The 107,988-nt window shown below is 72.8% G+C and carries 92 protein-coding genes and 1 riboswitch (1 of these 93 cut by a window edge); of the genes, 27 read left to right on the top strand and 65 right to left on the bottom strand.

Going from position 1 to position 107,988, the window contains the following annotated elements; all coding sequences use genetic code 11:
* The 3 genes from ABZ567_RS22915 to ptsP form a co-directional block, all read left to right on the top strand.
* Positions 1-231, top strand: a 231-nt coding sequence (locus tag ABZ567_RS22915; RefSeq protein ID WP_360792794.1) for a hypothetical protein, incomplete at its 5' end; no start/stop codon positions are given.
* 281 nt (positions 232-512) lie between these two features.
* A complete protein-coding gene (locus ABZ567_RS22910) occupies positions 513-962 on the top strand; it encodes a PTS glucose transporter subunit IIA (protein WP_360792792.1) in 450 nt (149 codons plus the stop codon).
* Between the two features lie 80 nt (positions 963-1,042).
* The gene (gene ptsP, locus ABZ567_RS22905) at positions 1,043-2,713 is read left to right on the top strand and encodes a phosphoenolpyruvate--protein phosphotransferase (protein WP_360792790.1); all 1,671 of its coding nucleotides are present in this window, start codon (positions 1,043-1,045) and stop codon (positions 2,711-2,713) included.
* 71 nt (positions 2,714-2,784) lie between these two features.
* On the opposite strand, the gene ABZ567_RS22900 is transcribed toward ptsP, so the two are convergent.
* Positions 2,785-3,684, bottom strand: coding sequence for a hypothetical protein (locus ABZ567_RS22900; protein WP_360792788.1), 900 nt, complete (start codon positions 3,682-3,684; stop codon positions 2,785-2,787).
* Positions 3,685-3,706: 22 nt separating this feature from the next.
* A complete protein-coding gene (locus ABZ567_RS22895) occupies positions 3,707-4,999 on the bottom strand; it encodes an MFS transporter (RefSeq protein WP_360792786.1) in 1,293 nt (430 codons plus the stop codon).
* 46 nt (positions 5,000-5,045) lie between these two features.
* On the opposite strand from ABZ567_RS22895, the gene ABZ567_RS22890 reads away from it, so the two are divergent.
* Complete coding sequence (locus tag ABZ567_RS22890; RefSeq protein WP_360792784.1) at positions 5,046-6,365, top strand: aminotransferase class I/II-fold pyridoxal phosphate-dependent enzyme; 1,320 nt, start codon at positions 5,046-5,048, stop codon at positions 6,363-6,365.
* Between the two features lie 152 nt (positions 6,366-6,517).
* Here ABZ567_RS22890 and ABZ567_RS22885 read toward each other — a convergent pair whose 3' ends face one another.
* Positions 6,518-8,488, bottom strand: coding sequence for an acetoacetate--CoA ligase (locus ABZ567_RS22885; RefSeq protein ID WP_360792782.1), 1,971 nt, complete (start codon positions 8,486-8,488; stop codon positions 6,518-6,520).
* 215 nt (positions 8,489-8,703) lie between these two features.
* On the opposite strand from ABZ567_RS22885, the gene ABZ567_RS22880 reads away from it, so the two are divergent.
* A complete protein-coding gene (locus ABZ567_RS22880) occupies positions 8,704-11,136 on the top strand; it encodes a TIM-barrel domain-containing protein (RefSeq protein WP_360792780.1) in 2,433 nt (810 codons plus the stop codon).
* 96 nt (positions 11,137-11,232) lie between these two features.
* Here the strand turns inward: ABZ567_RS22880 and ABZ567_RS22875 are convergent, their stop codons facing one another.
* Positions 11,233-11,793 carry an NUDIX domain-containing protein gene (locus tag ABZ567_RS22875; protein WP_360792778.1) on the bottom strand — a complete coding sequence of 187 codons (561 nt, stop codon included), beginning with the start codon at positions 11,791-11,793 and terminating at the stop codon, positions 11,233-11,235.
* Here ABZ567_RS22875 and ABZ567_RS22870 point away from each other — a divergent pair.
* Positions 11,792-12,613 (top strand): M15 family metallopeptidase, encoded by an 822-nt coding sequence (locus ABZ567_RS22870; protein ID WP_360792776.1) that lies wholly within the window; start codon positions 11,792-11,794, stop codon positions 12,611-12,613. The two genes, ABZ567_RS22875 and ABZ567_RS22870, sit on opposite strands and share 2 nt — an antisense overlap.
* Positions 12,614-12,834: 221 nt before the next feature.
* On the opposite strand, the gene ABZ567_RS22865 is transcribed toward ABZ567_RS22870, so the two are convergent.
* Genes ABZ567_RS22865 through ABZ567_RS22850 form a run of 4 tightly spaced genes read right to left on the bottom strand, consistent with a single transcriptional unit; the run spans position 12,835 to position 17,368 of the window.
* Complete coding sequence (locus ABZ567_RS22865; protein WP_360792774.1) at positions 12,835-13,440, bottom strand: ATP/GTP-binding protein; 606 nt, start codon at positions 13,438-13,440, stop codon at positions 12,835-12,837.
* Complete coding sequence (locus tag ABZ567_RS22860) at positions 13,421-13,840, bottom strand: DUF742 domain-containing protein (protein WP_360792772.1); 420 nt, start codon at positions 13,838-13,840, stop codon at positions 13,421-13,423. Before ABZ567_RS22860 ends, ABZ567_RS22865 begins: the two co-directional genes overlap by 20 nt.
* 10 nt (positions 13,841-13,850) lie before the next feature.
* Entirely contained in the window at positions 13,851-14,288 is a 438-nt protein-coding gene (locus ABZ567_RS22855; RefSeq protein WP_360792770.1) for a roadblock/LC7 domain-containing protein, read from the bottom strand.
* Positions 14,285-17,368, bottom strand: a complete 3,084-nt coding sequence (locus ABZ567_RS22850) for a nitrate- and nitrite sensing domain-containing protein (protein WP_360792768.1) — start codon at positions 17,366-17,368, stop codon at positions 14,285-14,287. The genes ABZ567_RS22855 and ABZ567_RS22850 overlap by 4 nt, the downstream gene beginning before the upstream one ends.
* A 524-nt stretch (positions 17,369-17,892) precedes the next feature.
* On the opposite strand from ABZ567_RS22850, the gene ABZ567_RS22845 reads away from it, so the two are divergent.
* Positions 17,893-18,186, top strand: a complete 294-nt coding sequence (locus ABZ567_RS22845; protein WP_360792766.1) for a hypothetical protein — start codon at positions 17,893-17,895, stop codon at positions 18,184-18,186.
* A 98-nt stretch (positions 18,187-18,284) separates the two neighbouring features.
* On the opposite strand, the gene ABZ567_RS22840 is transcribed toward ABZ567_RS22845, so the two are convergent.
* The 5 genes from ABZ567_RS22840 to ABZ567_RS22820 all read right to left on the bottom strand — a co-directional run bounded on the left by ABZ567_RS22840 (position 18,285) and on the right by ABZ567_RS22820 (position 27,195).
* Positions 18,285-22,994 (bottom strand): hypothetical protein, encoded by a 4,710-nt coding sequence (locus ABZ567_RS22840; protein WP_360792764.1) that lies wholly within the window; start codon positions 22,992-22,994, stop codon positions 18,285-18,287.
* 165 nt (positions 22,995-23,159) lie between these two features.
* Entirely contained in the window at positions 23,160-24,074 is a 915-nt protein-coding gene (locus tag ABZ567_RS22835; protein WP_360792762.1) for a hypothetical protein, read from the bottom strand.
* A complete protein-coding gene (locus tag ABZ567_RS22830; RefSeq protein WP_360792760.1) occupies positions 24,071-24,829 on the bottom strand; it encodes a hypothetical protein in 759 nt (252 codons plus the stop codon). The genes ABZ567_RS22835 and ABZ567_RS22830 overlap by 4 nt, the downstream gene beginning before the upstream one ends.
* Positions 24,826-26,370 (bottom strand): hypothetical protein, encoded by a 1,545-nt coding sequence (locus ABZ567_RS22825; RefSeq protein ID WP_360792758.1) that lies wholly within the window; start codon positions 26,368-26,370, stop codon positions 24,826-24,828. The genes ABZ567_RS22830 and ABZ567_RS22825 overlap by 4 nt, the downstream gene beginning before the upstream one ends.
* Positions 26,371-26,436: 66 nt before the next feature.
* Positions 26,437-27,195, bottom strand: coding sequence for a GntR family transcriptional regulator (locus ABZ567_RS22820; protein WP_360792756.1), 759 nt, complete (start codon positions 27,193-27,195; stop codon positions 26,437-26,439).
* Positions 27,196-27,324: 129 nt separating this feature from the next.
* Between ABZ567_RS22820 and ABZ567_RS22815 the strand changes: the two genes are divergently transcribed.
* From ABZ567_RS22815 to ABZ567_RS22805, 3 genes are read left to right on the top strand one after another with little or no spacing between them, the layout of a single operon-like run.
* Positions 27,325-28,095 carry a 5-oxoprolinase subunit PxpA gene (locus ABZ567_RS22815; RefSeq protein ID WP_360792817.1) on the top strand — a complete coding sequence of 257 codons (771 nt, stop codon included), beginning with the start codon at positions 27,325-27,327 and terminating at the stop codon, positions 28,093-28,095.
* Positions 28,096-28,135: 40 nt separating this feature from the next.
* Positions 28,136-28,771 carry an allophanate hydrolase subunit 1 gene (locus ABZ567_RS22810; RefSeq protein ID WP_360792754.1) on the top strand — a complete coding sequence of 212 codons (636 nt, stop codon included), beginning with the start codon at positions 28,136-28,138 and terminating at the stop codon, positions 28,769-28,771.
* Positions 28,768-29,676: a biotin-dependent carboxyltransferase family protein gene (locus ABZ567_RS22805; protein WP_360792752.1), complete on the top strand. Its 909-nt coding sequence runs from the start codon at positions 28,768-28,770 to the stop codon at positions 29,674-29,676. Before ABZ567_RS22810 ends, ABZ567_RS22805 begins: the two co-directional genes overlap by 4 nt.
* Here ABZ567_RS22805 and ABZ567_RS22800 read toward each other — a convergent pair.
* From ABZ567_RS22800 to ABZ567_RS22780, 5 genes are all read right to left on the bottom strand, one after another.
* On the bottom strand, positions 29,660-33,289 hold the full coding sequence (locus ABZ567_RS22800) for a hydantoinase B/oxoprolinase family protein (protein WP_360792750.1): 3,630 nt from the start codon (positions 33,287-33,289) through the stop codon (positions 29,660-29,662). The genes ABZ567_RS22805 and ABZ567_RS22800 overlap by 17 nt on opposite strands.
* A gap of 78 nt (positions 33,290-33,367) precedes the next feature.
* A complete protein-coding gene (locus ABZ567_RS22795; RefSeq protein WP_360792748.1) occupies positions 33,368-34,546 on the bottom strand; it encodes a glycosyltransferase in 1,179 nt (392 codons plus the stop codon).
* Positions 34,547-34,677: 131 nt separating this feature from the next.
* Positions 34,678-35,799, bottom strand: a complete 1,122-nt coding sequence (locus tag ABZ567_RS22790) for a glycosyltransferase family 1 protein (protein WP_360792746.1) — start codon at positions 35,797-35,799, stop codon at positions 34,678-34,680.
* 512 nt (positions 35,800-36,311) lie between these two features.
* A complete protein-coding gene (locus tag ABZ567_RS22785; RefSeq protein ID WP_360792744.1) occupies positions 36,312-37,727 on the bottom strand; it encodes a HEAT repeat domain-containing protein in 1,416 nt (471 codons plus the stop codon).
* Between the two features lie 255 nt (positions 37,728-37,982).
* On the bottom strand, positions 37,983-38,375 hold the full coding sequence (locus ABZ567_RS22780; RefSeq protein WP_360792742.1) for an ankyrin repeat domain-containing protein: 393 nt from the start codon (positions 38,373-38,375) through the stop codon (positions 37,983-37,985).
* Between the two features lie 309 nt (positions 38,376-38,684).
* On the opposite strand from ABZ567_RS22780, the gene ABZ567_RS22775 reads away from it, so the two are divergent.
* Positions 38,685-38,879, top strand: coding sequence for a hypothetical protein (locus tag ABZ567_RS22775; RefSeq protein ID WP_015032212.1), 195 nt, complete (start codon positions 38,685-38,687; stop codon positions 38,877-38,879).
* 34 nt (positions 38,880-38,913) lie between these two features.
* Positions 38,914-40,539 carry a hypothetical protein gene (locus ABZ567_RS22770; RefSeq protein WP_360792739.1) on the top strand — a complete coding sequence of 542 codons (1,626 nt, stop codon included), beginning with the start codon at positions 38,914-38,916 and terminating at the stop codon, positions 40,537-40,539.
* Between the two features lie 147 nt (positions 40,540-40,686).
* On the opposite strand, the gene ABZ567_RS22765 is transcribed toward ABZ567_RS22770, so the two are convergent.
* Positions 40,687-42,186, bottom strand: coding sequence for a PLP-dependent aminotransferase family protein (locus ABZ567_RS22765; protein ID WP_360792737.1), 1,500 nt, complete (start codon positions 42,184-42,186; stop codon positions 40,687-40,689).
* 101 nt (positions 42,187-42,287) lie between these two features.
* Here ABZ567_RS22765 and ABZ567_RS22760 point away from each other — a divergent pair, with 101 nt between their 5' ends.
* The 4 genes from ABZ567_RS22760 (at position 42,288) to ABZ567_RS22745 (ending at position 45,788) form a co-directional block, all read left to right on the top strand.
* Positions 42,288-42,956, top strand: coding sequence for a hypothetical protein (locus ABZ567_RS22760; protein WP_360792735.1), 669 nt, complete (start codon positions 42,288-42,290; stop codon positions 42,954-42,956).
* Complete coding sequence (locus ABZ567_RS22755; protein ID WP_360792733.1) at positions 42,953-43,717, top strand: glycerophosphodiester phosphodiesterase; 765 nt, start codon at positions 42,953-42,955, stop codon at positions 43,715-43,717. Before ABZ567_RS22760 ends, ABZ567_RS22755 begins: the two co-directional genes overlap by 4 nt.
* Before the next feature lie 70 nt (positions 43,718-43,787).
* Entirely contained in the window at positions 43,788-45,158 is a 1,371-nt protein-coding gene (locus tag ABZ567_RS22750; RefSeq protein ID WP_360792731.1) for an MFS transporter, read from the top strand.
* A gap of 255 nt (positions 45,159-45,413) precedes the next feature.
* The gene (locus tag ABZ567_RS22745; RefSeq protein WP_015032218.1) at positions 45,414-45,788 is read left to right on the top strand and encodes an RNA polymerase-binding protein RbpA; all 375 of its coding nucleotides are present in this window, start codon (positions 45,414-45,416) and stop codon (positions 45,786-45,788) included.
* Positions 45,789-45,924: 136 nt separating this feature from the next.
* On the opposite strand, the gene fxsA is transcribed toward ABZ567_RS22745, so the two are convergent.
* From fxsA to ABZ567_RS22725, 4 genes are all read right to left on the bottom strand, one after another.
* Positions 45,925-46,518, bottom strand: coding sequence for an FxsA family membrane protein (fxsA, locus tag ABZ567_RS22740; protein ID WP_360792729.1), 594 nt, complete (start codon positions 46,516-46,518; stop codon positions 45,925-45,927).
* A gap of 97 nt (positions 46,519-46,615) precedes the next feature.
* Positions 46,616-47,392 carry a polyprenol monophosphomannose synthase gene (locus tag ABZ567_RS22735; protein ID WP_360792727.1) on the bottom strand — a complete coding sequence of 259 codons (777 nt, stop codon included), beginning with the start codon at positions 47,390-47,392 and terminating at the stop codon, positions 46,616-46,618.
* A 463-nt stretch (positions 47,393-47,855) separates the two neighbouring features.
* On the bottom strand, positions 47,856-49,499 hold the full coding sequence (locus ABZ567_RS22730) for an amidohydrolase (RefSeq protein WP_360792725.1): 1,644 nt from the start codon (positions 49,497-49,499) through the stop codon (positions 47,856-47,858).
* Between the two features lie 58 nt (positions 49,500-49,557).
* Positions 49,558-49,998: an Lrp/AsnC family transcriptional regulator gene (locus tag ABZ567_RS22725; RefSeq protein ID WP_017242178.1), complete on the bottom strand. Its 441-nt coding sequence runs from the start codon at positions 49,996-49,998 to the stop codon at positions 49,558-49,560.
* A 225-nt stretch (positions 49,999-50,223) separates the two neighbouring features.
* Between ABZ567_RS22725 and ABZ567_RS22720 the strand changes: the two genes are divergently transcribed.
* Complete coding sequence (locus ABZ567_RS22720) at positions 50,224-50,592, top strand: hypothetical protein (protein ID WP_360792723.1); 369 nt, start codon at positions 50,224-50,226, stop codon at positions 50,590-50,592.
* 481 nt (positions 50,593-51,073) lie between these two features.
* Here the strand turns inward: ABZ567_RS22720 and ABZ567_RS22715 are convergent, their stop codons facing one another.
* The 3 genes from ABZ567_RS22715 to ABZ567_RS22705 form a co-directional block, all read right to left on the bottom strand.
* Entirely contained in the window at positions 51,074-52,255 is a 1,182-nt protein-coding gene (locus tag ABZ567_RS22715; RefSeq protein ID WP_360792721.1) for an acyl-CoA dehydrogenase family protein, read from the bottom strand.
* A 183-nt stretch (positions 52,256-52,438) separates the two neighbouring features.
* The gene (locus ABZ567_RS22710) at positions 52,439-52,588 is read right to left on the bottom strand and encodes an SCO1431 family membrane protein (RefSeq protein WP_360792719.1); all 150 of its coding nucleotides are present in this window, start codon (positions 52,586-52,588) and stop codon (positions 52,439-52,441) included.
* Positions 52,589-52,663: 75 nt separating this feature from the next.
* Positions 52,664-54,082 (bottom strand): peptidase C39 family protein, encoded by a 1,419-nt coding sequence (locus ABZ567_RS22705; RefSeq protein ID WP_360792717.1) that lies wholly within the window; start codon positions 54,080-54,082, stop codon positions 52,664-52,666.
* A gap of 347 nt (positions 54,083-54,429) precedes the next feature.
* Between ABZ567_RS22705 and ABZ567_RS22700 the strand changes: the two genes are divergently transcribed.
* Together ABZ567_RS22700 and ABZ567_RS22695 are read left to right on the top strand one after the other, a co-directional pair.
* A complete protein-coding gene (locus ABZ567_RS22700) occupies positions 54,430-55,059 on the top strand; it encodes a hypothetical protein (RefSeq protein ID WP_360792715.1) in 630 nt (209 codons plus the stop codon).
* A 308-nt stretch (positions 55,060-55,367) separates the two neighbouring features.
* Positions 55,368-57,287, top strand: a complete 1,920-nt coding sequence (locus tag ABZ567_RS22695) for an AAA family ATPase (RefSeq protein WP_360792713.1) — start codon at positions 55,368-55,370, stop codon at positions 57,285-57,287.
* On the opposite strand, the gene ABZ567_RS22690 is transcribed toward ABZ567_RS22695, so the two are convergent.
* From ABZ567_RS22690 to ribD, 10 genes are all read right to left on the bottom strand, one after another.
* Entirely contained in the window at positions 57,284-58,333 is a 1,050-nt protein-coding gene (locus ABZ567_RS22690) for a hemolysin family protein (protein ID WP_360792711.1), read from the bottom strand. The two genes, ABZ567_RS22695 and ABZ567_RS22690, sit on opposite strands and share 4 nt — an antisense overlap.
* A complete protein-coding gene (locus ABZ567_RS22685) occupies positions 58,330-59,784 on the bottom strand; it encodes a CNNM domain-containing protein (protein ID WP_360792709.1) in 1,455 nt (484 codons plus the stop codon). Before ABZ567_RS22685 ends, ABZ567_RS22690 begins: the two co-directional genes overlap by 4 nt.
* A gap of 283 nt (positions 59,785-60,067) precedes the next feature.
* Entirely contained in the window at positions 60,068-60,523 is a 456-nt protein-coding gene (locus ABZ567_RS22680; RefSeq protein ID WP_360792707.1) for a PH domain-containing protein, read from the bottom strand.
* A 31-nt stretch (positions 60,524-60,554) separates the two neighbouring features.
* Positions 60,555-61,403 carry an ATP phosphoribosyltransferase gene (gene hisG, locus ABZ567_RS22675; RefSeq protein WP_360792705.1) on the bottom strand — a complete coding sequence of 283 codons (849 nt, stop codon included), beginning with the start codon at positions 61,401-61,403 and terminating at the stop codon, positions 60,555-60,557.
* A 48-nt stretch (positions 61,404-61,451) separates the two neighbouring features.
* Positions 61,452-61,733: a phosphoribosyl-ATP diphosphatase gene (locus ABZ567_RS22670; protein WP_030316370.1), complete on the bottom strand. Its 282-nt coding sequence runs from the start codon at positions 61,731-61,733 to the stop codon at positions 61,452-61,454.
* A 35-nt stretch (positions 61,734-61,768) separates the two neighbouring features.
* Positions 61,769-62,254: a 6,7-dimethyl-8-ribityllumazine synthase gene (gene ribH, locus ABZ567_RS22665; RefSeq protein ID WP_360792703.1), complete on the bottom strand. Its 486-nt coding sequence runs from the start codon at positions 62,252-62,254 to the stop codon at positions 61,769-61,771.
* Positions 62,255-62,291: 37 nt separating this feature from the next.
* Positions 62,292-63,608 (bottom strand): bifunctional 3,4-dihydroxy-2-butanone-4-phosphate synthase/GTP cyclohydrolase II, encoded by a 1,317-nt coding sequence (locus tag ABZ567_RS22660; RefSeq protein ID WP_360792701.1) that lies wholly within the window; start codon positions 63,606-63,608, stop codon positions 62,292-62,294.
* Positions 63,605-64,198, bottom strand: coding sequence for a nicotinamide mononucleotide transporter family protein (locus ABZ567_RS22655; protein WP_360792815.1), 594 nt, complete (start codon positions 64,196-64,198; stop codon positions 63,605-63,607). The genes ABZ567_RS22660 and ABZ567_RS22655 overlap by 4 nt, the downstream gene beginning before the upstream one ends.
* 44 nt (positions 64,199-64,242) lie before the next feature.
* Entirely contained in the window at positions 64,243-64,851 is a 609-nt protein-coding gene (locus ABZ567_RS22650; protein WP_360792699.1) for a riboflavin synthase, read from the bottom strand.
* A gap of 2 nt (positions 64,852-64,853) precedes the next feature.
* Positions 64,854-65,966 carry a bifunctional diaminohydroxyphosphoribosylaminopyrimidine deaminase/5-amino-6-(5-phosphoribosylamino)uracil reductase RibD gene (gene ribD / locus ABZ567_RS22645; protein WP_360792697.1) on the bottom strand — a complete coding sequence of 371 codons (1,113 nt, stop codon included), beginning with the start codon at positions 65,964-65,966 and terminating at the stop codon, positions 64,854-64,856.
* A 175-nt stretch (positions 65,967-66,141) separates the two neighbouring features.
* Positions 66,142-66,271: riboswitch (FMN riboswitch) on the bottom strand.
* A gap of 243 nt (positions 66,272-66,514) precedes the next feature.
* On the opposite strand from ribD, the gene ABZ567_RS22640 reads away from it, so the two are divergent.
* Positions 66,515-68,884: a chitinase C-terminal domain-containing protein gene (locus ABZ567_RS22640; RefSeq protein ID WP_360792695.1), complete on the top strand. Its 2,370-nt coding sequence runs from the start codon at positions 66,515-66,517 to the stop codon at positions 68,882-68,884.
* Between the two features lie 153 nt (positions 68,885-69,037).
* Here the strand turns inward: ABZ567_RS22640 and ABZ567_RS22635 are convergent, their stop codons facing one another.
* Positions 69,038-70,162, bottom strand: a complete 1,125-nt coding sequence (locus tag ABZ567_RS22635; RefSeq protein ID WP_360792693.1) for an ROK family transcriptional regulator — start codon at positions 70,160-70,162, stop codon at positions 69,038-69,040.
* A 107-nt stretch (positions 70,163-70,269) separates the two neighbouring features.
* On the opposite strand from ABZ567_RS22635, the gene ABZ567_RS22630 reads away from it, so the two are divergent.
* The 3 genes from ABZ567_RS22630 (at position 70,270) to ABZ567_RS22620 (ending at position 73,906) form a co-directional block, all read left to right on the top strand.
* Positions 70,270-71,490 (top strand): MFS transporter, encoded by a 1,221-nt coding sequence (locus ABZ567_RS22630; RefSeq protein WP_360792691.1) that lies wholly within the window; start codon positions 70,270-70,272, stop codon positions 71,488-71,490.
* 243 nt (positions 71,491-71,733) lie between these two features.
* Positions 71,734-73,134 (top strand): solute carrier family 23 protein, encoded by a 1,401-nt coding sequence (locus tag ABZ567_RS22625; RefSeq protein WP_360792689.1) that lies wholly within the window; start codon positions 71,734-71,736, stop codon positions 73,132-73,134.
* Between the two features lie 73 nt (positions 73,135-73,207).
* Positions 73,208-73,906 carry a DUF5995 family protein gene (locus tag ABZ567_RS22620; protein WP_360792687.1) on the top strand — a complete coding sequence of 233 codons (699 nt, stop codon included), beginning with the start codon at positions 73,208-73,210 and terminating at the stop codon, positions 73,904-73,906.
* 5 nt (positions 73,907-73,911) lie between these two features.
* Here ABZ567_RS22620 and ABZ567_RS22615 read toward each other — a convergent pair whose 3' ends face one another.
* Positions 73,912-75,624 carry an NAD(P)/FAD-dependent oxidoreductase gene (locus tag ABZ567_RS22615; RefSeq protein ID WP_360792685.1) on the bottom strand — a complete coding sequence of 571 codons (1,713 nt, stop codon included), beginning with the start codon at positions 75,622-75,624 and terminating at the stop codon, positions 73,912-73,914.
* Between the two features lie 58 nt (positions 75,625-75,682).
* Positions 75,683-76,489: a carbon-nitrogen hydrolase family protein gene (locus tag ABZ567_RS22610; RefSeq protein WP_360792683.1), complete on the bottom strand. Its 807-nt coding sequence runs from the start codon at positions 76,487-76,489 to the stop codon at positions 75,683-75,685.
* Positions 76,490-76,769: 280 nt separating this feature from the next.
* Between ABZ567_RS22610 and ABZ567_RS22605 the strand changes: the two genes are divergently transcribed.
* Positions 76,770-77,342, top strand: coding sequence for a Repetin (locus tag ABZ567_RS22605; protein ID WP_360792681.1), 573 nt, complete (start codon positions 76,770-76,772; stop codon positions 77,340-77,342).
* Positions 77,343-77,414: 72 nt separating this feature from the next.
* Here ABZ567_RS22605 and ABZ567_RS22600 read toward each other — a convergent pair whose 3' ends face one another.
* Both ABZ567_RS22600 and ABZ567_RS22595 read right to left on the bottom strand, forming a co-directional pair.
* The gene (locus ABZ567_RS22600; protein WP_030204433.1) at positions 77,415-77,870 is read right to left on the bottom strand and encodes an Lrp/AsnC family transcriptional regulator; all 456 of its coding nucleotides are present in this window, start codon (positions 77,868-77,870) and stop codon (positions 77,415-77,417) included.
* A gap of 10 nt (positions 77,871-77,880) precedes the next feature.
* Entirely contained in the window at positions 77,881-79,344 is a 1,464-nt protein-coding gene (locus tag ABZ567_RS22595) for an amino acid permease (protein WP_360792679.1), read from the bottom strand.
* A 288-nt stretch (positions 79,345-79,632) separates the two neighbouring features.
* On the opposite strand from ABZ567_RS22595, the gene ABZ567_RS22590 reads away from it, so the two are divergent.
* A complete protein-coding gene (locus ABZ567_RS22590; RefSeq protein ID WP_360792677.1) occupies positions 79,633-80,685 on the top strand; it encodes a GDSL-type esterase/lipase family protein in 1,053 nt (350 codons plus the stop codon).
* 70 nt (positions 80,686-80,755) lie between these two features.
* On the opposite strand, the gene ABZ567_RS22585 is transcribed toward ABZ567_RS22590, so the two are convergent.
* From ABZ567_RS22585 to fmt, 7 genes are all read right to left on the bottom strand, one after another.
* A complete protein-coding gene (locus tag ABZ567_RS22585) occupies positions 80,756-82,198 on the bottom strand; it encodes a GuaB1 family IMP dehydrogenase-related protein (RefSeq protein ID WP_360792675.1) in 1,443 nt (480 codons plus the stop codon).
* 101 nt (positions 82,199-82,299) lie between these two features.
* Entirely contained in the window at positions 82,300-82,572 is a 273-nt protein-coding gene (locus ABZ567_RS22580; protein WP_360792813.1) for a barstar family protein, read from the bottom strand.
* Between the two features lie 89 nt (positions 82,573-82,661).
* The gene (locus tag ABZ567_RS22575; RefSeq protein ID WP_360792673.1) at positions 82,662-83,072 is read right to left on the bottom strand and encodes a ribonuclease domain-containing protein; all 411 of its coding nucleotides are present in this window, start codon (positions 83,070-83,072) and stop codon (positions 82,662-82,664) included.
* A gap of 172 nt (positions 83,073-83,244) precedes the next feature.
* Complete coding sequence (locus ABZ567_RS22570; protein WP_360792671.1) at positions 83,245-84,294, bottom strand: sugar-binding domain-containing protein; 1,050 nt, start codon at positions 84,292-84,294, stop codon at positions 83,245-83,247.
* A 145-nt stretch (positions 84,295-84,439) separates the two neighbouring features.
* The gene (gene rpe / locus ABZ567_RS22565; protein ID WP_360792669.1) at positions 84,440-85,123 is read right to left on the bottom strand and encodes a ribulose-phosphate 3-epimerase; all 684 of its coding nucleotides are present in this window, start codon (positions 85,121-85,123) and stop codon (positions 84,440-84,442) included.
* Positions 85,124-85,272: 149 nt separating this feature from the next.
* A complete protein-coding gene (locus tag ABZ567_RS22560) occupies positions 85,273-86,685 on the bottom strand; it encodes a transcription antitermination factor NusB (RefSeq protein WP_360792667.1) in 1,413 nt (470 codons plus the stop codon).
* A gap of 82 nt (positions 86,686-86,767) precedes the next feature.
* Positions 86,768-87,700: a methionyl-tRNA formyltransferase gene (gene fmt / locus ABZ567_RS22555; RefSeq protein ID WP_360792665.1), complete on the bottom strand. Its 933-nt coding sequence runs from the start codon at positions 87,698-87,700 to the stop codon at positions 86,768-86,770.
* A 226-nt stretch (positions 87,701-87,926) separates the two neighbouring features.
* Between fmt and ABZ567_RS22550 the strand changes: the two genes are divergently transcribed.
* Positions 87,927-88,445 (top strand): hypothetical protein, encoded by a 519-nt coding sequence (locus tag ABZ567_RS22550; protein ID WP_360792663.1) that lies wholly within the window; start codon positions 87,927-87,929, stop codon positions 88,443-88,445.
* 316 nt (positions 88,446-88,761) lie between these two features.
* Here ABZ567_RS22550 and ABZ567_RS22545 read toward each other — a convergent pair whose 3' ends face one another.
* The 14 genes from ABZ567_RS22545 to pyrR all read right to left on the bottom strand — a co-directional run bounded on the left by ABZ567_RS22545 (position 88,762) and on the right by pyrR (position 105,344).
* The gene (locus ABZ567_RS22545; RefSeq protein WP_360792661.1) at positions 88,762-90,909 is read right to left on the bottom strand and encodes a primosomal protein N'; all 2,148 of its coding nucleotides are present in this window, start codon (positions 90,907-90,909) and stop codon (positions 88,762-88,764) included.
* 94 nt (positions 90,910-91,003) lie between these two features.
* Positions 91,004-92,212 carry a methionine adenosyltransferase gene (gene metK, locus ABZ567_RS22540; protein WP_351216155.1) on the bottom strand — a complete coding sequence of 403 codons (1,209 nt, stop codon included), beginning with the start codon at positions 92,210-92,212 and terminating at the stop codon, positions 91,004-91,006.
* 231 nt (positions 92,213-92,443) lie between these two features.
* Positions 92,444-93,658 carry a bifunctional phosphopantothenoylcysteine decarboxylase/phosphopantothenate--cysteine ligase CoaBC gene (gene coaBC, locus ABZ567_RS22535; protein ID WP_360792658.1) on the bottom strand — a complete coding sequence of 405 codons (1,215 nt, stop codon included), beginning with the start codon at positions 93,656-93,658 and terminating at the stop codon, positions 92,444-92,446.
* 109 nt (positions 93,659-93,767) lie between these two features.
* Positions 93,768-94,040: a DNA-directed RNA polymerase subunit omega gene (rpoZ, locus tag ABZ567_RS22530; RefSeq protein ID WP_005319902.1), complete on the bottom strand. Its 273-nt coding sequence runs from the start codon at positions 94,038-94,040 to the stop codon at positions 93,768-93,770.
* A gap of 30 nt (positions 94,041-94,070) precedes the next feature.
* Complete coding sequence (gene gmk / locus ABZ567_RS22525) at positions 94,071-94,643, bottom strand: guanylate kinase (RefSeq protein WP_360792656.1); 573 nt, start codon at positions 94,641-94,643, stop codon at positions 94,071-94,073.
* 73 nt (positions 94,644-94,716) lie between these two features.
* Positions 94,717-95,040 carry an integration host factor gene (locus tag ABZ567_RS22520; protein WP_037926146.1) on the bottom strand — a complete coding sequence of 108 codons (324 nt, stop codon included), beginning with the start codon at positions 95,038-95,040 and terminating at the stop codon, positions 94,717-94,719.
* A gap of 329 nt (positions 95,041-95,369) precedes the next feature.
* Entirely contained in the window at positions 95,370-96,206 is an 837-nt protein-coding gene (gene pyrF / locus ABZ567_RS22515; protein ID WP_360792654.1) for an orotidine-5'-phosphate decarboxylase, read from the bottom strand.
* A complete protein-coding gene (locus ABZ567_RS22510) occupies positions 96,203-97,312 on the bottom strand; it encodes a quinone-dependent dihydroorotate dehydrogenase (RefSeq protein WP_360792652.1) in 1,110 nt (369 codons plus the stop codon). The genes pyrF and ABZ567_RS22510 overlap by 4 nt, the downstream gene beginning before the upstream one ends.
* Positions 97,313-97,389: 77 nt before the next feature.
* The gene (gene carB, locus ABZ567_RS22505; RefSeq protein WP_360792650.1) at positions 97,390-100,698 is read right to left on the bottom strand and encodes a carbamoyl-phosphate synthase large subunit; all 3,309 of its coding nucleotides are present in this window, start codon (positions 100,696-100,698) and stop codon (positions 97,390-97,392) included.
* On the bottom strand, positions 100,691-101,848 hold the full coding sequence (gene carA / locus ABZ567_RS22500; protein ID WP_360792648.1) for a glutamine-hydrolyzing carbamoyl-phosphate synthase small subunit: 1,158 nt from the start codon (positions 101,846-101,848) through the stop codon (positions 100,691-100,693). Before carA ends, carB begins: the two co-directional genes overlap by 8 nt.
* Complete coding sequence (locus tag ABZ567_RS22495) at positions 101,845-102,423, bottom strand: hypothetical protein (RefSeq protein ID WP_360792646.1); 579 nt, start codon at positions 102,421-102,423, stop codon at positions 101,845-101,847. The genes carA and ABZ567_RS22495 overlap by 4 nt, the downstream gene beginning before the upstream one ends.
* Positions 102,420-103,706 carry a dihydroorotase gene (locus ABZ567_RS22490; RefSeq protein WP_360792644.1) on the bottom strand — a complete coding sequence of 429 codons (1,287 nt, stop codon included), beginning with the start codon at positions 103,704-103,706 and terminating at the stop codon, positions 102,420-102,422. The genes ABZ567_RS22495 and ABZ567_RS22490 overlap by 4 nt, the downstream gene beginning before the upstream one ends.
* 2 nt (positions 103,707-103,708) lie before the next feature.
* Entirely contained in the window at positions 103,709-104,689 is a 981-nt protein-coding gene (locus tag ABZ567_RS22485; protein WP_360792642.1) for an aspartate carbamoyltransferase catalytic subunit, read from the bottom strand.
* Positions 104,690-104,777: 88 nt separating this feature from the next.
* Positions 104,778-105,344, bottom strand: a complete 567-nt coding sequence (gene pyrR, locus ABZ567_RS22480) for a bifunctional pyr operon transcriptional regulator/uracil phosphoribosyltransferase PyrR (protein ID WP_360792640.1) — start codon at positions 105,342-105,344, stop codon at positions 104,778-104,780.
* Between the two features lie 246 nt (positions 105,345-105,590).
* Here pyrR and bldD point away from each other — a divergent pair, with 246 nt between their 5' ends.
* The gene (bldD, locus tag ABZ567_RS22475; RefSeq protein WP_015032294.1) at positions 105,591-106,091 is read left to right on the top strand and encodes a transcriptional regulator BldD; all 501 of its coding nucleotides are present in this window, start codon (positions 105,591-105,593) and stop codon (positions 106,089-106,091) included.
* A gap of 246 nt (positions 106,092-106,337) precedes the next feature.
* Here the strand turns inward: bldD and nusB are convergent, their stop codons facing one another.
* The 3 genes in view from nusB to ABZ567_RS22460 are tightly spaced (at most 49 nt apart) and all read right to left on the bottom strand, a layout consistent with a single transcriptional unit that may run on beyond the window.
* Complete coding sequence (nusB, locus tag ABZ567_RS22470) at positions 106,338-106,775, bottom strand: transcription antitermination factor NusB (RefSeq protein ID WP_360792638.1); 438 nt, start codon at positions 106,773-106,775, stop codon at positions 106,338-106,340.
* 2 nt (positions 106,776-106,777) lie between these two features.
* Positions 106,778-107,344 (bottom strand): elongation factor P, encoded by a 567-nt coding sequence (efp, locus tag ABZ567_RS22465; RefSeq protein ID WP_073818654.1) that lies wholly within the window; start codon positions 107,342-107,344, stop codon positions 106,778-106,780.
* A gap of 49 nt (positions 107,345-107,393) precedes the next feature.
* Positions 107,394-107,988: the 3' portion of an aminopeptidase P family protein gene (locus ABZ567_RS22460; RefSeq protein ID WP_360792636.1), read on the bottom strand. 518 nt of this gene lie beyond the right edge of the window; the window shows 595 of its 1,113 coding nt (coding positions 519-1,113); its start codon lies off the right edge, out of view; its stop codon occupies positions 107,394-107,396.

Raw genomic sequence — 107,988 nt, 5'->3', positions numbered from 1 at the left:
CTGGCGTTGATTTTTGGCACGCTGTTGAGTTCTCAAGGAACGGACGCTTCCTTTGTACTCACCCTCTCGGGCTTTCCTCCGGGCTTCCCTTCGGTGTTTCGTGTTTCCAGATTAACAGATCCGATTCTTCGTTTCTGCCACCCACTGGAGCGGGCTGCTGGGTCGGAAATTGCTTTCGCTTTTCCGTTCCCGGCGGGGTCAAACACTACCAGGCTTTCCCGGTCCCTCTGACCACGTCCCTGCGAGCATGCAGAGGTGTAGACCACTGGGGTTAAGATCTGGCCTGGCAGTTGCTGCCAACCCGCGACTCAGGCCGCGTGGGGGTCAGGCAGAAGAACGACAGTACATCCCACCGCCAGTTGAGGCAAATCGTTGCCGGTGGTCCCTAGGTCCGTCCAACTGGTACGTCTCGGGCGGAACTGGGACTTCTTATGACTTACGCTTCACAACACTACGCCGTCCAGGACAGGTAGTGACGGCGCCACACAATCTCCGCCCCTGGGAGGCTTCCCATGTCAACCGTGACGTCGCCGCTTGCTGGACGCGCCATCGGTCTCGCCGCAGTTCCCGACCCGGTCTTCTCCGGTGCGATGGTCGGTCCCGGTACCGCCATCGATCCCGTACGTGAGCCCTCGGAGGCCGTCTCCCCCATCGACGGGGTCGTCGTCTCCATGCACCCCCACGCCTTCGTCGTCGTCGACGGCGAGGGGCACGGAGTGCTGACGCACCTCGGCATCGACACCGTTCAGCTCAACGGACAGGGCTTCGAGCTGCTCGTCAACAAGGGTGACACCGTGACCCGCGGACAGGCCGTCGTGCGCTGGAACCCCGCTGACGTCGAGGCCGCCGGCAAGTCCCCCATCTGCCCCGTCGTAGCGCTCGAGGCCACCGCGGACTCGCTGTCCGACGTCGTCGAAGACGGTGACGTGAAGGCCGGCGACGAACTCTTCGGCTGGCGCTGAGCCGGTTCGTCCTCGTGACGACCTCGAGTTCGACATTCAACGCGGCGGCGGGTGCCGCCGCTCTATCGGAGACGGGTGAGATGGAGACAACGCTGCGAGGCGTCGGCGTCAGCCACGGTGTGGCGATCGGCGAGGTCCGGCACATGGGTACGGCGGTTCTCGAGCCGCCGGCCAAGCAGATTCCGGCGGACGAGGCGGAGCGCGAACAGGGGCGTGCCCGGCAGGCCGTCGAGGCTGTCGCCGCCGACCTGATTGCGCGCGGCAATCTGGCCGGTGGAGAGGCGCAGCACGTGCTGGAGGCCCAGGCGATGATCGCCCAGGACCCGGAGCTCATCGCCGATGTCGACCGCCGGATCGCCGTGGGCAGCACGGCCGAGCGCGGTATCTACGACGCGTTCTCCCACTACCGCGAGCTGCTCGCGGGTGCCGGCGAGTACATGGCCGGTCGTGTGGCCGACCTGGACGACGTGCGGAACCGGATCGTCGCGCGGCTGCTCGGCGTGCCGATGCCCGGTGTGCCGGACAGCGACGAGCCGTACGTGCTGATCGCTCGGGACCTGGCGCCCGCCGACACGGCGCTGCTCGACCCGGCGCTCGTGCTCGGGTTCGTGACGGAAGAGGGTGGGCCGACCAGTCACAGCGCGATTCTGGCGCGGGCGCTCGGTGTGCCGGCCATCGTCGCGCTGCCCGGCGCGGGTGAGCTGGCCGAGGGCACGCTCATCGCGGTCGACGGTTCGACCGGTGAGCTCTTCGTGGACCCGAGCGAGGAGAAGAAGGCGTCGCTGACGAAGGCCGCCGCCGAGCGGAAGGCCGCGTTGGCCACGTCCAGCGGTCCTGGTGCGACCTCGGACGGGCACAAGGTTCCGCTGCTCGCCAACATCGGTGGTCCGGCGGACGTGCCGGCCGCAGTGGAGGCCGGGGCGGAGGGCGTCGGTCTCTTCCGTACGGAGTTCCTCTTCCTGGACGACAGCGAGAAGGCCCCGTCCGAGGAGAAGCAGGTGGAGGCCTACCGGAAGGTGCTGGAGGCCTTCCCGGAGGGCCGTGTGGTCGTGCGGGTGCTGGACGCCGGCGCCGACAAGCCGCTGGACTTCCTGACACCGGTGGACGAGCCGAACCCGGCGCTCGGTGTGCGGGGGCTGCGGTCGCTGCTCGAGCACCCGGAGGTGCTGCGGACGCAGCTGACCGCGCTGGCGAGGGCGGCCGAGGGGCTGCCCGTGTACCTCGAGGTCATGGCTCCGATGGTGGCCGACCGCACGGACGCGAAGGCGTTCGCCGACGCGTGCCGTGAGGCGGGACTGCGGGCGAAGTTCGGTGCGATGGTCGAGATTCCGTCGGCCGCGCTGCGGGCGCGCTCGATCCTCCAGGAGGTCGAGTTCCTGTCGCTCGGCACCAACGACCTGGCGCAGTACACCTTCGCGGCCGACCGACAGGTCGGTGCGGTGTCGCGGCTCCAGGACCCGTGGCAGCCCGCGCTGCTCGATCTGGTGGCGCTGTCGGCCGAGGCGGCCAAGGCCGAGGGCAAGAGCTGTGGTGTCTGCGGCGAGGCTGCTTCGGATCCGCTGCTGGCCTGTGTGCTGACGGGTCTGGGGGTCACCTCCCTGTCCATGGGTGCGGCGTCGATTCCGTATGTGCGGGCGACGCTGGCCAAGTACACGCTGGCGCAGTGCGAGCGGGCCGCCGCCGCGGCGCGTGCGGCGGACTCGGCTGAGGAGGCCCGTGTGGCCGCGCAGGCGGTGCTGTCCGGGGAGTGATTCCCGGGTGTTGTCGACGAAGGGGCTTTCCGTCACCGAGGTGGCGGGGAGCCCCTTCGTCGTGGGTGGGGTCAGTGGTGGCCGGTCCAGTCGTCGTCGGGGTCGGGGACGAGGGGGAAGCCGGCTCGGTGGTCCACGCCCGGTTCCGGGGAGAGCGGTTCCCCGGTGCGGGCGTCGGTGCAGTAGGCGGCGAAGACCTCGGCTTCGGTCAGGGGGGTGAGGGTGCCGCCGGTGAGGCGCCAGCCGTGGAGTCGGTCGCGCTCGCCCACGTTGCTGGTGCGCAGGACGAGTCCGCCGGGGGCCCCGAGGGCGATGCCGGCGGCGAGGACCGCGGTGAACTCGGCGGCTGCGGCGTCGTCGGCGGTGGCGGCTCCCGGGGTGCCGTGGGCGTGGAGGACGGCGAGGAGTTGGTCGTCAGCCGCCGGGACGCTGCACACGAGGTGGTGGGTGCCGGGGCCCGCCGCGTCGAGGAGTCGGGCGAGGAGCCGGGCGGCCCGCTCGAAGGCGGCCTTGCCGATGTCCTTGCCACAGGTGGCGCAGTCGCCGGTGGTGGCGAGGACGGTGGTGGCGTACTCCCAGGTGGCGTGGCGGACGGCGGTGTCGATGAGCTCGGGCAGGAGGGTGCTGAGGGGCTGCCCGGTGTAGGTGACCTGAGCGCCGGTGGCGGCGAGGTGGGCGGTGAAGCGGCTGCGGCTGGTGGGGTGGTCGGGGTCGATAACGGTCTCGGCGCAGTAGGCCGCGTACTCGTCGGGGTCGAAGAGGGTGACGGTGGTGTGTCCGCCCTGGGTGGCGAGGGTCCTGAGCAGGGCCTCGACCTGCCGGAGATAGGTGGTGTGGTCGTCGAAGGCGAAGGTCCGGTACTGGCGCATGGCCATGAAGTCGTGCTCGTCGGCGAGGAGGCCGACGGTGCTGGGGACTTCGCGGCGCAGGGCGCGCCGGAGGTGTGCCTGGGTGGTGCCGGTCCGCGTCATGTCTCCCCCTGGTTCGGTCCGATCAATGGTCACTCACCGTAACCGTCGCCACTGACAGTGACGGTTCGGCCAGGCGTCGCCGGACCTGGCGGCTCTGGGCGGCGCTGGTGGCGATGAGAGCCGCGCCGAGGACGGGCCAGGCGAAGGGGCCGGCGGAGATCAGTCCGGCCACGAGGAGGGGGCCGGCGAAGCGCTGGGTGGACTGGGCGAGGCCGTGAACTCCGAGGTAGGCGCCCTGGGCTTCGCCGGGGGCCAGGGCGACCGAGAGTTCCCAGGACGCGATGGTGTGGAGCATCTCGGCGAAGGTGAGGGCGACGGCTGCGGTGATCAGGGCGGCGACGGAGAGGGCGCGGCCGCCGAGGGCGGAGACGGTGAGGGCGAGCGTACCGACGGCGAAGAGCCCCGCGAGGGGGGCCAGAAGGCGTCGGGCGGCGTCGGTGGTGGAGCCGTATCGGGAGAGCGGGACCTGGAAGATGACGACGAGCGCGCTGTTGGCGACTATCAGGAGCGGGGCGAGGCCGACGGGGGCGTCGGTGGCGTGGACGATCCAGAGCGGGAGGGCGACCTGGAGGATCGAGTCGTGGAGGAAGAGGACCGATTCGCCCGCGGTGAAGGCGAGGAAGCCGCGGTCGCGCCACGGGGTGGGGCGCCCGGTGGCGGGGGTCGGCCCGGTGGCGGTGGACGCCGCGGCGACCTGGGAGTCGGCGGGGGCCGGGGGTTCGGCACAGCGGAGGGTGAGGGCCGCCATCACGAGGTAGGAGAGGGCGTCTCCGACGAGCAGGACATGGAAGGCGGTGGTGGTGCCGACGGCGAGGGCGGCTGCCGAGCCGAGTCCGCCGAGGGTCCAGCCGATGTTGGAGGTGGTGCGGTTGATCGCCTGGTAGCGCACACGGTCGGGTCCGGCGACCCGGGCCGCGTACAGCTTGGTGAGGACGTTGGTGGCGCGGTCGGGGAGCGCGCCGGCCGCGGAGAGGAGGACCAGCAGCAGGTAGTCGTCGGTGGCGAGGAGGGCGAGGAGGGCGGTGGCGCGCAGCAGTTGGGTGCAGATGATGACGCGGACGAGGGGGAAGCGGTCGGCGAGGAGACCACCAAGGGGGGCGCCGGCGATGCCGACCGCGCCGGAGAGGGCGATGAGGAGGCCGACCTGGCCGAGCCCGAGGCCGGTGACGTAGGTAAAGTAGAGGGCCATGGCCGTGGACCAGAGCCCCGTGCCGCACTTGTCGATGAAGCCGATGACGAGCATGCGGTGGCCGTCAGGGCCTCCGGGGATGCGGTCCTTGAAGGCGGTGCGGGTGAAGCGTGTGGTGCGGCTCAATGGATCCCCCTTGCCAACTATTTTGTATTGATACATAATTGATTATGTGGCAGCACAATATGCGATCGTAGGGACGACGGCCAAGGGGATTGCCGCGTCCGTGGAGCAGGGTGTGACCGAGGGCGGGCTCGCCCCGGGCGACGCCCTGCCGCCCGTGCGGAGGCTGGCGGACGCGCTGGGAGTGAGTCCGGGGACCGTCGCGACGGCCTACAAGGAGCTGCGGCAGCGGGGGCTGATCGTCACGCGCGGGCGGGGCGGGACCGTGGTGGCCGAGGTTCCGTCAGTGGCCTCCCGGCGCCCGCCGCGCGTGCCGGAGGGCCTGGTGGACCTGGCGGGCGGCCATCCGGACCCGGCCTTCCTTCCCGTACTGCGGCCGCCGTCGGCGGTGACTCCGGTCTACGGGTCCCATCGCGCCACGCCCCGGCTCGCGGCGCTCGAGGAGGTGACCCGGGCGTGGTTCGAGCGTGACGGAGTGCCCGCGCGGCACGTGACCTTCGCGCACGGGGCCCTGGACTGCATCGCGCGGCTCCTGTCGACGGAGCTGCGGCCCGGTGACGCGGTGGCCGTGGAGGACCCCGGATTCCACCATCTGCTGGACCTGGTACCGGCGTTGGGGCTTCGGATGGTCCCGGTGGCCGTGGACGGTGAGGGGCTCGAACCGGAGTCGCTGCGGACGGCGCTTCGGGGCGGGGTCCGCGCGGTGGTGTGCAGCCCCCGGGGCCAATGTCCGACCGGGGCGTTCTTCACCCGGTCACGGCGGGACCAACTCGTGGCGGTGCTGAGGGAGTTCCCCGAGGTTCTCGTCGTCGAGGACGACCACAACGCGGAGATCGGCGGGGCCGCGGCGCACACGCTCGCGGCCGCGGGGCTCGACCGGTGGGCGCAGGTGCGGACGGTGTCGAAGCACCTCGGCATCGATCTGCGGTGGGCGGGGGTCGCGTGCGACGCGGTGACGCTGGCGCGGCACGACGGACGGATGCTGATGACCTCCGGCTGGGTCAGTCACCTACTCCAGGAGACCGTGGCCGGCCTCCTCGGCGACCCCGCGGTACGCGTGCGCGTGGCGGCGGGCGAGGTGGCGTACGGGGAGCGGCGCGCGGCGCTGATCGGGGCGCTCGGGACGTACGGGATCCGTGCGGTCGGGGCGAGCGGGCTGAACGTGTGGGTGCCGGTGCGGGACGAGTCGGCGGTCGTCAACGGCCTGCGGACGCAGGGGTGGTGGGTCGCCGCGGGGGCGCGGTTCCGGATCGGGGCCCCGCCCGCGGTACGGATCACGACGGCGACGCTCGCGCCCGGCGACGCGACGCGCCTCGCCGCGGACTTCGCGGAGGTGCTCGGGGACGCTCAGGCGACGTACGGCGGGTGAGGCGGAAGGGTGCCGGGACGCTTCGGGGCCTGGAAGCGTCCCGGCGCCGACGACCAGGCGTGGGCAAGGGCGAGGCGGGCGGTGCTGTCGTGTCCCCGAGCGTGCTGTGATGCCCCCGGCGCGTTGCCGGGGGCACCGGGGGCGTATCCCGGTCAGCCTCGTCGGGAGGCCGCCAGCGTCTCGTAGAAGTGGAGGAGGCCGAGGTCGTCGACCGAGCCCGCGTTGACGGCCTTGGCCAGGGGGGTGCCCTGGAGGAGGCGTTTGACCGGGACCTCGATGCGCTTGCCGGTCAGCGTGTGCGGGACGCCCGGGACCTCGATGATCTCGTCCGGGACGTGGCGCGGGGAGAGCTCGCTGCGGATCGTCCGCTTGATGCGGGCGATCAGCTCGTCGTCGAGGGTGGCGCCCTCGACGAGGTGGACGAAGAGCGGCATCCAGTAGCCGCCGTCCGGCTCCTCCAGGCCGATCACGAGGGATTCGCGGATCTCCGGGAGGCGTTCCACGGCCTCATAGATGTCGGCGCTCCCCATCCGTACGCCCTGGCGGTTCAGGGTGGAGTCGGAGCGGCCGTGGATGACGACCGAACCGTGGTCGGTGATCGTGATCCAGTCGCCGTGGCGCCAGGCGCCCGGGAACATCTCGAAGTAGCTGTCGCGGTAGCGGCTGCCGTCGGGGTCGTTCCAGAAGTGGATCGGCATGGACGGCATGGGGTTGGTGACGACGAGTTCGCCCACCTCGCCGATGACGGGCTTGCCGGAGGGGTCCCAGGCTTGGAGATCGGTGCCGAGGCCCGCCGCCTGCAGCTCACCGATGTGGACCGGCAGGGTCGGGACGGCGCCCGCGAAGCAGGAGCACACGTCGGTGCCGCCGCTCACGGAGGCGATCCAGAGGTTCTCGCGGACCTCGTCGTGGAGCCAGCGGAAGCCGTCGGGCGGCAGCGGGGAGCCGGTGGTGGCGACGCACTTCACCGCCGACAGGTCGAAGTCGCGGCCGGGGTGGACGTCCGCCTTGGCGCAGGCCATGACGTACGCGGCGGAGGTGCCGTACAGGGTGGCGCGGGTGCGCTCGGCGACGCGCCACTGGGCGGCGGTGTCCGGGTAGCCGGGGCTGCCGTCGTACAGCACGACGGTCGTCCCGGTGAGAAGGCCGGAGACCAGGAAGTTCCACATCATCCAGCCGGTGGACGTGTACCAGAAGAACACGTCCTCGGGCCCGAGGTCGCAGTGCAGGCCCAGCTGCTTGACGTGCTCGACGAGGATGCCGCCCTGGGACTGGACGATCGCCTTGGGAAGGCCCGTCGTACCGGAGGAGTACAGGACCCACAACGGGTGCGAGAACGGGACCTGCTCGTAGACCGGTTCGACGTCGCCGGCGACGAGGTCGGCCCAGGCGAGCGTGCCGTCGGGGGCCGGGGTGCCGAGGAGCGGGATGTGGACGACCGCGCGGAGGGTGGGCAGCTCGGCGCGGAGCTCGGCGACGGTGTCGCGGCGGTCGTGCTCCTTGCCGCCGTAGCGGTAGCCGTCGACCGTGAAGAGGACGACCGGCTCGACCTGCTGGAAGCGGTCGAGGACGCTGCGGGCGCCGAAGTCCGGGGCGCAGGAGGTCCACACGCCGCCGACGGCGGCGGTGGCGAGGAGGGCCACGACGGACTGCGGGACATTGGGCAGGTAGCCGCTCACCCGGTCCCCGGGCCGCACGCCGAGGGCACGGAGTTCGGCGGCGAGGGAGCCGACCTGGCGGCGGAGCTCGGCCCACGTGGTCCCCACGGGGTCATGTGTCTCGTCCACATGGAGCAGGGCCGTGTCATGGGGGCGCTCGTCGGCGGCCCGCAGGGCGTGCTCGGCGTAGTTGAGGGTGGCGCCGGGGAACCAGTCGGCGCCGGGCATCGACCGGTCTCCGATGACCCGCTCGTACGGGGTGGCGAAGCGGATGTCGAACCACTCGACGATCGCCTTCCAGAAGGCTTCGAGCTCGTCGACCGACCAGCGGTGGAGCGCCGGGTACCCGCCTTCGGCCGGGGCGCCGTGGTGTTCGGCCGCCCAGGTCTGGAAGCGGGTCACGGCGGCCGTGGCGATGCGTTCCTCGTCCGGCTGCCAGAGCGGCTCGGTCTGCGCTGATGTCATTGGGGCGGCTCCCTGGCTGTACGCGGGGTCGGCGTGTGTCCCGCGCACGTGCTGGGGTGTGCGCGCGACGCGGCTGACAGGACGATGCCATGTGATCGTCTTTCGCACCAGGTCTGCCCGCCCATGGTCGGACAGTTGAATATGTGCCCCCACCACGGGTGAACGGAAGTTGAACGGAGCTCGTATCGCCCCTGGTGGGTGGCAGGGTGATCACCATGGACGGTCGGGAACTGGTGCGTTCGATCAAGCTGTTCGGCGCGGTGTGGGGATGGCGGACGGTGCGGGCGGCGTGGCGGCAGCGCCGTACGGATGCGTGGGGGCTGCCGCCGCGAGGGCCGGAGCGGGCTCGGGTGCCGGGGCTCGCGACGGCGGCGGAGGCCGCGCCTGGCGGGGGGACGATCCGTTTCACGCGGTCCTCGCTGCGGATCTGTGTGTCGTCGGGCGGCACCGTGTTCTGGGGGTGGGACGGAGCCGGGCCGCTTCCCTCGTACGCCTTGGCCGGTGAGGCGCCCGACCCGGACCCCCGGGCCTCCCTGGAGCCGGACACCGACGGCGGCTGGCGGATCGTGTCGGAGCGGGTGACGGTGGCGGTCTCCCGGCACGGGGCGGTGGAGATCCGGACGCCGGGCGGGGTGATGCTGCGGCGGGACCTGCCGCCCCGCTGGTGGGAGCCGGTGGCGAGTGGGGCGCCGGGCCGTGGTCCCGGGGCCATGGCCGTCACCGAGAAGGTCGAGGGTGAGCGGGCCGGGACGGTGGCGGCCGGAACCGCGCGCTGGGTGCAGCGGAGCGAGGTGCCGGCGGACGCGCGCTTCTTCGGCCTGGGCGGGCGGTCGGCGGGGCCGCGGCTGCGGGACGGCTCGTACCGGCTCTGGAACACCGACCCGAAGGGGAGTTTCGGCCCCGGGGACGATCCGCTCTACCTCACCATGCCGGTGCAGTTCGTCGTCTCCGACGCCGGGACCCACCTCGCGTTCCACGACAACTCCTGGGACGGCCGAGTCACCCTGGCGGAGGGTGAGGAAGGGGCGGGGTCGGGGCACGACCGGCCGGGGACCAGCGAGGTCCGGATGGACGGCGGGCCGCTGCGCGGCTGGGTGGTCGTCGGCACCCCCGCGCGCGTACTCCACGGTTGGGCCGCGCTGACGGGTGCTCCCGCGCTGCCGCCGGACTGGGCCCTCGGACCTCAGCACGCGCGCTGGGGGTTCGGGAGCGCGCGGGAGGTGCGCCGGGTCGTCGCCGGGTACCGGGAGCGCGGGCTGCCGCTGGCCGCCGTGCACCTGGACATCGACCACTACGACGAGCACCGGGTGTTCACGGTCGACCGGGAGCGGTTCCCCGATCTGCCGGGGCTCGCGGCGGAGCTGCGGGAACAGGGCGTCCGGCTCGTGTCGATCGTGGACCCGGCGGTGAAGGCCGAGCCGGGCAACCCCGTGTACGACAGCGGGCGGGCCGCGGGGGCCTTCGTCCGGGACCCTCGGGGCGAGGAGGTGCGGGGGGTGGTGTGGCCGGGCGAGTGCGCCTATCCGGATTTCACCGATCCCGCGGTACGGGAGTGGTGGGGCGGCCTCTACGAGGAGCGGCTCCAGCAGGGCTTCGCCGGGGTCTGGCACGACATGAACGAGCCGGTGGCCTTCGCCCCTTTCGGCGACATGACGCTGCCGCGATCCGCGCGGCACGCCCTGGACGGCCGGGGCGGGGACCACCGCGAGGCGCACAACGTGTACGGCCTCACGATGGCGCGGGCCGGATACGAGGGGCTGTGCCGGTTGCGGCCCGACGAGCGGCCCTTCCTCTTCTCGCGGTCCGGCTGGGCGGGGATGCAGCGGTACGGGGGCACCTGGTCGGGTGACGTGTCGACGGGCTGGCCGGGGCTGCGGGCCTCGCTCGCCCTGGTCCTGGGGCTCGGGCTGTGCGGGGTGCCGTACTCGGGGCCCGACGTGGGCGGTTTCGACGGCAGCCCGACCCCGGAGCTGTTCCTGCGCTGGTACCAGCTGGGGGCGTGGCTGCCGCTGTTCCGTACGCACGCGGCGATCGGCGCGGGGCGGCGCGAACCGTGGGAGTTCGGTCCGGAGGTCCTGGAGCACGCGCGCGTGGCGCTGGCCGAAAGGGAACGCCTGCGGCCGTACTTCACGACCCTGGCCCGGCTCGCCCGGATGACGGGCGCCCCGTACGTACGCCCCCTGTGGTGGGGAGCGCCCGAGGACCGGATGCTGCGCGACTGCGAAGACGCGTTCCTGCTCGGCGACGCGCTCCTCGTGGCGCCCGTTCTGAGCGGGGGCGCCGACCGGCGGGCGGTACGGCTGCCGCGCGGACGCTGGTACGACACGGCGACGGGGCAGGCGTACGAGGGGCCCGGGCAGGTGCTGCTCGACGCGCCGCTCTCCCGGATCCCGGTCCTGGCGCGGGCGGGGGCGGTGCTCCCGGTGCGCGGCGAGGACGGCGCCCTGGCCCTGGAGGTGTGGGCGCCGGCCAGGGGGCGGACGGGCGGGGGGCTCGTCGTACGGGACACGGGGGACGGCTGGGAGCCGGCCGAGATCGAGCGGTACCAGTCCCGGCTGGTGGAGGGCCGGGTCGTGGTGGAGCGGGTGACGGACGACGGGGTGGAGGCGCCGGGGCTGCCGGTGCGGGTACGGGGTGTGGTGACGTGACGGTGCGGGGTGTGGTGACGTGACGGTGTGACCGTGTGACCGTGTGACGGTGTGGTGCGTACCCGGACCTGCGGGCGGGGCCCCGGAGCGGGGCCGTCAGCCGTATGTGCCCGCGAACCACCTGCGTACCGCCTCCGTGTGGAGGGGGAACGCCAGGTCCACCGGTGCGTGGAGCACGTGGTGGCCGTTCGTCTCGTCCGTCGGGGCGGAGGGCGGGAGGTCCCTGGCCGGGCGGGGCGGGAGGAGGCCGAAGAGGAGGAGGTGGCCGCCCGGGGAACTCATCGCGTCGGCGAGTCGGACCCCCTCTGCGGAGGCCTCGATGCCGGTCTCCTCGCGCAGTTCGCGGGTGACGGCCGTGCGCCAGTCCTCACCGTGGTCGATGAACCCGCCGGGCAGGGCGACCCCGCCCCGCGCCGGCTCGATGGTGCGGGTGATGACGACGAGGCCCGTGGCCGCTTTGTCGGTGACCGGGAGCAGGGCGACTGCCACGGGCAGCGGGTTGCGGTAGGCGGTGTGGCCGCAGGCCGGGCAGGTACGGGGCCAGCCGGCGTCGGCCGGGTGGGCGGCGCCGCAGCAGGAGCAGTGGGAGTCCTTCACGGCCCGACCGTACGCGATCACCCTTTCTCGGCGCTGCCGGAACTGATAGACGGTGTGCATGACAGGACTTGCTTCCGCTTTCCGTACCCTCGCCGTCACGGCCGCCGCCGGACTGCTCGCCGCCACGGGCGCTGTCGTCGCCCCCGCTCCCCCGGCGTCGGCCGCGCCGGAGCCGAAGGCCCCAGGGGAGTTCGTGGCCCTGAGCTCCGTGGACCGGACGATCCTTCAGGAGATGCGCTACACGACTCCGCACAACTTCGTGGGTGAGCCGGTGGACGGCTACCGGCAGCCGCTGTGCATCCTGACCCGGCCGGCCGCCGAGGCCCTGCACCGCGCGCAGGTGCGTCTTCTCGCGCGCGGATACACGCTGAAGGTGTACGACTGCTACCGGCCGCAGCGGGCCGTCGACCACTTCGTGCGGTGGGCGAAGGACCTGGGGGACGAGCGGATGAAGAAGGAGTTCTATCCGCTCGTCGACAAGTCGAGACTGTTCGCGGACGGGTACATCGCGGAGAAGTCGGGACACAGCCGTGGGTCGACGGTGGATCTGACGATCGTGCGGCTGCCGGCGGCGCCCACGCGCGCGTACGTGCCGGGCGAGAGGCTGGTGGAGTGCTACGCGCCGCAGTCGGAGCGGTTCCCCGACAACGCCGTGGACATGGGCACCGGCTACGACTGTTTCGACACGCTCTCGCACACCGACGACCCTCGGATCCAGGGCGTGCAGCGGGCCCATCGGCAGCTGCTCAAGACGGCGCTCGCCGAGCAGGGATTCGTGAACCTGCCGGAGGAGTGGTGGCACTACACGTTCAAGCCGGAGCCCTTCCCGAGCACGTTCTTCGACTTCCCGGTGGCGCGGAGGTCGGTGGCCGGTCACTGAGCCTTAGGCGTCCGGCGCACCCGTGCCAGCCTTCTGACGCATCGCCAGATGGTGCGGTGATCGGTGGTACGGAGGCGCCGACCGGTGATTGGCCCGGTGCTTCACCGGTGAAGACGGCCGATCTGGCCGTCGGGGCGGAGGTCGAAGTGGTGCCCGGCGTCGAGAAGGCCCCCGCGCGCGGGGGCCTTCCCTCAGGTCGTCGCGCCCGCGTGGGGCGACTGTCAGGTCGTCGCGCCCGCGTGGGTCCGGTCGGCGAGGACCAGGGCGTGTTGGACGACGGCCACGAGGACGTTCTTCACGGACTCCCGGTCGCGGGCGTCGCACATCATGAGTTCCACCTCGGGGTCCAGGTCGAGCGCCCCCCGCACGCTCTCGGCGGGAAAGCGCTGGGCGCCCTCGAAGCAGTTGACGGCCACGGTGAAGGGGATGCCGCGCCGCTCGAAGTAGTCGATGGCCGCGAAGCTGTCCTCCAGGCGGCGGGTGTCGGCCAGGACGACGGCGCCGAGCGCGCCCTGCGCCAGTTCGTCCCACAGGAACCAGAAACGGTCCTGGCCCGGAGTGCCGAACAAGTACAGGACGAGGTCCTCGCGGAGGGTGATCCGGCCGAAGTCCATGGCTACCGTGGTGGTCGTCTTGGTCTCCACGCCGTTCAGGTCGTCGACGGGCCGCCCCGCCTCGCTGAGGATCTCCTCCGTCCGCAGGGGCCTGATCTCGCTGACCGCGCCCACCAGGGTCGTCTTGCCGACCCCGAATCCGCCGGCGACCAGGATCTTCAGGGTCATCGGCTCGACGAAGGGCTTCTTGCGGCTAGAGCGCCCGAAGGCCATTGATCACCTCGCGGAGAATGCTCACGTCCGGCAGCTCGGCCGGCGGAACGGGGCGGGTCACGTGGACGAGTTCGTCCTCGACGAGGTCACCGACGAGAACCCGGACCACCCCGACGGGGAGGTCGAGTCCGGCGGCGAGCTCGGCGATCGACTGGGGCTGCTCGGAGCAGCGTTCGACGATCTCCACATGTTCTGGGGAGAGCGACTGGTCCCGGCCGGGATCGTCGGCGGCGGGCTCGGGAACGACCAGCGCGATCAGATCGAGCCGGTGACGGGTGGCGGCGCTGGTCCGGCCGCGGGTCATCGCGTACGGACGGACCACCGGCCCGGCCTCGTCGTCGAACCAGTGGTGCGGGGCCGGGCTCTGGTCCAGCTGGTTCCGCTCGGCTGCGTCACTCATGCCGTCCCACTCACCCCCCCGAGGACAGACCGGTCCGGGGGGCCGTCGCGAGGTGGATCCCGACCCGCTTCACCATCAGCGTCATCTCGTAGGCGACCTGACCCACGTCCGAGTCGGCGTCGGCGAGCACGGCCAGGCAGCTGCCGTCACCGGCGGCCGTCACGAAGAGGAAGGCGTCCTCCAGTTCGACGACCGTCTGACGGACCTGACCCGCGTCGAAGTGGCGTCCGACGCCCTTGGCGAGGCTGTGGAAGCCGGAGGCCACAGCGGCCAGGTGCTCGCCGTCCTCCCGGGTGAGGTCCTGGGACGCACCCGTGGCGAGGCCGTCGCTGGAGAGCACGAGGGCCTTCCGGATGGACCCGACGCGCTGGACGAGCTCGTCGAGGAGCCAGTTCAGTTCGCCGTTTCCGGAGGTGGTGCTGGGTGCTGCGGCGTTCGGTGCGGTCATCGACCGTCCCCCTCGGGTGTCGTTCCTTGTGCTGTCGGGTCGTCCGGGTCGGCGTTGTGCCGCCGTCCGCGCTGCCAGCCGCGCTGCATGGCGGCCATGCGCGCGCGTACCTCCTCGGCGTCGCGCTCGAAGGAGTCGGGATCCGCGGGCGTCGCGCCACCGCTCGTACGGGCGTCCCCGCGCCGACCCGCACCGCGGTCCGTCTGCCCACCGTTACCGCGGTCGGCCGGGCCTTCGCTCGCGCGCAGCTGCGGCGCGAGGCTCGCCTGGCGGACGCGGCGGGGCAGTCCGCCGAACGTCTCGGGGCCCCTGGGCGGTGGGGGTCCCTCCGCCGGGACGGGGACCAGGTTGGGGCCGGTGCCGGGCCGGGGGGTCGGCGGGTCGTCCTGGCCTGTGCCGCGGGCGAGGTGGCCCGGGGCGTCGGAGTGGACGGACGTCCGGCCGGGAGCGGGGTGCGCACGGCCGGTGAGCGACTGGTCCTGGGCGGGGAGGTGAGGATCCCGGGAGGGGAACGTCTGTGCGCGCTCGGGGCCTTCGTGGCCACGGCCGGGCAGCGGGTGAGCCGGGTCGGGAAGCGAGCGCGGCCCCTCGGGAAGCGAGTGAGCCCTGCCGGAGACGCTGTCGGGAGCCGCGTCGGCGGGGGTCGGGAGAGGCCGTGCGTGGCCCGGGTCGTCGGCACGCGCCGGGAAGGCCCGCGCGCGGTCCTGCTCCTCGGCGCCCGCCGGGAGGCCCCGCGCGCTGTCCGCGGCGTCGACGCGGCGGCCGTGGTCGACGACGAGCGTCGGGGTGACGCGGCGGCGCGGCAGCGGTACGGGGCCGAGGGGTCCCCCGGCGGTCGGCGTCTCGCCCTCGCCGTGGCCGTTCGTCCGGTCCGGGGCCCGCTGCTCGCCCGCGGGTGCGGGGCCGTTGCGGCGCCTGCCACGAGGCAGGAACAGGCCGCCGCGCTCGCTCTCGGTGTCGAGGAGGTCCGCCGATCGGTCGAGGAGCACGTCGAAGTCGCTGTCGACGGGTCCTTCGAGTTCGACGGGGCCGTCGAGCGGGGCGAGGCCCTCGGTCACGTCCGGGACCCTGGCGAGTGCCGGGCGCCGGCCGGGCGTCGCGCCGCCCTTGGGCGCCCCGTCCTCGGCCGGGGCGGTGCGGTCCAGTGTCTTGCGGTCCAGGCGGAAGCCCGCGCCCTGGGTCTCGGGGGCGTCGGTGAGCAGCGCTGCCGGGATGAAGACGACCGCGGTGGTGCCCCCGTACGGGGAGGTCTGGAGGGAGACGCGGACGTTCTGGCGCTGGGCCAGGCGGCTGACCACGAAGAGGCCGAGGCGATCGGTGTCCGAGAGCTCGAACTCGGGGGTCTCGGCGAGGCGCAGGTTCGCGTCGAGGAGAGCGTCGGGGTTCATGCCGAGGCCTCGGTCGTGGATCTCCAGGGTGAAGCCGTTGGCGACCCGTTCGCCGAGCACCTGGACGGCGGTGTGCGGCGGTGAGAACACCGTCGCGTTCTCCAGGAGTTCGGCGATGAGGTGGGTGAGGTCCGCGACGGCGGGGCCGCCCACGCCGAGACGGGGCAGCCTGCGGACCTCGATCCGCTCGTAGTCCTCGACCTCGGCGACGGCGGCGCGGACGACGTCCATGAGCTGGACGGGCTTGCGCCACTGCCGGGAGGGGGCTGCGCCGGAGAGGATGACGAGGCCTTCGGCGTGGCGACGCATACGGGTGGTGAGGTGGTCGAGCCGGAAGAGGTCGGCCAGCTCGTCGGTGTCCTCGGTGCGCCGTTCCATGGTGTCGAGGAGGGTGAGCTGGCGGTGGAGCAGGACCTGGTTGCGGCGGGCGAGGTTGACGAACACCTCGGACACGCCGCGCCGCAGCTCGGCCTGTTTCACCGCGGCCTCGACGGCGGCGCGCTGGAGGGTGTTGAGGGCCTGGCCGACCTGGCCGACCTCGTCCTCTCCGTAGGCCAGGTGGGGCACCTCGGTGACGACGTCGACCTGTTCGCCGGCGGCGAGTCTTCGCATGACGCTGGGGAGGCGTACGCCGGAGACCTCCTGGGCCTCCTTCTGGAGGCGGCGCAGGTCGCGGACGAGCTTGCGGCCGATCCGGACGGAGATGACGATCGAGGCGAGCAGGGCGAGGAAGCCGAGGACACCGGCGACGCCGGCCTTGAGGAGGACGCTGTACGCGGCGGGCTGGACCCGGTCCTGGTAGCGCTCGCCCGCGGCGGTGTTCTCGCGGGCCAGGTCGTCGAGGACGGGGCCCACGTGGTCCTGCCAGTAGGCGGGGGCGACGGCGCGCGGGTTGTCGGTGGGGCCCTGGTCGATGATCGCGTTCTCCGCGACGCGCAGGGGCCGGGTGCCGGGGCTGCGCCAGTACTTCTCGAAGCGTTCGCGCTCGGCGGCGGGGAGGAGTTCGAGGTTGACCTCGTAGAACTGCTCGCGGTTGGCGATGAGGTCGGAGATCTCGCGGATCTCCCGGGCGGTGACGCGGTCCGCGACCAGGGCGGAGAGGACGAGGGCGTCCTCGCGGGAGAGCAGCTCACGCGCGCGGGTGATGCCGACGAGAGCGCGGCCCTGCTTGTCCATCTCCACGTTCTCGAGGGCGTGGAGGGTGAGCAGGAAGCTGTAGCAGGGGTCGACCAGCCGGTTGTAGAAGTCGAGGGCCTGCATACGGCCGATGTCGCGCTTCTCCACGGAGCGGCGCAGTGAGGCGAGACCGTCGAGTGCTTCGAGGAGGGAGGTGAGCCGTTGGGCGGTGACGGGCCGCATCTCCTCCCGTACTCCGGGGTCGGCGGCGTTGGCGCGGATGCGGGCGATCTGGCGGTCGGTGGCCAGGCGGGTCTCGCGCAGGGAGCCGAGGGCGTCGGAGCCCCGGGGGTCAGCGAGGTAGATCAAGGACTGGCGGCGTTCGAGCTGGATGACCCGGGCGGTGTCCTCAAGGGGATAGCCGACCTTTTCGACGATGTATCCGATGTCGAGGAGCTGGTCGGCCTCGCGGCCGGTGAGGGTCGTGGCGAAGGCCCACAGACCGGTGAGGGAGACGAGCGGTACGAGGAGCAACGCCACGATCTTCCGGCGGATGGACTTCCCGCGAAAGCGCATGGCCTCCCCCAGCTCGGCCCCCGTTGAGCACGGGGGTCCTTCACGTTCGTGACGTCCGGCGTCAACACGCGGCGTCAACCTTGAGTTTCGACACTTGAGTTCCAACAAACGGCGGCGCGAGCCTACTACTGCATCAGGGGCTTCCCGAAGGCGTGTCCGCGCTATTTTCAGCCGGTCGAGTGAGTGTTGATCATGAGATGTCCTGGTATTCGGGGAGTTGGGGTCGGCCACTGTGGCGCAGGACACCTGATGACGCGCCATTTCACCGATGAACGGGGATGGCTGGAATTTTTCGTTCCGACCCGGTCTGTGTCACGTTCACCCGGGGGCGGGCGAAACCTTTTCCCTCTGGCGTGCGTCAATAGGTACGGGGAGGTTCTGTCCGTGTAAAGACGCTCAAGACGGGCAGCCGACCCTGGAGTCGTTCAGTGGTGGGGAGTGACAGGACAATGGAACACGAGGCGCGGGCGGCGCGGCAGTTGTGGGTGGATGAGGAGCGGGGCCGACGGAGGATGCCCGATCCGGTGCGTACCGCCGCCGTGCGGGCCGTGATCATCACCTCCGTGACGATCATCCAGGCCGTGGTGGCCTTCTTCTGCTCCTTGGCGGGCTCGTGGCTGGCGTTCCCGGTGACCGTCAGCGCGGTGGTCTTCACCGTCGTGGCCACCTGGAGTGTCCTCGACGTCTGGATCACCCGTCAGGTGTGGCGCCAGCGCAACGGTGTGGTGTCGGAGCCGAGCAGCACGGCCCGCAGCCCCCTCCGTGAGCACCACGAAGAGGGCCGCCCGGGGACGGCATCGCTGTCCGAGGCGGCCTGAGCCACGGACGGGACGAGAAGGCGGTACGGAGCAGGCGGTATGGAGCAGGGCAGCGGCCCGGCCCCCCTCGACAGGGGGCCGGGCCGCTGTCTTCACCGCTACGGAATGTGCGGCGGGGTCGGGGCGTCGCTCGTGTGACGGCGGAACATCCGGGTCGCCGTGATCTCGCCGTGGATGGTCTCGCCCTCTCCGGCGGCCTGCGGCAGTCCCGGACGCAGGTGCTCCTCCACGCTGATGTACTTCAGCCCGGCCCGCAGGTCGGCGTCGTTGCGCAGCCGGATCACCAGCGGGAACTCGGCGAGGGCGGTCGTGTCGAAGAGACCCGTCGTGTACAGGAGCTGGACACCCAGCGCGTCCGACACGGCCCGCTGGAGCTCCAGGAGGTACGTGGCGTTGGCACGGCCGATCGGATTGTCCAGGAACAACGTGCCCGCGTGGCGGTGCTTGTCACGACCCCGGTCGTTGGACCGGAGCGCGGCCATCGTGCAGTACAGGGCGATGGCCGCGGTGAGCAGCTGACCGCCGGAGAAGACGTCGCCCATCTGCCCCACGGGCACCCGCTCGGCGCGGAGTACCGCGTCCGGCTTGAGGATCTCGACGGACACCCCCTTGGGTTCGAGGGCCGCCTGTACCCCCCTCAGCAGTAGGGACATCCCGTCACGGCGCAGGTCGGAGTTCTTCTTGACGGCGGCGCGGGTGGCCTCGTCGACGACCTCGCCGAGCCGCTCCGCGAGGGTGGCCTGGTCGGGCTCCTCGAAACGGATCCGCAGGAACTCCTGTCCCGACCACTCGCCCAGGCCCTCGGGGAGCCGGGAGAGCCGCTGAGCGGAGCGCAGCGTCGCGAGGGAGGACTCCACCAGGCCGCGCAGCCGGTCCACGATCGAGTCGCGGTTGCGCTCCAGCTGCTCCAGCTCGTCGGTGAGGACCCGCAGCCGGGGCGCGAAGGCCTCGGCCCACTTGGCGGCGTGCTCGGGCAGGGCGGACGCCGGCAGTTCGCGGATCTGCTGGCGGGCGGGGGTGCGGACCTGCTCGTAGCGGGTGGAGTTGGCGTGCCGTACGAGGATGTCGCTCGCCTCGCGGACGGCGGCGTCCGCGGCGGACAGCTCGGCGGTGCAGCCGCGCAGCGAACGACGCGTCTCACCGGCCGTCGTACGGGCCTCCTCCAGGCTGCCGGGATACGGCTCGGCCTCGTCCCGCTCCTCGTCCGTGTGGTCGCGGAGCAGGTCCCGCAGCAGGGCTGCGGTCTCCTCGAAGCCGCCGGCCGCGTCCTCGGCGGCCCGGTGGTCGCGGAGCAGGCCGGTGTGGGCGGCGCGCGCCGCCTCCAGGGCGTCGGTACGGGAGGCGAGTTCGGCGGTGGCGGTACGGAGCAGGGCCTGGGCCCGCTCGGCGTCGGCGGGCACCAGTTCCTCGGGCAGCTCGGTGTGGGAGCCGCCGTCCTCGGGGGCGAGCCGCTCGGCCTCGCCGCGGAGACGGCCGAGCTTCTCGCTCGCCTCCGAGGCGCGGACCTCCAGCATCTGCACGAGGGCTTCGGCGCGGGCGGCCGCGGCCTGCCGGGACGGGCCGTCGGCGCCGTCGGTGGATTCGAGGAGCTGCTCGGCGCGGGTCCTGACCTTGTTGGTGAGGCGGTCGAGTTCGGCCAGGGCGGCGGACTCGTCGCTCTCCGCGCGGGCCTGCTCGGCGCGCAGGTCGGCGCCCACGCCGACCTTCTCGTACAGCTGGGACGCCGCCCGGTACGCCTCGCGCAGGGTGGGGAGCGCGGCGCGGGACGCGGGCGCGTCACCGTCGGGGAGGGGGTCGGGAGCGCCGGCGATCTCGGCGCGCTCGGCCCGCAGGGCGCGGGCGGTGCGGTGGGCGTCGTCGGCGGAGCGCTGGGTCGCGCGGCGGTCCTCGTCGGCGGCACGCGCGCGTTCCAGGCAGGTCTGCGCGCGGGCCTCGGCCTCGGCGGCGTCGTCGGCGAGTTCGCGGAGCTTGGCCTGCCAGGCGGAACGCTCGCGCAGCCGGTACGCCAGGCCCGCAAGTGCGTCGGCGACGCGACGGGCGCGCTGGGCCGCCTCCTGCCGCTCGTCCCTGACCTGGGCCGCCTCGGCGGCCGCTTCCTCGGCCTCCGCACGCGCGGTGCGGGCCTCGTCGAGGGTCGCGGCCGCTGCTTCGGCGGTCTCCCGGGCGGTCGTGGCGACGGCCGCGAGCTCCGCGAGCATCCCGGGCGGGCAGTCGGCGCGCCAGGACCCGATCCGGGCCGCGAGGGAGCGGTCGCCGGCGAGACGGGAGGCGAGGGTACGGATCTCCTCGTCGCGTGCGGCCGCGCGGGCGCGCAGGGCGTGGCGCTCCTCGTCGGCCGCGTGCTCGTCGTGCATGGCCGGGTTCGGCGGCACGAGGAAGACGCCGGTGTCGCCCGTCGGGTCCTGCGCCGGCACGGGAGCGAGCAGGGCGGCGGCCGTGCCCACGGCCACGGCGGAGCGGGGCAGCAGGGCGGCCGAGCCGAGGATCTCGCGGGCGCGTCCGTACGAGACGGGGTCGGTGATCACCACGCCGTCGACGAGCTCGGGGCGGGCCGCGAGGACGCGCGCGTGGTCGACCGGGTCCACGGACTGGGCGAGGTAGCGCCAGCCGGGAAGGGCGGGGATGCCGTGCTCGCCGAGGTACTCGACGGTGGCGAGGACGTCGGGTCCCGGCGGCAGCAGGCCGCCGTCGCCGAGGGCCCCGAGGATGCGGGAGTCGTCGGCGGCGGCGGTGCGCAGGTCGAAGAGCTGGCGCTCGGCGGAGGCGACGGCCTGGTCGAGCATGCCGCGCAGGTCGTCGGCGTACCGGTCGAACTCGGTGACGGTGAGCGGCCCCTGGGGCACGGGCTCCCCGGAGGTGCCCTCGCGATCGGCGGGGTCCCGGACCTCGCCGTCACCGGTGGGCGCGGTGGCCACGCGCTGCCCCGGGAGGGGGGAGCCGGGAGCGGGGAGGGAGGATCCGGCGGCCGGAAGGCTCAGGAGTTCCGCGAGGCGTTCCTCGGCGGCGAGGAGCTCGGCGGCACGGCGCTCCGCGTCGTAGGCGTTCCCGGCGGCCTCGGCCGCGTCCGCGGCGCGGGCGGCGGCGAGTTCGGCGCGGGACTCGGCGCCCGCGGCCTCACGCGCGCGATCCGCTGCGGTGCGGGCGACCTCGCGGGCCGTGTCCCAGGCGGCGACCGTCGTCTTCTCGGCGTCGCTCGCGGCGAGGGCCGCGCGGGCGGGGTCGGCGTCGGGCGCGGAGTCGTCGAGCCAGCCGGCCCGTACCGCCTCGGCGGTCTCCTGCTCGACCTCGGCGAGCCGCTGGCGCAGGTGGCCCGCCTCGCTGCGGGCGCGCTGGGCCTCGGTGGCGGCGGCCGTGGCGTCGCGGTGGGCGGTCTCACCGGCCTCCTGGAGGGCGGTGGAGCGCTCCTCCTCCTCCGCGGCGTGGCGCTCGCCCTCCTCGGCGGCGGCGGCGAGTGCCCGTACGAGATCGGCGGCCGCTTCGGCGCGGGCCGCGAGGGCCGGGGCGGCGTCCCGCTCGGCCTCCCGGATGGCGACGGCCACGCGCGCGGAGCGGTCGGCCGCGGCACGGTGGCGGAGGACGACCTCGGCCGCCTGCCAGGCGGAGTGCGCCGTGCGGGCGTCGGTGAGCTCCCGGCGCTGGGAGGCCGCGCCCTTCTCGGCGGCGGCCAGGGCCAGGGAGGCGTGCCGATAGGCGAGTTCGGCGGCGATGCGGGAGCTGAGGCCCCGTGCGGTCTCGGCCTCGGCGACGGCGTGGGCGGCGGAGGTGACCTGCTGGGCCAGTTCGGCGCCACGGCCGCGCTCCTGGGCGGCGCGGGCGGAGAGCCGGCGGGCCAGGGTGCGGGTGCGGCGCTCGGAGGCGGTGTGGACCTCGCGCGCGTGGGACCGGGTTTCGGCGGCGTCGACGATCCGGCCGAGGAGGTCCACCGAACCGGCCGTGAACTCGCGCTCGGCGGTCAGCTCGGCGCGGCGGCCCAGTTTGTTGCCGAAGCCGCTGACGAGGTCCGCGAGTCCGTCGGTGTCCCGGGTGTCGGTGACGGCGCGCAGCAGCAGGTCGGTGAAGTCGGAGTCCTTCTTGACCGCGAAGAGGCCGGCGGCCTCGCCCTCGTCGGCGTTCATCTCGCGCTGGTAGCGGAAGAGCTCGGGGTCGAGGCCGAGTTCGCCGAGGTGTTCGTTCCAGCGGTCGTGGATCTCCTCCCAGTAGACCTCCAGGTGCGGGTACGCCTTGCCGGCCTCCGTGATCGCGTCGCGGAAGCCCTTCATGGTGCGGCGGCGGCCGCTCGCGCCCGATGCGCCCTCGACGGGCGGGCGGACGGAGGTCGCCTCGGCGACGGGGAGGTTGTCCAGGCTGAGTCCGGGGCCGGGACGGAAGGAGTACCAGGCCTCGGCGAACTTACGCGGGTCGTGCGAGACCTGACGGCCGCGCCACTCACTGGCCTTGCCCACGACGACGAGTTCGCCGGTGAGGGTGTGCTGCCACTCCAGGGCGACATGACCGCAGTCGTCGGCGAGGAGGAACTTGCGCAGGACGCCGGAGCTGGCCCCGCCGAGCGTGTTGCGGTGGCCGGGGAGCATGACCGAGAAGATCAGCTTGAGGAGGACGGACTTGCCTCCGCCGTTCTCCAGGAAGAGCACACCCGCGGGGGCGGGGCGGCGCGGCGGCCCGACCGGTTCCTCCTCGAAGAACTCCGCCTGCGCGGGGGCGGGGTGGGGCACGGGCGCGCCGACCCCCCGCAGGTCCAGGACGGTGTCGGCGTAGCGCGCACCGGCGGGACCGATGGAGTACAGGCGGACCCGGGACAGCTCGTACATGGCGAGGGACTCTCGTGCTCTCGTGCTCTGGAAGGTCGGTTGCGCGGGGCGGTGAGGCGGGATCGGTTGTGCGGGCGGTTCGGTGGTGCGGGTCGTGAGGCCGGTTCGGTTGTGCGGGTCGGTGAGGCGGTTCGGTTTACACGGGCTCGGTTTGCGCCGGTTCGGTCACCCGTGGAAGGGCAGGCCCGCGTCGGCCGCGAGCTCCAGGTCGTCGCCCTCGGGCGGGGGCAGCAGGGTCGCGGAGCCGTCGCTGACGGGGACGACGCCCAGGTCAAGGAGCTCGGCCATGGCGGCGGACCCGGCCATGTCACGGACCTGGAGCTGGTAGCGGGCGGTGGTGCGGTAGGAGCCGCCGCCCTCGTCGCCGGTGCGCTGGAGGAAACCGGACTCGGTGAGGAAGGCGGCCGCCTTGCCGACGATGCCGGTGGTGGACCCGGCGAGCCGGCGGGCGTCCTTGGTGGCGCCGGTGGCACTGCGGCGCGCGTAGATCCGCCAGGCCGCCTCGAGGCCGGGGGCGTCGGAGGCCGGGTCGGTGTTCTCGCCCTGCTCCTCCGCCCGCTGTTCGAGCCGCAGGCACGCCTGGCGTACGAACGCGTCCACGCCGTTGACCGTGAGACGGCCGATGTACCCGTCGTCCGCGAGGTCCTCGGGGCGGGGGAAGGCCATGGCGGCGACGGCGAGATGGGCCAGACCGTGGAGGAACCGGTCGGCTGAGTCCGTGGAGGCGCGGCGCGCGTAGTCGCCCATGCGGACGGCGAAGACGGAGTCCTCGCCCGCGGTGACGGCCATGCCCGCGCGGGGGGAGACCTCCAGGACGACGAGTCCGAGGCCGGTGGCGACGGCGTCGGCCAGGCGCCCGAAGGCGGGGTCCTCGCGGTAGCGGCGGAGGAGTTCCCCGTACTCGGCGTCCCGGGCCGGGAGCAGCTTGGGCTGGAGCCCGAAGGAGACCAGCCGGGCCGCGTCGGCGGCGTCAGCGGGGGTGACGGTCGACGCGGCGGCGCCGCTCGGGGAGGCGACCGGGGGCTGCGGGGGCTCCTGCTCGCCCCACGCGTCGGCGTACTCGGCGTGGGTTTCGCTCACGGCTGGGGCTCCTCGGTCGGGCTCTCGGTCGGTGTCGGGGTCGCTGCATGGGCGGGGGGCGGGGGCGGCGTCTGTGCCTGTGCCGGGGGCCGTTCCTGTGCCGGCGTCTGTGCCGGGGCCGGTGCCTGGGTCGGTGTCGGCGCCGGGCTCGGTACGGCGGGGGCGACGGGGCGGGTCACGGGCAGCGGGACAGGGGTGACGGCCGCCGCCGCGCCTGCGGCCGTGCGGCCGACGGGGGCGGCCGGTTCATCCGTGAGCCGCACGGCGCGCACGGACGGGACGCCCCGCCGCCGGACGGATGCCGCGCGGGACGGCTCGGGCACCGCGACCACCCCGACCCGGGGCGGGCCACCGGAGGCCCGCGGGGGCTGGTCCCCGGCGCGGGCATCGGCGGGCGGGTCGACGCGGACGGGCCGCACACGGGGGCCGGGGGCGGGGTCGGAGGGCTCGGAGGGGGTCGGCTCGGGGGGAACCTGTGCTGCGGGAACAGGTGCTGCGGGAACCGGATCCGCGGGCGCGGACTCCTCGCACTCCGGCTCCGCGTGCTCCGGTTCCGCGTGCGGAAGCTCCGCCTGCGGAGGCTCCTCACGTGTCGGCTCCGCCTCCGCAGCCGGCGTGACGGCGTCGCGTACTCCCGAGTCCGCCGAGTCCGCCGAGTCCGCCGGATCCGGGCGGTCGGCGGCTGGGGGTGGCCCGGCCGCGGCCGGGCGGAGGGGCGGTACGACGACGGCCGCGGCCGGCGGGACGAGGGTCACGAGGCCTCCGAGCGGTCCGCGGCCATGCCGGTCGCGTCGAGCAGGGCCGTACCGACGATGAGGTCGGCGCCGCCGAACTGGGGGTCGTCGAGCGGGGTGCCGTCGTCGACGGCGAAGAGCAGGCGCTCCTCGCCCTGACGGTAGGCCGTGCCCACCGGCGGGCTCGCCGCGTGGACGGCCAGGAGGGCGACGAGGTACGGCAGGTCGTCGTCGAGTGCGCGGGCCTCGGCGAGCAGGCCGGAGAGGCGGCGCGGGGCGTCGTGCTCCAGGTCGAGCAGGCGCAGCGCGCTCGCGAGCTGCTCCTCGCTGAAGCGGGAGTCGTCGGGGGTGGCGACGAGGTCGGGCTCGGGCATCTCCGCGCCGAGGTGCTCGCGCTCGACGGGCGGGGTCAGCAGCAGATCGACCAGATCACCGAGGCGTACCGAGGCGGGGGTGCGCAGCCCGGTGCCGCGGGCGAAGAAGGCGTCGGTGACCCTTGCCGCCTGTTCGACGGGGAGCGGCAGGGTGGGGGCGACGAGCTGGCCGTACAGGTCGAGCCCGGTGTGCGAGGTGGGGGCGGCGAAGGCCTGCCGGTCCTGTTCGGCGCGGAAGAGGGGTCCGGCGTCCAGCAGGCGGGACTGGAGCTGGGTGTGGCGCCGGATGCAGTCCTTCACTATGTCGACGAGTTCGGCGGCGCGCCGCTTGTGCTCGGCCGTCTTGGCGTCGGACGCGGCCTCGGCCTCGTCACGGGCCTTGCGGATGTTGGTGAGGATCGCGTTCTCGTGGCGGTAGCGGTCGGCGACGTGGTCGAGCGCCTCGGCGATCATGTCCGGCACGGCGTTGAGCCAGTCCACCGCGCGCACGTTGCGCCGGGTCGCCTCCAGGGTCCTGCGGAGGCTCTCGGCGTACTGCACGGTCCGGTAGCGCGCCTGTTCGGCGGCGAGCTGGGCGTCGGCGAGCCGGCCCCGGTTGATGAGGACCTCCAGCTTCACCTCGGCGGCGATCTGGGCGCTGGTGACGTCGGTGTCGAGTGCTCCGACGAGGACGTTGACCGCTTCGTCGGTGGTCCGGAGGTAGACGCCACCGCCGTAGCCCGGGACCTCCTCGATGAGTTTGAAGTCGTAGTCCCTGCGCACATAGACGCCGTCGGTCCCGAAGGTGCCGTAGACGGCGCGGAAGCCGCGGTCGACGCTGCCGACGTTGATCAGGTTCTCCAGGACCCAGCGGGCCACGCGCTCGTGTTCGGCGGCGGGCCGGTGCGGTGCCTGGGCGGCGACGCGGGGCAGCAGGCGGGCGACGATCTGCTCGTGGTCGGCGCCGGTGTCGAAGTCCATGTTCAGCGTGATGAGGTCGATCGCGGCGAGGGCCACCTCGGCCATCGCGTAGACCGTGTACTCGCCGGCCAGGTTCGCCTTGCGCGCGTCGAGGTCGTGCAGCGGGGCGGTGCACGCGAGCGCGCGGAGGCGCCGCGCGAGCCCTTCGTCGGCGGCCGGGCCCTGCGCGGGCCGCGGCGCCGCGCTGAGCTGGGGCGGAGCGAGGTCCGTCGAGGCAGGCGAAGTCACGGTGCACAGATTAGGTCCTCGAACTGACAACGGTCGAAACGGCGCAGATGTGACCGGTCCCGGGGGTCAGCGCTCCCGGCCTGCCGGGGGCCGGTCCACCTGGCCCTGTGAAGGCCGGACAGCCGGGCCCGTGGGGGCGTCGACGGCCTGGGCGTACGCGGCCGCGACCCGGGTGCGGGAGTCGTCGAGATAGCGGGCCAGGAGAGCTTCGGCGGTGGTCCGCTCACCGGCTCGCAGGGCGTCCAGGATCTCCCGGTTCCGGGCCAGGTACGGCTCGTGCAGGGCGCGAGGGTCGTCGACGACATGGAACGCGAGGCGGAGTTCGGCGAGGACGCCCCGCATCAGCTCGTCGGTGCGCGCGCTGCCCGCGAGTGCGACGAGCTCGCGGTGGAAGTGGATGTTGGCCGTCGAGACGCCCTGCCAGTCGCCCGCGCGGGCGGCGGTCTCGCCCTGCACGACGGCGTCGTGCAAGGCGTCCAGGACGTACGGCGGCTGCCCCAGGCCCCGTACGACGGCGCACTCGACGAGCCGCCGGGTGCGGTGGATGTCGTCCACGTCGTCGACGGCCAGGACACGGACGAAGACTCCGCGATTGAGCTCGTGGACGAGCAGCCGCTCGCGGGTGAGGAGCCGGAAGGCCTCGCGCAGGGTGTTCCGGGAGACGCCGAGCGCACCGCCGATGCCGTCCTCGGAGAGCCGGGTGCCGGGCGGGAAGTAGCCCTCGGCGATCCGGGTGCGCAGGATGTCCGCGACCCGTTCCGCCGTACTGGTGCGTCCGAGCAGCGCCCGGTCGTCGGCCAGGTCCCCGGTTCCACTCGCTGCCACGCCGCTCCTTGTCGTACGTCGTCCGCGGGCGAGTCAACCGTACGGCCCGCGTCCGGACAACCCTTGTCGGATCGTTCAACGATCCTCTACCTTGACGGCACCGTACGGTTCCCCTCCCGCGAGGTGCAGATGCGCACGACCCCGGTCCCGATCGACCTCAACGCGGATCTCGGCGAGGGCTTCGGCCGCTGGACGCTCACCGACGACGAACAGCTGCTGTCGGTCGTGACCAGCGCCAACGTGGCCTGCGGCTTCCATGCCGGGGACGCGGCCACCATGCGACGGGTGTGCGAGCTCGCCGCCGCGCGCGGGGTACGGATCGGCGCCCAGGTCTCGTACCGCGACCTGGCAGGGTTCGGGCGCCGTTCGATGGACGTCCCCGCGGCGGAGCTGGCCGCCGAGGTCGCGTACCAGATCGGCGCCCTCGAGGTCTTCGCGCGGGCGGCGGGCGCGCGCGTGGCGTACGTGAAGCCGCACGGGGCGCTCTACAACCGGGTGGTCAGGGACGAGGAGCAGGCGGCGGCGGTCGTCGAAGGCGTCCTGCTCGCGGACCGCACGCTGCCGGTTCTGGGCCTGCCCGGGTCGCGGCTCCACGAAGCGGCGACCGAGGCCGGGCTGCCGGTCGTCGCCGAGGCCTTCGGGGACCGCGCCTACCGGGCTGACGGCTCCCTGGTGCCGCGCGGGCAGGCGGGCGCGGTCGTCAGCGACCCGGCCGCGGTGGTGGAACGGTCGGTCGCCATGGCCAGGTTCGGGGTGGTCACCGCGCACTGCGGTAGTTCCGTGGCGGTACGGCCCCGTTCGCTGTGTCTGCACGGGGACACCCCGGGGGCGGTGGACCTCGCCCGGCGGGTCAGGGAGCGCCTCGAGACGTCCGGTGTGCGGGTGGAGGCCTTCGCGTGAGGGCCACGTCCGTCGCTCCGCGGCCGCCTCAGGACTTCGCGTGAACGCCTTCGGCACGCGCGCGTTGCGCGTCGGCGAGCGGGCTCTTCTGGTCGAGCTCGCCGGCGGCGAGGAGGCGGAGGCGTTCCACGCGGAGCTGCTGCGTCGGCGGGCCGCCGGGACCCTGCCCGCCGTACGGGAGATCGTGCCGGCGGCGCGGACCGTGCTCCTGGACGGGGTGGCGGACCCGGACGGGCTGGCGGCCGAGCTGACCGGCTGGGAAGTGGGGCCGCTCCCCGCGCGCGTGGGCGCGGCCATCACGATAGCCGTCCGCTACGACGGGCCCGATCTCGCGGAGGTCGCCGCGCTGTGGGGGGTGTCCGTCGAGGCGGCGGTACGGATCCACTCGTCGGTGGAGTTCCGGGTGGCGTTCTGCGGGTTCGCACCGGGCTTCGGCTATCTGACGGGGCTCGACGAGCGGTACGGGGTGCCGCGCCGGGCGACTCCGCGTACCGCCGTCCCGGCCGGTTCGGTCGCCCTGGCGGGGCCGTACACAGGTGTGTACCCGCGCTCCTCCCCCGGCGGCTGGCAGCTGATCGGAACGACCGACGCGGTGCTCTGGGACACCGGCCGGGAGCCGGCCGCGCTGCTCGCCCCCGGCACCCGCGTCCGGTTCACGCCGGAGGGCGGGCGATGAGCGACCGGGCCGTCAGCGTGGTCAGGGCCGGGGCGCTGACCACCGTGCAGGACCTGGGCCGTACCGGCCACGCGCATCTCGGCGTGCCCCGCTCCGGGGCGCTCGACCCGTCCGCCCTGCGGCTGGTGAACCGGCTCGTCGGCAACCCGGAGACGGCGGCCGTCCTGGAGACCACCGTCGACGGCTGCGCCGTGCGGCCCCGCCGGGCGGTCACCGTCGCGGTGGGCGGTGCGCCCTGCCCGGTCCGGGTGGACGGACGTCCGGCCGCCTGGGGAACCGCGGTCCGCGTGGCGGCCGGCTCCGTCCTCGATGTCGGCGCGGCCGCGCGCGGAGTACGCGCGTACGTGGCCTTCGGCGGCGGGATCGCCGTCGAGCCGGTGCTCGGCAGCCGCTCGACCGACCTGCTGTCCGGGTTGGGGCCCGCACCGCTGGTGGAGGAGACGGTCCTGCCGCTCGGGCCGGAGCCGGCCGCACGGGGAGCGGTCGTACAGGGGGTGGTCGTACGGGGGCCGGCCGCACGGGGAGCGGTCGACGCTCCCCCGTGGCCGGGACCGCCGGACGAACTCGTCCTGCGGATCCGGTTCGGGCCCCGCGACGACTGGTTCACCGCCGCGGCGCTCCGCACCCTCGCCACGCGCGCGTACCGGGTGTCTCCGGCGTGCAACCGCATCGGACTTCGGCTCGAAGGCCCGCCCCTGGAGCGGGCGCTGCCGGGAGAGCCGGCGAGCGAGGGCATGGTCCTGGGCGCCGTGCAGGTGCCGCCGGACGGGCGGCCCGTGGTGTTCCTCGCGGACCATCCGACGACGGGGGGCTATCCGGTGGTCGCGGTGGTCCGCGAAGCCGACCTGGGCGCCGTGGCGCAGGCGGTGCCGGGTACGCCGGTGCGGTTCACTCCGACGCGCTGACGGGAGGCGGCGGTTCGGGTGGTGGGCCGTAGCCTCCGCCGCCCGGGGTGCGCAGGACCAGGACGTCGCCGGCGCCGACCTCCGTGGTGGCGGCGCCACCGAGGCGCTCGACGGTGCCGTCGGCGCGTTCCACGAGGTTCTCGCCGAGGGCTCCCGGCTCGCCGCCCGCCATGCCGTACGGGGGGACCCTGCGGTGTCCGGTGAGAAGGGCCACCGTCATGGGCTCCAGGAAGCGGATGCGGCGCTCCACTCCGCGGCCGCCCCGCCACCGGCCGCGCCCGCCGCCGTCCTCCCGTACCGCGAAGGCGTCGACCCTGACCGGGTGGCGCCACTCCAGGATCTCGGGGTCGGTGAGCCGGGAGTTGGTCATATGGGTCTGGACGGCGTCGGCGCCGTCGAAACCGTCCCCGGCACCCGAACCGCTGGCGACGGTCTCGTAGTACTGCACGCGCGCGTTGCCGAAGGTGACGTTGTTCATGGTGCCGGAACCCTCGGCCTGGACCCCGAGCGCCGCGTAGAGCGCACCGGTGACTGCCTGGGAGGTCTCGACGTTCCCGGCGACGGTGGCGGCCGGATGGACGGGTGCGAGCATCGAGCCGGGCGGGACGCGGATCTCCAGGGGTTCCAGGCACCCGCTGTTGAGCGGGATGTCCTCGTCGACGAGGGTGCGGAAGACGTACAGGACGGCGGCCATGACGACGGCCGTGGGAGCGTTGGCGTTCCCCGGCTGCTGGGGCGATGTGCCGGTGAAGTCGATGACGGCGGAGCGCCGTTCGCGGTCGACGCGGACCGCGACCTGGATGACGGCGCCGTCGTCGGTCTCGTAGCGGCACGAGCCGTCGTCCAGGCGCGCCACGATGCGGCGTACGGACTCCTCGGCGTTGGCGCGGACGTGCCGCATGTAGGCCTGGACGACGTCGAGTCCGAACGCGTCGACGGCGCGGCGGAGTTCCTCGATGCCCTTCTCGTTGGCCGCGATCTGGGCGCGGAGGTCGGCGAGGTTGGTGTCCGGGGCGCGGGAGGGGTGGCGGGCGCCGGTGAGCAGGGCCCGCGTCTCGGCCTCGCGCAGACGCCCGTCCCGTACGAGCAGCCAGTTGTCGAAGAGGACGCCCTCCTCGTCGACGGTCCGGCTGAAGGCGGGCATGGAGCCGGGGGTGATCCCGCCGATCTCGGCGTGGTGGCCGCGCGAGGCGACGAGGAAGCGGAGTTCGTGTCCGGTGTCGTCGAAGACGGGGGTCACGACGGTGACGTCGGGCAGGTGGGTGCCGCCGTGGTACGGGTCGTTGATCGCGTACACGTCGCCGGGGCGCAGCTCGTCCCCGCGCCTGCGCAGGACCTCTTTGATGGATTCGCCCATGGAGCCGAGGTGGACGGGGATGTGGGGCGCGTTGGCGATGAGGTTGCCCTCGGCGTCGAAGAGGGCGCAGGAGAAGTCGAGGCGTTCCTTGATGTTGACGGACTGGGCGGTGTTCTCCAGGCGGACGCCCATCTGCTCGGCGATGGCCATGAAGAGGTTGTTGAAGACTTCGAGCAGGACGGGGTCGACGTCCGTGCCGGCCGCCACGCGCGCGGGGCGAGGGGTGACGCGGCGCAGGGCGAGGTGACCGGTGTCGGTCGCGGTGGCCTGCCAGCCGCTGTCGACGACGGTGGTGGCGTCGGCCTCGGCGAGGATCGCGGGTCCGTCCACGCTGTCACCGGGCCGTAGGTCCTCCCGCCGGTGGAGGGGGACGTCGTGGCGCGTGCCGGCGCTGTACATGCGGACGGTGGCCCGGGGCGCGACGGGGCCGGACCGTCCGTCGGGGGCCGTCGGCTCGACCTGGGCGGGGTGGTGCGGCCCCGCACGGCCGACGGCCTCCACGGAGACGGCCTCGACGACGAGGGGCCGGTCGAGGACGAAGGCGTACCGCGCGCGGTGGACGGCCGTGAACGCGGTTGTCAGCTCCTCGGGGGACGCCAGGTCGACCTGGAGGCTCGCGTCGGTGCCCGCGTACCGCAGGAGTACGCGCGCGTGCGTGGTGATCGCCGCGTCGGGGAGGCCGTCGGCGCGCAGCTGCGCCCGGGTCGCGTCGGCGAGTTCGGCGCAGAGGGACGTCACGTGCTCGGGGGTGCCGGGTGCGTCGAGTCCGGCCTCGACGGACCGCTCGCGCATGGCGGTGGCGTCGGCGAGCCCGATGCCGTACGCGGAGAGGACTCCGGCCAGCGGCGGTACGAGGACGGTGTCGACGCCCAGGGCGTCGGCGACGGCGCAGGCGTGCTGGCCGCCGGCGCCGCCGAAGCTGGTGAGGGCGTACCGGGTGACGTCGTGCCCGCGTTGCACGGAGATCTTCTTGACGGCGTTGGCCATGGCGAGGACGGCGATCTGCAGGAAGCCCGCGGCGACCTCCTCGGGGGTGCGGCCGCCGCCTACGTGCTCGGCAAGGGCCGTGAAGCGTTCCCGTACGACATCGGTGTCCAGGGGCTGGTCGCCGGACTCGCCGAAGACGGCGGGGAAGTGGGCGGGCTGGACGCGGCCGAGCATGACGTTGGCGTCGGTGACGGTGAGCGGGCCGCCGCGGCGGTAGCAGGCGGGGCCGGGGACGGCGCCGGCCGAATCGGGACCCACGCGGTAGCGGCGTCCGTCGAAGTGCAGGACGGAGCCGCCGCCCGCGGCGACGGTGTGGATGCTCATCATCGGTGCCCGCATGCGCACTCCGGCGACCTCTGTACCGAGTTCACGCTCGAAGGTGCCGGCGTAGTGCGACACGTCGGTGGAGGTGCCGCCCATGTCGAAGCCGATGACCCGGTGGTGTCCCGCCTGTGCCGAGGTGCGTGCCATGCCGACGACGCCTCCGGCGGGTCCTGAGAGGACGGCGTCCTTGCCCCGGAAGTGGGCCGCCGCGCGCAGTCCGCCGTTGGACTGCATGAACATGAGGCGGATGCCGGCGAGTTCGCGGGCGACCTCGTCCACGTACCGGCGCAGGACCGGTGAGAGGTAGGCGTCGACGACGGTGGTGTCGCCGCGGGGGATCAGTTTGATCAGCGGGCTGACCTCGTGCGAGCAGCTGATCTGGGTGAAGCCGGCGGCGGAGGCGATCGTCGCGATCCGTGCCTCGTGGGCGGGGTGGCGGTAGCCGTGGAGGAGGACGACGGCGGCGGAGCGGAATCCGTCCCGGTGGGCGTCGTGGAGCGCCTCGGCCACGGCGGGCTCGTCCAGGGGCCGGACGAGGTTCCCGCGGGCGTCGACCCGCTCGGGGACCTCGATCACGCGCGCGTAGACCGCTTCGGGGAGCACGATGTGGCGGTCGAAGAGCCGGGGCCGGTTCTGGTAGGCGATGCGGAGCGCGTCGCGGAAGCCCTCGGTGACGAGGAGGACGGTCGGTTCGCCGCGCCGCTCCAGGAGGGCGTTGGTGGCGACGGTCGTGCCCATCTTGACGACGGCGATCCGGTCGGCGGGGACCGGCTCGTCGGGCCGTAGCCCGATCAGGAGCCGGATGCCGGCGACGGCGGCGTCCTGTTGCCGGCCGGGATCGTGGGAGAGCAGCTTGCGGGTGACGAGGCGGCCGTCGGGCCGTCGGCCGACGACGTCGGTGAAGGTGCCGCCCCGGTCGATCCAGAACTCCCAGCGCCCGCTCATCTCCCCATTGTGGCCGCGAGGGCGACGGCTAGGGCGCCGTCCGCGCGCGCGTCGAGGGGGCGGGACCCGTCCCGTCGGTCACCGGCGGGCCTCCTCGGGGTGGCGCGCCTCCGGTGCCGGGAGGGCGTCGTGGGCCCGGAGGAAGGCGGTGACGGAGCGCTCCCAGGTGAAGCCCTCCGCACGCGCGCGTGCGGCCCGTCGGCGGGCGGTCTCCGGTTCGGCCAGGACGGCCCGGACGGCGGAGGCGAAGGCTCCCGGCGTGTCCACGGCGGCGGCCCCCGCGGTGCCGACGACCTCCGGCAGGGCGGAGGAGGCGCTGACGACGACCGGGGTCCCGCAGGCCAGGGCTTCGAGGGCGGAGAGACCGAACGTCTCCGCGGGCCCCGGGGCGAGGCACACGTCGGCCGCCGCCTGGAGGTCCGCGAGGGCCTCCCGGTCGGCGAGGTGGCCGACGAACCGCACCGGAAGCCGCCGCTCCCGCGCCCGCCGCTCCAGGGCGCCCCGCAGCGGCCCGTCGCCCGCGACGACCAGGGCGGCGCCGATCCCCGCCTCCCGGAGCTCGGCGAGGGCGTCCAGGGCCATCCGGGGCCGCTTCTCGACGGAGAGCCGCGAGCAGAGCAGGAGCAGCACCCGCTCCCCTTCGGCGTACCGGGCCCGCAGCACCGTGCTGCGGCGGCCCGGCCGACACCGCTCGAGGTCCACGCCGAGGGGTGCCCGTGCGACGTTGCGGGCCCCGACCCGCAGGAACTCGCGCTCCGCCCACTCCGTGGTGCAGAGGACGCGCCCGAACGCCCACGCGGTGCGGCGGTTGAGCCGGTCCGCCGCACGGGCCGCGAGCGCGGGCGGCACGCCCCAGGTGCGCAGCACCCCGTCGGCGGTCTCGTGGGAGACCATCAGCGAGGGCACGCGCGCGCGGCGCGCCCACTCCCCCGTCCACCGCAGGGTCGTACGGTCCGACACCTCGATCCGGTCGGGGACGAGTTCGTCGAGGAGGCCGCGCACCCGGCGCCGGTCGGCCAGGACCCGGTAGCCGCCGGTGCCGGGCAGTACAGGACCGGGGAGGGTGATGACCCGGCCCTGCGCGGTGAGGTGGTCGCTCTCGACGTCACCGGGGACGACGAGGACCGGTTCGTGTCCGGCCGCGAGGTAGCCGCGGCCGAGCTGGTCGAGCGCGGTGCGGAGGCCGCCAGAGGTGGAGGTCACGAAGTTGGCGAGCCGCACGATACGCAACCGGCGGCGCGGGCCGTCCCGGCGCACGCCATCGCCATTCGAGCCGCCACCGCACAGGCCTGCCCCGCGCAGGCCGCCACCGTTCACGCCGCCACCGCACAGGCCGCAGCCGCACACGCCGCCACCGCTCACGCCATCCCCGCACAGGCCGCCACCGCTCACGCCGCCACCGCCGTCCGCTCGCGCAGGACCTCCAGATAGTGGCCGATCAGCTCGTCCCCCAGGGCCTCCCAGGTGCGCCCCTCGACCGCGGCCCGCCCCGCCCGGCCGTAGGCGGCGCGCAGCTCCGGTGCGGCGACGAGCGTGGCGACGGCCCGGCGCAGCGCGGCCGGGTCCCCCGGAGGTACGAGGAGCCCGTTACCCCCGTGGTCGACCAGGTCCAGAGGCCCGCCGGCCGCCGGGGCGATCACGGGGACGCCGCTCGCCATGGCCTCCTGGACGGTCTGGCAGAAGGTCTCGAACGGGCCGGTGTGGGCGAAGACGTCGAGCGAGGCGAAGATCCGGGCGAGGTCGGCGCCGGTACGGCGGCCCAGGAAGCGGGCGCGGGGCAGTGCGGCGCGCAGCGCGGGGCCGCTCGGCCCGTCGCCGACGACCACCACCCGTACGCCGGGGAGTTCTCCCACTCCGGAGAGGAGGTCCACGCGCTTCTCGGGGGCCAGGCGGCCCACGTAGCCGACGAGGAGTTCCCCGTCGGGTGCGAGTTCCGCGCGCAGGGCGTCGTCGCGCAGCCCGGAACGGAAGCGGACGGTGTCCACGCCCCGCCCCCAGAGCCGGATGCGGCCTATGCCGTGCGCCTCCAGGTCGCGGACGGCGGCGGCGGAGGGGGCGAGCGTGCGGTCGGCCGCACCGTGGACGGCGCGGAGGCGCCGCCAGGCGGCGCTCTCCCCGGTACCCACGTAGGTGCGGGCGTAGCCGGCGAGGTCGGTCTGGTAGACGGCGACGGCGGGGATGCCCAGCCGGGCGGCCGCCGTCATCCCCCTTACCCCGAGGACGAACGGTCCGGCGAGGTGCACGAGGTCGGCGCGGTGGGCGGCGATGGCCGCCGCGACGCGGCGGCTCGGCAGGGCGACCCTCACCTGCGGATAGCCGGGAAGGGGGAGGGAGGGCACCCGGACGACGGCGCAGGGCGCGTCGGCGTCCGCGGCCGGGTCGGCGACGGCGGGGGCGATGACGAGCGGGGTGTGGCCCCGCCGGACGAGATGGCGCGCGGTCTGCAGGGCGCAGTGCGCCACACCGTTGACGTCGGGAGGGAAGGATTCGGTGACGATGACGACACGCATACGGGTGTTGTCGTCGCGCTCGGCGTGTACCCGTCAACGTCGATCTGGACGGGGAGGGAACGTCCCGTGAGCGTTTCGCGCGGGCCCTCGCCGGGCGGTCCCGAAGTACTCCTGGGCGGGAGGTCCGAGACCATGACGATCCGCCGACGGATGGCCCCGCAGGCCCTCCCCCCAGGTCCCGGGTCCGATCCCAGGCCTCCCGGCCCCCGGCCCCGGTCCCTCATCCCGGGTCCCCCGAACGCGGTCCCCCGGTCCCCGGTCCCGGTCGCGGGCCTCCGGCCCCTGGTCCGCGGCCCCGCCCCGTCCTCCAAGGCGGGCCTCACTCGGCGGGTTCTCCACCGGGGGCCGCGCAGCCCCTGGGAGGGGGCGGGATCACCGAGACGGCGGACCTGGAGGTCCGGGCGCCCGCGCCGGCCGAGGGACCGCGGCGGGGTGCGCAGGCTCGGACCAGCGGGTCCGGGCGCCACGCCGCGGCGGCGGGCGACGGCGGCGGGCGACGCCGGTGGCCGTCGTCAGACCTGGAGGTCCGGGCCTATCCGGTTGCGGACCGCGGTCTGGACCTCGACCTCTTCGGCCGGGTCGGCGGCGAGGCGGCGCAGCCGTTCGGCGACGCGTACGTCTCCGGTCTCGGCGTGCTGGGCCGCGACCTCGCGGGTGGTCTCCTCGCAGTCCCAGAGGCACTCGACGGCGAACCCGGTCGGGAAGGTGGGGTCGGTGGCGGCGAGGGCGACGGCCACGCGCCCGCGGAGCTGGGAGGAGGCCGTCTCGCGGTAGACGTGGCGCAGCACGGGTGCCGCGCAGGCGATGCCGAGGCGCCCGGCGCCGTCGACGAGCCCGGCGAGGGTGGGCGAGTCGGGGCCCTGGGAGCGGATGGTGTCGCGGAGCGCGCCGAGGACGGAGGGGGAGTCCTGGGCGGTGCCGCGGCAGGCGAGCACTTCGGCGGCGGCGGCGCCGAGGGCGTCGGATCTGCGGATCCACGCGCGGGCGCGGGCGACCGCGTCCTCGCCGCACATGCGCCGGTAGGCGGCGACGGCCGCTTCGGCGATCTCGCCGGAGTCGCCGTCGGCGGCGGCCTCGACGAGGTCGAGGACGGCGGGGTCCCGTGACGCGGCGAGGTGGTGGAGGGCGGCGCCCCGGGCGCCCACGGCGCCGTGCCGGGCGGCGGCGAGGAGTTCGGGGCGGTCCTCGGGCCCCGCGACGGCGGCCAGGCAGCGGGCGGCGGGCCCGTGGAGCACGGCACCGCGCTCGTGGCCCTCCTGCGCCCAGTCGAGGACGGCTCGCACGCTCCAGCCGGGGCGGGGCCCGGCGGAGCGCATCTGGCGCTGCCAGCGGTCGAAGGAGCCCTGTTCCTGGGCGGCCCTGACCCGGGCGCCGACGGCGTCGCGCTGGTCCTCGGCCCACAGGCGCCACGGGCGGGGTTCGAAGGCGTCCCGCACGACGCGGGCCAGTTCGGCGTCGCCCTCCGCGTCGGCCGGGAAGCGGGCCAGCACGGGGACGGCGAGGGCGCGGAGCCCGGCGTCGTCGTCGCGGAGCGCCAGCTCGTCGAGGGCCCAGGCCCAGTTCGTGCCGGTCGCCGCGTAACGGCGGAGCAGGAGCAGGGCGTCCTGGCGTCCGTACGACGCGAGGTGGCCGAGGACGGCGAGCGCGAGCCCGGTCCTTGACTCCTCGGTGTCGAGGTGGTCCTCGGCGCCGGTGAGGTGCGCCTCGATCTCGTCGAGGCCGCCGTGGAGGTCCAGGTAGAGACGGGCGTAGTAGAGGGAGCGGTTCTCGACCTGCCAGTCGTGGCGGGGGTCGTCGAGAACGCAGTGGTTGAGGGCCGCGAGGGCCTCGGCGCGTGGCGCGGCGAGCGCGTGCAGGGTGCCGTCGCCGCGGCCCCGCTGCAGCAGACCGAGCAGGGTGCCGCTCGGCGCTATGACTGGATCGAACATGGGGAGACGCCTCACATCAAGCTGTCGACACGACCGGGGAAGACCGGGATGACCCGGGTCAGGCTGCACATCGCTGTACGCCTAGGCCGTGCGGCAACATGTCGGGCCGCCCGTCGTCCTGCGCTTGCCAGTGACCATCTTCCTCTGCCTCTCGTCGATGGCCCGGTCGACCGGGCCCGTCGTCATGATGACCCACCCATTTCGCCACCGCGACCACATTTACGACGCCGCTCTCACCTGGGGTTCAGCGCCCGTTCACCTGGTTTCGAAGAGGTCGAGGAGTTCGGTCCTGCCGAACATCCGCGCGGTGTCGGCGGCGGACGGAGTACCGGCTTCCGGATTTGCGCCGCCGGCGAGGAGCGCACGGATCACGGCCTCCTCGCCCTTGAAGACGGCGCCCGCGAGCGGGGTCTGGCCGCGGTCGTTGGCGCGGTCGGCGTCGGCACCGCGCGCGAGGAGGGCGGAGACGGCGGCGGCGTGGCCGTGGTAGGCGGCGAGCATGACGAGGGAGTCACCCTTGTCGTTGGTGAGGTTCGCGGGGACGCCGGCGTCGACGTAGGCGGTCAGCGCGTCGGCGTCCCCGGTGCGGGCGAGGTCGAAGACCTTGGACGCCAGCTCGATGACCTCGGGGTCCGGAGTCTCGCTCATCGGGTGAAACCGCCTCTCTCCTGCGTTGTCGGCCTGTGCACGGCAAGCGCGGCCGTACGAGTGAATCGACAGGGTACTGCCCGTTCGGTGACATGACCTCGCTCGACCGAGGCAAAGATCACGCCAGCCGCGCCCTCGGGCGCCCCTCTAGCGCACGCCGGGCATTTCGCCACCCGACAGCCCGTCCGGCGTCCTCCGGTCAAGTGAAATCACCCGTTTTTCACTCCATTGCACCTTTAGTCACATAGATACTTGCTGTGAACTTGGAAGGACTCATGGTGACTGTCCCCTCAACCAGGAGAACACCAAATGATCCTGTCCATCTCAGGCGTGGTCCTGCTCGGCATCATCTGCTTCCTGTTCTTCAAGAAGGACGGGATGAAGGCCTCCCACGCCCTCGTCAGCGCGCTGTTCGGCTTCTACCTCGCGGGCACGGCCATCGCCCCGAGCATCACGGCGGGCGGGCAGAGCCTCGCCGGTCTGCTGGGCGGGATCAAGTTCTGACGCCCTTCCGTCCCTTCCACCTCAGGAGTTCTTCGTGGCCCGGCGACCACTCCCCCGCATTCTGAGCAGCGGCAGCGCACAGATCGCTCGCAGTCGAGAGATCGCGCGCACGGCCGCCGACAGCGCCGCCGACGTGCTCCATCCCCTGATCACGGTCTCCCGTGGTCTGCGGAAACTGGCCGCGACCGCGCGCGCCAGGTGGGCCGCGACCCCCAAGGACCGGCGTGGTCCCACGCTGTTCCTGGTCGCGGCCTGCGTCCTGGTGATCGCCCTCATGCCGTACGGGCCGCTCCTCGCGCTCGTCACGCTCATGGGCGCGGCCGCGTGGAAGGGACGCGAGCGTCGCGTCGTGAGGACCGGACCCGACGACGCGGAGATCGCCCGGCTCAAGGGCCTGTACGAGGCCCTCGTGCCCTACTTCTCGGTCCCGGACGACCCCGCCCCCCTCTTCGCCCACGGAGGCGACTGGAGCGGCGCCTTCGCGGACCCCACCTTCGACGGGGACGGGCGGCTCACCCGGCTGAGGATCGCGTACCCCCCGTACTTCACCGACGGCGAGCCCGCCGCGCGCGCGCGTATCGAGCACCTGCTGCACGCCAAGTCGGGACGCGGCCGCGAGTACCGCTTCGACTGGGACGAGGAGGGCAACCGGCTCGTCATGAGCGTGCTGCCCGCCCTGCCCACCACCATCGCCGCCCAGCGCTTCGTGACCGTGCCGGGTGAGACCGTTCTCGGCTTCACCGACGCGGACGCGGTGCAGCGGACCGTCCCCGTGGCCACGGCGGACGGGACGGAGGACGCGCCGGCCGTGGTCTGGCGCACCGGACCCCGCTCCACCGAGCCGCATCTGCTCGTCGTGGGCCAGCCCGGCAGCGGCACCACCTCCCTGCTGCGGTCGATCGCGCTCCAGGCCCTCCCCCACGGCGACGTGCTGATCATCGAGGGCGGCGGCACCGGCGAGTACGCCTGCCTGACCGGCCGTGACGGCGTCCTCGCCGTCGAGTGCGGCATCTCCGGCGCCCTGGCCAGTCTGGAGTGGGCGGCGCACGAGACGGAACGGCGCCTCATCGCCGCCAACCGCGCCCGGCAGGCCGGGCACCCGGCCCCCGACGACACCCGCCGGCCGCTGTGGATCCTGCTCGACCGGCCGAGCGTCCTCGGCCACCTCGCCGCCGCCGACGGCCGTGTCGACCCGCAGGAGCTGCTCCAGGTCCCGCTGCGGCACGGGCGGGCCGCCCAGGTCACGGTGGTGGTCGCGGAGCAGTTCGACAGCGCGGAGACACTGAGCGAGGCGGTACGGTCCCACACCCGCGCCCGGATCGTGCTCGGTCCCGCCGAACCGGAGCAGATCACGGCCGTCCTCGGCGCCGAGCCCCACACCACCCCGACGCCCCAGGTCCCGCCCGGCCGCGGCTACGCGCGCCTCGGCAACGGCCCGGTCCTGCGCCTCCAGGTGCCGGCGACGCCCGACCCGTACGACGACGCGACGAGCGAGACGCACCGGAAGGCGGTCCTTGACCTCCTGCCGGAGCGCGTCCCGGCGACGGCGGCGGCGGTCGGGACGGTCATCGGCGCGGCCCCCGAGCCGGCTCCGCATCCGCGCAGCGAACCGGACCCGGGACCGGCGCCGCTGCACGCCCCGGTGCCCGCCGAGAGCTGAGCGGCACGCACGCGCACGCGTAGAGGCCGGTACGGACCGTACGGTCCGTACCGGCCTCCAGCCGTGTCAGGCCTGAGACGCGACCGGCCCGCACGACGGACCGCCCGCGGCGACCCGGCCGCACGACGGAACTGACGACGGAACCAGCTACGCCACGAACGACCGCGGCGGCTCCGTCCCCCCGCCCGCGCCCGACTCGACCAGGCGGGCCGCGGCGGCCAGGCGGGCGGCGGCCTCGTCGGCGACCGGGCCGCCGACCGTGAAGGGCAGCCGGACGAAGCCCTCGAAGGCCCCGTCGACGCCGAAACGCGGGCCCGAGGGGACGCGGACACCCACCCGCTCGCCCGCCTCGGCGAGCCGGGAGCCGGAGAGGCCACCGGTACGCACCCAGAGGGTGAGGCCGCCCTTCGGCACCGCGAACTCCCACTCCGGGAGCTCTCTGCGGACGGCCGCGACGAGCGCGTCCCTGTTCTCCCTGGCCTGCTCGCGGCGCAGTTTCACGGCCTCCTCCCAGCCGCCCGTGCCCATGAGCCAGTTCACGCCGAGCTGTTCGAGGACGGGGGTGCCGAGGTCGGCGTACGCGCGCGCGGCCACCAGGGAACGGACGACATCGGGAGCGGCCCGGACCCAGCCGATGCGCATGCCCGCCCAGAAGGCCTTGCTGGCCGAGCCGACCGTCAGGACGGTGGAGCCGGCCGGGTCGAAGGCGCAGACCGGCCGGGGCATCTCCAGGTCGTCGTCCAGGCGCAGTTCCGTCATGGTCTCGTCGACGACGAGGACGGTGCCGGCCGAGCGGGCCGCGTCCACGAGCTGTCGACGCTGGTCCTCGTCGGCCAGCGCTCCGGTGGGGTTGTGGAAGTCGGCCACCACGTAGGCGAGGCGGGGTGCCGCGTCCCGCAGCACCTGGCGCCAGCGGCCCAGGTCCCAGCTGCCCAGGCCCTCGGACATGGCGACGGGCACGAGCCGGGCCCCGGCCTCCCGCATCAGCTGGAGGATGTTGGCGTACGAGGGGGATTCGACGGCGATGCGCTCACCGCGGCCCGCGAAGAGGTGGCAGATGGCGTCCATGGCGCCCATGGCCCCGGTGGTGACCATGATCTGCTCGGGCATCGTGGGGATGCCCCGCGCGGTGTAGCGGTCGGCGAGCATCTGCCGCAGCGCGGGAAGTCCGGCCGGGTAGTCCCCGTGCGTGTGGGCGTAGGGGGGCAGTTCCTCCAGGGCGCCCTGGACGCCACGGGTGAGCCAGGGCTCGGGCGCGGGCAGCGCGGCGCAGCCGAGGTCGATCATCGAGCCGAGAGCCTCGGGGGGCAACGGCTCCAGGCCGCGCGCGGGCAGCGGGTTCCCGGCCGGTACGGCGGTCCAGCTGCCGGCTCCCCGCCGTGACTCCAGGAAGCCCTCGGACCGGAGCGCCTCGTAGGCCGCGGCCACCGTCGTACGGCTGACGGTGAGGGCGAGGGCGAGTTCCCGCTCGGCGGGCAGTCGGGCGGCAACCGGGACGCGCCCCTCCAGGACGAGCAGCCGGATGCCGTCGGCCAGCGCACGGTAGGCGGGCGGCTTGCGGGCGCCCGGTCCGGCGGGCCGCGGCTGCTGCGCCTGGAGCTGCCGCGCGAGCTGAGCCGGTCCTACCGCCGAAGTCCACTGGGCCATCGAAATCAGTCCACCTTCCTCGAATTGGCCATGGTTGGCACCCGTTCCCCCGCCACAGAGTGTCATGAGCCAGTCCACTACCACCACTCTGGGGGAAACCCTTGTCCATCGCCCCCGGCCTCCACGGCCGGTACCTGACCCGACGGCTCGTACAGCTCTACGCGGGGCTGACGCTGTACGGCGTCAGCTCGGCGCTGCTGGTCCGCAGCGGTCTCGGGCTCGAACCCTGGGGCGTCCTTCATCAGGGCCTCGCCGAGAAGACGGGCCTCACGATCGGCGTGGTGTCGATCGTCGTCGGGGCCGTGGTGCTGCTGCTGTGGATCCCGATCCGGCAGCGGCCCGGTCTCGGCACCGTCTCCAACGTGTTCGTGATCGGTCTGGCGATGGACGGCACCCTGGCGCTCGTTCCGGACGTCCACGGCCTGGCCGGGCGGATCCCGCTGCTCGCGGCCGGGATCGTCCTCAACGGGGTCGCGACGGGCCTGTACATCGCGGCGCGCTTCGGCCCGGGCCCCCGCGACGGCCTGATGACCGGTCTGCACCGGCTCACCGGGCGCTCCATCCGGCTGGTCCGGACGGCGATCGAGGCGGCGGTCGTCGCCACCGGCTTCCTGCTCGGCGGCTCCGTCGGTGTCGGCACGGTCCTTTACGCCCTGGCGATCGGGCCGCTCGCCCAGTTCTTCCTGCGCCGGTTCGCCGTTCCCGAGCCGGACTCCGGCAGCACCGAGGTCGCCTCCGCGACACCGGCACAGGCCATACTGCGGCGGTGACTCGCGTACGCCACCCCTATCTCGACCACCCCTCGCCGCTTCCGTTCGCCCATCGCGGCGGCACGGCGAACGGCCTGGAGAACACCGCGGCCACGTTCCGCCGTGCCGCCGCGGCGGGCTACCGCTACTTCGAGACCGATGTGCACACGACGGCGGACGGGGCTCTCGTCGCCTTCCACGACGCGACCCTCGACCGGGTCACGGACGCCACGGGCCGGATCCGCGACCTGCCGTGGTCGGCGGTGCGCGAGGCCCGGGTGGCGGGCGAGGAGCCGCTGCCGCTCTTCGCCGACCTGCTCGAGGAGTTCCCCGAGGCCCGGTGGAACGTGGACCTCAAGGCCGAGTCGGCCCTGGAACCGCTGGTGGACCTGGTCCGCAGGACCGGCGCCTGGGACCGGGTCTGCGTGGGCTCCTTCACCGAGACCCGGGTGGCGCGGGCGCAGCGCCTCGCCGGTCCCCGGCTCGCCACCTCGTACGGCGTGCGGGGGGTGATCGGGCTGCGGCTGCGCTCGTTCGGCGTCCCGGCGGCGGTGCGGGCCGGGGCGATAGCGGCCCAGGTCCCGGAGCGCCGGGGCGGTGTCCCGGTGGTGGACCGCCGTTTCGTACGGGAGGCGCACGCGCGCGGGCTCCAGGTCCATGTGTGGACCGTGAACGATCCGGCCCGGATGAACGCTCTCCTCGACCTGGGGGTCGATGGCATCATGACCGATCAACTGGAGACGCTGCGCTCGGTGCTGACCGAGCGGGGTGCGTGGGTCTGAGCGCGCGTCCCGGTGGCACCGGGCCCGGATCGCCGGGGCGGATCACGGGGACGAACGAGGGGGCGCGGCCTTGACCGCTGGAACCACCGAACCGGAGGAGTACGCCACCGGTCGTGCCGAGCGCCGACGGGAACAGCGCGGCTGGTACTTCTACGACTTCGCGTGCTCCGTGTACTCGACGAGCGTGCTCACCGTGTTCCTCGGCCCGTACCTGACCTCGGTCGCCCGTGCGGCGGCCGACGCGGAGGGCTTCGTGCACCCGCTCGGGATTCCGGTGCGGGCCGGCTCGCTCTTCGCGTACGCCGTGTCCGCGTCGATCGTGGTCGCGGTGCTCGTGATGCCGATGGTGGGCGCGGTGGCGGACCGTACGGGCCGGAAGAAGCCGCTGCTCGCCGCTGCGGCGTACCTGGGGGCGACGGCCACCGCGGGAATGTTCTTCCTGGCGGGTGAGCGCTATCTGCTCGGCGCGTTCCTGCTGATCGTGGCGAACGCCTCGCTCGCGGTCTCCATGATGCTCTACAACGCCTATCTGCCGCAGATCGCGGAGCCGGACGAACGGGACGCGGTCTCCTCGCGCGGCTGGGCCTTCGGCTACACGTCGGGCGCGCTGGTCCTGGTCCTGAACCTGGTCCTCTACTCGGGCCACGACTCCTTCGGTCTGACCGAGGGCGAGGCGATCCGGATCTGTCTGGCCTCCGCCGGTGTGTGGTGGGGCGCCTTCACGCTCGTACCGCTGCGGCGGCTGCGCGACCGGCGGATCCACCCCGAGCGGCTGGAAGGGGCGGATGTGGGCGCGGTCGGCGGCGGCTGGCGGCAGCTGCGGGCGACCCTCAAGGACATGCGTCGGCATCCGCTGACGCTGTCGTTCCTCCTCGCCTACCTGGTCTACAACGACGGTGTGCAGACGGTGATCTCGCAGGCCTCCCTGTACGGCTCGGAGGAGCTGGGGCTCGACCAGACCACGCTCATCACCGCCGTCCTGCTCGTCCAGGTGCTCGCGGTGGCGGGCGCGCTCGGGATGGGGCGACTCGCCCGGTCGTACGGCGCCAAGCGGACGATTCTCGGCTCGCTCGCGGTCTGGACGCTGATCCTCGCGGCGGCCTACTTCCTGCCGGCCGACGCGCCGGTGTTCTTCTTCACCCTGGCGGCCGCGATCGGCCTGGTCCTCGGCGGGAGCCAGGCGCTGTCGCGCTCGCTGTTCTCGCATCTGGTGCCGCGCGGCAAGGAGGCCGAGTACTTCTCGGCGTACGAGATGAGCGATCGGGGTCTCAGTTGGCTGGGGCCACTCGTGTTCGGTCTCGCGTATCAGCTGACCGGGAGCTACCGGGATGCCATCATCTCCCTGGTGATCTTCTTCGTGGTCGGGTTCACGCTGCTCGCCCGGGTGCCGGTGCGGCGCGCGGCGGAGGCGGCGGGCAACGCCGTGCCGGACCGAATTTAGACGTGGCCACGAAAGAGCGGTAGTGTACGCGTTTGGCCTGCCAGGCGGACCGTTACTGCGTGCTGCTTTGGTGAAGACACCGGGTCACTTCTGCCGTCAGATGTGACAAAACGGGCACTGGTGGGTACAACAAGGGGCGGCACGACGGGCGACGCATGACCCGGCACGGGAATCTTTACCGCCGACCGGACGTTGACCGGATAACGACGACAGCGACATCTGTCCTGTGGGCGACAAGCCCGGGAGGCACGATTCATGAGTGAGCGAGCTCTTCGCGGCACGCGCCTCGTGGTGACGAGCTACGAGACCGACCGCGGCATCGATCTGGCCCCGCGCCAGGCGGTGGAGTACGCATGCGAGAAGGGACATCGTTTTGAGATGCCCTTCTCGGTTGAGGCGGAGATTCCGCCGGAGTGGGAGTGCAAGGTCTGCGGAATCCAGGCACTCCTGGTTGACGGGGACGGACCTGAGGAGAAGAAGGGCAAGCCGGCGCGTACGCACTGGGACATGCTCATGGAGCGGCGCACCCGCGAGGAGCTGGAGGAGGTCCTTGCCGAAAGGCTGGCCGTCCTGCGTTCCGGCGCCATGAACATCGCCGTGCATCCGCGCGACAGCCGCAAGTCCGCGTAGCGGACCACCGGACGAACGAACGCCGCGGGGCCCGGTACACGCACTGTGTACCGGGCCCCGCGGCGTTTCCGTGCCCGTTGCCTCCGAGGGCCCCGCCCACTCGGGGATCGGGCCCGTCGGAGACTCGGTCAGGACCTCACGGAATGAGGGGCTTACGGGGCTCGTCGGCTCCGTGCGGGCCCGTGGCGGCGTCCTCGCGGATGACCTCGCCCCGGACGACCTTGCCGTCCGGGCGGCGGATGCGCGCCTGCTGAAAGGCGTCCTGGAGGCTGCCGGGAGGGGCGGCGCTGATCCGGCGCTCCGCTGCCCTGTCCGCGTACCGCCCCAGGAAGGTGCGGACCGGAGGAACAAGCAGGAGCAGGCCGGCCGCGTCCGAGACCAGGCCGGGAAGCATCAGGAGAAGCCCGCCGAGCATCAGGAAGCCGTTGCGGTCCTCCGAGCCGGCCCGGTCGGGCGTCTCGGGCATCACGCCGGTCCGGGCCGCCGCCTGGGCCTGCTGGAAGGTGGAGGTGAGGTTGCGGAAGGCCCGCCGCCCCGCCCGCTTCACGACGGTGGCGCCCAGCAGGGCACCGCCGACGAGCAGGGCGAAGACGGTCAGGCCACCCGCCGCACCGGCCACCAGTACGAGCAGCCAGATCTCCAGGATCATCCAGGCGGCTACGCCGAGCGGAAGGAACGTGCGCGCGCGTGAGCGCTTCGGGGCGAGAGGAGGCGGTGCGCCGGTCGTCATGGTCACCAGTGTGCCTGGGGCCGTGCCGGAACGTCGTAAAGGCCGGATCAGGACGTGCGGTGACGGAAGGCCGGGGCCCGGAAAGGCGGGCAGCGGGTCAGGAAGGCTTGCGGCCGAGCATCCTGCCGACCTTCTCGGCCCGTGCCGACACACCCCAGCCGGTGACCCGCCAAAGCGCCTCGACGACGATGTTCCGGCTCATCTTGGAGTCGCCGATCTCACGCTCCACGAAGGTGATCGGCACCTCGACCACATGGAAGCCGGCGGCGACCGCTCGGCGGGCCAGGTCGACCTGGAAGCAGTAGCCGGCGGAGGCCACGTCCTCCAGGCCCAGGCCCTCCAGGGTCTCCTTGCGGAAGGCCCGGTAGCCGCCGGTGACATCGCGGATCGGCACGTCCAGCATCACGCGCGAGTAGAGGCTGCCGCCGCGGGAGATGAACTCGCGGGACTTCGGCCAGTTCACGATGCGGCCGCCCGGCACCCAGCGGGAGCCGAGGACCAGGTCCGCGCCCTTGAGGGCGGTGAGCAGCCGCGGGAGCTCCTCGGGCTGGTGGGAACCGTCGGCGTCCATCTCGACGAGGACGCCGTACCCGTGCTCGATGCCCCACCGGAAGCCGGCGAGGTAGGCGGCGCCCAGCCCCTCCTTGCCCTTGCGGTGCAGGACGTGCACATGGTCGTCGTCGGACGCGATCTCGTCCGCGAACTTGCCCGTGCCGTCAGGGCTGTTGTCGTCGGCGACGAGAACGTGCGCCTCGGGTACGGCTTCCCGCACCCGCGCGACGATCGGCTTGATGTTCTCCGCCTCGTTGTAGGTCGGAATGATCACCAAGGCCTTGCCGAGCGGGCCGTAACGCCTCTGGCCACCGTCGTTCACTACTGCCCCTTCGGATACAAACGCAGGCCCCCACCATAGCGAGGTCCTCGGAGTGCTCCGGCGCGGCGGTCACCGGAGGGGGTAAGGGGAGCGGGCGCAGGGGCGTCCGGCCCGGGTGGGGTGCGGTGCGGGGCCCGACGTCCTTCGGTCCGACCTGGGATCCGCTGGCTGCGGGTCGACCGAGAGCCGTTGTCTACTGAACGTCCGGGCCCCACCCGGGTCGCACCTTCCGCCAGAGAAACCTTCCCTCGCGGCCGAGGCGCGGGCGGCGTTCGGCGACTGCGAGGAGGCCGTCCGGTCGGACGTCCTGTGGTGGACGCGGAGAACCTACCCGCCCTTGGCGGTCGGCTGTCAATACCGGCTTGACCTGCGGATACGTAGTAAAAGGCCAGGCCGGAGGGGAAGATCCGCAGGTCGGGGACAAGCGTACGGACGGGGCCCCAAGGTCGGACATATCCCTACATCACTCGTTCGGCCCCACGAACACCGTCCGGCCGTGGACAACCGTACGAAGACAGACGGGAAGCTCGACACCAGGGGACAGGTCGGGCAGACCGGGCGTCCCGGAGCGGGGGTCGGTCGACCAGCGGGCCACCCGGTCGTCAGGGGCCTGGACGACGAGCTCCTCGGTGCGCCAGAGGGCGTAGTCGGCGGGGGCGCCGGGGACGAGCGTCCCGGCGTCGTCCCTGCCCACGGCCCGCCACCCGCCCCTGGTGTGCGCGGTGAAGGCGGCCCGGACCGAGATCCGGTGCTCGGGGGTGCGGTGGAAGGCGGCGGCTCGGACGGCGCCCCAGGGGTCGAGGGGGGTGACCGGGCTGTCGGAGCCGAAGGCCAGCGGCACACCGGCACGCAGCAGCGCCGCGTACGGGTTGAGCGTGCGGGCCCGCTCGACGCCGAGCCGGTCGGCGTACATGCCCTCCTCGCCGCCCCAGAGAGCGTCGAAGGCGGGCTGGACCGAGGCGGTGAGGCCGAGCTCGGCGAAGGCGGCGATCGTCTCCGGGGTGAGCATCTCGACGTGCTCGACGCGGTGCCGCGCGGCCCTGATCCTGGCCAGGCCGAGCTTCTCGGCGGCGGCCCTGACGCCGTCGACGACTGTGGTCACGGCGGCGTCCCCGATGGCGTGGAAGCCCGCCTGGAGGCCCGCCTCGGTGCAGGCCGTGACGTGGAGTGCGACGGCCGCCGCGTCCAGGTGGGCGGCGCCCGTGTGTCCGGCGTCGGTGTGGTCGGCGTACGGCTCGTGGAGGCAGGCCGTGTGAGAGCCGAGGGAGCCGTCGGCGAAGAGGTCGCCGGCCGCGCCGAGGGCACCGAGGGCGCGGGCCCGCTCGATGTCCAGGTCGGCCCAGTAGCCGACGACCCGGGGCCCCGGCTCGTCGCGGGCCAGGTCCAGGAGGCCGGTGAAGTCCTCCTCGGAGGAGATCTGCGGGCCACCGCACTCGTGCAGCGTGCCGATGCCGAGGGACGCGGCCCGGGCACGGGCGGCCCGCTGGGCCTCGGTGCGCTGACCGGCCGAGACGGCACCGAAGGCGGCGGCGCGCACGGCGTGGTGGGCGTCGCCGGTGAGCGGTCGCTGTCCGTCGTGGAAGCCGTCCAGGTCACGGACGCCGGGCACGAGGTCGAGGAGCGCGGTGGTGACGACGGCCGAGTGGACGTCGATACGGGTGAGGTAGAGCGGGCGTCCGCCGGTGAGTTCGTCGAGTTCGGCGCGGGTGAGCGGCCGGCGTTCGGGCCAGCGGGAGGCGTCCCAGCCGTGGCCGATGAGGATGCGGTCCTCGGGGCGGGCGGCGGCGTGGGCGCGGATCAGCTCCGCCGCCCCGGCGAGCGAGGCGGCGGAGGAGAGGTCGAGCCCGGTGAGGGCGAACCCGGTGGCCGTGGTGTGCACATGGGCGTCGACGAACGCCGGGGTGACGAGCGCGCCCTCCAGGTCGACCACCTCGTCCACCCCGGAGGCGAAGGCGTCGGCAGCCCCCTCCGAACCGACCCAGGCGACGTGCCCGCGCTCCACCACCATGGCGGTGGCGAACGGATCGGCGGGGCTGTGGACCTCTCCACCGCGCAGCAGCACGGTGCGGTGGTCAGCGGGAGACGCGGCAGGCAGGGACTCACTCATGCGACCAGGCTATGACCTGGCCGGACCCGGTTTGTCCGGCAGGTCCCGCCACGGGGTGTCAGATGCGCGGCGGCCTGGCCTCGTACGGCGTGGACAGGACCACGGTCGTACGGCTGGAGACGCCGGCCTGCGAGCGGATGCGGCTGAGCAGGTGCTCCAGCTCCAGCGGGGTGGCGACGCGGACCTTCAGGATGTAGTTCTCGTCGCCGGCGACGCTGTGACAGGCCTCGATCTCCGGGATGTCGGCGAGCCGGTCGGGGGTGTCGTCGGGGGCGCTGGGGTCGAAGGGTTTGACCGAGATGAAGGCGGTCAGCGGAAGGCCCACGGCCTCCGGGTCGACGACGGCCGCGTAGCCGCGGATGACTCCGCGCTGCTCCAGACGGCGGACACGCTGATGCACCGCCGACGTGGACAGGCCCGTGGCCTTGCCCAGGTCGGTGTAGCTCATGCGCCCGTCCTTGACGAGCAATTCGACGATCTGACGATCCAGCTCCTCCATGCGGTGACCCTATTCCGCCCGGCGGCAAGGGGCACCGTCGCGGCGGCCGCTATCGGTCGGTATGGGCGGCCACGGGAGCTCCCACGAAGGGCATGTGACGAACGCCACAGGTATGCGTCCGCCCTCGGGCACGGCCACACGATTATGCGGACGGTCGTATGGGAAGTGCTTGCTGTGGTCGAGGCCGTACAGAGCCGGCCGACCCACCCGAGGGGGAGATTCTCCATGCAGGAGCCTGTTGATTCGGTCGACACGTCCGACGAACTCGACGCGTACGACACCTTTGAGATGTTCCGGGTCGTCTGCCCGGAGTGCGCGCAGCCCATCGCGCTGCTCGCGGACGAGGACGCGCTGCCCGAGCACGCGCTGTGCCCCACGCCGTGGAACCCCTTCGTCCTGACGGTCTGCCCGGGCACGGGCCTGTCGGCGACCGAGGCGCGTCCGGCCGACGACACCCTGGAGGTCCAGGAGCAGGACACGGCCCTGCTCCTGACGCTCCCCCAGGGCCTCGACTGGCGCAGGCAGCCCTTCTCCCACGTCGGCGGGCCGGGCTCGCGCCCGATCCGGGTGCCGCAGATGCGCCGCGCGGCCTAGGGTCACTGCGCGGATCGGTCGGACCGGGCCCGGTGTGCCGGGTACGGACCGGGCCCGGCACAGCGGGCAAGAAGACGACGCCGACGACGTGCACCGGGTACCGGGTACCGAGCGAACTGCCGCACGAATCCGTGCGGGGGTGACCCCCGGCCGCCGGGGCGCGTTGGTTCGGGTATGACCACGCTGTACACCATTCCCAGCGGTTTCGGTCGGCACCGGCAGGCCGCGCCGCGCCTTGAAGAATCGGTTCCTCGCCCGGCGCCCGCACGGACTCCGACCGCCCCGCCGCCGACACCGGCCCCGACACCCGTCCCCGTACCGGCGCAGACGGCGGTTCCGCCCCGTGTCCCCGCCGATCCGCCCATCTTCCGGGCCGTGCTCTCCCTCTGGGCGAGCCAGGGCCGCACCCTCCCGGGCCATCGCGACCAGGAGTGGGCCCGGCTCGCCGCCGGTCCCGTCTGGGCCGACCGCACCGTGCGCGTCAGCGGGATTCTGGTCCGACCAGGTGACGGGCGATGACCACCCGCTGGATCTGATTGGTCCCCTCGACGATCTGGAGCATCTTCGCCTCACGGAGATACCGCTCCGCGGGGAAGTCCGCCGTGTAGCCGTACCCGCCCAGCACCTGCACCGCGTCCGTCGTGACCTGCATGACGGCGTCCGTGCAGAAGAGCTTGGCCATCGCCGCGCACCGGCCGAAGGGCCGCCCCTCGTCCCTGAGCCGCGCCGCCTCCAGGTACAGCGCCCGGCCCGCCTCGATCCGGGTCGCCATGTCCGCGAGGAGGAAGCGGAGCCCCTGGAAGTCGGCGATCGGCCGGCCGAACTGGCGGCGCTCCCGCGCGTACGCCACCGCCTCGTCCAGGGCCGCCTGTCCGAGTCCGACCGCGCAGGCGGCGATGCCGAGCCGCCCCGAGTCCAGCGCGTCGAGCGCGAGAGCGAAGCCCTGCCCCTCCGCGCCCAGACGCCGCGCGTCGGGGACCCGTACACCGTCGAAGTGGAGCTGCGCGGTGGGCGAACCCGACATGCCCATCTTCCGCTCGGGCGGGGCCGCGCTCAGTCCCGGCGCGTCGCCCGGCACGAGGAAGGCGGTGATCCCTCGCGCCCCGGCCCCGCCGGTACGGGCCATGACCGTGCAGAAGTCCTCGATGCCGCCGTGGGTGATCCAGGCCTTGGTGCCGTCGATCACCCAGTCGCCGTCCTCGCCGTCGCGGACGGCCCGGGTGCGCAGCGCCGCCGCGTCCGATCCGGCGGAGGGCTCGGAGAGGCAGTACGCGCCGAGGAGACCGCCGCCCAGCATGGCGGGCAGATGGGCGGCCCGCTGTTCGTCGGTGCCGAAGCGGGCGAGCGCGTGGCAGGAGAGGGTGTGGACGCTGACCCCGAGTCCCACGGTCAGCCGGGCGGCGGCGAGCTCTTCCAGGACCTGGAGATAGACCTCGTACGGCTGGCCGCCCCCTCCGTACCGGGGGTCGTAGGGCAGCCCGAGAAGTCCGGAGCGGGACAGCAGCGCGAACAGCTCGCGGGGGAAACGTCCGGCGGCCTCCTCCTCGGCGGCGCGGGGAGCGATCTCCCGCCGGGCGATGTCACGCGTCAGGGCGAGCAGCTCGCGGGCCTCGTCGCTGGGCAGCCGGCGCTCGACACCGTCCGCGTTCCTCTCGGCTGCCATGGCCGGGCACTCCTCCCTGCCGGGCGCGGGCGTGCCGCGCGCGGGGTCGCGGGGAGTATGCCCGCTGGGGGCCGGGGATCACGTCGGCCCCCGACCCGTCACACGGACGCGCACCCAAGGTCCCATGCACGGCCGCCGAACCGTCACGCGGACGCCCGTCGAGGGCCCCGGCACGGCCGCCGGCTACATGAGGCCGGCCCGGGTGACGAGCACGGCGAGCAGCACGACGAGGGTCCAGCCGAGGACGTGCTCGAGGACCTTGGGCCCCTTGTCGTCCTCGGGACCGCCCGTCCGGGCGCGGAACAGGAGGCGGGAGTGGGTGGTGGAGGTCATGGCGACCACCTTGCGGTACGGGCACGGCCCTGGAATAGGACGTCCGTCACGTTCCCCGGGGGACCGTGCCCCGCGTCAGACGATGCCGAGGGCCGCGAGTGCCTTGCGCTGCGCGGGCGAGGGGCGCTCGGGGAAGTAGAGGTAACAAACCCCTCCTGTGCCGGAGACCACTTTGCCGCCGGCGTTGTGGCGCTTGGTGCGGAGCCAGATGTTCTCCCACTCGCGCCGCCGGTAGACGCGGCGCACGGCCTCGTTGGTGGGGGAGGCGGGGTCGTTGGCGATGATGTCGCCTTCCGGCGTGAAGCCGATGACGGTCATCAGGTGGCCCGCCGTGCCGTAGCCGGCGCCCGTCAACTCCTCCTTGCGGAAGGACTGGGACGTGATGGCCGGGATGCCGGCCAGGACCAGGCTCTCCAGCTCGGTGAGTGAGCGCAGTCGGGTGACCACGGCGTTCATGTCGGGGTAGGTGGCCGCGTAGGCCGCGTTGAAGGGCCAGTTGCCGCAGCCCTGGTACTGGTGGTCGTAGGTGAAGCGGGCCGCGTGGCAGACCTGGGGGTCGGCGAAGGCGGGGTTCACCCAGGCCAGGTCCTCCGCCGACGGCCCGCGCCCCCAGTACTCGATGATCATCTGGGAGGAGGTGGGGCTGCACCAGGCCTCGCCGCCGTTGTCGTACTCGGGGTACTGCCCGACGTGGGTGTTCTGCGAGTAGCGCGGCACGGTCAGCTCGCGGGCGGGGCCCGGCGCGGTGGCCGGGACCGTGAAGCGGTCCGGGATGTCCGAGGCCATCGCGCCCAGTCGCCAGACCGTGGGGGTGAGGGCGCTCCCCGGGGTGCGGTACAGCGTCAGGCGCAGCCGGTACGCGACCAGCCGCAGTCCGCTCGCCGCGTCGTCGATCGCGAGCGTGTCGGTCCACACGGTGCTCCGGCCGTCGGTCTGGTCGTCGACCGAGGTGCGCCGGATGTCGCCGTCGCCGGAGGCCCAGCGACCCAGGACGTACCAGGGGGTGGCGCTGGCGTCGGAGTAGGTGCCGGACAGCTCGACCTGGATCCAGGTGCCCGGCGGGGTGTGGGCGTTCCAGGAGGCGATGACCTCGGTGGCGGGAACGGTCGGGGTGTGGACGGGCGAGGTCCAGCTCGCGTACTCCCAGGCGGAGGTCCGGCCGGTGTGCGGGTCGGTGTGGTCGGTGCGTCCGGCGGGAGTGTCGAGGACCAGGCCGGGACGGCGCCCGGCGATCGCCCTGGTGCCGGCGGCGGCGCCGCACCTCCAGTCCGTGTACGAGGACCAGAAGCGGTTGTCGACGAGGCCGGGCGCGGGGGCCCGGCCCGGCGCGGCGGACGCGTCGCAGTCGGGGACGGAGGTGCGGGCGCACTCGGGGGCGACGGAGGAGGAAGCCGCCACGGCCGGGACGGCGGTGGCGGCCGTGGCGGCTGTTCCGGCCGCCGCGAGGGCCGCGGCGAGGACGGTTCTACGCGGGGTGGAGCTGGAGCTGGTCATGGGCGGTGACCCCCAGTCGGGAACGGTGGGCGTACGGACCTGTGGACGCGCGGGCGAGCCGGGGTGCGGGCGTCCGGCGCTTCGGGCACCCCGGCCTTCGGGCGGACGGGCGGCTCGTACGCCCCGGGGACATACGAGCCCTCGGGAGGAATCCCCTGGGCGTGCGCGGACGGGCCCACGAGGTACGAGCCTTGGGCGTACGGACCGGGCCGCGCGGGCCCCACTATCGCGCGCGTGACCGGGCTCCGCCAGCACTTCGGGCCGCGTCGCCGCACCAATATTGGTCTTCACCACTGGCGGCGGCACCTTCCTGACCTGCGACGGTCCCCCTCCCCTACCCTGGCCCCATGGACGACCTCGACCACGCCGCGCGCGCCCTGCTCCGGCTGCCGCCCTCCTGCGGACCGGTCCGGCTGATCGGGGTCGACGGGCACGCGGGCTCCGGCAAGTCGACCCTGGCGACCCGGCTCTCCGCCGCCCTCGGTGACGCGCCGGTGCTCCACCTCGACGACCTCGCCACGCACGAGGAGCTGTTCGCGTGGGACGGCCGGCTGCGTGAGCAGGTCATCGGTCCCCTCTCGCGGGGCGAGACGGCCTCCTACCGCCCGTACGACTGGCGGCTGAGGCGATTCGGCGAGGAGCGGGCGCTTGCCCCTGCCCCCGTCGTGCTCGTCGAGGGCGTCGGCGCGGGCCGGCAGGTGGTGCGGCCGTTCCTGGCGTGGTTGCTGTGGATGGAGCGCGGTCCCGAGGAGTCCTGGGCGCGGGGGCGGCACCGGGACGGCCCGGAGCAGGCGGCCTTCTGGGACGGCTGGACCGTGGCGGAGACTCGCCATTTCACCGAGGACCCCTCCCGGCCTCACGCGGACACCCTGGTACGGGAGTGTCCGACGGGGTACGACTGGCTTCCCGGTCCCGGTGTGACAGCGGGCGCGGACCAGATCATCACGTACCGTGACGGCTCCCTGTCCGTGAACTGAGGGGCCGAAAGTCCGCTTTCGCAAGTGCCTCGACGCCGCTTGACCCACGGGGCGTAAAGGTCTTACGTTCTGAATGTGCGGCTTTTCGGAGCCGCCGCAGACACGAAGCCCCCGGTTGTTCCCCCGTGATCGGGGGCTTCGTTCTGCCCTCACGGTCCCCTTCGGGGCCCTCCACGACCCCTGTCGCTCACCCAGGGTCACCGCTTCCGGATCATGCGCTTCTCCTTAAGCGCGCACCCCCTGCGCAGGTACGATGCCCCCAGGTGCGGTCAAATCCCGTCCATGCGAAGACGGTTGTGGGGGACCCGATGGACATCGGCACACAGGGCGCGCAGGCCCCCGCCGAACTCGCCTGGCTGCGCGGAGTCGACGCCTACACGATGGGCGCCTATCCGCAGGCGGAGGACGAGTTCCGGACGGCGGTACGGATCGACCCCGGGATGGCGGACGCCTGGCTCGGGCTGCACGCGCTCCGGGTCGACACCACGACCGCGCTGCTGCGCATGTACCGCAGCCGCGACCGCTTCGGCGAACAGCGGGCCAGGTACCGGCGCACCCTCAACTCCTGGTACTGGCTGGGCTGGTGGGTGCAGCCGGTCCTGGAGAGCCCGCGCGACCTGCTGCTCGCGCACGCCTCCCACTGGCTCGACGGGCGTCACGTACCGGAGCTCGACCGGGCCCTCGCCGGGCTCCCCCCGGTCGACACGGACCCCCAGGTGCGCTTCCTGCACGCCTGCCGTGCCTATCTCGTCAAGGACTGGGACCAGCTCGTCCGGCACACCGAGACCCTCGTCGACGACCCGCTGCTCGGCATCGAGGCCGGTCTGTTCGGCGGCATGGCACGGGTCCGTCTGGAGATGTACGGCCAGGCGGAACCGCTCCTCTCGGCCTCGCTGATGCGGTGCCGCAGCGAGCAGCCCCAGCGCAAGGAGCTGCGCTACTGGCTGGCCCGCGCCCACGAGGGCACCGGACGCAGCGCCGCCGCCCTGCCGCTCTACCGGGCCGTGCACCGGATCGACCCGACGTTCATGGACACGGCCGCGCGGCTCGCCACGATCGCCGAGTACGACGGCTTCGAGGGGTACGACGGCGTGGACGATCCGGCTGGCCTCGCGACGGTCGCCCTCGGCACCGTCGGCGGGGGCCTCGGGCAGGAAGCCGGGGACACCGCGCCCGGCACCGACCCCGATCCCGGGCCGCTGGGCGACGGACTGCTGCTCGCGCCCGAGCCCGTACCGCCGACGGCGCCGGTCACGCCGCCGGAGCCCGTACGGCAGAAGGCCTCCCTTCCCGCCCAGCCGATGCCGCCGCGCTTCCCCGAGGGCCCCACCGATCCGGCGCTGCTCGCGCAGGCGCTCGCCGAGCTGGAGGGCATGGTCGGCATGGAGCCGGTGAAGCGGCAGGTCAAGGCGTTGTCGGCGCAGTTGGAGATGGCGCGGCTGCGCGCCGGGCAGGGCCTTCCGGTCCAGCCGCCCAAGCGCCACTTCGTCTTCTCCGGACCGTCGGGGACCGGGAAGACCACGGTGGCCCGCATCCTCGGCCGGGTCTTCTACGCCCTCGGTCTGCTCGGCGGGGACCATCTGGTGGAGGCCCAGCGGGCCGACCTGGTGGGCGAGTTCCTCGGGCAGACGGCGGTCAAGGCCAACGAGCTGATCGACTCGGCGGTCGGCGGGGTGCTCTTCGTGGACGAGGCGTACGCGCTCTCCAACACCGGCTACAGCAAGGGCGACGCCTACGGGGACGAGGCCCTCCAGGTCCTCCTCAAGCGGGCCGAGGACAACCGGGACCACCTCGTGGTCATCCTGGCCGGCTACCCCGAGGGCATGGACCGTCTGCTCAGCACCAACCCGGGGCTCTCGTCCCGGTTCACCACCCGGGTCGACTTCCCCTCGTACCGACCTCTGGAACTGACCGCGATCGGCGAGGTGCTCGCGGCGGCCAACGGCGACGGCTGGGACGAGGAGGCCCGCGAGGAGCTGCGCTCGATCAGCGGGCACGTCGTCGAGCAGGGCTGGATCGACGAGCTGGGCAACGGACGTTTCCTGCGCACCCTGTACGAGAAGTCCTGCGCGTACCGGGATCTGCGGCTCTCCGGATGGCCGAGCATCCCGAGCCGGGAGGACCTCGCCACCCTCCGGCTCGCCGACCTGATGCAGGCGTACGGCGAGGTGCTGTCGGGCCGCGGTCCGGTCGACCGCGGCCCGCGGCAGGAGCCGCCGGGGTACTAGACGGACGCCGTACGCGCCGTCCGCACCCGGTGCGCGGGGTCACGGACCTCACCCACCAGCATCTCCAGGACGTCCTCCAGGGCGACGAGACCGAGCACCCGGCCCGAACCGTCCTCGACCTGGCCCAGATGGGTGGCCGCGCGGCGCATCACGGTCAGGGCGTCGTCGAGGGGCAGTTCCGCGCGGAGCGTCGCCATGGGGCGCCACAGCCGCGGCGGCACCGGCCGCTCCCGTTCCTCCAGGTCCAGAACGTCCTTCACGTGCACGAACCCCGTGAAGCCGGCACCCGCGTCGGCCCGGACCGGGAAGCGCGAGTACCCGGTGCGTACGGTCAGCTCCTCGATCTCCCGTGGGGTGACCGTCGGCGGGACGGTGACCAGGGAGGCCGGGGCGATGAGGACGTCCGTCACCGGGCGCGTGCCCAGTTCGAGGGCGTCTTCCAGGCGCTCCTGCTCGGCCGGGTCGAGCAGACCTGCCTGTCCCGCGTCCTCGACGAGCCGGCCCAGCTGGGCCCGGGTGAAGACCGCCTCCACCTCGTCCTTCGGCTCCACCCCGAACGCCCGCAGGACGAGCCGGGCGCAGGCGCCGAGCGCGGCCGTTACCGGGCGGCAGAGCCGGGCGAAGGCGACCAGGGTCGGGGAGAGCCAGAGCGCGGTCCGCTCGGGCGCGGCCATCGCCAGGTTCTTCGGAACCATCTCGCCGATGACGAGGTGGAGGAAGACGACCGCGGCGAGGGCGATGACGTACCCGAGCGGATGGATGAGCCCCTCGGGAACGCCGACCGCGTGGAAGACGGGTTCGAGGAGACGGGCGACGGTCGGCTCGGCGACGGCGCCGAGCGTCAGGGAGCAGACGGTGATGCCGAACTGGGCGGCCGCCATCATCTGCGGCAGGTTCTCCAGACCGTGCAGGACCTGCTTGGCACGGGCACCGCCGAGTGGCTCGATCTGGCTGCGGCGGACGGAGACGAGCGCGAACTCGGCTCCGACGAAGAAACCGTTCGCCAGGACGAGGAGGACGGCGAAGAGAAGCGGAAGGGTGCTCATCGGACGCCCTCCGAGACCAGCGGGGCGGACGCGGGCACGGGAACCGGTCCCGCTCCGGGGACCCGACGCGTGCCCGCACCAGGGTCCGGGGCGGGGCTCGTAACCGGGTCCGGGACCGGGGCGGGGGCCGTGCCCGTAGCCGGGTCCGCCCGGACGAGGTGGACGCGCTCGGCGCGGTAGCGGTCGACCTGGCGTACCGAGAGGCGCCAGCCGGGGAGTTCGGCGCGGTCGCCAGGGGCGGGGATGCGCCCGAGGAGATCGGCGACGAGCCCGGCGACGGTCTCGTACGGCCCGTCGGGCACGTCGAGGCCTATCCGGCGCAGGGTGTGGACCCGGCAGGAGCCGTCGGCGTCCCAGGCGGGCCGGCCGTCCTCGGCGGGGGCGGCGGCCAGTTCCGGCCGCCCGGCGCTCACGGTGTCGTGCTCGTCGCGGACCTCGCCGACGAGTTCCTCGACGATGTCCTCCAGGGTGACGACCCCGGCCGTACCGCCGTACTCGTCGACGACCACCGCGATCGGTTGCTCGCGGCGCAGCCGCTCCAGCAGGGTCTGGGCGGGCAGCGACTCGGGCACGAGGAGCGGGGGGACCGCGATCCGGCCGACGGGGGTCCGCAGCCGGGCGGGCGGGTCGACGGCGAGCGCGTCCTTGAGGTGGACCATGCCGACGATCTCGTCGATGCGGTCGCGGTAGACCGGGAAGCGCGAGAGACCGGTGGCCCGGGTGAGGTTGAGGACGTCGGCCGCGGTGGCGTCCCACTGCAGGGCGCTCACCTTCACGCGCGGGGTCATGACCTGCTCGGCGGTGAGTCCACCGAGGGACAGCGTCCGTACGAAGAGGTCCGCGGTGTCCTGTTCGAGGGCGCCGGCCAGGGCGGAGTGCCGGGCCAGGGAGACCAGCTCACCGGGGGTGCGGACGGAGTCCAGCTCCTCGGTGGGCTCGACACCCAGGAGCCGCACCAGATGGTTGGCGACCCGGTTCAGGAGGGAGATCACCGGCCGGAAGACGGCCGAGAAGCAGCGCTGCGGGGTGGCCACGAAGCGGGCCACCTGGAGCGGCCGTGAGACCGCCCAGTTCTTCGGGACGAGCTCGCCGACCACCATCTGGACGGCGGAGGCGAGCAGCATGCCGATCACCACCGCGATCCCGGAGACGGCCCCTTCGGGCAGTCCGGTCGCGGTGAGCGGGCCGTGCAGCAGTCCGGCGAGCGCGGGCTCGGCGAGCATGCCGACGACGAGGGAGGTGAGCGTGATGCCCAGTTGGGTGCCGGAGAGCTGGAAGGAGAGCTCGCGCAGGGCGGCGACGACGGTGCGGGCGCGCCGGTCGCCGGCGGCCGCGGCCCGCTCGGCCTCGGCGCGCTCGACGGTCACGAGGCCGAACTCGGCGGCCACGAAGAAGCCGTTGGCGAGGATGAGGACGAAGGCCGCGACGAGCAGCAGAAGGGAGACGATCATGCCGCCGCCTCCGGGAAGGGGGCGACGCGGGTACTACCGGACGATCCGTCCATTGCTGGAGGGAGTCACTCCTCGGGTCGAAGGGTGGTGGCCTCGCGGGCCGTGTCGGCGGCCCTGCACACGCGAGGCGGTGGTGCCGCTCGGCACCACCGCCTCCAGGGTAATCACGTGCGGGCCCCGAGGGGCAGGGGGCCGGCTCCGGATGGGGGACGGACGGGGGTTCCACCGGAGGGCATCCGTCCGGTGGACCCCGAGGTCCTTCCCGTGGTCCGGGAGGGCCGGATCAGGCCGACCGCTCCGCGCCCGTCCCGTGCGCCTCGGCCAGGGCCCGCAGGGCGCGGGCGTCCCGGATGGCCGCTTCCTTGGCGATACCGGGCTGGATGCCGAGCGCGGGCAGGCTGGTTCCGTCGCTCAGGTCCAGGAAGACCCAGGCGTCGCCGGGGCGCAGGTTCACCTTGAGGATCTCCGCCCAGGCGAGGCGCCGGGTCCGGGTGATGTTGACGACCGTGACGCCCTCGTCGTCGGCGACGACCTTGGGGCGGCTCAGGAGCACGAGCACTCCCGAAAGGAGCGCGGCGGTGAAGATGAAGCTGACGCGCTCCCCCGGTCCGAGCCGTTCCAGCATCAGCGCCACGGCGGTGATGACGACGAACATCACGAGCCCCACGGTCAGCAGGACGGCCCGGGTGCGCCCGGGACGGAAGGTGACCGGAAGGGCGGGGAGGGAGGGCTCGGACATCGGGGTTCCTCGGGGCGGACGGTCCGTGCCGTCAGAGGCGGCAGGCGTGGATGGCGGTGGTGAGGATGGCGCGGGCGCCGATCTCGTACAGGTCGTCCATGATCCGCTGCGCCTCCTTGGCGGGGACCATCGCACGGACCGCGACCCAGCCCTCGTTGTGCAGCGGGGAGATGGTCGGGGACTCCAGGCCGGGGGTGAGGGCGACGGCCTGCTCCAGGTGCTCGGCGCGGCAGTCGTAGTCCATCATCACGTACGAGCGGGCGACGAGGACGCCCTGGAGACGGCGGAGGAACTGCTGGACCTGGGGGTGGTCGTCCCCGGCGCCGTGGCGGCGGACGACGACGGCCTCGGAGGTCAGGATCGGCTCGCCGATGACCTCCAGACCCGCGTTGCGCAGGCTGGTGCCGGTCTCGACGACGTCCGCGATGACCTGGGCGACGCCCAGCTGGATCGCGGTCTCGACGGCGCCGTCCAGGTGGACGACGGAGGCGTCGATGCCCTGGTCGGCGAGGTGCTTGGCGACGATGCCCTCGTAGGAGGTGGCGATCGTCATGCCGCCGAAGTCCTCGGGGCCGCTCGCGGTGCCCGGCCGGGTGGCGTACCGGAAGGTGGAGCGACCGAAGTTCAGCGCGAGGATCTCCTCGGCACTGGCGCCGGAGTCCAGGAGCAGGTCACGGCCGGTGATGCCGATGTCCAGCTTCCCGGACGCGACGTAGATCGCGATGTCCTTGGGGCGCAGGTAGAAGAACTCGACCTCGTTGTCCGGGTCGATGACCACGAGCTCCTTGGACTCCTTGCGCTGGCGGTAGCCGGCCTCATGGAGCATTGCCGACGCAGGTCCGGAGAGGGAACCCTTGTTGGGAACGGCGATGCGCAGCATGGGGTGGGCTTCCTTTGCCTGGGAGTTTCGGAGAGGGGGACGCGTGGCTCAGAGGTGGGCGTAGACGTCGTCGAGCGAGATCCCGCGGGCGACCATCATCACCTGGACGTGGTACAGCAGCTGCGAGATCTCCTCGGCGGCCGCTTCCTTGCCCTCGTACTCGGCGGCCATCCAGACCTCGGCGGCCTCTTCGACGACCTTCTTGCCGATGGCGTGGACGCCCTTGTCCACCAGCTCCGCGGTGCGGGAGGTGGCCGGGTCGCCGGTCTCGGCCTTGAGCTTGAGCTCGGCGAAGAGCTCTTCGAAGGTTTTACGGGTTCCGTTCGCCATGATGGTCCTAAGAGTACGGGGTGAGGGTCGCGCACTCAGCGCCAGGGTTCGCTGACCGTACGCAGCGTGGTCGCGGTGGCGACGGCGGCGGTGACGGCCTCGTGGCCCTTGTCCTCGCGGGAGCCTTCGAGTCCGGCCCGGTCGAGGGCCTGCTCCTCGTCGTCGACGGTGAGGACGCCGAATCCGACGGGTACTCCGGTGTCGATCGAGACCTGGGTGAGGCCGTGGGTGACGCCCTGGCACACGTACTCGAAGTGCGGCGTTCCGCCGCGGATGACGACGCCGAGCGCCACGATGGCATCGTAGCCGCGGCCGGCGAGGACCTTCGCCACGACCGGGAGCTCGAAGCTGCCGGGGACGCGCAGCAGGGTGGGCTCCTCGATGCCCAGCTCGCTCAGGGCGCGCAGGGCTCCGTCGACGAGACCGTCCATGATCTTCTCGTGCCACTGGGCCGCGATGACCGCCACTCGCAGGTCGCCGCAGTTCTTCACGCTGAGGACGGGTGCGCCCTTGCCGCTCATGTCTCTCCTTGCCGGATGTTCGGTCGTACGTAGGTGATTACTGGTTGCCGCAGGTGGAGGCCGGGGGGCCGTCCAGCCAGGGCAGGTCGTGGCCCATCCGGTCCCGCTTGGTGGTCAGGTACCGGAGGTTGTGCTCGCCCGCCGTGACCGGCATCGGCTCGCGGCCCCGGACCATGAGGCCGTACCGGGTGAGGGCGTCGATCTTGTCGGGGTTGTTGGTCATGAGGCGCAGGCTGCGGACGCCCAGGTCGCCGAGGATCTGCGCGCCGGCCGCGTAGTCGCGGGCGTCGGCGGGCAGCCCGAGTTCCAGGTTGGCGTCAAGGGTGTCGCGGCCGCGCTCCTGGAGTTCGTACGCGCGCAGCTTGGACAGCAGGCCGATGCCGCGGCCCTCGTGACCCCGGAGGTAGACGACGACGCCGCGGCCCGCCTCCTGGATCCGGTCGAGGGAGGCCTGGAGCTGGGGGCCGCAGTCGCAGCGCAGGGAGTGGAAGATGTCGCCGGTGAGGCACTCGGAGTGGACCCGGACCAGGACGTCCTCGCCGTCACCGATCTCGCCGTGGACGAGCGCGACGTGCTCCACGCCGTCGACGGTGGAGCGGTAGCCGTACGCGGTGAAGTCGCCGTGCGCGGTGGGGAGCTGGACCTCGGCCTCGCGGCGGACGGTCGGCTCGGCGGAGCGCCGGTAGGCGATCAGGTCCTCGATGGAGATGATCGTCAGGCCGTGCTTGCGGGCGAAGGGGACCAGCTCGGGCAGGCGCAGCATGACGCCGTCCTCGCCGGCGATCTCGACGATCGCGCCGGCCGGGCGGAGCCCCGCGAGGCGGGCCAGGTCGACGGCGGCCTCGGTGTGCCCGTTGCGGGCGAGGACGCCGCCGGCCTTGGCGCGCAGCGGGAAGATGTGGCCGGGGCGGACGAAGTCGGAGGGTTCGTGGGCGCCGCCGGCCAGCATCCTCAGGGTGGTGGCGCGGTCGGCGGCGGAGATGCCGGTGGTGACGCCGTAGGCGGGGCCGGCGTCGACGGAGACGGTGAAGGCGGTCCGCATCGACTCGGTGTTGTGCTCGACCATCTGCGGGAGCTGGAGGCGCTCCAGTTCGTCGTCCTCCATGGGGGCGCAGATGAGGCCGCGGCACTCGCTCATCATGAAGGCGATGATCTCGGGCGTGGCCTTCTCGGCGGCGATGACGAGGTCGCCCTCGTTCTCGCGGTCCTCGTCGTCGACGACGACGACGGGCCGGCCGGCCGCGATGTCCCGGATGGCCTGCTCGACGGGGTCGAGGGCGAGGTGGGTGGCGTCCCAGAGGGAATCGCGGGGGGCTGCGGGCAGGGCGGTGGCGGGCGTCGGGCGGGCACTCATGCGTGGGCTCCCTTCAGAGCGGCGGGAGCGGTGCGCGTCCGGAGCCACCAGTCGCGCATGCCCCAGATCACGAGGGCGAAGTAGATGACGTACACCAGGCCGGAGAAGGCGAGGCCGCTGTTGAAGGCGAGGGGGACGCCGACGAGGTCGACGAGGAGCCAGGCGAACCAGAACTCGACCAGGCCACGGGCCTGGGCGATCATCGCGACGAGGGTGCCGACGAAGATGTACGCGTCGGCCCAGGGGCTCCAGGAGAGCGACGGGTAGAGGGTGAAGAGCCCGCCGACGGCGAGGGTGCCGACGACCGCGCCGGTGAGGAGCAGGCCCCGCTCCTTCCAGGTGGCGAAGCGGACGGCGATGGAGCCGTCCTGGGCCTGCTGCCTGCCCTTGTTCCACTGCCACCAGCCCCAGGCGGCGACCCCGATGACGAGGAGCTGCTTGCCGACGCCGCCGGAGAGGTGGGCGGAGGCGTAGGCGCCGACGAGGATGACGCCGGAGAGCAGCTGGGCGGGCCAGGTGAGGATGGAGCGGCGCCAGCCGAGTGCGAGGGCTATGAGTCCGATCGTGTTGCCGATCATGTCGGACCACATGATGCGCTGGTCGAGGACGGTGAACGCCTCGGAGTTGAGCCAGTTCACTTGACGTTCTCCTTGGCGTCGGTGCCGAGCAGCCGCTCGACGTACTTGGCGATGACGTCCACTTCGAGGTTGACCGGGTCGCCGCTCTTCTTGATGCCGAGCGTGGTCAGGTCGAGGGTGGTGGGGATGAGGCTGATGGTGAACCAGTCGTCGGTGACCTCGACGACGGTGAGGCTGACGCCGTCGACCGTGATCGAGCCCTTCTCGACGACGTACCGGGAGAGGTGGGCGGGCAGGCCGACCTTGACGAGTTCCCAGTGCTCGGACGGGGTCCGCTCCAGGATCGTGCCGGTGCCGTCCACGTGGCCCTGGACGATGTGGCCGCCGAGGCGGCCGCCGACGGCCATGGGCCGCTCCAGGTTGACGCGGGACCCGGTCTCCAGGGCGCCGAGGCTGGACCGCTTGAGGGTCTCGGCCATGACGTCGGCGGTGAACTCGCCGTCGCCGGACTCGACGACCGTGAGACAGACACCGTTGACGGCGATGGAGTCGCCGTGCTGGGCGCCTTCCGTGACCAGGGGGCCGCGCAGTCGGAAGCGGGAGGCGTCCTCCAGCTGCTCGACGGCGACGACCTCGCCCAGTTCTTCGACGATTCCGGTGAACACGGTCAGGCTCCCTTGAGGGTGGCGGTGATGCGGAGGTCGGGTCCGACGCGGGTGGTCTCGGTGACGTCGAGCCGCAACGCGTCGGTGATGGTGCCGATTCCCGCGTCGGCGAGGGCGGCGGGGCCGGCGCCGAGGAGGACCGGGGCGAGATAGCCGACGACCTGGTCGACGGCGCCCGCTGCGACGAAGGCACCCGCGAGGGTGGGGCCGCCTTCGAGGAGGACGGAGCGGACACCGCGCGCGTGGAGGGCGTCCAGGAGGGCGGGTACGGACAGGCCGCGCTCGGAGCGGGGGACGCGTACGACCTCGGTCGTGGCGGTGCCGGCGCCGGTGGGCCGGGCGGTTTCGGGGAGCGGGCTCTCGGCGTCCTCCGCGATCGCGATCAGCGTGGGAGCCACGTCGTCCAGGACCCGGGCGCCGGGCTTCACGGCGGTCGCCTCGGTGTCGACGACGACCCGCAGCGGCTGGACGGCTCCTTCGATGCCGCGGACGGCCAGATGGGGGTCGTCGGCGCGGGCGGTGCCGGAGCCGACCACGACGGCGTCGGCCTCGGCGCGGAGCCGGTGGACGTCGGCGCGGGACTCGGCGGAGGTGATCCAGCGGGAGGTGCCGTCGGCGGCGGCGATCCGGCCGTCGAGGGTGGCGGCGTACTTCCACCGGACGAAGGGGCGGCCGTGGCGTACGGAGGTGAGCCAGGCGATGTTGACCGCCTCGGCCTCGTCGGCGAGGAGTCCTTGGGAGACCTCGGTCCCGGCGGCGCGCAGGGTGGCGGCGCCGCCCGTGGCCTGGGGGTTCGGGTCGCCGACCGCGTACACGACCCGGCTGATCCCGGCCTCGACGAGGGCCTGGGCGCAGGGGCCGGTGCGGCCGGTGTGGTTGCAGGGTTCGAGGGTGACGTAGGCGGTGCCGCCGCGGGCCAGGACACCGGCCTCGCGCAGGGCGTGGACCTCGGCGTGGGGGCCTCCGGCGCGCTGGTGCCAGCCCTCGCCGACCCGGTGGCCCGAGGCGTCGGTGATGATGCAGCCGACGACGGGATTGGGGCTGGTGGCGCCGAGTCCGCGGGCGGCGAGCTCGACGGCGCGTCGCATGGCGGTGGTGTCGGCCTGCTGGGCCACCGGGTCCTCCTGCCTCTTCGGGCACGGACTCCGGGGCCTGTCGATGACGACAGAGAGCGGGAACGACGCCTGGCGCAGGGTGCGCCGAAGCCGAGGTCACACGGGTACGCCGATCGGTGACGACACGGCGACCAGCGGACGTACGGCCGGCACACCCCGAAAGGGGTCGAGCCCGCCGCGCACTGCCTCCCATCCGGACTTTCACCGTCGGTCCAGGAATCTCACCTGGTCAACCGGCCGCTGGCTGCGGACGGGTCGCGGACTATACCGCCGGTTCGGAATTACACCGACCCCGGAGTGCGCTGCTGCTGATACAGGGCCAGTGTGCCACGACCCGCGCGGGGTGATGCGGCCGGCCTCCTGTGGGCTGACTCACATGCCCTCCTCTCGGACCTCTTTGGTCCAGACCTATTGACGCACTGGTCTAGTCCTCTTAATCTCCGTGTCACCTCCGAGGAACGGTCCGGCGGGGTGCGCACTCTCCGGGCCCAACACGACCCACCCCCTTGTTCGTTGTGTTCCACCACCTCTCCCAGGAGGAACCGATCGTGTCGTCCCCCCTCACGAAGAGAGCGTCGCTGCTCGCTTCCGGCGCGGCCGTCGCCGGACTGCTGCTCAGTTCGCTGGCCGGCGGCGTCTCCTACGCGGCCGACAACGAGTCCTGTCGCCCCGACGGGCTCTACAAGACGCCGGGCGTCGACGTCCCGTACTGCTCGGTCTACGACACCGAGGGCCGCGAGAAGATGGGCGCGGACCACCAGCGACGCGTCATCGGCTACTTCACCGGTTGGCGCGACGGCAAGAACGGCCAGCCCGCGTACCTGGCCAAGGACATCCCGTGGCAGAAGATCACCCACATCAACTACGCCTTCGGTCACATCGGCGGGGACAACAAGCTCTCCGTCGGCGCGGACGGTCCCACCAACGCCGCCACCGGGATGACCTGGCCCGGTGTCGCCGGGGCCGAGATGGACCCCGCCTACGCCTACAAGGGCCACTTCAACCTGCTCAACAAGTTCAAGAAGCAGCACCCGCACGTGAAGACGCTGATCTCGGTCGGCGGCTGGGCCGAGACCGGCGGCTACTTCGCCGCCAACGGCGACCGGGTGAACTCCGGCGGCTTCTACTCGATGGCCACCAACGCCGACGGTTCGGTCAACCAGGCCGGGATCGACACCTTCGCCGCCTCTTCCGTCGACTTCATCCGGAAGTACGGGTTCAACGGGGTCGACATCGACTACGAGTACCCGACGACCATGAAGGACGCGGGCAACCCGCTCGACTGGCAGTTCGCCAACGCGCGCCGCGCGGGCCTCGTGCAGGGTTACGCGGCTCTCATGAAGTCCCTGCGCGAGAAGCTGGACAGGGCCGGCGCCGCCGACGGCAAGCACTACCTGCTGACCGTCGCCGCCCCCTCCTCCGGCTACCTGCTGCGCGGCATGGAGACCTTCCAGGTGCAGAAGTACCTGGACTACGTCAACATCATGTCCTACGACCTGCACGGCGCCTGGAACGAGTACGTCGGGCCCAACGCCTCCCTCTTCGACGACGGCAAGGACGGCGAACTCGCCGCCGCCAACGTCTACGGCTCGGCGCAGTACGGCGGCATCGGTTACCTCAACACCGACTGGGCGTACCACTACTTCCGCGGTTCGATGCCGGCCGGCCGCATCAACATCGGCCTGCCCTACTACACCCGCGGCCACAAGAACGTGCAGGGCGGCACCGACGGCCTGTGGGGCAAGGCCTCCGCGGCCACATGCCCGGCCGGAGCGGGTCTGACCAAGTGCGGTGACGGCGCCGTCGGCATCGACAACCTGTGGCACGACAAGGACACCAACGGCGTCGAGTCGCCGGCCGGCTCCAACCCGATGTGGCACGCCAAGAACCTGGAGAAGGGGATCGTCGGCGACTACGTCACCCAGTACGGCTTCCCGGCGAACACCACGCTGACCGGCACCTACACCCGCAAGTACGACTCGACCCTGGTCGCGCCGTGGCTGTGGAACGCGCAGAAGAAGGTCTTCCTCTCCACCGAGGACGAGCAGTCGGTGGCCGCGAAGGCCGACTACGTGGTCGCCAAGGGCATCGGCGGCACCATGGTCTGGGAGATGGCCGGCGACTACGCCTGGAACGCCGCCAAGGGCCAGTACGAGATGGGCTCCACGCTCACCTCGCTGATGTACGACAAGTTCAAGGCGGCCACCCCGTACGGCGCGAAGAAGTCGGACAAGGCGCTGCCGACCCGGGCCGTGAAGATCGACGCCCAGTTCACCGAGTTCAAGCTGGGCGACTCGAACTACCCGATCACCCCGAAGATCAAGATCACCAACAACACGGCGGCGACCCTGCCGGGCGGTACGGAGTTCCAGTTCGACTACGGCACCTCGGCCCCGGGCAACGCCTCCGACCAGTCGGGCTTCGGCACGAAGGTGATCAGCAGCGACCACACGGGGTCCAACGTGGGCGGCCTGAAGGGCGACTTCCACCGCGTCTCCCTGAAGCTCCCTGCCTGGCAGTCGCTCGCCCCGGGCGCCACGGTCGACCTGGCGTTCAACTACTACCTGCCGGTGTCCACCCCCTCCAACTGGACGGTGAACATCAACGGCACGACGTACGCCCTCGCCGGCGACCTGGCGCGCGGCACGACGGTGGTGGAGCCGGGCTCCACGACCCCGCCGACCACGCCGCCCACCACCCCGCCGACGACTCCCCCGACCACGCCTCCGACCACTCCGCCGACGACGCCGCCCACCACGGGCTGCACCGTCCCGGCGTACGTGGCGGGCACGGTCTACAACGCGGGCAACGAGGTCTCGCACAACGGCCGCAAGTGGAAGGCCCAGTGGTGGACCCAGAACGAGGAGCCGGGCAAGACCGGCGAGTGGGGCGTCTGGAAGGACCTCGGCGCCTGCTGACCCTCCCCTCCTGAACCCCCGGCGGCGGAATCTCACGGCCCTTGCCGTCGCCGGGCTCCCCTCCGCGCCGCGCCTCCCTGTCCGGGGCGCGGCGCGGGTGCGTTCCCCCTGCGAGCCGGCCGGGTCACCTCGCCGAGGCGGACCGTCCTGCCGCTACGGGAACAGCTGGTCCTGCGCCGCGTCGCGGGCCCGCAGGAGGGCGCCGCGGAGGACGGCCGTATCGCCGAGGCTGGTGGGCCGGACCTCCGCGCGCAGGGGCGAGAGGGCCGCGAGGGCGGACTGCACGCGCGCGGCGAGTCCGGCGCCGCCCTGGTGGCCGGTCTCGCCGGCGAGGACCACACAGCCGGGGTCCAGGACGGAGACGATCGCGGCCGCTCCCACGGCGAGGCGGTGGGCGAGGGCGTCGAGGAAGGGTTCGTGCCCCGAGGCGAGCGCGTGCGCCGGGTCGAGCCCGTGCGTGGTGGCGAGGGCCTCGACGGCGGCCGCGCAGGCCAGCTCGTGGAAGCCGCCGTCGCAGTCGGTGGCCGAGGGCAGCCCCGAGGTGCCGGGCACGGGCAGGAAGCCGACCTCGCCCGCGCCGCCCGAGGCCCCGCGGCGCAGCCGCCCGTCGAGGACGACGGCGGCGCCGACGCCCTGGCCGAGCCAGAGCAGGACGAAGTCCTCCCGGTCGCGGGCGGCGCCCTCGCGCAGTTCCGCGACGGCGGCGAGGTTGGTCTCGTTCTCGACGAGGACGTCGGCCGGCAGCCGCTCCTGGAGGACGGCGACCAGGCGCCGGTGCCAGGCGGGCAGTCCCGTGGAGTCGCGCAGTTCGCCGGTGGCCGGGTCGATCAGTCCGGGGGCTCCGACGGCGACGGTGTGCAGCCGGTCGGCGCCCGCCTCCTTCGCGGTCCGCTCCAGGAGGCTGACGGCCTTCTCGACGGCCGCTCCCGTACCGCTGTCGTCGCCGACGGGGACGGACGCCTCGGCGAGGGTGCTGCCGAGCAGGTCGGCGACGGTGACGGAGACGGAGCTGGTGCGGACGTCGAGCGCGGCGAGGTGGGCGCGGTCGGCGACGAGCCCGTACAGCTTGGCGTTGGGGCCTCGGCGCTCGGCTCCGGACTCCCCCACCACGTGGACGAGCCCCGAGCCCTGGAGCCGTTCGACGAGGTCGGCGACGGTGGGGCGGGAGAGTCCGGTGAGGGCCTTGAGCTGAGTGGCCGTCAACGGGCCCTCGTCCTGGAGCAGTCGCAGGGCGAACCGGTCGTTGATGGCTCGTGCGGTGCTCGGGGATGCGGCCATGCGGCGATCCTCTCAGACTCGTGGGGAGGGGACCTCCCCCCGCGGTCTATTTATCAGGCAGGGTTCCTGATAGTTTACGCGGCACACCACGACCACCGGGAGGGCCCATGGCGGCGGACACCGTCACCAGCACCGATCGCCTGCGGCGGGCGCGCTTCGCCGTCGCCGCCGTGTTCTGCGTCCACGGCGCCGTCACCGGCAGCTTCGCGACCCGGATCCCCTGGATCCAGGAACACGCGGACGTCAGCGCCGGACAGCTCGGGCTCGCGCTCGCCTTCCCGGCGCTCGGCGCCTCGCTCGCGATGCCGCTGGCCGGGGCCATCGGCCACCGCTTCGGCGCCCGCACGGCCTTGCGCGGCCTGCTCGTCCTGTGGACGCTCGCGCTGACGCTGCCCTCGCTCGCCCCGAACATCTGGGGCCTGTGCGGCGCGCTCTTCGTGTTCGGCGCCACCGCCGGCATGTCCGACGTGGCGATGAACGCGCTCGGCGTCGAGACCGAGAACCGGCTCGGCAAGTCCATCATGTCCAGCCTGCACGGCATGTGGAGCGCGGGCGCCCTCATCGGCTCCGCCGCAGGCACGGTCGCCGCCCACCTCGGCGCCGACGCCCGGATCCACCACCTGATCGCGGCCCTGGTCCTCACCGCGCTCGGACTGCTGTTCTGCCAGGGCGTGCTCGACGTGCACAGCACCCCGGACGAGGAAGCCCCGCCGCGCTTCTCGCTGCCGCCGAAGTCCGCCCTGGTCATCGGCGCGATCGGGTTCTGCGCGGTGTTCGCGGAGGGCGCCAGCCTCGACTGGTCGGCCGTCTACCTCCGGGACGAACTGGGCAGTTCCGCCGGGCTCGCGGCCGCCTCCACGACCGCCTTCGCCCTGACCATGACCGTCGCCCGCCTCGTCGGCGACCGAGTCGTGGACCGCTTCGGCGCGGTCCGTACGGTACGGGTCGGGGGCGCCGTCGCCACCCTCGGCGGGGTCATGGTCGTCCTCGCCCCGCACGCCGCCGTCGCCATGGCGGGATTCGGTCTGATCGGGCTCGGTGTCGCGGTCGTCGTCCCGCTCGCCTTCGCGGCGGCCGGGCGCAGCGGCCCCAACCCCAGCCAGGCCATCGCGGGCGTCGCCACCATCACGTACACCTCGGGCCTGATCGCCCCCTCGGCCATCGGCGGCATCGCCGACGCGACCTCCCTGGTCGTCTCCTTCGGCCTGGTCACGCTGCTCACCCTGGGGCTGGTGGTCGGCGCGGGCGTGCTCAGGTCGGCCGGCCGGAAGGCGGCGGCGGCCCCGGCGGCGCCCTCGACGAAGACGTCCGGCCCGGTGGGCGGCTAGCCACCCGCCGCGGGTAGGCGCACGGTCGGCCGCCCACCGGTCGGCACTCGGTTGCCACCCGCCGCTGGCCGGCGCACGTTCGGCCCGCCGCGGGTAGGCGCACCGTCGCCCCCCGTTGGTCTGCCCACGGTCGGCCGTCCGCCGCTGGTCGGCGCCTGGTCCGGCCGGTGGCGGCGCATACCATGTGGCTGATCTTCTGCGGTCGTGCCACGGCCGCCAGAACCGGAGAACGGGAGCGACCTCATGAACCTCGGTGTGCGCTGGAGCCTGCACGGCGACGGGCGAACACCCGCTCCCGGAGCCGTCGTCCGCCCGGACGAACGGCTCTCCTGGCCCCGTACCGTCGGCCTCGGCGCCCAGCACGTGGTCGCGATGTTCGGGGCGTCGTTCGTGGCCCCGGTGCTCATGGGTCTCGATCCGAACCTGGCGATCATGATGTCCGGTGTCGCGACCGCGATCTTCCTCCTCGCGACCCGCGGCACCGTCCCCTCCTACCTGGGCTGCTCGCTCTCCTTCGTCGGCGTCGCCGCCGCCATCCGGGCGTCCGGGGGCACGAGCGCCACCGTGACCGGTGCCGTCCTCGTCGTGGGCGCGGTGCTCTTCCTCTCCGGTCTCGCGGTCCGCAGATTCGGCGCGCGGATCATCCACGCGGCGATGCCCCCGGTCGTGACCGGCGCCGTCGTCATGCTGATCGGCTTCAACCTGGCCCCGGTCACCGCCGCGACGTACTGGCCGCAGGACCAGTGGACGGCGCTCCTCGTGATGCTGTTCACCGGCCTCGCCGTGGTCTGCCTGCGGGGGTTCTGGTCCCGGATCGCGATCTTCCTCGGCCTGATCTTCGGCTACGGCATCTCCTGGGTCTTCGACCTCGTCTTCGGCAAGATCCACTCGATGTCCCCGTCCGGCCAGGTCGGCGACCACTGGCGGCTCGACCTCTCCGCCGTCTCCGGAGCGGACTGGATCGGTCTGCCCTCGTTCCACGGGCCGAGCTTCGAGTGGTCCGCGATCCTGGTCGCGCTGCCCGTCGTCATCGCCCTGATCGCCGAGAACGCCGGACACGTCAAGGCCGTCGGCGAGATGACCGGCAGGCCGCTCGACGACCAGCTCGGCACCGCGATCGCCGCCGACGGCGCCGCCTCGATGCTGTCGACGGCCGTGGGCGGCCCGCCGAACACCACGTACTCCGAGAACATCGGCGTCATGGCCGCCACCCGCGTCTACTCGACCGCCGCCTACTGGGCCGCGGCCGGCTTCGCCCTGCTCTTCGGGCTCTGCCCGAAGTTCGGCGCGGTCGTGGCCGCCATCCCCGGGGGCGTCCTGGGCGGCATCACCGTCATCCTGTACGGCATGATCGGCCTGCTCGGCGCCCAGATCTGGATCAACGCCGAGGTGGACCTGCGCAACCCGCTCAACCTGGTCCCGGCCGCCGCCGGCATCATCATCGGCGTCGGCGGGGTGAAGCTGACCTTCACCGACACCTTCGAGCTGGGCGGCATCGCGCTCGGCACGATCGTCGTCATCACCGGCTACCACGTGCTGCGCGCCTTCGCCCCGGCACACCTCAAGGAGCAGGAGCCCCTGCTCGACTCGGGGACCAGCGCGTACGAGAGCACGTCCGGTGACGAACCGGCGCCGAAGAACTGAGTGATTCGCCCGTTCTGGGGAAGCGTGGCCGAGGGTGTTCCCTCCCGGGCCCGGCTCCTGGGACGCTGCCCCCATGGCGCAGACCACGCAGATCGGGCAGTTCACCGCGGTCGACCCGCTGGTCGAGCGGATGCGCACCATCCGCTCGGCCTGGCATCCGGCGGACGGTGTCGCCGTCTTCAACCGGGTCTATCTGACGGTCACGGAGGAGATCGGCCACGCCATCGAGTCCGGCGCCTTCACCGACCGCCGGGCGGCCGCGACCCTCGACGTGCGCTTCGCCGAGCGCTACCTGTCGGTCGTCGACGCCGTCGCCACCGGGGGCCCCGCCCCGGCCTGCTGGCGGCCGCTCTTCCACTACCGGCGGCATCCCGGCGTACGGCCGCTGCAGTTCGCGCTGGCCGGCATCAACGCGCACGTCGGGCACGACCTCGCGCTCGCCGTGGTCGACACGTGCCGGGCTCTCGAGTGCGCTCCCGCGGATCTGGAGGACGAGTTCGACCGGGTCGGCGACATCCTCGTACTCCTCGAGGAGCGGATCCGCGAGGAGGTGACGCCGGGCCCGGACCTGCTGGAGATCACGGACCCGCTGACGCATCTGCTGGGCTGCTGGAGCCTGGACCGGGCCCGTGACGGGGCCTGGCTGGCCGCCCGCTCGCTCTGGCAGCTGCGCGAACTGCCTGACCTGGCCGAGGAGTTCAGGGAACGCCTCGACCGGTCGGTGGGCCTGGTGGGGCGGATGCTGCTCACCCCGCTGGCCCCGCGCGGCTGAGCCTGTCAGTCCTCCGGCAGCTCGACCGGGGCGATGTCCTCGTAGACGTCACCCGGGCCCGGGTTGGTGCCGTCGGTGGCGCCGCCGAAGTGGTGCATCACGCCCCAGACGGCGTTGAGCGCCGTCTGCACCGCGCCCTCGGCCCAGCCGGCCGTCCAGGAGATGTCGTCGCCCGCGAGGAAGATGCCCCGCTTGTCCTCGGGCAGCCGGTCCTGCATGAAGTGGGTGAACAGGCGCCGCTGGTAGCGGTAGTGACCCGGCAGGTTCGCCTTGAACGCGCCCATGAAGTAGGGCTCGTTCTCCCAGGAGACGGTGACCGGGTTGCCGATGATGTGCTTGCGGATGTCGACCTTCGGGTAGATCTCGCCGAGCGACTTCAGCATGACCTCCATCCGCTCGTTCGCGGAGAGAGGCAGCCACTTCAGGCTGTCGTCGCACCAGGTGTACGAGAGGCAGATGACGGCCGGCTTGTCCGGGCCCTCGTCGAGGAGGTAGGTGCCGCGGGTCATCCGGTCGGTGAGCGTCATCGACATGACGTCCCGGCCGGTCGGATTTCCCCTGTCGTCGACGGCCTTGTCCAGCCAGAACGGCCGGTCGACCGGCACGAAGAGCTTCGACGACTCCATGTAGTGGGTCCGCTCGATCGCCGTCCAGTGGTCGATCGGGAAGAGCGAGTCGTCACAGGCGATCTTGGAGAGCAGCATCCATGACTGCGCGGTGAAGATCGCCGCCTGGTACGTACGGATGTCGCCGGAGGCGTCGGTGACGGTGATCCGGTTGCCGGCGGTCCGGTTCAGCCGGGTGACGGCGGGCTTCGGGGCGCCCTCGTGCAGGGAGCTGAGCGAGGTGCCCTGCGCCCAGTGGACGATCTTCTCGGGCTCGCGCTCCCACAGGCGCACCGGCAGCTGCTGCGAGCCGCCGACGATGCCGCGGTGGTGGTCGTCCGCCTCGGTGTAGACGACGCGGAGGATCTCCAGGATGGAGTTGGGGAAGTCGGTGTCCCAGCCGCCGGTGCCGAAGCCGACCTGGCCGAAGATCTCGCGGTGCCGGAAGGACTTGAAGGACTCCGACTCGCAGAGGAAGCCGTAGAAGGTCTGGTTGTCGAGCTTCTCGACCAGCTTCGACCAGATCTCGCGGATGCGCGGGACGTCCCGCTCGCGCATGGCCTGGTTCATGTCGGAGAAGTCGGCGCCCTCGTCCAGGCAGGCGTTCCACGCGTTCATCACGTCGCGGTAGACCTGCGGAAGGTCGTCGACCGTGGTGGCGTAGTGGGACTCGCCCTTGAGATCCACGACGGTCGACGGGGTCGACTCGGCCAGCGGGTTCGGGAAGGGCCTGGTCTCCAGGCCGACCAGGTCGATGTAGTGCTGGAGCGCGGTCGAGGAGGGCGGGAAGCGCATGGCGCCCATCTCGGCGGTGAGGCCCTCGGTGGCGGTGCCCTCGAAGCCCACGGTCCGCAGCCGGCCGCCGATCTGGTCGGCCTCGTAGACGACGGGCTTGAGGCCCATCTTCATCAGCTCGTACGCGGCGATGATGCCGGAGAGCCCGCCGCCGATGACGGCGACCTCGGTGCCGTGCTCGGTGGCCGGTATCTGGCCGAGCCCGGCCGGGTGGGCCAGGAAGTCGTCGTAGGCGTACGGGAAGTCCGGACCGAACATGGTGATCGGCGGCTGGCCGTCGCTGTGGGGGACGGCGGTCGTGGGCACCGTGGACGTCATGGGGTACGGACTCCTTGCACGAAAGGTGGGGCAGGTCGGGAAGGCGGGAGGGGCCGGCTCAGACGAGGGAGCCGTAGAGCCCGGGGCGGCGGTCGGCGAGGTAGGGGTTGCCCGCGCGCGAGGCCGCGAGGAAGGCGGGGTCGACGTCGCCGAGGACGAGGTCCTCACCGCGGCCGGCGCGGGCGCGGGCGGTGCCGTCGGGGCCCGCGAGGGTGGAGAGGCCCACGAACTCGAAGTCGCCCTCCGGGCCGGTCCGGTTGGCGTACGCGATGTAGAGCTGGTTCTCGAAGGCGCGTACGGGCACGACGGACTCGGCGACGATCTCGGCGGGGTGCATGAGCGCGGTCGGTACGAGGAGGAGGTCCGTACCGGCGAGCGCCTGCGCCCGGACGTTCTCGGGGAACTCCACGTCGTAGCAGATCATCAGGCCGACGGTGAGGCCGCCGAGCTCGGCCTGCACGACGGACTGCTCGCCGGGGGTGAACCACTGGGTCTCGAAGCCGCCGTAGAGGTGGGTCTTCCGGTAGTGCGCGAGCGTCTCGCCGTCGGCGCCGATGAGCTGGGCGGAGTTGTGCAGCACCCCGTGCCGCTCGGTGTTCCGCTCCGGGTAGCCGTAGCCGACGGCCAGGCCGTGGCGGACGGCGATGGCCGCGACGGCTCGGGCGGAGGGGCCGTCGGCCGGCTCGGCCAGGCGCGCCATGTCGGCGCCGATGGCGTACCCGGTGAGGAAGAGCTCCGGGGCGAGCAGCAGGCCCGCGCCGGCGTCGGACGCGCGGGCCGCGGCCTCGTCGAGGATCTTGAGGTTGGCGGCCACGTCACCGAGCTCGCCGGAGCTCTGGAGCAGTGCGGTGCGCAGCGCGGGCATGCGTGATCCTCGGGGGGTCGGAGTGCAAGGGGAAGACGTCCAAAACGGTACGGTTTCGCGCTCTGCCGGGACAAGGCGGGAGCGTTGCGGACCGACCGTCGAACCGTTGCGCGATCCGAGGTGCGCCCGGCGATTCGTTGCGTACGGCTCCGACCGGGGGCGTACGGCTTCCCCGCCGCGCGGCGGAGAGCGGAACCCTCCCCGGGCGCGACGCCCCGGCGCGGCCCGCGCGGAAGAGTGGTGGTCGTCCGGGAGACCTCACGACAAGGACCTCGTCGCCATGAACCGTCGTACGAAGATCGCCGCCCTCGCCGCCGCCCTGCTGATCACGGCGGGGGCCGCCGGCTCCGCCGTCGCCACGGGACACGCCGTGGACGTCATGGCCCTCGCCCCGGCGCGGACCGTGCAGCAGGAGGCGGCGGCGCTGACCGGCACCGCCAAGCTGTACCGGCCGGCCGGGGACGACATCACGTTCTCCTTCGACGCGCGTCTCGCGGGGAAGGACCGGCAGGATCCGCTGAAGGCCACCGGCACGTTCCGCTTCAGCCACTACAAGGGCGACCGGGGCGGATACGCCGAGGTGAAGGTCGACTGCCTGACCACGGGCGGCAAGGTGGCCGTCGTGTCCGGCGTCGTCGTCGAGACGGATGTGAAGGAGTTCCGCAAGGCGCGCGTCGGCGTCACGGTGCACGACGACGCCGCCGGCGACCGGCTCGGCTACACCTGGATGACCGCCGACCCGCGGAAGGACAGGATCCCGCCGTGCCTCAGCGGCGCGCCGTTCGAGAAGGTCCGCGCGGGAACGGGCGACTTCGACGTCACGCCCTGGGAGTTCGTCCACCCGACCGAATAGACCGCCCCACGGGGGTGGGCGGGCGAAGGGCGGTGCGGGAACCACGGCCCGCACCGCCCCTGCCGCCCGGCCCTAAGCGGGAGAGCCCGAGGAGAAGCGCCGCAGCAGCGGCGAGAGCACGAGGACGGACTTGGTGCGCTCCACGAACGGCTCGCCCGCGATCCGCTCCAGGACCCGTTCGAAGTGCCGCATGTCCGAGGCGAAGACCTGGACGACGGCGTCCGCGTCGCCGGTGACGGTCGACGCGGACACCACTTCGGGGTACCGCTCCAGACCTCGCCGGATGTCGTTCGGCGAGGTGTTGTGGCGGCAGTAGATCTCGACGAACCCCTCGGTCTCCCAGCCCAGCGCCGCCGGGTCCACCCGTACGGTGAACCCGGTGATGGCGCCCTCGGCCCGGAGCCGGTCCACGCGTCGCTTCACGGCGGGTGCGGAGAGACCGACGAGCGAGCCGATGTCGGCGTAGCTGCGGCGGGCGTCCTCCGCGAGGGCGTGGACGATGCGTTCGTCGAGGTCGTTGAGTCGCACTACGGGTGGATCACTTCTCTGTGGTGGCCAGGCGGGAGCGGCGCATGCCGTACAGGAAGTAGAACACGAGGCCCGCGGCCATCCAGCAACCGAAGACGACCCAGGTGATCGCGTCGAGGCTGAACATGTTGTAGACGCAGAACAGGAAGCCGAGGATCGGGAAGGTCCAGCCGAGCGGCACGCGGAAGGTGCGGTCCATGGTCGGGCGGGTGCGGCGCAGCACGATCACCGCGATGTTGACCAGCGCGAAGGCGAAGAGGGTGCCGATGCTGGTCGCGTCGACGAGCTTGCCCAGCGGGATGACGGAGGCGAGGGCGCCGCAGAACAGCGCCACGATGACGGTGTTCACGCGGGGGGTGCCCGTCTTGCCGCTGACCTTGCCGAAGACCTTGGGCACGAGGCCGTCGCGGGACATCGCGAAGAGCACCCGGGTCTGGCCGTAGAGGACGGTCAGCACGACGCTGGCGATGGAGATGACGGCGCCGGCGGCGAGCAGGGTGCCCCAGAACTTCTGGCCGCTGACGTCGTTCATGATCGCGGCGAGCGAGGCCTCGGACCCCTCGAAGTCCTTCCAGTTCCACGCGCCGACGGCGACGGCGGCGACGAGGACGTAGAGCACGGTCACGATGAGCAGCGACAGCATGATCGCGCGGGGCAGGTCGCGCTTGGGGTCCTTGGCCTCCTCACCGGCGGTGGAGGCGGCGTCGAAGCCGATGTAGGAGAAGAAGAGGCTGGCTCCGGCAGCGCTGACGCCGGCCATGCCGAGGGGCATGAAGTCGGCGTAGTTGCCGGACTTGAAGCCCATGAAGCCGATGGCGCAGAAGAGCACGAGTGCGGCGATCTTCACGAAGACCATGACCGTGTTGACCACGGCGGACTCGCGGGCGCCGCCGAGCAGGAAGACCATCGCGAGCAGGACGACGATCAGGCCGGGCAGGTTGATGAAACCGCCCTCGCCCGGGGCCGAGGAGACCGCGTCGGGGAGGGTGACGCCGATCGTGCCGTCGAGCAGCTCGTTGAGGTACTCGCCCCAGCCGACGGCCACGGCGGCGACGGACACGCCGTACTCCAGGACCAGGCACCAGCCGCAGATCCAGGCGACGAGTTCACCCATCGTTGCGTACGCGTACGAGTACGAGGAGCCGGCAACCGGTATGGAGCCGGCCAGCTCCGCGTACGAGAGGGCGGAGAAGAGGGCGGTGAGGCCGGCGATGACGAAGGCGACCGTGACGGCGGGGCCGGCCTTGGGAACGGCGTCGCCGAGGACGACGAAGATGCCGGTGCCGAGCGTGGCACCGATGCTGATCATGGTCAGCTGCCACATGGAGAGCGAGCGGCGGAGGTTGCCTCCCTCGCCCTGTCCACCCTCTGCGACCAGCTGTTCCACCGGCTTGCGACGGGTGAGAGCGCCGAGAGCGGAGGTCTTGCGGGTGGTCGTGTCGACGACCGGTGGGGCTGCGCCGTGGTCCAGCACTGCGGAGGCTCCTTATCGCTGCCTGTAGGCGGGGCGAGGACCGCGGCGGTGCGTGGGCATGACGAGTCAGACCCACGGGGGAAGGGGAACCGCCGAGCAGACGGTCGCCGCCACTCCTGGTACGAGGCATGAGCCTAAGCGCCAGGGTTCGCACTCGTAATGCAGGGTTGTTGCGCACTACCGAATGATCATTGCGCTCTTCGGGCCCGGACGGGGAAACATTGCGCTCCCCCGCATGAATCGACACATCGGGGTGTGAACCGGCTCCCGAGCGCGTAGGGACTCCTCATGACGGATGACCGACGCAGCGAGCTCCTGACCACCCCGCGGACGGAGGCCCGGGAGGGCCGGCTCGACCCGGCACCCTTCCTGCGCGGTACGGCCTGGCTGGACGGCGACCGGCCGGTGCGGGCGGATCCCGCCGACCTGGACCGGCTGCCGTGGGACATCGCCGAGCGGGCCGCGCTGCCCATCGGCGTGCGGCTGGAGTTCACCGCCGCACCCGGTACCCGCGCGGTGCGGCTGCGCTACCGGGCCGATGTCCCGGAGGCGGGCGACCCGCTCGCCGGGCTGCGCCACTGCTTCGCCCTGTGGAGCGGTACGCGGCTCGTCGGAGAGGTCTGCGTCGACCCGGCCGCCGAGGCGACCGTCACCCTCCCGCTGCCCCCCGGCGGCGGCGTCTTCACCCTCCACCTCCCGGAGAGCCAGGCACCGGTGCCGCTCGCCCTGTGGGCCGTGGGCGGCGCCCTCTCCCCCGCCCCGGCCCGGCCCCGCTGGCTGGTCCACGGCGACTCCATCACCGAGGGCTGGTGGTCGACCCGCCCCGCCCTCTCCTGGCCCGCGACGGCCGGACGGGTGCTGGGCCTCGACGCGGTGAACCTCGGGTACGCGGGCGGGGCGCGGGGCGAACTCGTGCTCGCCGAGCAGCTGGCGCGGCTCCCGGGCGACGTGATCACCCTCGCCTTCGGCACCAACTGCTGGTCCCGGGTGCCAGCGACGGCCGACCTGCTGTACGCCACCGTCCGGGCCTTCGTCGGCCTGGTGCGCCAGGGGCATCCGGACACCCCGCTACTCATCGTCTCGCCGGTGCTGCGCCCGGAGGCCGAGCACACCCGCAACGCCCTGGGAGCCACCCTCACGGAGCTGCGCAGGGCCATGGAGCGGGCGGGCCGGGACCTGGCCGCCGAGGGCGACGGACGGCTCCTGGTCCTCCCCGGGCGGCCGCTGCTCGGCCCGGAGCACCTCGCGGACGGACTGCACCCGAACGACGCGGGTCACGCGCGGATCGCTGCGGCGGTGGCGGAGGTGCTGCGGCCGTGGGTGCCCGCCACCCGTCCGTGACAGCGCCACGGGAACGCCGTGGGCCCCCGGGAGTGCTTCCCGGGGGCCCACGGCGTGCGACGGTGAGGAACTAGCTCCAGCTGGCGTGCAGCGGCTTGCCCTCGGCGTAGCCGGCGGCGGACTGGATGCCGACCACGGACTTCTCCTCGAACTCGGCGAGCGAGCCCGCACCGGCGTAGGTGCAGGAGGAGCGGACGCCCGCGATGATCGAGTCGATCAGGTCCTCGACGCCCGGACGGGTCGGGTCGAGGAACATGCGCGAGGTGGAGATGCCCTCCTCGAACAGCGCCTTGCGGGCACGGTCGTAGGCGGACTCGTCGGAGGTCCGGTTCTTGACCGCGCGCGCGGAGGCCATGCCGAAGGACTCCTTGTACGCGCGCCCCTTGGCGTCGTGCTGGAGGTCGCCCGGAGACTCGTACGTACCGGCGAACCAGGAGCCGATCATCACGTTGGAGGCACCGGCGGCGAGCGCCATGGCGACATCGCGCGGATGCCGGACACCACCGTCGGCCCAGACGTGCTTGCCGTACTTCTTCGCCTCCGCGGCGCACTCCAGGACGGCCGAGAACTGCGGGCGGCCGACGCCGGTCATCATGCGGGTGGTGCACATGGCACCGGGGCCGACGCCGACCTTGATGATGTCCGCGCCCGCCTCGATGAGGTCCTTGACGCCCTCGGCGGCGACGATGTTGCCCGCGACGATCGGGACCTGCGGGTCGAGCGCCCGTACGGTCCGGATGGCGGAGATCATCGACTCCTGGTGGCCGTGCGCGGTGTCGATGACCAGCGTGTCGACGCCGGCGTCGAGGAGCTGCTTGGCCTTGCCCGCCACGTCGCCGTTGATGCCGACGGCGGCGGCGATGCGCAGCCGCCCGTTCTTGTCGACGGCCGGACTGTAGAGCGTCGCGCGCAGCGCGCCCTTGCGGGTGAGGATGCCGACGAGCTTGCCGTCCGCGTCGACGGCCGGGGCGTAGCGGCGGTTGGCGGCGTCGAGGGTGTTGAACGCCTCGCGCGGGTCGATGTCGGCGTCCAGGAGCAGCAGGTCCTTGGACATGACCTCGGAGAGCTGGGTGAAGCGGTCCACACCGGAGAGGTCGGCGTCGGTGACGACACCCACCGGGCGGCGGTTCTCGTCGACGACGACCCCGGCGTCGTGGGCGCGCTTGGGCAGCAGCGACAGCGCGTCCGCGACGGTCTGGTGCGGCTCCAGGAATATGGGGGTGTCGAGGACGTGGTGACGGCTCTTGACCCAGGCGATGACGTCGGTGACGACCTCGATCGGGATGTCCTGCGGGATGACGACGAGGCCACCCCGGCGGGCGACGGTCTCGGCCATCCGGCGGCCGGCGATGGCGGTCATGTTGGCGACGACGAGCGGGATCGTCGTCCCGCTTCCGTCCGGCGAGGAGAGGTCCACCGCCTGGCGGGAACCGACGGCCGAGCGGCTCGGCACCATGAACACATCGTCGTACGTCAGGTCGTAGGGCGGCTTGACGTCATTGAGGAAACGCACGTGCTGACATCCCAGTCGTTCGGATCGGCCCCTAGGCATTTCAGCCAGGGGAAAAAGCACGTAGTTCATTGTCCCACGCCGGTGGGGATACCGGCCCCGGTCTAATCGTCCGAGCCTCGCGGGGGCGTGTCTGTCGGATCCTCCGAACCACCGAGCGAGAGGAGGACGGCGAGGCCCTCCCCGCCGGCGCGGGCCGCCGCGGAGAACACCTCCTCGGCGATCCCCCACTCCTCGGGGCTGGCCTCGGCATAAGCCTGCCAGCCGGTGACCACGATCGCCAGGGGGCGGCGCAGGTCGGCGAGGCAGTCGGCGAGTGCGTCCCAGTTCCGCCCGAACCAGACCGGCAGCGCCAGGGCGTGCGCACAGCGGTTCATGAAGGCGGTCTTGTCGGTGACTCCGTGCAGGTCGAGCACGACGGGGCGGGAGAGGTCGGGGGCCCCGTGGCCCGCGGGGTGGATCGCGTTCACGATCCGACCACCTCCCGGAAGCTCTGGTAGTGGTCGTCGGTGTAGTACCTCTCCCCGCTCCGGCCGGTGACGAGGCGCCGGGACCCGCGATCCCGCTCGCCGGGCGTCGGGACCGTGTACTCGCGGTAGTGGCCGCGCGGACGCCGTGGCAGGATCCGCTCGAAGTTGCCGAACACCGCCCCGTCCCTGGCGTACGGGAAGGGCCCGCCGCGCTCGATGAGCGTCAGCGTGTCCCGTGCCTCGGGAGGCAGGTCCGCCGCCTGGACCACCGGCAGGGTGGAGGCCCTGCTCGCCGACGCCGGCGCGTAGCGCGGGGTGGAGACGGCCTCGCCGCCCGAGCAGCCGGTGAGGAGGAGCGAGAGGCCGGCGAACAGCACGAGCACGGCCCGTGCGCACCTGAGGGTCATGCCCCCGATGCTGCCACCGCGCCGCCGGGGTCACGGCGCGGACGCGCCGCGGCTGCGGGACGCCCGGCCTCCGTGGCGGGGCCACCCGCGGCTGCCGACGCCCGACCTCCGAGGCGGTCCCTCCGCGTACGCCGCGCGCCTCAGCAGGGCTCCGGGCTCCGCGCCTTGGACCTCAGACGCCGTCCGGGTCCGTGCGGTCGAGCGCCGGGTGCGTGCCGGGGCGCGACTCGGTGAGGAGGTAGTCCGCCGCGGCCCGGTCGGTCACCAGGCTGGTGACGAGTCCGGAGCGGAGCACCGCGCCGATCGCCGCCGCCTTGCGCTGGCCGCCCGCGATCGCCACGACCTCGGGGATACGGCGCAGCCGGTCCGCCTCGACGGTGATGCAGCGCTCGCCGAGATCGCGCCCGACCCGGCGCCCCTCGGAGTCGAAGAGGTGAGCGGACATCTCGGCGGCGACGCCGAGCGAGGCGTAGTGGGCGCGCTCCTCGTCGGAGAGCATGTCGTGGACGGTCGAGATGCCCGGCTCCCAGGAGCCGATGGAGACACAGGCGACGGTCACCTTGTCGAAGTACTCGAAGGCCCGTGCGATGCCGGTCTGGTTGCGCAGGGCGGCCGCCGTGGCCGGGTCGGGGAGCAGCATCGGCGCGTAGATCGGGTGGGCCTCGCCGCCGGAGACCTGGGCGGCGCGGCGTACCGCCTCGACGGAGCCGCGCTCGGCGGTCCCGGCGTCGTACACCCCGGTGAGCTGGACGACCGTGCACGGCGGCAGCCGGTCGAGCGCCGCCGCCATGTGGATGGTGGAGCGGCCCCAGGCCAGGCCGAGGACGTCGCCCTCGGCGACCAGTTCGCCGAGCAGGTCGGCCGCGACCTCGCCGAGGTTCTCCGGGTCGGGCGACTCGTCCTCGCCCTCCGCCGGGGACTCGACGACGACGGCGTGGCGGAGTCCGTAGCGGGCGCGGAGCGCGTCGGAGCGCTCGGCGTCCAGCTCGGCCGGTACGCGGATCTCGATGCGCACGAGGTCGCGTTCCAGGGCGGTCTCCAGGACCCGGGCCACCTTGAAGCGGCTCACGCCGAACTCCTCGGCGATCTGGATCTTGGACTTGCCCTCGAGGTAGAAGCGGCGGGCCATGGCCGCCGCCTGCACCAGCTCCGCGGGGCCCATCCGCAGGGCTGCCCGTCCCGCCGACATACCCGCCACCGCGATCTCCTCACTGCTGTTCATATACCGCTGTCCACGTACCGACGTTCACGTACCGACGTTCACGAAGTCGTTCACACTCTGGACTCGCCGTTTCATCCTGTCAGATCCGGCGCGCCTTGATCAGTCCTGTCGGCGGCCCGACGGGCCGCGTTCATCCGCCGGAGGCTCAGTGGCCACACGCCCACGGGGCGGAGGCCGTCACGGCGTCCGCGCGGGCCCTGAGGGAGGCGACGGCGGCGGCGGGGTCCGCCGCGCCGTAGACCGCGGATCCGGCGACGAAGACGTCGGCCCCGGCCTCGGCGCACCTCTCGATCGTGGACTCGGCGACCCCGCCGTCGACCTGGAGCCACAGCTCGAGACCGTGCTTGGAGATCAGCTCCCGGGTTCGGCGGATCTTGGGCAGCATGATGTCGAGGAAGGCCTGACCGCCGAAGCCGGGCTCGACCGTCATGATCAGCAGCATGTCGAGCTCGGGGAGGAGGTCCTCGTACGGCTCGATGGGCGTGGCCGGCTTGAGCGCCATCGAGGCCCGCGCGCCCTTGGCCCGGATCTCCCGCGCCAGCCGCACGGGCGCCGCCGCCGCCTCGACGTGGAAGGTCACCGAACCGGCGCCCGCCTCCACGTACTGGGGCGCCCACCGGTCCGGGTCCTCGATCATCAGGTGGCAGTCGAGGGGGGTGTCGGTCGCACGGGCGAGCGACTCCACGATCGGGACGCCCAGGGTGAGGTTGGGCACGAAGTGGTTGTCCATCACGTCCACGTGCAGCCAGTCGGCCCCGTCGACGGCCTTCGCCTCCTCGGCGAGCCGGGCGAAGTCCGCGGACAGGATGCTGGGGTTGATCTGCGCCATGGGCCAAGCCTCCCACGTTCTTGGGTGGTTCTTTGCCGCCCGGCGGTTTCGGTGCCGGTCCGGACCTCTTTCGGTACGAAGCGACGAGCGGGGGACCCGTACAGACCGGCAGATTGCGGGCGGGCGGCAGGAACGCGGCGACCGATCGGTCAGGCGGTCCGGCGGATCAGCGCCAGATACATGGCGTCCGTACCGTGCAAATGCGGCCAGAGCTGGAGGTCGGGTCCGTCGCCGAGCGCCGGGACGCCCGGCAGCAGCGGGCGGGCGTCGATCAGCTCGCCGCCGCCGACCTTCTTCAGGACGTCGTCGACGACGACCCGGGTCTCGGCCAGGTGCGGCGAGCAGGTCGCGTACCCCACGACACCGCCGACGCGCACGGCGCTCAGCGCCTCCGTGAGGAGCGCGCGCTGGAGCGGGGCGAAGCTGTCGAGGTCGTCGGGGCGACGGCGCCAGCGGGCCTCCGGGCGGCGGCGCAGGGCGCCGAGGCCCGAGCACGGGACGTCCATGAGGACCCGGTCGAAGGAGCCGGGACGCCACGGCGGCCGGGTGCCGTCGGCGGCGATCACCTGGTAGGGGCCGGGGTTGCCGGCGAGGGCGCGCTCGACGAGGCGGGCCCGGTGCGGCTGCTTCTCGGAGGCGAGCAGGGCGGCACCCCGCTCGGAGGCGAGGGCGGCGAGGAGCGCGGCCTTGCCGCCGGGGCCCGCGCAGCCGTCGAGCCAGCGGGTGTCGGGGCCGTCGAGGGGCGCGTTCGCCAGGGCGATCGCGACGAGCTGACTGCCCTCGTCCTGGACGCCCGCCCTGCCGTCCTTCACCGCCTCGATGGCGCCGGGCTCGCCGCCCTCGGCCATCCGCAGGGCGTAGGGGGACCAGCGGCCCGGCAAGGTCTCGGTGGTGGCGGCGAGCTCCTCCGTGGTGGAGCGGCCGGGGCGGGCGACCAGGGTGACCTCGGGGCGCTCGTTGTCCGCCGCCAGGAGGTCCTCGATGCCGGCGCGGCCGCCGCCGAGGGAGTCCCAGAGCGCCGAGACGACCCAGCGGGGGTGCGAGTGGACGACCGCGAGGTGGTCCTCGGGGTCCTTGTCGTACGGCGGGGCGACCTGGGCCACCCAGGCGTCGAGGTCCTGCCGCGAGATCTTCCGCAGGACGGCGTTCACGAACTTGGCCCGACCGTCACCGAGCACCACCCGGGCCAGCTCGACACTGGCGGAGACGGCGGCGTGAGTGGGGATCCGGGTCCCGAGCAGCTGGTGCGCGCCGAGCGCGAGCACGTCGAGCACCGGCGGGTCGACCTCGCGCAGCGGGCGGTCGATGCAGGCGGAGATGACCGCGTCGTACGTCCCCTGGCGGCGCAGCGTCCCGTACACGAGCTCGGTCGCGAGCGCCGCGTCCCGTGCGTCGAAGTCGCCCTTCTCCCGGGCCTTCTTCAACAGCGGCGGCAGCACCAGGTTCGCGTAGGCGTCCCGCTCGTCCACCGCCCTCAGCGCCTCGAAGGCGAGCATCCGGACGGGGTCCTTCTGGGGCCGCCGGTAGGGCTTGGGGGGACGGCGACGTGCCTGCTCGCTCAAAGGTGCTCCGCGTGACGAAATGAAGAGGTCCAACCCCCCCAAGCCTACGTCCGCCGCGCCCCCGCCCGCGCCCGGGCCCGTGCTACGCCCCGAGCCGCTCGCCGGGGGCGATGCGGACGCCGCGGGCCCAGTCGGCCGCCTTCATCGGCTTCTTGCCCTGCGGCTGGACCCAGAGGAGTTCCACGGCGTACGAGCCGGTGCCCGCGTACACGTTGTTCTTGCCCGGCGCGAGCTCGGCCGGGGCGAGGTCGGTGCGCTCCGGCAGCGGGGTGACCTGGATCAGCTTGAGGCGCTCGCCCCGGAAGAGGGTCCACGCGCCGGGGGCCGGGGTGCAGCCGCGTACCACCCGGTCGACCCGCAGGGCGGGGGCGGCGAAGTCGACGTGCGCGTCCTCGACCTGGATCTTCGGAGCGAGGGTGACACCGTCGACGGGCTGCGGGACGGCCTTCAGCGTGCCGTCCTCGATGCCGTCCATCGTCGCGGCGAGCAGCCCGGCGCCCGCGAACGCCAGCCGGGTGAGCAGGTCGCCGCTGGTGTCGGTCGGGCGGACGTCCTCGGTGACGACGCCGTAGACCGGACCCGAGTCGAGGCCCTCCTCGATCAGGAAGGTCGACGCGCCCGTCACCTCGTCGCCCGCCATCAGCGAGTGCTGCACGGGCGCCGCACCGCGCCACGCGGGCAGCAGCGAGAAGTGCAGGTTGACCCAGCCACGGGCCGGGATGTCGAGGGCGACCTTCGGCAGCAGCGCGCCGTACGCGACGACCGGGCAGCAGTCCGGCGCGATCTCCCGCAGCCGGGCGAGGAACCCCTCGTCGCGGGGCCTGGCCGGCTTGAGGACCTCGATCCCTGCCTCCTCCGCCCGCTGGGCCACCGGGCTGGCGACCAGCCGCCGGCCGCGGCCCGCCGGGGCGTCCGGCCGGGTGATCACGGCGGCCACCTCGTGCCGACCGGAGGCGAGCAGGGCGTCCAGGGCGGGTACGGCGACCTCGGGGGTGCCTGCGAAGACGAGCTTCATGGGTGGCGACTGCCTGTCTGTCCGGGGGCTTTGCGGGCAGCGCACCAGTCTAGGCGCCCGGTACGGAGGGGGCGTACGGAAGGGCGAGCGCCCCACGCATATGCGTGTACGCCCCCGCAGCGTGACCCAACTCCGGGTGGCGCGTTGGTCAAGAGAGATTGACCGAATCGGGCCGCCGTTCCCCTTGCGGCCCTTCCCCTTACATGCCGGTTCGAGAGGCTTTCACATGGCCGACCACGCAACCCACGACGCCCAGGCTCGGGCGAGTCTGCACCTGCTGGTGCGGGACATCGAGCGGGTCCGGCGGCAGGTGGACGCACTGCGCACGCTCACGGCCCAGCTGGGCAATGTCTACCGCCCTCGCCGCTCCGGCCCGTCCACGGGCTTCGTCGTCTACGGTCGGGCCCCCGCCCCGACCGTACGTCTCGCCCAGGAGCTGCGCGACAGCGTCGAGACCCTGGTGACGGCGGCGGTCGACTTCGACCGCTCGCTCGGCTTCTCCTGGGACGCGGTGGGGTCCGCGCTCGGCGTCACCAAGCAGGCCGTCCACCGCCGCTACGGTGCCCGCCGCGCGCCCCAGCCGGGCGCGGTCGTCGACCAGGACCCGATCGTGGAACCGGGCGTGACCCGGGCACTCCCCACCGTCCCCGCCGCCCGCTCGATGCCCCCGCAGCCCACCTCGGGCAGCTCCGCCCTCCGCGAGGACCCGCGCCCGTCGGCCTTCCCGGGCCCACGCAACGGCTGACCCGGGCCACCCTGAACGGCCGCCCACCCCACGGGGAACGGGCGGCCGTCCCGCGTGTCCGCCGGCGCGGGCTCGGGGGGCGGTTTACAGGTCAGCCTGACCCCGCGCGCAGGCGGGCGGCTGTCCCGCGTGCGCGCCCGGGGCGGGCTCTGGGGGGGGGTTGCAGGTCCAGCCTGACCCCGCGCGCAGACGGGCGGCCGTCCCGGCGGCCCTCCAGGGGCGGGCTCGGGGGCGGTTTGCAGGTCCAGCCCACCCGCGTGCGGGAGCCCCGCGAGGGCAGGGCGGGCGTCCAGCGGGCTCGCCCCGGCGGCCTCCCTCAGCCGATGTCCGGTGGATCGACCCGGATCCTCACCGGGTCCCCGCCGCCGCGGGCCAACCGGCTCGCACGTGCCTGTTTCAGCGCCGCCGCCAGGGCCGCGCCGCTGCCCGGCGGGACCCGGACCAGGGCGCGGTCCCACTGCTCGCCCGGCGGCGGGTCTCCGGGGCGGCGCGGGCCGCCGGGCCGGACCACCGGCAGCGGCACCGGGCCGAGCACCTCCGCGTCGGGGGGCAGCCCGGCCGCCGCCAGGAACGCTTCGACGGCCTCGGGGGGACCCGTCACCGCGGCCATCCGGGAGACCGGCGGGAAGCCCAGCTCCGCCCGCTCGGCCAGCTCCCGCTGGGCGTGCCCGACCGGGTCCCAGCGGACCAGGGCCTGGACCGGCCGGAGCGTCGGCTCGGCGACCACGACGACCACACCGCCGGCGCCGCCCTCCCCCTGGCCCCGTACGAGCGAGGCCGCGTCGATCCAGCGGCGCAGCGCCTCCTCGCCCGCCCGCAGGTCGGGCCGACCGAGCATGGCCCAGCCGTCGAGAAGCAGCGCGGCCGCGTAGCCGCCCTCGGCGACGGGCTCGGCGCCCGGGGTCGACACGACGAGCGCGGGGCGCCCCGGGACGCTGTCCAGGATGTGGTCACGGCCCGAGGTGCGGACCGGCACCGTCGGGAACGCCCGGCCGAGTTCCTCCGCCGTCCGCCGCGCGCCGACCACCTGGGCCCGCAGCCGCGTCGAGCCGCAGGCCACGCAGCGCCAGTCCGGGGCGCCGCGGCCGCACCAGCCGCAGCGCAGCTCCTGCTGCTCGGGGGCCTCCAGGGGCCCGGCGCAGTGGCGGCAGCGGGCCGGCGTCCGGCACCGCTCGCAGGCCAGCCTCGGCACGTAGCCGCGCCGGGGGACCTGGACGAGTACCGGCCCGGTCTTGAGCCCCTCCCGCACGGTCTGCCAGGCCAGCGACGGCAGCCGGGCGGCGCGCGCGGCCTCGTCGCGGGCGAGTTCCCCGTCGCCGACGGTCCGGATCAGCGGGGCGGCCCTGCGGACCTGCTCCCGTCCGGCGGTCAGCGCCTGCGCCCAGCCGGTCTCGACGAGCTGGGCGGCCTCGACGGTGCAGCCCGTACTGCCGAGGAGGAAGGCGCACCGGTCGTGGGCGGCGCGGAGCAGCAGGACCTCGCGCGCGTGGGGCTGCGGGGCGTGCGGTTCGCTGTGGCTGCCGTCGCCGTCGTCCCAGATGACGACGAGTCCGAGGTCCCTGACGGGGGCGAACATCGCCGCCCGGGTGCCGACGACGGCCCGCACCGCGCCCCGCCGCACCGCGAGCCACTGCGCGTACCGCTTCTCGGGTCCCGCCTCGGCGGTGAGCAGCGCGTGCCGTCCCTCCCCCAGGACCGAGGTGAGCGCCGCGTCGACGCGTCCCGCCGCCCGTCCGTCCGGTACGACGACGAGCGCGCCCCGGCCGGAGGTCAGGGTGGCGGCGACGGCTCGGGCGATCTCCTCGGCCCAGTACGGTCCCGGCAGCGCGTTCCACACGGCCCGGGGCGCACCGCCCTGCGCGAGGGACTCCAGGAAGGCGGGCCCCCGCTCGTACCGCGTCCAGCTTCCCGGCTCCGGCGCGGCCGGCGGTGGCAGCGGCTCCGGCGACGGGCGGCCCTCGGCGCGGGCGCTGCGCGGCGGCACGGCGAGCTGGAGCACGTCCGCGAGGCTTCCCGCGTACCGGTCGGCGACGGCGCGGGCGAGTCCGAGCAGGTCGGGGCCGAGGACCGGCTCGGGCGAGACGACGTCGGCGAGCGCGGCGAGCGGTCCGGAGTAGTCGGAGGTGGCCCGCCGCTCGACGAGGAACCCGTCGATGAGCCGGCCGCCCTCCCGGCGGCCGTTCTTGACCTGGTGCGCCCCCGCGCCGAAGCGCACCCGCACCCGCACTCCGGGCCGCGCCGTCTCGTCCAGTTCCTCGGGCACCGCGTAGTCGAAGAACTGGTCGAGGTGGAGCGAGCCCTTGTTCACCACGACCCGGGCCACGGGCAGCTCCTTGGCGAGCGCGGCGCCCCGCCAGGTCCGCGGCTTGGCCCGGGGCACCTTCGCCTTCCGCACGGTCTCGCGGATGAGCGCGAGCTGTTCGGGCTCGGCGGGCTCCTCGGACCTTTCGTTCTCGCTGCTCACAGCCCCATACCTACCAGACGCCACCGACAGCCGGGCAGAGCGGAGCCCGGCACCCCCACGGGGTACCGGGCTCCGATCGCGTACCGCCGGGGGCCTACAGGCCCGCGGCCTGCTTCAGGGCGTCCACGCGGTCCGTGCGCTCCCAGGTGAAGTCCGGCAGCTCGCGGCCGAAGTGGCCGTAGGCGGCGGTCTGGGAGTAGATCGGGCGGAGCAGGTCGAGGTCGCGGATGATCGCGGCCGGGCGGAGGTCGAAGACCTCGGCGATGGCGTTCTCGATCTTCTCGTTCTCGACGGTGTTGGTGCCGAAGGTCTCGACGAACAGCCCGACGGGCTCGGCCTTGCCGATCGCGTAGGCGACCTGGACCTCGCAGCGCGCGGCTAGGCCGGCGGCGACGACGTTCTTGGCGACCCAGCGCATGGCGTAGGCGGCCGAGCGGTCGACCTTGGACGGGTCCTTGCCGGAGAAGGCGCCGCCACCGTGGCGGGCCATGCCGCCGTAGGTGTCGATGATGATCTTGCGGCCGGTGAGGCCGGCGTCGCCCATGGGGCCGCCGATCTCGAAGCGGCCGGTCGGGTTCACCAGGAGGCGGTAGCCCTCGGTGTCGAGCTTGATGCCGTCCTCGACGAGCTGCGCGAGCACGTGCTCGACGACGAACTCGCGGATGTCAGGCGCGAGCAGCGACTCCAGGTCGATGTCGGAGGCGTGCTGCGAGGAGACGACGACCGTGTCGAGACGGACGGCCTTGTCGCCGTCGTACTCGATGGTGACCTGGGTCTTGCCGTCGGGACGCAGGTACGGGATGGTGCCGTTCTTGCGGACCTCGGTCAGCCGGCGGGACAACCGGTGCGCGATGTGGATCGGCAGCGGCATCAGCTCGGGGGTCTCGTCGGAGGCGTAGCCGAACATCAGGCCCTGGTCGCCGGCGCCCTGCTTGTCCAGCTCGTCCTCGTCGCCCTCGACCCGCTTCTCGTACGCGGTGTCCACACCCTGGGCGATGTCCGGGGACTGCGACCCGATGGAGACCGAGACGCCGCAGGAGGCGCCGTCGAAGCCCTTCTTCGAGGAGTCGTACCCGATCTCGAGGATCTTGTTCCGCACGAGGGTGGGGATGTCGGCCCACGCCTTGGTGGTCACCTCACCGGCGACATGGACGAGACCGGTGGTGATCAGCGTCTCGACGGCGACGCGGGAGGTGGGGTCCTCGCGCAGCAGCGCGTCGAGGATGGTGTCGCTGATCTGGTCAGCGATCTTGTCGGGGTGTCCCTCGGTGACGGACTCCGAGGTGAACAGACGACGGGACACAACGCTCCCTGGGGTTGCAGCGGCTGCTGGCTCTTCGTTGACGGACCGGCAGGGGGCTGCGCCCCAAGACGTTCCGCGGACAGTCTATCGGTCATGGTCGGGCGATGGACCAGGTGTCTCGCCTGACGAATGCCCTGGGCGGGTGAATCCGGCCGGTACGCGGCGGGACCGTCCCCGGGTGGGGCGCACATCACAGCGCGCCAGAGGCGTGCGCCGGGCCCCCTTCCTCTGTCAGGTCGCGGAGCGCAGTCGCGGTACGACCAGGTCCCAGACCGTCTCGGCAAGCGCTTCCTTCGGACCGTACGGCACGGGGGCCTCGGCGCCGTCCGACGCGAGCACCACGGCCTCGTTCTCCTCGGAGCCGAAGGTCTTGCGCTCCCCCACCTCGTTGACGACGAGGAGGTCGCAGCCCTTGCGGCGGAGCTTCTCGCGCCCGTTGGCGAGGACGTCGTCGGTCTCGGCGGCGAAGCCGACGACGACCTGGCCCGGCAGGGCGCGGTCGGCGGCGAGCTCGGCGAGGATGTCGGGGTTGCGGACCAGCTCGACGGTGGGGGCGCCGCCGTCGTCCTTCTTCTTGATCTTGCCCGAGGCGTAGACGGCCGGACGGAAGTCGGCGACGGCGGCCGCCATGACCACCGCGTCGGCGTCGCCCACGGCCTTCAGCACGGCCTCGCGGAGCTGGAGCGCGGTGCCCACGTGGACGACGTCGACGCCGGCCGGGTCGGGGATGCCGGTGTTGGCCTCGACGAGGGTGACCCGGGCGCCCCGCGCGGCGGCGGCCCGCGCGAGGGCGTAGCCCTGCTTGCCGGAGGAGCGGTTGCCCAGGTAGCGGACGGGGTCGAGGGGCTCGCGGGTGCCGCCCGCGCTGACCACCACATGGCGTCCGGCGAGGTCGGGGGTGGTGTCGGCGCCGCGCGTCAGGATCCTTCGGCAGACCTCGAAGATCTCGGCCGGCTCGGGCAGCCGGCCCTTGCCGGTGTCGACGCCGGTGAGGCGGCCCACGGCGGGTTCGATGACGACGGCGCCACGACGCCGCAGGGTCGCCACGTTCTCCTGGGTCGCCGGGTGCTCCCACATCTCGGTGTGCATGGCGGGGGCGAAGACGACGGGACAGCGTGCGGTGAGCAGCGTGTTGGTGAGCAGGTCGTCCGCGAGACCGTGGGCGGCCTTGGCCAGCATGTCGGCGGTCGCCGGGGCGACGACGACGAGGTCGGCGCCCTGCCCGATCCGCACGTGCGGCACCTCGTGGACGGTCTCCCACACCTCGGTCGAGACGGGATGGCCGGAGAGCGCGGACCAGGTGGCCTCGCCGACGAAGTGGAGGGCGGAGTCGGTGGGGACGACCCGGACGTCGTGGCCCGACTCGGTGAGGCGGCGCAGCAGCTCGCACGCCTTGTAGGCGGCGATGCCGCCGCTCACGCCCAGGACGACCTTCGGCTTGGCCACCACGCCCACTGTTGCTCCCCGCGCTCGGATGCGTACGACTCCATGAGACACCACAGGCCCGGCGGATGTTCCGCCGGGCCTGTGGTGACAAGGATTACAAGCTGCGTGCTTACTGGGCCGGGCCCTCGATGGCCTCGGACGTCAGCAGACCCGCGTTGATCTCACGCAGGGCGATCGAGAGCGGCTTCTCGTGGACGTGGGTGTCGACCAGCGGACCCACGTACTCCAGCAGGCCCTCGCCGAGCTGGGAGTAGTACGCGTTGATCTGACGCGCGCGCTTGGCCGCGTAGATCACGAGGCTGTACTTCGAGTCCGTGGCCTCGAGCAGCTCGTCGATCGGCGGGTTGATGATGCCCTCGGGCGCAGTGATGGAAGAGGACACGCTCTACCTTCCGAAGATGGAAACCGGGGATCATTCCCCAGAAGTCAACAGCATCAACGTTAGCAGCTCGCGTGCGACGTCCTGGACGGAGGTGTTGACGAGGGTGCTGTCGAACTCCGACTCGGCGGCCAGCTCGACCTTCGCGGCCTCCAGTCGGCGCGCGATCACCTCGGTCGACTCGGTGCCGCGGCCGGTGAGGCGGCGGACCAACTCCTCCCAGCTCGGCGGGGCCAGGAAGACCAGCTGCGACTCGGGCATCGAGTCCTTCACCTGACGGGCGCCCTGGAGGTCGATCTCCAGGAGCACCGGCTCGCCGGCGTCGAGGCGCTCGAGGACGGCGCCGCGCGGGGTGCCGTAGCGGTTGCCCGCGAACTCGGCCCACTCGAGGAGCTCACCGTTGGCGATCAGCTTGTCGAACTCGTCGTCCGTCACGAAGAAGTAGTGGACGCCGTGCTTCTCGCCGGGGCGGGGCTTCCGGGTCGTCGCCGACACCGAGAGCCAGACCTCGGGGTGGACCTTGCGCATATGAGCGACGACCGTGCTCTTACCGACCCCTGAGGGGCCGGAGAGCACGGTCAGCCGCGGACGTGCCTCTGCTGCCATGCAGCGATTATTCCAGCTTCACCGGGGTGCCCGGGACGTGCGTCCCGGATCGGCGGCCGGACCGGGCACCGGATCAGGCGCTGGTGCTGCCGAACTCGCGCTCCAGGGAGGCGATCTGGTTGGAGCCGAGACCGCGCACCCGGCGGCTCTCGGAGATCCCGAGGCGCTCCATGATCTGCTTGGCGCGGACCTTGCCCACGCCGGGGAGCGACTCCAGGAGTGCGGAGACCTTCATCTTGCCGATGACGTCGTTCTCCTGGCCGGTCTTGATGACCTCCTGGAGGGAGGCGCCGGAGTGCTTGAGTCGATTCTTGACCTCGGCCCGCTCCCGGCGAGCCGCGGCGGCCTTCTCGAGCGCGGCTGCGCGCTGTTCAGGGGTAAGGGGCGGAAGAGCCACGCCTACGTCACCTCGGATGTCGATCTGTCGGATACGGACCGGTGAGGAACCTAGCGCCCCACACCAGTGGAGCAACGAACAACGCGGGGGCGTTGAACGCCTGCTCTGCCCCGGAGACTAGCGGCCGAGACCGCTCCAGTCAGCGAGAACAGCGGAAAAGTCCTGGTCAGCATCGACCGACCGGGACTTTTCCGGCATAACGACCCGGTTTTGCGCCAAGTTTTCGTCAAAGAGTGAGACGGCCCGGTGAGACGGTGCGTCTCACCGGGCCGAAACGGCTCCGAAACCGGGGAGCTCAGGCTCCCACCTGCGCATTGACCCCGGAGCTCTTATGCGGCGACGGCCGCGCGGATCTCGTCCGCGTACCGGAGAGCCGAGTTCCGCAGGGCGGTCGCGTCCGGACCGTGCCGCAGCACCCCGCGGCTGACGTTCGGGACGACGTTGCCGACCGCGGCGCCGAAGACGGCGGGGAGGTCCGCCGGGGTCGCGCCCTGGGCGCCGATGCCGGGGGCGAGGAGCGGCCCGTTGATGTCCAGGTCGAACGAGGACAGGTCGCCGAGGGTGGCTCCGACGACCGCGCCGAAGGAGCCCATCGGGGTCTCCCCCGCGTTCTCCGCGGCGAGGTGGGCCAGCATGGTCGCACCGATCGTGCGGCCGTCCTCCCGGACGGCCCGCTGGACCTCCGCGCCCTCCGGGTTGGAGGTGAGGGCGAGGACGAAGAGACCGGCGCCGGACTCGCGGGCCAGGTCGACGGCCGGCTTCAGGGAGCCGTACCCGAGGTACGGGGAGACCGTGAGCGCGTCGGAGAACAGCGGGGAGTCCTCGCGCAGGAAGGTCTCCGCGTAGGCGGCCATGGTGGAGCCGATGTCACCGCGCTTGGCGTCCATGACGACCAGGCCGCCCCCCGCGCGCAGATCGGCGACCGCCCGCTCCAGGACGGCGACGCCCCGCGAGCCGAAGCGCTCGAAGAACGCGGACTGCGGCTTGAAGACGGCCACGGTGTCCGCGAGGGCCTCCACGACGGTGAACGTGAACCGTTCGAGACCGGCGATGTCGTCGGTCAGGCCCCAGGAGTCCAGCAGGGCGGCGTGCGGATCGATGCCGACGCACAGCGGGCCGCGCTCGTCCATGGCGGAGCGCAGACGGGTACCGAAGGAGAGCGTCACGGGGTGGCCTTCCGGTTGTCGGCGCCGACGGCCTCGGCGAGGGTGGCGTACGGGGAGGTGGCGAGCCGGGCGGCGAGGCCCTTGTGGATCGCGCGGGCGTAGAACGGGCCCTCGTAGATGAAGGCGCTGTAGCCCTGGATCAGGGTGGCGCCGGCCAGGATGCGCTGCCAGGCGTCCTCGGCGTTCTCGATGCCGCCGACACCCACGAGGACCAAGCGGTCGCCCACGCGCGCGTGGAGGCGCCTGAGCACCGCGAGGGAGCGTTCCTTGACGGGGGCGCCGGACAGGCCGCCGGTCTCCCCGACCAGCTCCGGGTCGGACGTCAGGCCGAGGCCCTCACGGGCGATGGTGGTGTTGGTGGCGATGATGCCGTCGAGGCCGAGCTCCAGGGCCAGGTCGGCGACGGCGTCGACGTCCTCGTCGGCCAGGTCGGGGGCGATCTTGACCAGGAGCGGGACGCGGCGGTCGGTGACCGTGCGGTCGGCCGCCTCACGCACCGCCGTGAGGAGCGGACGCAGTGACTCGGTGGCCTGGAGGTTGCGCAGGCCCGGGGTGTTCGGGGAGGAGACGTTCACGACGAGGTAGTCGGCGTGCGCGGCGAGGCGCTCGGTCGACTTCACGTAGTCGGCGGCCGCCTCGGCCTCGGGGACGACCTTGGTCTTGCCGATGTTGACGCCGACGACGGTCCTGAAGACCGGTACGCGCGCGCGGAGGCGTTCGGCGACGGCGGCGGAGCCCTCGTTGTTGAAGCCCATGCGGTTGATCAGGGCGCGGTCCGGGATCAACCGGAAGAGACGCTTCTTGGGGTTGCCGGGCTGGGCCTCGCCGGTGACCGTGCCGATCTCGACGTGGTCGAAGCCGAGCATCGACATGCCGTCGATGGCGACGGCGTTCTTGTCGAAGCCGGCGGCGAGCCCGAAGGGGCCGTGCATGCGCAGGCCCAGGGCCTCGGTGCGCAGCTCCTTGTACCGGGGGGCGAGGACGGCGGCGACGAAGGTCCGCAGCACCGGGGTGCGGGCGGCGAGCCGGATCCAGCGGAAGGCGAGGTGGTGGGCCTTCTCGGGGTCCATGCGCTTGAAGACGAGGTCGAAGAAGAACTTGTACATGTGTGTCCGGTCCAGGTCTGCTCATGGCGAGGGGGACACCGCAGGTCCTGCCGGTGTCCCCCTCGTCGTACGGGCTGCTAGTCGCGGGCCGCGGTCAGGTGCTCCGCGTGCTCCTGGAGCGAGCGGACGCCGACGTCGCCCCGGTTGAGCGCGTCGATGCCCTGGACGGCCGCGGCGAGCGCCTGGACCGTGGTGAGGCAGGGGACGCTGCGCGCCACCGCCGCCGTACGGATCTCGTAGCCGTCGAGGCGGCCGCCGGTGCCGTACGGGGTGTTGACGATCAGGTCGACCTGGCCGTCGTGGATGAGCTGGACGATCGTCTTCTCGCCGTTCGGGCCCTCGCCCTCGCTCAGCTTGCGCACGACCGTGGCGTTGAGGCCGTTGCGCTTGAGGACCTCGGCGGTGCCGGAGGTGGCGAGCAGCTCGAAGCCGTGGGCGACGAGCTCGCGGGCCGGGAAGATCATCGAGCGCTTGTCGCGGTTGGCGACCGAGATGAACGCGCGGCCCTTGGTGGGCAGCGGGCCGTAGGCGCCGGCCTGCGACTTGGCGTAGGCCGTGCCGAAGACCGCGTCGATGCCCATGACCTCGCCGGTGGAGCGCATCTCCGGGCCGAGGACGGTGTCGACACCGCGGCCGTGGACGTCGCGGAAGCGCGACCACGGCATCACGGCCTCCTTGACGGAGATCGGCGCGTCGAGCGGCAGGGTGCCGCCGTCGCCGGTCTTCGGCAGCAGGCCCTCGGCGCGCAGCTCGGCGACGGTGGCGCCGAGCGAGATGCGGGCGGCGGCCTTCGCGAGCGGGACGGCGGTCGCCTTCGAGGTGAAGGGGACGGTCCGGGAGGCGCGCGGGTTGGCCTCCAGGACGTAGAGGATGTCACCGGCCATGGCGAACTGGATGTTGATCAGGCCGCGTACGCCGACGCCCTTGGCGATGGCCTCGGTGGAGGCGCGCAGGCGCTTGATGTCGAAGCCGCCGAGAGTGATCGGGGGCAGGGCGCAGGCCGAGTCGCCGGAATGGATGCCGGCTTCCTCGATGTGCTCCATGACGCCGCCGAGGTACAGCTCCTTGCCGTCGTAGAGCGCGTCGACGTCGATCTCGATGGCGTCGTCGAGGAAGCGGTCGACCAGGACCGGCCGGGTGGGGCTGATCTCCGTGGACTCCGCGATGTACGACTCCAGGCGGGCCTCGTCGTACACGATCTCCATGCCGCGGCCGCCGAGCACGTACGAGGGGCGTACGAGGACGGGGTAGCCGATCTCGTCGGCGATGGCCTTGGCGCCGGCGAAGGTGGTCGCGGTGCCGTGCTTGGGGGCGGGAAGGCCGGCCTCGGCGAGGACCCGGCCGAAGGCGCCGCGGTCCTCGGCGGCGTGGATGGCCTCGGGGGAGGTGCCGACGACCGTCACGCCGTTGTCCTTGAGCGCCTGCGAGAGGCCCAGCGGGGTCTGGCCGCCGAGCTGGACGACGACACCGGCGACGGGGCCGGCCAGCGTCTCGGCGTGGACGATCTCCAGGACGTCCTCGAGCGTCAGCGGCTCGAAGTACAGGCGGTCGGAGGTGTCGTAGTCCGTGGAGACGGTCTCCGGGTTGCAGTTGACCATCACGGTCTCGTAGCCGGCGTCGCTCAGCGCGAAGGAGGCGTGGACGCAGGAGTAGTCGAACTCGATGCCCTGGCCGATGCGGTTCGGACCGGAGCCCAGGATGATCACCGCGGGCTTCTCGCGCGGGGCGACCTCGCTCTCCTCGTCGTAGGACGAGTAGAAGTACGGGGTCTTGGCGGCGAACTCGGCGGCGCAGGTGTCGACCGTCTTGTAGACCGGGCGGACGCCGAGGGCGTGCCGGACCTCACGGACGACGTCCTCGCGCAGGCCGCGGATCTCGCCGATCTGGGCGTCGGAGAAGCCGTGCCGCTTGGCCTCGGCCAGGATCTCCGGGTGGAGCTTCTCGGCGGCGGCCAGCTCGTCGGCGATCTCCTTGATCAGGAAGAGCTGGTCGACGAACCACGGGTCGATCTTCGTGGCGTCGAAGACCTCCTGCGGGGTGGCACCGGCCCGGATGGCCTGCATGACGGTGTTGATGCGGCCGTCGGTCGGGCGGACGGCCTGCTCCAGGAGGAGGGCCTTGTCGCCGGGCTCGCCGACGAAGGTGAACTGCGAGCCCTTCTTCTCCAGGGAGCGCAGGGCCTTCTGGAGCGCCTCGGTGAAGTTGCGGCCGATCGCCATGGCCTCGCCGACCGACTTCATGGTCGTGGTCAGCGTGGAGTCGGCGGAGGGGAACTTCTCGAAGGCGAAGCGCGGGGCCTTGACGACGACGTAGTCGAGCGTCGGCTCGAAGGACGCCGGCGTCTTCTCCGTGATGTCGTTCGGGATCTCGTCCAGCGTGTAGCCGACCGCGAGACGGGCCGCGATCTTGGCGATCGGGAAGCCGGTCGCCTTGGAGGCGAGCGCCGAGGAGCGGGAGACGCGCGGGTTCATCTCGATGACGATGATCCGGCCGTCGTCCGGGTTGACCGCGAACTGGATGTTGCAGCCGCCGGTGTCGACGCCGACCTCGCGGATGATCGCGATGCCGATGTCACGCAGCCGCTGGTACTCGCGGTCGGTGAGGGTCATCGAGGGGGCGACGGTGATCGAGTCACCGGTGTGGACGCCCATGGGGTCGAAGTTCTCGATGGAGCAGACGACCACGACGTTGTCGTTCTTGTCGCGCATCAGCTCCAGCTCGTACTCCTTCCAGCCGAGGATGGACTCCTCCAGGAGCACCTCGGTGGTCGGGGAGAGCGTCAGGCCCTGGCCGGCGATGCGGCGCAGCTCCTCCTCGTCGTGGGCGAAGCCGGAGCCGGCGCCGCCCATGGTGAAGGAGGGGCGGACGACGACGGGGTAGCCGCCGAGGGTGTCGACGCCCTTGATGACGTCGTCCATGGAGTGGCAGATGACCGAGCGGGCGGACTCGCCGTAACCGATCTTGGCCTTGACGGCCTCGACGACGCCCTTGAAGAGGTCGCGGTCCTCGCCCTTGTTGATGGCCTCGACGTTGGCGCCGATGAGCTCGACGCCGTACTTCTCCAGGACGCCCTGCTCGTGCATGGAGATCGCGGTGTTGAGCGCGGTCTGACCGCCGAGGGTGGGCAGGAGGGCGTCGGGGCGCTCCTTGGCGATGATCTTCTCGACGAACTCGGGGGTGATCGGCTCGACGTAGGTGGCGTCGGCGATCTCCGGGTCGGTCATGATCGTGGCCGGGTTGGAGTTGACCAGGATCACCCGCAGGCCCTCGGCCTTGAGGACGCGGCAGGCCTGGGTGCCGGAGTAGTCGAACTCGGCGGCCTGTCCGATGACGATCGGGCCGGAGCCGATGACCAGGACGGACTGGATATCGGTGCGCTTAGGCACGCTCGGCCTCCATCTGGGCGGTTTCCATCAAAGACGTGAAGCGGTCGAAGAGGTACGCGGCGTCGTGCGGGCCCGCGGCCGCCTCGGGGTGGTACTGGACGGAGAAGGCCGGCTGGTCGAGCAGCTGGAGGCCTTCGACGACCTGGTCGTTCAGGCAGACGTGGGAGACCTCGGCGCGCCCGTAGGGCGTGTCGGAGACCTTGTCGAGGGGCGCGTCGACGGCGAAGCCGTGGTTGTGCGCGGTGATCTCGACCTTCCCGGTCGTACGGTCCTGGACCGGCTGGTTGATGCCCCGGTGGCCGTACTTCAGCTTGTAGGTGCCGAAGCCGAGGGCGCGGCCGAGGATCTGGTTGCCGAAGCAGATGCCGAAGAGCGGCGTCCCGCGCTCCAGGACGGCCCGCATGACGGCGACGGGGCCGTCGGCGGTGGCGGGGTCGCCGGGACCGTTGGAGAAGAACACGCCGTCCGGGTTCACCGCGTAGATGTCCTCGGCGGTGGCGGTGGCGGGCAGGACGTGGACCTCGATGCCGCGCTCGGCCATCCGCTGCGGGGTCATGCCCTTGATGCCGAGGTCGACGGCGGCGACGGTGAACCTCTTCTCGCCGATCGCGGGGACGACGTACGCCTCCTTGGTGGCGACCTCGGCGGCGAGGTTCGCGCCCTTCATCTGCGGCTGCGCCTGGACCCTGGCGAGCAGGGTGGCCGCGTCGGCCACCGTGTCGCCGGAGAAGATGCCGACGCGCATGGCGCCGCGCTCGCGCAGGTGGCGGGTGAGGGCGCGGGTGTCGATGCCGGAGATGCCGACGACGCCCTGGCGCTCCAGCTCCTCGTCGAGGGTGCGGGTGGCGCGCCAGTTGGAGGAGACGCGGGCGGGGTCGCGGACGACGTAGCCGGAGACCCAGATGCGGCCGGACTCGGGGTCCTCGTCGTTGACACCGGTGTTGCCGACGTGCGGGGAGGTCATGACCACGACCTGCCGGTGGTACGACGGGTCGGTGAGGGTCTCCTGGTAGCCGGACATGCCGGTGGAGAACACGGCCTCGCCGAAGGTCTCCCCCACGGCCCCGTAGGCGCGGCCGCTGAAGGTGCGGCCGTCCTCCAGGACGAGTACGGCGGGGATCTTGGCGGTCCCCCTGGTGGAGGTCGTCATCGTGCGATGCCTTCCGTCGTGGTTGCGGGGTTCATGGAGTTGATGGCGTCGACCCAGGCGGTGTGCTCGGCCGCCCGGTCGGAGCGGAAGCCGGAGTCGAGCAGGGTGTCGCCGTGCGCCCAGGTGACGACCAGCAGGCCGCCCTCGGCGAGGACCTTGCCGGCGATGCCCTTGTCGAGGCGCGCCTGGCGCAGGGCCTCGGCCGGGACGAAGAAGTCGTTCGCCCCGGGCCGTACGACCGCGAGCCCGGCGTCGGTGAGCGTGAGCTCGACGCGGCTGCGGGTGCCGAGACCGTGGGCGACGATCCGGTCGAGCCACTGCCCGGCGGTCGTGGACCCGTGGTAGCGCCCGCTGAGGGTCAGCTTCGCCGCACCGGCCGTCGGAGGCGCGGTGGGGAGCTCGGGGAGGTCCGACTGGAGGCTGCCGCGCCATTTCCAGCCCTGGCGCATCAGCCAGTACACGAAGGCGATGAAGAGCAGCAGTCCGGCGACCCAGCCGAGCCGTCCGGCCCAGTCGGTCACCTCCGCCGACTTCTGCTCGGCAGCCTCTGCGGCGATTGCGATGAGTGGTGTCACGCCAGCTTCCCGTCCACGACCGTTGCCCGGCCCCGCAGGATGGTGTGGGTGACGCGTCCCGGCAGCTCACGGCCCTCGTAGGGGGTGTTGCGGCTGCGGGAGGCGAAGTCCGCGGGGTCCACGACTCCACGGTAAGCCGGATCGACCAGCGTCAGGTTCGCGGGCTCACCTGCCGAGACGGGTCGTCCGTGGCCCTTGGCCCCTCCGATGCGGGCGGGCGCGAAGGACATGCGGTCGGCGACGCCGGCCCAGTCGAGCAGTCCGGTCTCCACCATCGTCTGCTGGACGACGGAGAGCGCGGTCTCCAGGCCCACCATGCCCATGGCGGCCGCGGCCCACTCGCAGTCCTTGTCCTCGTGCGGGTGGGGGGCGTGGTCGGTGGCGACGATGTCGATCGTGCCGTCGGCCAGCGCCTCGCGCAGCGCGAGGACGTCCTTCTCGGTGCGCAGCGGCGGGTTCACCTTGTAGACCGGGTTGTACGAGCGGACCAGCTCGTCCGTGAGGAGGAGGTGGTGCGGGGTGACCTCGGCGGTGACGTCGATGCCGCGGGACTTGGCCCAGCGGACGATCTCGACGGAGCCGGCGGTGGAGAGGTGGCAGATGTGGACGCGGGAGCCGACGTGCTCGGCGAGGAGGACGTCGCGGGCGATGATCGACTCCTCGGCGACGGCCGGCCAGCCGCCGAGGCCGAGCTGGGCGGAGACGATGCCCTCGTTCATCTGGGCGCCCTCGGTGAGGCGGGGCTCCTGGGCGTGCTGGGCGATGACGCCGCCGAAGGCCTTCACGTACTCCAGGGCGCGGCGCATGATCACGGCGTCGTCGACGCACTTGCCGTCGTCGGAGAAGACGGTGACGCCGGCGGCGGAGTCGTGCATGGCGCCGAGTTCGGCGAGCTTCTTGCCTTCGAGGCCGACGGTGACGGCGCCGATGGGCTGCACGTCGCAGTAGCCGGACTCCTTGCCGAGGCGGTAGACCTGCTCGACGACGCCGGCGGTGTCGGCGACCGGGTGGGTGTTGGCCATGGCGAAGACGGCGGTGTAGCCGCCGGAGGCGGCTGCGCGGGTGCCCGTGAGGACGGTCTCGGAGTCCTCGCGGCCGGGCTCGCGCAGATGGGTGTGGAGGTCGACGAGGCCGGGCAGCAGGATCTGGCCCCGGGCCTCGATCACGGTGGCGCCCTCGGCGGAGAGGTCCGTCCCGGTCCCGGCGATGATCTCGCCGTCGATCAGGACGTCCTGGACCTCGCCGCCCAGCACCTTCGCACCGCGGATAAGGATCTTGCTCATGGTTACTTGTTCTCCTCGGTGCGGGGGGTGGGGGTGGCGGAGTCGTTGCCGCCCAGGAGCAGGTAGAGGACCGCCATCCGGATGGAGACGCCGTTGGCGACCTGCTCGACGACCGTGCAGCGGTCGGAGTCGGCGACCTCGGCGGTGATCTCCATGCCGCGGACCATGGGGCCGGGGTGCATGACGATGGCGTGCTCGGGCATCCTCGCCATCCGGTCGCCGTCGAGCCCGTACCGCCGCGAGTACTCGCGCTCGGTCGGGAAGAAGGCGGCGTTCATCCGCTCTCGCTGCACACGCAGCATCATGACCGCGTCGGATTTCGGCAGCACGCGGTCGAGGTCGTACGAGATCTCGCAGGGCCAGGTCTCGACGCCGACGGGGACCAGGGTGGGCGGGGCCACCAGGGTGACCTCGGCGCCGAGGGTGTGCAGCAGGTCGACGTTGGAGCGGGCGACCCGGCTGTGCAGGACGTCGCCGACGAGCGTGATCCGCTTGCCGGCCAGGTCCTGGCCCAGTCCGGCGTCCCTGCCGACCAGGCGGCGGCGCATGGTGAAGGCGTCCAGAAGGGCCTGGGTGGGGTGCTGGTGGGTTCCGTCGCCCGCGTTGACGACGGGGGCGTCGATCCAGCCGGAGGTGGCGAGGCGATACGGGGCGCCGGAGGCGCTGTGCCGGATGACGACCGCGTCGACGCCCATGGCCTCCAGGGTCTGCGCGGTGTCCTTGAGGGACTCGCCCTTGGAGACGCTGGAGCCCTTGGCCGTGAAGTTGATCACGTCGGCGGAGAGGCGCTTCTCGGCGGCCTCGAAGGAGATCCGGGTCCGGGTGGAGTCCTCGAAGAAGAGGTTGCAGATGGTCCGGCCGCGCAGCGTCGGCAGCTTCCTGATGGGCCGGTCGGCCACCCGGGCCATCTCTTCGGCGGTGTCGAGGATCAGGACGGCGTCGTCGCGGGTGAGGTCGGCGGCCGAGATGAGGTGACGCATCATCGGGGTGTCTCTCCGTCGTGGGGAGGTGTGAGGGCGTGCGGGGGCGCAGGGGTGTGCCCCGGCCCCGCGGGGGGGAAAGCCGGTCCGGCTAGGCGGAGGGCCTGGCACCGAGCAGGACGGTGTCGCGACCGTCCTCCTCGGCGAGCTGGACCTTGACCGTCTCCCGCAGCGACGTGGGGAGGTTCTTGCCGACGTAGTCGGCGCGGATCGGAAGCTCTCGGTGGCCGCGGTCGACGAGGACGGCGAGCTGGACCGCACGGGGGCGGCCGATGTCGCCGAGGGCGTCGAGGGCGGCGCGGATGGTGCGGCCGGAGAAGAGCACGTCGTCGACGAGGACGACGAGGCGGCCGTCGATGCCGTCACCGGGGATCTCGGTGCGGCCGATGGCGCGCGCCGGCTTCATCCGCAGGTCGTCCCGGTACATGGTGATGTCGAGGGACCCGACCGGGATCTTGGCGCCGGTGATCGATTCGAGCTTCTCGGCGAGTCGGCGGGCGAGGAAGACACCGCGGGTGGGAATGCCGAGGAGGACCACGTCGTCGGCGCCCTTGGCGCGCTCGACGATCTCGTGGGCGATGCGGGTCAGGACCCGCGCGATGTCGGGGGCCTCGAGAACGGGCCGCGCGTCGTCGCCGTACTGCTGCTGGGTGTCCATGAAGAAACGGACCTCCTTCTCCGCCTCACGGGACGGCTCTTAAAGGACGTCGGATTTGCGACGTCAACGTTACCAGGGACGGACGGACGCCGTGCGCGCACCCCCGTCGCCGTTCCGGGCGCCGTCCCCCGCGAGGGGGCGGTACGGACCTTTCGGCTTGACGGGTAGGTGTAACGCTGCGTAACCTCACAGTGAGTTACCAGCCGCGCGGCGCAGCCGCATGTCGTCACAGCGTCCGGGAGCGTTATGTCCAGCGAATACGCAAAGCAGCTCGGGGCCAAGCTCCGGGCCATCCGCACCCAGCAGGGTCTCTCCCTCCACGGGGTGGAGGAGAAGTCCCAGGGCCGCTGGAAGGCCGTCGTGGTGGGATCGTACGAGCGCGGCGACCGCGCGGTGACCGTGCAGCGTCTTGCCGAGCTGGCCGACTTCTACGGGGTGCCGGTGCAGGAGCTCCTGCCGGGCACGACCCCGGGCGGGGCCGCCGAGCCGCCGCCGAAGCTGGTCCTGGACCTGGAGCGGCTGGCGCACGTCCCGCAGGAGAAGGCCGGCCCGCTCCAGCGCTACGCGGCGACGATCCAGTCGCAGCGCGGCGACTACAACGGCAAGGTGCTGTCGATCCGTCAGGACGACCTCCGCACCCTCGCCGTCATCTACGACCAGTCCCCCTCGGTCCTCACCGAGCAGCTGATCAGCTGGGGCGTGCTCGACGCGGACGCACGCCGCGCGGTCGCCCACGAGGAGAACTGACCCCTTACGAGGGCAGAGAAGAAACGTAACGCCGGGCTCCTGGACGTCAGCTGACGTCCAGGAGCCCGGCGCTTTTCGTGCCCACCGGCGCCCACCATCCGGCATCCGGCATCCGGCATCCGGCATCCGGCATCCGGCATCCGACGGAAGCCGAGGGGGGCACAGCACCCGGCAGACCGAAGGGGCCCGCAGCACGAGTGCTGCGGGCCCCTTCGACCGCCGGTGACGTCCACCGGCCCGGACGACTCAGGCGTCGGTGTCCCGGCGCAGACGCGGCTTCAAGTCCTTGAAGCGCGCCAGCAGACCGTTGACGAAGGTAGGGGACTCGTCCGTGGAGAACTCCTTGGCGAGCTGCACCGCCTCGTCGATCGCCACCGCGTCCGGCGTCCCGTCCTCCCAGATCAGCTCGTAGGCGCCGAGGCGCACGATGTTCCGGTCGGCGACGGGCATCCGGTCGAGGTCCCAGTCCACCGCGTAGGTCGCGATGAGCTCGTCGATCCGCGCCACGTGTGCCGCGTACCCCTCGACCAGTTGCATGGTGAAGTCGCTCACCGGCGGCTGGCGGTCGTCCGACCGCGCGTGCCGGACCTGGTCCGCCAGGACCTCCTGGACGGAGGCGTCACGCTGGTCGGCCTCGAAGAGGATCTGGAAGGCGCGCTTGCGGGCCTTGCTCCGAGCGGCCACGGTTAGTCGTTCACCCGGCCGAGGTAGTCGCTGGTGCGGGTGTCGACCTTGACCTTCTCACCGGTGGTGATGAAGAGCGGGACCTGGATCTCGTGGCCGGTCTCCAGCTTGGCGGGCTTGGTGCCGCCGGTGGAGCGGTCGCCCTGGACGCCCGGGTCGGTGTGCTCGATCGTCAGCACGACGGCGGCGGGGAGCTCGACGTAGAGCACCGAGCCCTCGTGCTGGGCGACGGAGGCGGTGAAGCCCTCGATCAGGAAGTTGGCGGCGTCGCCGACGGCCTTGCGCTCGACCATGAGCTGGTCGTAGGTCTCCATGTCCATGAAGACGAAGTAGTCGCCGTCCATGTAGGAGAACTGCATGTCGCGGCGGTCGATGGTGGCCGTCTCGACCTTCACACCGGCGTTGAAGGTCTTGTCGACGACCTTGCCGGACAGCACGTTCTTGAGCTTGGTGCGCACGAAGGCCGGGCCCTTGCCGGGCTTGACGTGCTGGAACTCGACGACGGACCAGAGCTGGCCGCCTTCGAGCTTGAGCACCATGCCGTTCTTGAGGTCGTTCGTGGAAGCCACGGTTGCGGAATCTCCTGGACTGACGTGGGACCGTGGAGGCGTACGCGCCTTACAGCGCGAGCAGCTCCTTGGTCGTGATGGTGAGTAGCTCGGGTCCGCCGTCCGCCTCCTGGCGTACGACGAGCGTGTCATCGATCCGGACCCCGCCCCGGCCCGGGAGGTGGACCCCCGGTTCGACGGTGACCGGCACACAAGCGTCCAGTTTACCCATGGCCGAGGGTGAGAGCTGCGGGTCCTCGTCGATTTCGAGCCCCACACCGTGCCCGGTGAGGGGTACGGCGGCCTCCGCGTGCCCCGCCGCGTCCAGGATCTGACGGGCCGCCCGGTCCACGTCCCGGTACCCGGCACCCGGTACGAGCGACTCCCGTCCGGCCCGCTGAGCGGCGAAGACGAGCTCGTACAGCTCGATCTGCCAGTCCGCGGGCGTCGTACCGATGACGAAGGTACGGCCGATCTCGCACCGGTAGCCGCGGTAGTCGGCCCCGAGGCAGACGGAGAGGAAATCACCCTCCTCGACCCGGCGGTCGGTCGGCCGGTGCCCGCGCCGTCCGGAGTGCGGGCCGGTCGCCACCGAGGTGGGGAATGCGGCGCCGTCGGCACCGTGGTCGACCAGCCGCCGCTCCAGCTCCAGGGCGAGATGGCGT

Origin of the sequence: Streptomyces sp. NPDC016459 (assembly GCF_040632845.1) — a bacterium.
Taxonomy (GTDB): Bacteria; Actinomycetota; Actinomycetes; order Streptomycetales; family Streptomycetaceae; genus Streptomyces.
Note: the sequence above shows the minus strand (reverse complement) of the source record. Positions and strands in the feature narration are given on the sequence as shown.

What these genes read in the sequence shown, in the direction of transcription:
- ABZ567_RS22910 (WP_360792792.1), top strand. Translation starts at nt 513, where the DNA reads ATGTCAACCGTGACGTCGCCGCTTGCTGGACGCGCCATCGGTCTCGCC.
- ptsP (WP_360792790.1), top strand. Translation starts at nt 1,043, where the DNA reads ATGGAGACAACGCTGCGAGGCGTCGGCGTCAGCCACGGTGTGGCGATC.
- ABZ567_RS22900 (WP_360792788.1), bottom strand. Translation starts at nt 3,684, where the DNA reads ATGACGCGGACCGGCACCACCCAGGCACACCTCCGGCGCGCCCTGCGC.
- ABZ567_RS22885 (WP_360792782.1), bottom strand. Translation starts at nt 8,488, where the DNA reads ATGACATCAGCGCAGACCGAGCCGCTCTGGCAGCCGGACGAGGAACGC.
- ABZ567_RS22880 (WP_360792780.1), top strand. Translation starts at nt 8,704, where the DNA reads ATGGACGGTCGGGAACTGGTGCGTTCGATCAAGCTGTTCGGCGCGGTG.
- ABZ567_RS22870 (WP_360792776.1), top strand. Translation starts at nt 11,792, where the DNA reads ATGACAGGACTTGCTTCCGCTTTCCGTACCCTCGCCGTCACGGCCGCC.
- ABZ567_RS22875 (WP_360792778.1), bottom strand. Translation starts at nt 11,793, where the DNA reads ATGCACACCGTCTATCAGTTCCGGCAGCGCCGAGAAAGGGTGATCGCG.
- ABZ567_RS22865 (WP_360792774.1), bottom strand. Translation starts at nt 13,440, where the DNA reads ATGGCCTTCGGGCGCTCTAGCCGCAAGAAGCCCTTCGTCGAGCCGATG.
- ABZ567_RS22860 (WP_360792772.1), bottom strand. Translation starts at nt 13,840, where the DNA reads ATGAGTGACGCAGCCGAGCGGAACCAGCTGGACCAGAGCCCGGCCCCG.
- ABZ567_RS22855 (WP_360792770.1), bottom strand. Translation starts at nt 14,288, where the DNA reads ATGACCGCACCGAACGCCGCAGCACCCAGCACCACCTCCGGAAACGGC.
- ABZ567_RS22850 (WP_360792768.1), bottom strand. Translation starts at nt 17,368, where the DNA reads ATGCGCTTTCGCGGGAAGTCCATCCGCCGGAAGATCGTGGCGTTGCTC.
- ABZ567_RS22840 (WP_360792764.1), bottom strand. Translation starts at nt 22,994, where the DNA reads ATGTACGAGCTGTCCCGGGTCCGCCTGTACTCCATCGGTCCCGCCGGT.
- ABZ567_RS22815 (WP_360792817.1), top strand. Translation starts at nt 27,325, where the DNA reads ATGCGCACGACCCCGGTCCCGATCGACCTCAACGCGGATCTCGGCGAG.
- ABZ567_RS22805 (WP_360792752.1), top strand. Translation starts at nt 28,768, where the DNA reads ATGAGCGACCGGGCCGTCAGCGTGGTCAGGGCCGGGGCGCTGACCACC.
- ABZ567_RS22800 (WP_360792750.1), bottom strand. Translation starts at nt 33,289, where the DNA reads ATGAGCGGGCGCTGGGAGTTCTGGATCGACCGGGGCGGCACCTTCACC.
- ABZ567_RS22790 (WP_360792746.1), bottom strand. Translation starts at nt 35,799, where the DNA reads ATGCGTGTCGTCATCGTCACCGAATCCTTCCCTCCCGACGTCAACGGT.
- ABZ567_RS22785 (WP_360792744.1), bottom strand. Translation starts at nt 37,727, where the DNA reads ATGTTCGATCCAGTCATAGCGCCGAGCGGCACCCTGCTCGGTCTGCTG.
- ABZ567_RS22780 (WP_360792742.1), bottom strand. Translation starts at nt 38,375, where the DNA reads ATGAGCGAGACTCCGGACCCCGAGGTCATCGAGCTGGCGTCCAAGGTC.
- ABZ567_RS22775 (WP_015032212.1), top strand. Translation starts at nt 38,685, where the DNA reads ATGATCCTGTCCATCTCAGGCGTGGTCCTGCTCGGCATCATCTGCTTC.
- ABZ567_RS22765 (WP_360792737.1), bottom strand. Translation starts at nt 42,186, where the DNA reads ATGGCCCAGTGGACTTCGGCGGTAGGACCGGCTCAGCTCGCGCGGCAG.
- ABZ567_RS22745 (WP_015032218.1), top strand. Translation starts at nt 45,414, where the DNA reads ATGAGTGAGCGAGCTCTTCGCGGCACGCGCCTCGTGGTGACGAGCTAC.
- fxsA (WP_360792729.1), bottom strand. Translation starts at nt 46,518, where the DNA reads ATGACGACCGGCGCACCGCCTCCTCTCGCCCCGAAGCGCTCACGCGCG.
- ABZ567_RS22730 (WP_360792725.1), bottom strand. Translation starts at nt 49,499, where the DNA reads ATGAGTGAGTCCCTGCCTGCCGCGTCTCCCGCTGACCACCGCACCGTG.
- ABZ567_RS22725 (WP_017242178.1), bottom strand. Translation starts at nt 49,998, where the DNA reads ATGGAGGAGCTGGATCGTCAGATCGTCGAATTGCTCGTCAAGGACGGG.
- ABZ567_RS22720 (WP_360792723.1), top strand. Translation starts at nt 50,224, where the DNA reads ATGCAGGAGCCTGTTGATTCGGTCGACACGTCCGACGAACTCGACGCG.
- ABZ567_RS22715 (WP_360792721.1), bottom strand. Translation starts at nt 52,255, where the DNA reads ATGGCAGCCGAGAGGAACGCGGACGGTGTCGAGCGCCGGCTGCCCAGC.
- ABZ567_RS22710 (WP_360792719.1), bottom strand. Translation starts at nt 52,588, where the DNA reads ATGACCTCCACCACCCACTCCCGCCTCCTGTTCCGCGCCCGGACGGGC.
- ABZ567_RS22705 (WP_360792717.1), bottom strand. Translation starts at nt 54,082, where the DNA reads ATGACCAGCTCCAGCTCCACCCCGCGTAGAACCGTCCTCGCCGCGGCC.
- ABZ567_RS22700 (WP_360792715.1), top strand. Translation starts at nt 54,430, where the DNA reads ATGGACGACCTCGACCACGCCGCGCGCGCCCTGCTCCGGCTGCCGCCC.
- ABZ567_RS22695 (WP_360792713.1), top strand. Translation starts at nt 55,368, where the DNA reads ATGGACATCGGCACACAGGGCGCGCAGGCCCCCGCCGAACTCGCCTGG.
- ABZ567_RS22690 (WP_360792711.1), bottom strand. Translation starts at nt 58,333, where the DNA reads ATGAGCACCCTTCCGCTTCTCTTCGCCGTCCTCCTCGTCCTGGCGAAC.
- ABZ567_RS22685 (WP_360792709.1), bottom strand. Translation starts at nt 59,784, where the DNA reads ATGATCGTCTCCCTTCTGCTGCTCGTCGCGGCCTTCGTCCTCATCCTC.
- ABZ567_RS22680 (WP_360792707.1), bottom strand. Translation starts at nt 60,523, where the DNA reads ATGTCCGAGCCCTCCCTCCCCGCCCTTCCGGTCACCTTCCGTCCCGGG.
- hisG (WP_360792705.1), bottom strand. Translation starts at nt 61,403, where the DNA reads ATGCTGCGCATCGCCGTTCCCAACAAGGGTTCCCTCTCCGGACCTGCG.
- ABZ567_RS22670 (WP_030316370.1), bottom strand. Translation starts at nt 61,733, where the DNA reads ATGGCGAACGGAACCCGTAAAACCTTCGAAGAGCTCTTCGCCGAGCTC.
- ribH (WP_360792703.1), bottom strand. Translation starts at nt 62,254, where the DNA reads ATGAGCGGCAAGGGCGCACCCGTCCTCAGCGTGAAGAACTGCGGCGAC.
- ABZ567_RS22660 (WP_360792701.1), bottom strand. Translation starts at nt 63,608, where the DNA reads ATGAGTGCCCGCCCGACGCCCGCCACCGCCCTGCCCGCAGCCCCCCGC.
- ABZ567_RS22655 (WP_360792815.1), bottom strand. Translation starts at nt 64,198, where the DNA reads ATGTGGTCCGACATGATCGGCAACACGATCGGACTCATAGCCCTCGCA.
- ABZ567_RS22635 (WP_360792693.1), bottom strand. Translation starts at nt 70,162, where the DNA reads ATGGCCGCATCCCCGAGCACCGCACGAGCCATCAACGACCGGTTCGCC.
- ABZ567_RS22630 (WP_360792691.1), top strand. Translation starts at nt 70,270, where the DNA reads ATGGCGGCGGACACCGTCACCAGCACCGATCGCCTGCGGCGGGCGCGC.
- ABZ567_RS22625 (WP_360792689.1), top strand. Translation starts at nt 71,734, where the DNA reads ATGAACCTCGGTGTGCGCTGGAGCCTGCACGGCGACGGGCGAACACCC.
- ABZ567_RS22620 (WP_360792687.1), top strand. Translation starts at nt 73,208, where the DNA reads ATGGCGCAGACCACGCAGATCGGGCAGTTCACCGCGGTCGACCCGCTG.
- ABZ567_RS22615 (WP_360792685.1), bottom strand. Translation starts at nt 75,624, where the DNA reads ATGACGTCCACGGTGCCCACGACCGCCGTCCCCCACAGCGACGGCCAG.
- ABZ567_RS22610 (WP_360792683.1), bottom strand. Translation starts at nt 76,489, where the DNA reads ATGCCCGCGCTGCGCACCGCACTGCTCCAGAGCTCCGGCGAGCTCGGT.
- ABZ567_RS22605 (WP_360792681.1), top strand. Translation starts at nt 76,770, where the DNA reads ATGAACCGTCGTACGAAGATCGCCGCCCTCGCCGCCGCCCTGCTGATC.
- ABZ567_RS22590 (WP_360792677.1), top strand. Translation starts at nt 79,633, where the DNA reads ATGACGGATGACCGACGCAGCGAGCTCCTGACCACCCCGCGGACGGAG.
- ABZ567_RS22580 (WP_360792813.1), bottom strand. Translation starts at nt 82,572, where the DNA reads ATGAACCGCTGTGCGCACGCCCTGGCGCTGCCGGTCTGGTTCGGGCGG.
- ABZ567_RS22575 (WP_360792673.1), bottom strand. Translation starts at nt 83,072, where the DNA reads ATGACCCTCAGGTGCGCACGGGCCGTGCTCGTGCTGTTCGCCGGCCTC.
- ABZ567_RS22570 (WP_360792671.1), bottom strand. Translation starts at nt 84,294, where the DNA reads ATGAACAGCAGTGAGGAGATCGCGGTGGCGGGTATGTCGGCGGGACGG.
- rpe (WP_360792669.1), bottom strand. Translation starts at nt 85,123, where the DNA reads ATGGCGCAGATCAACCCCAGCATCCTGTCCGCGGACTTCGCCCGGCTC.
- fmt (WP_360792665.1), bottom strand. Translation starts at nt 87,700, where the DNA reads ATGAAGCTCGTCTTCGCAGGCACCCCCGAGGTCGCCGTACCCGCCCTG.
- ABZ567_RS22550 (WP_360792663.1), top strand. Translation starts at nt 87,927, where the DNA reads ATGGCCGACCACGCAACCCACGACGCCCAGGCTCGGGCGAGTCTGCAC.
- gmk (WP_360792656.1), bottom strand. Translation starts at nt 94,643, where the DNA reads ATGGCAGCAGAGGCACGTCCGCGGCTGACCGTGCTCTCCGGCCCCTCA.
- ABZ567_RS22510 (WP_360792652.1), bottom strand. Translation starts at nt 97,312, where the DNA reads ATGTACAAGTTCTTCTTCGACCTCGTCTTCAAGCGCATGGACCCCGAG.
- carA (WP_360792648.1), bottom strand. Translation starts at nt 101,848, where the DNA reads ATGACGACCTCCACCAGGGGGACCGCCAAGATCCCCGCCGTACTCGTC.
- ABZ567_RS22490 (WP_360792644.1), bottom strand. Translation starts at nt 103,706, where the DNA reads ATGAGCAAGATCCTTATCCGCGGTGCGAAGGTGCTGGGCGGCGAGGTC.
- ABZ567_RS22485 (WP_360792642.1), bottom strand. Translation starts at nt 104,689, where the DNA reads ATGATGCGTCACCTCATCTCGGCCGCCGACCTCACCCGCGACGACGCC.
- pyrR (WP_360792640.1), bottom strand. Translation starts at nt 105,344, where the DNA reads ATGGACACCCAGCAGCAGTACGGCGACGACGCGCGGCCCGTTCTCGAG.
- bldD (WP_015032294.1), top strand. Translation starts at nt 105,591, where the DNA reads ATGTCCAGCGAATACGCAAAGCAGCTCGGGGCCAAGCTCCGGGCCATC.